The following is a 115,343-nucleotide window of genomic DNA, read 5'->3' as shown; positions in this document are numbered from 1 at the left end:
TACCCGCGCGCTGGTGCGAGGCTTGCGAACGGGTTAGAGCCCGGCTTCCACCCACCCTGGCGGGTTGGGTCGCCGCTGGCCTCGGTGACGGCCCTCGCCTTGATCTGACCCGCACCCGCCCAACACCGGCTAGCCAATCACGGCACCCTACAAACTGACCGGGGCCAAGGTGGTAACCAGCTGCCCGGCCTCAAGGTGGTGAGTGAGGTCGAGACCGCTGTCGATCACGGTGAGGACGGCGTGGTGCCAGGCGGCGGGGACGGCGGCAATCTCGTTGCCGTCGCGGTTGACGCTGATGGTCGTCGGCTTCTTGCCTGGGCGGGTCAGGGTGACCCGCCCATCCCCGGTGCACGAGCCTACCCGTGCAAGAGGGATCGTCACGGGACGGCCTTGCAGGAGTTGGTTGAGCGGGTTGGCTGGTTTACTCACATAGTCGAGGAGGTCCTCGACCTCGTACGCGTTGGCCTTGTACGAGGTGGTCCAGCCGTCGATCTGCTGATCGGCGACCCAAGTGCGGAGCTGACCGGAACCAATGCCAGCCTCGGCTGCGGCGCGGCCGATCTGGTGGGCCAGGCGGCGGGAGGTGATGCCGGACGTCAGTAGTGTGATGGCCTGCTCGGTGTCGACGCCGTGCCGGATGTACCAGGCCGTCTGTGCGAACAGGCGGGGCGCGGTGGGTGTCAGCAGGGGGTGGGTGTTGACGAGGTTGACTAGGGCTCCGGCTGTCCAGCTGATCGCGTGTTCGAATGCCTGCTTGATGCTCTGGACGGTCAGCTCCAGCATCTGGGGATGGGGCGGCATGCTGTCGGGCATCCAGGTACGGGCCAATTCCGGGATGGAGGTGCCGGAGATCCAGTCCCGGACCGCGTTGTCGATCGGCACGTCGAATGTGAGGCTCTTGCTCTGCTCGTTGGTGAGCTTCCAGCTCCCGCGGGCCTCGGGCGTCAGCAGAAGGTCCTTGAAGGCGCCCTGCTCGGCAAGGAAGTCCAAGGTCTGCTCCAGCGGCCACTCGGGCGGCCCGAAGAAGACGCTGATCTCGTCAGGGGTGTCCTCGGGGACGGCGTAGGCAACAAGTTGTTCTGCGAGATGCTGAGCGAGTTGGTCGAGGAAGCGGGCGGATCCGATGCTGGTTCCGGTGCTGGCCCACCGGCGCGCCGAAACGGGGTCGGTGGCGTCGTAGACCGCGGTGACCTTCTCCGCGAGCGCCATCCAGCGGGCCGGGACCGAAGGGTCATCGGCCTGATCCATCGCGAGCAGCGACCGTACCGAGTCCAACCGGTCGCCGGGCGCGTGGAGGGTCTCGGCGTGGGTCTGCAGGACGAGCCACACGAACGCGGCGAAGTCGGCCGCTACCGCTATCACGCCGAATAGGCCGTCGAGCGAGTGCTGCAGCTGCAGCTCAGCATGGGCCAGTGACGCGAGGGCGTCGTCGCTAAGCAGTTCGGAGGTGACGGTGAGCCGCTCGCTGTCGGGGGTGAGCGTCTCGAACTCCGCGGCCTGGGGCGGGTAGGGGCGGGTGAGGATGACCCACCCCTCGCTCTCCCGCCCGGCCCGGCCGGCCCGGCCGATGGCGTTGAGTAGCTTCGCGGGACTGAGGCCTTGCTGCTGCCCCCGTGTGGGATCACCCTCGACCGTGTGATTAATGATGACGGTGCGCACCGGAAGGTTGACGCCGTCGGTGAGGGTTGTGGTGCTGGCGATGGCCAGCAGGTCTCCGTCTCGAAGTCCTTGTTCGACGGCGTGGAGGACGTCATCGGGAAGGTCGGCGTGGTGGAAGGCGACGCCGTGGCGGGTGCAGTCGACCAGGGGGTGCTGCTCACCGAGGGTCTCGGCCAGAAACTCGGCGAGCGCCGCCGCCTCGGGGCGGACGGCCAGGTGCTCGGCCATGGCACGTGCGGCGTTCCTGGCGATGACTTTGCTGGCGACGACCATCAGGACGCTGCCGGCCCGGGTCAGCGAGGCGGCGCCGGCGGCGAACACCTTGTAGTCCGCGATACCGCCGTTGAGCTTGGTGGAAGCCTTCCACTGCCAGGAGTTGGGGGAGGCGTACGCCCTGGTACCCACGCTGGGGATGGTCAGACCGAAGGTGCCGCTGGTGGCAGTCGGCCGGACGTCGAGCCGGGGGGCCACCGGCACAGTGGCCCGGGTGGTGGAGGGCTGCTTCTTGCTCGGCTTGCGCGGGGTGAGCTCGGCTTGGTCCTTGAGCAGCTGCGGATACATGAGGCCGTGAAGCCGCCGCGGGCCGCGCCAGTCGTCGGTGAAGAACACTTCCTCCGCCGGCCGCGTCGGGTCCAGCCACGAAGCCAGAGCAGCCCGGTTGCCGACAGCGGCGGACAGCAGTACCAGGCGTGTTTCGGAGCGGGTCCGCAGAAGAGCGAGCAGGCTCTCCAGTACGAAACCGCGCCGGCCCTGCGCCAGGTGGTGGGCCTCGTCGACGACGATGAGGCTAACATCGTCCAGCGCTGCGCCCGGATTGTTGCGGATCATGTGCATGAGCCGCTCCGGGGTCACGATGTCGACGTCCCCGACGAGGGAGCCGCTACCGTCGGCGAGTGGGAAGTCCGGCTGCTCGGCGACCAGCTTGCGTTCCAGCAGCCGCAGCCGGCCTCGCAGCGCGGCCCGCATCTCCCGGCCTAGGCTGCGCATCGGCGACACGTAGACGACGCGGCCGGGCTTCTGTGCCAGGTGGGAACAGATCACCAGCTGGGCCATCAGCGTCTTGCCCGCGCTGGTGGGCACGCTGATCAGGCTGCGGCCGGTGGCGGGGTCTGCCGGGTTGCCCCGCTCCAGGTTCAGCAACTGGCGCTGTGGGCTCCATAGGGTCATCACCGGCGGATCGGAGTTCGCGAAGGTCCGGGCGACGGCATCCGGAGTTCCCTCCGGGAGCAGCGTATACAAGCTGCTTGCGGCCATTTCGCCGCTCAAGCCCAGGAGGTGGGCCGCTACCCACCGGGCGGGCGGGTCACTGCGGCCAGCCCGGCCGTCGAGCACACTGCGCAGCAGGTCCTGTGCATTCTGCAGGTGGGCCGGATCGCCGAACGAGAGGAACAGGCGCAGGAGGTGGACGGCTTCGACGACGGCTTCGGCAGGGCCGTACATCGTTCCCGCGAGCGGATCGCCGTCCATCAGCTCCCGGAGCTCCGCGAACTGCCGACGCCAGGCGGACAGGACCCGGTTTAGGTCGGGCCGGTCGAATGCCAGGAACACGACGCCGGCCTCCAGGGCCAGGGTGTCGATGTGCGCTGGGAGCGAGGAAGTGAAGTTCACCAGGTTCTTGACCTGGCGGTAGACGGCGGTGGCGTTGGGCTCTTGCTCGCACCGGCGGTACCCGGCCTGGGCGGCGAAGGCGATCCGCAGCCGTTCGCTCGGGGAGTGTCGCTCGTCGGACAGAGCCAGGTCCATCACATGCGCGCTGACCGCGAGGGCTTGCCGGGTCCGCATCGGGTCGAAGCCGGGAGTCTCAGGCTCGACCGCGGCCAGTCCGTGCAAGAGCCACGCCGTCGTTAGTACCTCGTCCGGAATCCCCTGGGTTCTACCGAAGGCGGCGATCTCCAGTTGGGTGATGGCCGCCAGCAGTTCTTGCGCCGAAGGCAAGACCCCGCCGGGGCGATATTCGCCGAGGGCAGTCGCGAGCACAGCCGGATCTAGAGTGCGGTCCACACGTACTTCCTCACCTGGTGGGCGAAGCCCTCCAGATCGTCGATCGCCACCACCAGGCCCTGCAGCGCGCCGGGGTGCTTGTGGGTAGTGAAGTGCTCGTGCGCGAGGTGGAAGGCCTTCGTCGGGGTAGCCGTGGCGTTCAGTGCGACGCTGACGCCGGCGCCGGCCGACTCCTCCTCATCGACCCACTGCTCGGCCAGACTGCCTACGAACTCCCGGGTGTCGTCAGCCAGCATTTTGTCGCCCCAAGAGAGCATTCCCAGGTAGATTCCCGCTTTGGTGTTTAGCTGCGTCCACCCATTTCGGATCGCTCCATCAGGCTGATTCGCTTCCCCGGTGTACTTCTTCATCTCCCACAGGCGGAAGGAGAAGCCCCGGGCCGAACCGCCTTCCCGGTAGACGATCAGTCCGTCGCCGCCTCCGTCGTTCACGGCGGCCTTCGGCGGTCCGAGGATCTCCACCGGGCGCGCCGGATCCTGGGGTAGGTCGCGGGTAAGGAGATACCAGAGCCACTCGCCCACGTACCCCGCCAACCCATGGTTGCCCTCCTTCTTCGCGGCCGCCGCTTCGAAGACGGGCTTCACGAAGTACTCCACCAGGACATGGTCTTTCCCGGTCAGCTTCGCCCCGTTCAAGGTGGCATCGCGCCACCTTTCGTAGCTCCGTGGGCGCCCGTCGGTGCGTTCCCGCATGATCTCGTCGGCGATGATCCACGCGGCGGCTGCCCGGTCCTCGGGGCTGGTGCTGAGGGTCACGACGAGCTCCCAGCGGCACGTCTGGTCGTCTCCTCGGGGATCCCGTCGTATCAGGTCGACCACCCGCCCGCCGACGGCCGTCGCATGGGCCAGCGCCTGCGCGGGCGAAACGTCTGCCACCCGAACCCCCTGCTTGTCCCAGACCACCCGCGTACCGGTTGGGTGCAGGGGACCGAGGCAGCCCTCGGCAAGGTCACCCTATCGAGCGGCCCGTGCCGGCCCTGATGCCAATGACGCCTTCCCACACGCAAGCACCCCTCAATCGTCAAGGGCTGGCAAAGGATTCGGGCGGGCTGTCTGGATCGGCCTCAAATCCTTACTTGGTCCAGGTGAAGGGCTTCTTCCCACCCCCCTGGAGGAACCGTGCAACACACCGTCCCGCCCCATCTGACCCCCGGCTGGCCGACATGAACCTCCCGGACCTGCCGGTCGACGAACTCCTAGGCCAGCTCCAGGCCGTCCTGAGCGCGGCCGCACCGTGCCTCGTCGCGCTCGGCGTGCTCGGGGCGGCGGTGTGGGTGTGGTGGACGATCCGGCGTGCGGCGCTCGTCCGGGAGGCGCTCGCCGACCGGGTCCAGGTCGAGGTGATCTCGACCGCCACGTTCGACCCAGGTGAAGGGGAAGTGGGGCGCTGGGCACGCCAGCTCGGGCGCGTGCACTACGCCGCCGACGGGGTCCCGGCCCGCGGATCGGCGGTGCGCCTGCGGTACACCGCCGTGGAGGGGAAGATGCGCTGCTTCATCGAAGGACCGGCCGCCGCGGCCGCGGTCCTGAACATGCCCGGCTTCGCCGAGGTCGAGGTCCGCACCCAGCACGGCCAGGCCGACATCCGCCCTGTCCGCTTCAACGGCCCGGGAGGTACGCCGTGAGCGCCGTCATCTCCCTCGCCAAGCCCGCGGAGGCGACCACCGCCCAGGCGAGCGCGTGCCGGTACGTGCAGCGTGCCGAGCTCGCTCTTGGCCTGCCCGACTACAAGGCCCTGGCCTCCCTGGGCCTGAGCCCTGACCCTCTCCAGCAGCTGGCCGCAGCCATGGCCTCCGTGCGCACCGAGGACGGGGAGAAGGCGGAGGCGGTCTTCGACCTGGTTCCGGTCTCCGAGCAGCGCCTGGCCAGGCGCCGGCGCCGTCTGATGGCCCGGGCTGCCCGCCGGGGCCCGTCCGCGTACGGCGAGCGGCTCACTGGCGGTCTCGCCGGGGGCGGATTCTGGGGATCGGCCACCGCGGCCTGGTCCGGTGGCGCCGGAGCCCCCAATCGCTCCGAGCGGATCCCGCGGCAGACCGACCTGCGCGACGGCGTTGGCAAGCTCGAACCGAGCGCGGGCGCCGTGTTCGCGGTGCAGATCCTGCTTCGCACCGAGGCCGCGCACCCGCAGTTGGCCCTGGCTCGGATGCATCAGCTGATCGCCGCCCTGTCGATGACCTCGGGGGAGAACTACCTCAAGGCCCACCGGCCCCGCCGCTGGTCGATCGGCCGGTTCGAGCGCCGGTTCGCCTCCGGCGAGTTCGCCCCGCGCCGCCGGCAGTGGCTGACGGTGCCCGAGCTCGCGGGATGGCTCAAGCCGCCGACGGTGAAGTGCACCGCCTCCAGCGTGGTGCGCTCCGGCGGCCTGATTCCGCCGGCCCCGGCCGACCTTCCCGTCTATACCGGTCAGCGCGACCTGATCCCGCTCGGCGCCGTCATCTACCCCGACGGCCGCGAGCGGATCGCCGCTGCCCGGGTGCAAGACCTCCTCTTCGGCCTCCAGCTCGGCAAGGCCGGCCACGGCAAGACCGAGGAAGCCCTGGTCCAGTGCATCGCGATGGCGCACTCCGGCTACGGCTGCTGGTTCCTCGACCCGCACGGTGAGGGCTGGATGAGGGCGAAGCCGTACCTGGCGCACCCGAACATCACCGACCGGCTCTGGGAGATCAACCTCGCCAAGGCCGACCCGGACCAGCCCGTGGTCTCCTGGAACCCCCTCTCGATGGAGGGCCGCACTCTCTCCGACGTCCAGGACATCGTCCGCTCCGTCACCGAAGGCATCGCCGCAGCCCAGGACTGGGGCGACAACGCCCCCCGCGCCCGCACGATCCTGGCACGCGCATCCCAGGCTTTGGCCCTGCTCAACCTCCAGGCCGTCCAGGCCGGCCACCCCGAGGCGCAGTGCACCCTCTTCCATCTGCGCACCTGGCTCACCGACGAGGACTGGCGCGAGGGGCTCCTGCCCAAGCTGTCGGACCGCGTCCGCGCGTACTGGGAGACGACGTTCCCCAAGCTCGGCCCAGACGCGGTGCCGACCGTCACGTACGCCATCGACCGCCTCGACACCTCGCAGTCCCTCCAGGGCTTCTTCGGCAGTCCCCGCTCCGCGTACGACGTCCGGCACGCCATGGACACCGGCAAGGTCGTCTTCGTCTGCCCGTCCGGCAGCGAGAGCGACGCCCTGGTCAGTTGCCTCCTCATCCACGACCTGCACCGTGCTGGCCTCTCCCGGCAGGACACCCCGCGCGAGAAGCGGGCCACGTTCTGGGCCTGGGGAGACGAACTCACCGCGCTCGACAGCAGCAGCAAGGGCTTCCTCGCCGCTATCGCCGAGCAGCTCAGGAAGTACGAGGTCCGCTTCATCGGCATGACCCAGATGGCGCTCCGGCTCTCCGCCATCACCCGCCAAGCCCTCCTGCAAAACCAGTCCTGGCTGTCGACGTGCGCCGCTGACTACGACGAGGCCGCCTTCGTCGCGAAGCGCTGGAACGGATATGTCTCCCCCGAGACGATCACCGAACTCCCGAAGTACCACTACGTGATGTCCGTGAACCTCAACGGCACCCGGACCACGCCCTTCCGGGTCCGCGGCCTACCCGTGGACGAGATCTTCGCCCACTACGACAACCCGGCCGGCATCCCCGCCCTCGACCAGGCCATCGATAACAACCTCAACCGCCGCCCGCTGGGCGACATCCTCGCCGAACTGGAAGAGCTCGACGCCGTCGTCCTCGCCCACCACACCGGCCGGCGCCCCGGCGGCTTCAGCGCCGGCGACCCCACCAGCGTCATCGACTAGAAGGGAACCACCCATGCCCTACCCGCACTCCGCCCCCACCGGCCTGGGCCAGGTCGCCCAGCAGGCCGCCCAAGTCCTCTACCAGCACCGCCTGGTCTCAACCAGACAGCTGCACCGGCTTGTCACCCCCCACCACACCCGCTCCGAGTTCCTGCGCCGCCAGCTCCACACCCTCCGCCAGGCCGGCTTCGCCGAAGCCGTCGGCCGCCGCAGCACCGGTCAAACCGAACTGCTGTGGTGGCTGACCGAGAAAGGCGCCCAGGCCGTCGAAGCCGTCGGCTTGCTCCAGCCCCGCGCCTACCGCATGAGCCCGGAGGCCGCGCTCGGCCCGCTCCAGGAACACACCCTCGCCGTCGTCGAATCCGGAGCCGCCTTCGTCGAGCACGCACGCCGCCTCGGCCACGAGTGCGGCCCCCTGGACTGGTCACCCGAGATCGCCCACTACTACCGCGACGAATCCCGCCCGGGGGAGGAGCTCTGCCTCGTCCCCGACGCCGTCCTCAGCTACGTCCACACCGAGGCCAAGCAGCGCACCCTGCTCACGTACTTCGTCGAGGTCGACCGCACCCAGATGACCATCGCCCGCCTCGCCCAGAAACTGCACGCCTACGCCGCCTACCGCGAATACGCGCCCCAGATCGCCAAGGGCACCCGTAGCCCCCGGCGCCAGGCCCCGATGCCTGCCTGGCGCTACCGATACCCGGCCTTCCCCCGACTCCTGCTCGTGCTGACCGGAGCCTCCGAGGAGCGTCTCGCTCGCCGGATCGCCGACCTCCGCAGTCTCGCCGCCAGTGACCCCGCGCTCGCCTCCACCGCGCTGCGCGCCGGCGTCACCACCCTCGACCAGCTCCGGACCCACGGCCCATTCGAACCCGTCTTCACACCCGTCCTCGGCCCAGCGGAGCCCGTGGATGCCTGGATCCGCGGCTCCGTCGCCGTAGCAGCCTGAAACGCGCACGAGGGGTGCGCGGCCTACGCCGGTTGTCTCTGCTGAAGGAAAGCACGACTGGCCGCTCTTACCCATCGGGCCGGGAGGCGGCCAGGGCCTGCGGAGCGTAGCGATCACCAAAGTATGCGCCACACGAATACTCGGCACCGCATATATCCCATCGGGGGGATGCTGAGGCGCTGCCACGGTCCTCAAACCCGCCCGTTTTCACGGCGCTTGAGACCGGCTCTCCCTGCCGACGGTCGTCACCCAGCGAAGAGGTGTCGACTCGACCAGCGAGGCAAAGTATGCGTCTGGCGAATATTTCCAGCACCCGACAGCGACCCAAGCATTCGCAGGAGGCATACTTGCCCGCTCGGTCGGAGGCTCGGCCTGCCATCCACGTTGTATGCCTGAGACGAATACTTGGGTCATTGGCGGGACGCGAAGACCCGGCAGCCGACTCGGAAGCCCAAGTATTCGCCTCACGCATCCTTAGGCGCCGGGCTCAGGCAGCGGCGAGCGCAAGGGAGAGCAGGCCAAAGAGGATGCACGAGGGTAATACTGCGCCCGGCATATATGCCCTGTGGGGGCATGTATGCCGGGCAGCGAAGCGGTGCTGGAGCTGGTGTCAGCTGGCCTTGCGGAGCCTGGGCATCGGATAGACGACAGCCAACGGCTGGCCGCCATCTCCGTCGGGTCCGTCGTCCTGGCCGCCGTCAGCAGGCTCATGGAACCTGAGGTCCCAGCCCTCTTCGAGCGCCTGGAGGGCGGCACTCTTCATCGCGGCTTGGCTTTCGAAGACTCCGAAGAGGGGGTGCACTTCGATGCGACCCCTACTGCGGCTGCGCACGATGCCCTTCGTCCGCAGCTCGGCCTCGGCTCGGCTGATCTTCGGCTGGCCGATCTTCAGGATCTCGGCGAGCTCCTCCTGCTTGATGCTCACCTTGCCACCCTGCCCAAGGACCTGGCGCGAGAAGAGAACGTCGAAGACTTCCCGAGCCAGGCGGCTCAGCTTCGCCTCCGGAAGATGCCCGAAGGCCTCCTGGTTGACGAAGAAGCCCGTGCTGGTGCCGTCCATCACTTCGTCTCCTCTCCGCCTGTGCCTGTGCCTGTGCCTGTGCCTGTGCCTGTGCCTGGAACCATGATGATGTGCTGCATGAGCGTCTTGACACCGATGCGCTGCAGTGCGGCTCTCTGCTTGTCGCTTCCCCAGCGAAACGCGTAGAGCGGGTTGACCTGGTAGAAGCTCCGTTTTCCGTCGAGCCAGATGAAGTGTGTCTTCTTCAGATGGGTCAGGCTCTTGGAGACGTTGGGCTGGGAGACCTCGAAGAGCTCGGCCAACTCGGGCTGCCCAGCCAGGATGTGGCCGTCCTCGTCGATGTTCGCGCTGAAGTGGTCCAAGACCGCGCGCGTCAACCAGGTGAAGTGGTAGCGCCACAGGTTCTCATGCAGGTACCGGTCTAGAGAGACGTGTTGGCCGGTGAGGAAGACGTAGCTCCTCTTGGCCTCGTTCAGGAAGACCTGCACATCGACCTGGGATTCAGGGCCGGCCAACCGCTCAGCAAGAGACTTTGTGAGGCTCTTGATCTCCTGCTCGGAGACGGGTTGCGAGGTAGGCCGACGGGCAGACTGAGCCACGCCACGGACCTCCCTTCGACTCGACTCCCTGAGGGTTGCAAACCGTAGCATCCCCACAGGGGGCATATATGGAAGGGGCGGCTCGCTGGCGCGTCAGATCGCTGCCCAGCAGCTGCGAAGTATTCGTCCCTTTTCATACTTGGGCCTCTCCGAGCTGCCTGAAGTATGCACAGGGACGAATACTCTGGCGGCGTTTCCGCAGGTCAGAGCCTCAGTCTCTTCTTCCCCCCACAGACAACTACCTAGCTTCGCCGCACCGCGCTCGACGTCCGCTGCACTCGTCCCGTATGCAAGCACCAACGCCTCTGAAGAGGTGTCACGAACCCTGCAGGCGGTCGGTGGCTGCTGTCCGCGGGGTCCCGGCCCCGCACGCCGGCCGGGGCTACGCCCCCCGGCGGGCGTGCGCTGCTCGCCCTGTTGTTCCGCGCCGGGGCGCGGAACAACAGCGCTCCCAGGTGCCACCTGAGCCCGGCACTAATCAGTGCTCGCCGTGTCGGCTGGGGAGGACGAGCTACCAGTTAGCGTGGCTGGGCTCCGGAGGTGGCTGATGCCCACATTGCGGCCGGGTACCGCACCCCGGGTTTCGTGGTGGCTAGCTTTCTGTGGCTGATGTTCGATCGGGGCAGTTGTGAAGGTCCGGATGGGCAACGAGCGCCGAAAAGGCCGTGCGCTGGGGGTTCATGTGGAGCCTCGCTCTTCACCAGGTCATGGACCAGTTCGATGATGCTCGCCGAGCCCCTTAGCCTGTCCGAGCGTTCGTACGGGGCACGGACCATCCAGGCACTGTCCTGCACGTACGACGCACTGGAGGGCCCCCTAACGGCGTGGACAATTGAGGCTCCGCAGAGGCAAGGCCGCACCACCGCTGGTGGGGGCAGGCAGCGGGACCGCTGCCCAGCTTAGCCCTTGAGGGTTGCGGCGTTTTTCGGTCATCCGGACTACATATCGAGCCAACCCGCGTTGCAAATCTGAGGTGCAGATGAATCGACTTTCTGGGTTGCCTGGAAGGGGTGAGGCGCAGTGTTCCAGTTGTTGGCGTCTCGCCCGTCGTACTGAATTCTGAGAAGGTACAGCGAGGGTGCGAAAACGCCCGGTTTGCACCGACCGTGTGGCCGTGAACTGCACTAACGGCTTTCGATGTTGGCCGCCTTTGCGTAACGTATGGGAACAGTCCGGTCGCTTGTGATGGTTGTGGTTCACGCCACATGAAAACAGGCCGCAAGGGTCTGCACCGGGCGGGATGGCTTTCTGGTCTACGGGGAGGCAGCGGTACCCATGGCACGAATCAATCAGCTCGGCTGGAACAGCAGCCGGGCAGTACCTGCTTTTCTTCTGACTGTCTGCGTGACCCTCACTGCGGCCTGCACCTCGTCGAGTGGCTCGGACAACGAGAAGGAGAAGGCCGCTACGCCGCCGATCACCGCCGTGCCGAGCAAGTCCGCCACGCTCGACCCGACCGAGCAGGCGAAGGCTGACGCGCTGACCGCCTACAAGGCGTACTGGACGGAGCTGCCCAAGGCCTATGCGGTTACGGCGATCGAGGGCACAGACCTCAAGAAGTACGCCGCCGCCGATGCTCTCAACAAGGCCATGGAGGAGATCGCCAATCTGAAGACGAACGGCCGGGTCATGACCGGCGAGCCGGTCGCCTCCAACTCCACCGTGACCGGGGCGGAGCTGGAGAAGAAGACCCCCAACGTCTCCGTCTCGGCCTGTCTGGACGTTTCCAATTGGAAGATCACAGATAAGAAGACCGGGCAGCCAGTACCCGTTGCCTCCAGCCCCGTCAGTAAGTACGTCATCACGAGCTTGATGGAGCGCTGGGAGGGTTCGTGGATGGTCCTCAAGTACGAGCTCCACGCGGACCAGCCGTGCTGAGCCGCCGGTACGTCGCTCTCGCGCTCCCCCTCGCCGTGTCACTGGCTCTCCCTGTCACAGCTGAAGCAGAAGAGAAGCCGGGGTGCGAGACCGACTTCGTCTGTCCGATCGTCGTGGTCCCCGGAGGCCCCGGTGGAGGCACCGGCGGAGGAACTGGAGGCGGTGGAGGGGGCGGTGAAGGGGGAGATACCGGTGGTGGCAACAGCCGCTACACCTGCACCTACACCCTGGAGGACCCTCAGCCGGGGGACGACAGCGCGCTGTGGGGGCCTAGCGGCCGTAAGCCCGGTGTCTCCATGTACATCGAGGACTGCCTCGACAACGAGACCGGCATGCACGACATCAAGAACATCTTCACCGACGCCCCGCCTGGCGGCGGCGGTCCGGTGATTGATCCCGCGGTCGTGGCGCGGCAGGCGGTGGACAAGATGCGTCTCCGCCCCCCGGCGATCGGAATTACGCCGAAGCCGGGCGGCAAGGGGGTGGTCGGCATGCCCGTCTACATGTGGACCGAGACCGGCCCCGAGACATACGGGCCGAACGTCGCATCGGCGTCAGTCGGACCGGTTTCGGTGACGGCCACCGCCCGGGTGTCGAAGATCGTGTGGAACATGGGCGACGGGAAGACCGTCACCTGCACGACTGCCGGCACGCCCTACAAGGCGGAGTACGGCAAGTCGCCGTCCCCGGACTGCGGCCACCGCTACGACAGGCCCTCCTCGACCACCGGCTCCGGCACCTACAAGGTCACTGCGACGTCCACCTGGTCCATCGACTGGCAGGTCACCGGCGGCGCCCAGGGCGGCCAGCTGACCGAGGTCCGCACCAGCTCAGTGGACATCAATGTCGCCGAGGTCCAGGTCCTCAACTAGCACGCGCACGCTGTACTTTCCCGAGAGGCAAAACCCGAATGGAATCCCCCGCCGCCCCGCCGCTGCCGCGTCCGACCGGCCCGCGCACCGATCTCCCCATCACCACCGCGGCCCCCGTGAAGAAGCAGCGCCGGTACGCCGCGGCTGCCCTGAGCACGGTTCTGGCCGTAGCGGCCGCCCTCGGCGCGGCCGCCGCCGTGACCGCTGTGGGGGACCGTACGAAGGTCCTGGCCATCGCGAACGACGTCCCCGCCGGGCAGCCGCTCACCGACGAGGACATCGTCGTCGCGGAGGTGTCTGCCGACGGGGCCCTGACCCCGATGCCCGCCACCGACCGCGCGAGCGTCGTAGGCAAGCGCCCCGCCGTCGACCTGCGCAAGGGCAGCCTGCTCGTCGCTGGCCAGCTCCAGCCCGGCACCGGCCTGGGTGACGACAAGCAGCAGGTCGGCGTGCAAGTCAAGCGGGGCCAGGCCCCTGCCGGCTCCCTCGTGCCCGGCGACAAGGTCCTCGCCGTCACCGTCCCTGCCCAGGGTGAGCAGCCCACCGGCAAGGATGGCGCCGAGGCTCCGCCCACGTCGGTCAAGGCGGTCGTGGTCTCCGTCAGCCGGCCCGATGCGTCCGGCGCCGTGGTCGTCAACCTGGCTGTCGCGTCCTCGGATGGGCCCCTGCTGGCCACCCGTGCCTCCTCCGGCCGGATCGCCCTGGTCCGCGACGTCCGGAGCGGATCGTGACCGTCACCGCGCTGGTCAGCGCGAAGTCGTCCGGTGTGACCACCAGCGCCCTGGCCATGACCCTGTCCTCCACGCGCCCCTCGTTGCTGGCTGAGTGCGACCCCGCCGGAGGCACCCTGCGTGCAGGCTTCTTCCAGGCCCAGATCACGGCCGGGACAGGCCTCTACCACCTCGCCGTGGCCGAGCGCGCCGGCGAGGACGCCCTCGCGCGAGCCTTCGCCGACCACCTCGTCCGCCTCGACGCCTCCGGAAACCGCCAGGTCCTCCCTGGCCTGACCGACCCCGCCCAGGCACCCGCCCTCGAACGGAGCTGGCCTGCACTGGCCCAGGTCATGCGGGTCCTGTCCGACGAAGGCGGCTACGACGTCGTCATCGACGCCGGCCGCCTGGCCCTGGAGTCCGGCCGCCTCCACTCCACCCTCACGCCCGCACCGCTCCTCCACGGTGCGGACCTGGTGCTGCTCGTCGTACGGGCCACCGACCAGTCCCTCGCATTGGCCCGGCACATGACCGAACCGCTGCGCAACGAGCTCACCGACCGCGGCACCGGCCCGGACGCCCTAGGCGTCCTCCTCATCGAGAACGGGCCCCGCCGCGCCCACGAGGTGTCCGATGCGCTGCGTCTGCCGGTGATGGCCGCGCTGCCCTGGGAGCCGGACACCGCCGCCTACCTTGCCGGCACCGCCAGCGCCCCGCGAAAGCTGAACAAGTCCGCGCTCCTGGGCGCCGCCCGCACCGCGCTTGGCCACCTCCAGGCGGCCGCCTCCCGGCGAGCCCTGCACCAGCAGTACCCGCCGATTCCTTCAGCGCCAACTCCTGCAGCGCTGGCCGCCCAGCCGGCGGTGGCCGCCCTCCCGGCACAGGCCACTCCTCAGGTTGCCGGGGTTCTTGAGCGCCTGGGCCAGGGACGGGTGGACCCCCGTGGCTGATACCCAGCAGCGCCCTGACGGCCCGACCGCGCACGGCCCCGCCGACATCGCCGGCCTGCTCACCGGCCGTATCGGCACGACCCGCATCCCCCAGCCCGCGACGGCACCAGCCCCGGCCCCCGCCCTGCCGGCTCCCGCCCGCCCGGCGGCGGCCGCCAGTCCGGGCGCGGTCCCGAAGCTGGCCGGGCTGCCCGGACAACTTCCGGTCGCCTGGGAGGTGATCGAGGCGCTCCAGGCCGAGGTGTCCGCCGAGCTGTCCGCGCACGACCCCAGCCGCCTGCTGGAAGAGGACGACAGGAGGGCCCAGGCCCGCTCCATGGTGACGAAGGCCGTCGCCAAGTGGTCCACGAAGTACTCCCATGGCAAGCCCGCACTCTCGCCGGCCGAGGAACACGCCATCGGGGCGGCGGTGTTCGACGCCATGTTCCGCGGCGGCCGCCTCCAGGGCCTGCTCGACGAGGAAGGCGTCGAGGACGTCATGGTCGACGGCCTCCGCGCGCACATCGAGTACTACGACCGGCCCCGCCGCAGCATCGACCGGGTCGCTGACTCACACGCCGAGCTGATCACCTGGGTCAATCGGATGGCTGGCCTGTCCGGACACGGTGAGCGCGCCCTGACCCAGGCCACCCCGAACGTCGGCTTCCGCATGCCCGACGGGTCCCGCGTTACCGCGAGCCTGCTCACCACACGGCCTTCGGTGGTCATCCGAAAGCACCGCATCCGCCAGCACGGCATCGACGAGCTCGTCCAGTGGGGCTCCATCAACCCACTGCTGCGAGCCTTCCTCCTGGCCTGCGTCCAGGCGAAGCTCAACATCCTGGTCGTCGGCGATATGGGCGCCGGCAAGACCTCACTGCTGCGCGCCCTCGGCCGGGAGATCCCGCCCGGCGAGCGGATCGCGACCCTGGAGTCCGACCGCGAGCTCTACCTCGACGAGCCCGGGCCGCCGGACAAGCCCGGCCCGCTCACGTTCGCGTTTGAGGCCCGCCAGTCCAATGGCGAAGTTCGCGCGGGCAGCGCCTCGGGCGAGGTCACCATCGGCGACATGTTCCCCACGGCCCTGCGCTACAACGTCAACCGGGTGATCGTCGGCGAGGTCCGCTCCACCGAGGTCCTCCCCATGCTTCAGGCCATGTCCGCGGGCGGCTCCGGTTCGATGTGCACCCTGCACGTCCGGCGCCCGCACGCGATCATTTCCCGCCTCGTGCAGCTGTGCACCGAGGCCGGCATGCAGACGGAGGCCGCCAACCATTTGATCGCCTCCGCGATCGACGTGGTCGTCTACCTCACCTACCTCGATGAGACCGCGATCGGCGGCCGCAAGCACCGCTTTGTCTCCCACATCTACGAGGTCCACGACGTCGTCGGCGAGGGCGGCCGCCCCACCACCAGCGAACTCTTCGCCCCCCACGGCGACGAACCGCGCGCCGTGTACCGCAACATGCCGTCGTACATAGACGTCCTGGAGCGCACCGGCACCTTCGACCGCCACTGGCTGACCCAGAACCCCGAAGGCGCCTGGGGGCCGCCCATGAAGTTGGTGAAGCGGCGATGACCAACCTGCAGAACAGGAAGCCCTGTGACCCGCGACATCGCCTACATCGCCGCCACCCTCACGGGAGCGGCCGTGGTCCTCGTCGGGTTGCTCGTGTGGCGGTTGCACAGCTGATGACCGAACCAGAGATCCGGGAGGTGCGGTGAACTCCTCGCAGCTCGCTCTCGTAGCCGCGCTGTGCGCCCTCGTCATGGTCCTCGCCGGCCTGATCGCCGTACGCGAGTGGCGCGGCCGCGTCGTGGACCCGGCGAAGCCCGCCTCCCGCCGCGCCAGCCGGATCCGCGCGGCGAAGGCGACCCTGCCCGATGCCTGGCAGCGCCGCTGGCGCGCCGTGGTCACGACGGCCTGTATCACCGTCCTCGCGGTGTGGGCGTGGACCGGGTGGCCCGTCCACGGTGTCATGGCCGGCGCCGCAGTCCTAGGCTTCCCCTTCCTCCTCAACCCGGGCACGGCCGCCGAGCAGAGGATCGAGCGCCTGGAGGCGATCGGGCAGTGGCTCAACGGGCTGGCGGGCATTCACACCGCGGGTATCAGCCTCGTGCAGACCATCCGCGCCAGTGCTCGCAACGCACCTGCCCCCATCGCCGTCAACGTGCGGGCGCTGGATGAGCGGCTGCGCTCCGGCATGGACTCCAAGCAGGCCTTCGCCCTGTTCGCGGACGAGCTCAGCGACGGGGTCGTGGACCACGTTGCGCTGCTGTTCCAGTCGCACGCGGCGAACATGGGGCCCGGCCTGTCGACCGCGCTGGAGGCGCTCGCGGTGACAATCCACCAGCAGGCCGCCGACGCCCGCGACATCGAGTCCGACCGCGCCAAGATCCGCAAATCCAGCCGGATCGTCAGCATCGTGATCTGCATCGTCTTCGTCGGCTGCATGCTCAACGAAGCCTGGTCCGCCTGGTACCAGTCCCCGGCCGGGCAGGTCGCCCTCGCGATCCTCGGAGGGCTCTTCGCCTGGACGCTGTCCTGGCTGCGCCGGGCCGCCGCGACGAAGCCGGATCCCCGCCTCCTCAATCCGCTCACCCCGGCCGAACCGGCCGCCGCGACGGGAGCCGCCCGATGATCCCCATGGAAGCGGTCCTGCCCGCGGCCGCCGCCGGAGCCCTCACCGGCGTGGCCATCCGCGCCCTGTGGCCGGCCCGGCCCGACGTCGTCTCCGTCATGGACCGGCTCGACGCCGACCACATCGCCCGCCAGCCCAGGATCACCGCCGCCAGTACCGGGTCCCTGCCCGAGAAGGTCGGCACCCGCCTCCTGGCAGGCTTCGGCGAGCGGATCACCCTGCCCGTCCGGGACCTCGCCCTCCTGCGAATCAGCCCCGCCGAGCACCTCGGCAAGCGTGCCCTGTTCGCGCTCTACGGGCTGGTCCTGCCGCAGCTGGCCGGGGCGCTCCTGTCCATGCTGGGGGTGAGCCTGCCGTTCGTGATGCCGGCCGCCGCAGGCCTCGGCCTGGGCGCATTGTTCTGGCTGTGGCCCGGCCAGGAGGTCAGGAAGGAGGCGGCGGCCGCCCGGCTCGTCGTACGGCACGCAGCGGCCTCCTACCTCGACCGCGTGGCCCTCGCCCGCATCGCCAACAGCGGCGCCGCCCAAGCGCTCACGGACACGGCGGCGGTGGGCGACGGATTCATCTTCGAGCGCATGCGGCAGGCCTTCTACGAGGCCGACCTCGCCGGTGTCACCGTCTGGGACGCCCTCAAGCAGCTCGGCGAGGAGCTCGACATCCCCGAGCTCACGCGGCCGGCCGACACCCTCGCACTCGCGGGCGACGGCGCCGCCGTCTACACCACCCTCCAGGCACAAGCCCGCCAGCTGCGCGTCGCGATCCTCTCCGACGCCAAAGCCCAAGCCAACGAAGCCAGTACCAGCATGGTGTTGCCGGTGACCTTCGCGGTCCTGCTGATGCTCGTCTTCGTCGTCCTGCCACCCGTTGTCTCGATGTTCAACGGCTGAACCCCAAGGGAGAGAAACATGCACATCCGCGCCCTGACCACCTTCCTCGCCGCCCGCGTGGAGCGCCTGAAGAACGCTCCGCGTGACGCCGGACAGACCTCGGCCGAGCTCGCCGTCATCGCCGGTGTCGTCATCGCCATCGCCATCGCGGTCGTCGCCGCGATCAAGACGTTCACCGACGCCAAGATCCCGCTCATCAGCGGCTGAACCACCCACCAGGAGGAAGGAAGCGGCGTGAAAGACCAGGTCAGCAACCGGTGGCGGCGCCTACGTGCACGCCTGCGGGACGAGGGCGACCGGGGCTCGGGCAGTGTGGAGCTGGCCGTGCTCGCCGTCGTGGTGCTGTTCCTGGTCTTCGCCGCAATCCAGACCGGCATGTACTTCCACGCCCGCTCCGTCGCCCGCTCCGCCGCCACCCAGGGAGTCGAAGCCGGACGGCAGCTCGGTGCCGGCCCTGGCGACGGCGTCGCCCAGGCCCAGGAGCTCCTCGCGAAGTACGGCAGCGTCCGCGGGGCGAGCGTCTCCGCCGAGGGCAGCGGCGCGGAGCAGATCCGCATCACGGTCCGGGGCACCGTCGCAACCCTGGTCCCTGGCTTCGAGTTGGATGTCGTTCAGAGCGCCGAGGCTCCGGTCGAGCGCTGGGTGGCGGCCCAGTGAGGCGGGCCCGGCGCATCGACTGGCGCGAGGACCGCGGGAGCTACAGCGTCGAGACCGTCATCCTCGCCCCGGCCATCATCGCCCTCATGCTGCTCATGATCGCCTTCGGGCGGGTCACCGATGCCTCCGGCGCCGTGGACGGTGCCGCTCGCGCGGCCGCCCGCGCCGCCTCCCTCGAACGGGAAGCCGGCGCCGCGCAGTCCGCTGGGGCGGCTGCTGCGACCCGCAGCCTCAACGGTGAGGGGATCCGCTGCGCCTCTTCCAGCGTCTCGGTCGATACCTCCGGGTACGGCCTCGACATTGGCCAGGAGGCCACCGTCCGCGTAACCGTTGCCTGCACCGCTCCGCTCGGCGAGATCGGGCTGCCAGGGCTTCCGGGATCCCGCACGCTCCGGGCCTCGTGGACCAGCCCGATTGACTCGTACCGAGGCCGCCAGTGATCACCGCCCTCACCCGCCGAATCAGCGCTCTGCGGGACCGGATCCGCCACGGCGGCGACCGCGGATCGCTCTCGCCGTTCTACGCGCTGAGCGCCATCGGCATCATCATGATCATGGGATTGCTGGTCGACGGCGGCGGCGCCCTCAACGCGACCAACCGCGCGACCGGGCTCGCGCAGGAAGCCGCTCGCGCGGCCGGCCAGCAGCTCAACGTCCCCGCTGCCGTCCAGGGCACCGAGATCACGGTGGACCCGGACGCCGCCGTCGCCGCCGCCCAGGACTACCTCGCCGCCCAGAACGTCTCGGGCTCCGTGACCGTCACCCATGGCGGCCAGCGCCTCGAAGTCACCGTTCACGACACCTACACCACGTTGTTCGCCCAGTTCGTGGGTAGGTCGACGATCAGCGTGTCCGGCACGGCACACGCCCGACTGCACACCCAAGCCGGAGGCTGACCGCCCCATGCGCACCCTTCTACGCCTGCTCCGCGCCCTGCTCGGCCTCGCCGTCCTGGCCGCACTCATCGCTGGCATCCCCCTCGTCCTGCTGGCCGTTGGATATCAGCCCACCGACTTCGTCGGTGGATGGGATCTCCTGACCCAGCAGGACGACGGCCGGCTGTTCTTCACGGTGCTCACGACCATCGGCTGGATCGGCTGGGCGCTGTTCACCCTGTCCGCCCTCGTCGAGATCGTCGCCCTGTTCCGCGGCCGCAAGGCGAAGCGGATCAGGGGCCTCGGCGGCCTGCAGTCCTTCGCCGGCCTCCTCGTCGGCGGTCTCGTGCTGATCGCCCCCACCGCGGCCTCGGCCGCGACGACCGGCCCGGCCGTCGCGGCGACGGCCGTACAGACCGCGGGCACCGGCAGCGCGGCGACGGCACAAACGGCGGCCGCAGCGGAACAGGACGCCTGGCCCACCCACACGGTCACCGGGGATTCCGAGCTCCCGTGGGACCTGGCGGAGCAGTACCTGGGCAGCGGCCCGCGCTGGAAGGACATCGCCGCCCTCAACCCGAGCGTCCCGCAACTCGCGGCCGGCGACCAGTTCCTGCCCAAGGGCACAGTGATCCGGCTTCCCGCCGACGCCAATATCGCCAAGCCGGCTGCCCCGGCTCCGGCGCCCTCCCAGGCCGCGCCCGAGACGGCCGCGCCCGCTCAGCAGCCCGCGCAGGCCGCCCCAACGGATGCAAAGCCCGTTGCGGCCAAGGCCGATCATGTCGTCAAGTCCGGTGAGAACCTGTGGGGCATCGCTGACGAGCACGGCGACCCTGAGGACTGGCCGAAGATCTTCGAGGCCAACAAGGGCAAGTCGCTGCCTGGAGGCGGGACGTTCGACAACCCGGACCTGATCGTCCCCGGCCAGAAGCTTTCCCTCCCTGCCGCAACCGCCCCGGCCCCCGCTTCCGACAGCCGGCCCGCCCCGGACACCAAGACCCCCACGCCGGACACGGCGAAGGACACCCCCACGCCGGCGGCACCCGCCCCCGCCCCCGCGCCCTCGCAGCCCGCCACCCCTGCGCCCGCCGCCTCCACCCCCAGCACCGCGCCCACCACGGCCGCGCCCGCGCCCGCGCAGGAGGGTCAGAAAGCGGATACCGCCCAGCAGCTGCAGGACACTGACGAGGCCCTGGCGCCCGCTGCCGTCTGGATGGGAGCCGGCGCCTTGGCCGCCGCCCTCATCGGCACGCTCGCCACCCGCCGCATCCTCCAGCAGCGCCGCCGCCGGCCCGGCCGTCGCATCCCCATGCCCACCGGCAGCGCCGCCGCCACCGAACAGGGCCTGCGCGCCGCCCAGCACCCCACCGGCTTCGATCTCCTCGACGCCGCCCTGCGCACGCTGGCCCTCAACCTTGCAGCGGCGGAGCGCGACCTGCCGGTGGTCACCGCCGTCGTCCTGCATGAGCAGAAGGTCGAGCTCCACCTCGACGGCGATGTCCCCCCGATGAAGCCCTTCTCGGGCGCCGCCGGCCGCACGGACCTGTGGACGTGCCCGGCCTCCAGTCCCGACCTCGCTGGCCATGAAGCCCTCCAGGGCGCCGACGCGCCCTACCCGGCCCTGGTCTCCCTGGGCTGGGATGGCGCGGGCCGACTGGTCCTCGTCGACCTGGAGTACGTAGGCGTCCTCCACCTGGATGGCGACGCCGACCACGCCCGCCACGTCCTGCAAGCCATCGCGGTCGAGCTCGCCAGCACGCCCCTGCCCGGACACCTGGAGATCACCGCGCTCGCCGACACCGCTCCAGGCCTCGACGACGCAGCCCCCGAGCGCGTCGCCCGCACCGACGCGGTCGCCGACGCGGTCGCCGAACTGACCAGCCACACCGCCGACCAGCGTCGAGCCCTGGCCGCACTTGGCGCACCCACCCTCCGAGTGGCCCGCCTCAACGAAGACGCCGGCGGCTCGTGGACGCCCCACATCCTCCTCGCCGCCGAGCTCCCCGAAGGGCCCCAGACCGAGGCGCTGCTCGACCTGATCACGGCCCCGCCGCGGGTCGCCGGCGCGGTCGTCACGGTCAGCGAGAACGCCGACTTGGCCCCGGAGGAGGGCTGGACCCTGCACTGCGCGGGACCGGACGAGACCATCGTCCTGCCCGGCTCCGGCCTGCCCATCAAGCTCCAGGGCCTGTCCGACCAGCACTTCGCCGACGCGATCGAGCTGCTCACCCTCTCCGCGGCCGACACCGACGTACCCGCTCGCGACGAGTGGCTGGACGGCCTCCTCGACACCGACGAGCAGGCGGAAGAGGACGAGGCTGAGCAAGACCAGAAGGGCGCGGCCGAGGAGGGCCCGTCGGAGGACGCTGAGGAGATCGGCGACGGCGAAGCAACGCAGCCGGAGGCTGGTGCCGACGAGGACGGGATGCCGGACGAGTACGCCGACATCGAGCGGGAGGAGCTGGAGACCGCGCACCAGGTCGAGGCCGACAGCCCCACCGACGAGTCGGACGAGACGCCCGGCCCGTCCGTAGCCCGTACGGCCGAGGCACCCGACGGCCAGGCCGAGCACGACGCCGGTGGTCCCACGATCGCTGACCTCTTCAATCCCCCGGCCGCTCCCGTTCCTGCCCCGGCAACTGCTGAGCCTGAAGCCGCCCCCGTGCTGACCAAGCAAGAAACCGCCCCGGCCGAGGAAGTCCCGGAGGCCGAGAGCCCCGTCCCGGCCGCCTTCCCGGGCCTGGCCTCCGTTCCGGTGCCCGCCCCGACTCGTGCCGCTGACGATGCCGACGACACCGGCACCACCGCGCCGATGGTGCTCTTGCTCGGGCGGGTGGTCATCGAGGGCGCTGCGGGCCGGATCGACTCCAACCGGCAGAGCGCGGCCGTCGAGCTTGTCTCCTACCTCGCGCTCAACCCCGGCGCCGACCACCACGCCATCGACGACGCCCTCTGGCCGGGCCGCCTGGTCAACAAGCAGATGCGTAACGCCGTCATCAGCCGCACCCGCTCCTGGCTCGGCAAGGACGCCGACGGCGAGGCGTTCTTCCCGCGGGTCCAGGACACCGGCGACAGCCGCTACCGCCTCGCCCAGGCCGTCACCTGCGATTGGCGGACCTTCCAGAACTTCGCCCGGGTTGGACTCGCCCGCCACGACGAGGACGGCGAACTCGCCCTGCGCCGGGCCCTCGCGCTCGTCCGCGGCCGGCCCTTCGCCGCGATCGACCCCCAGCGCTACGCCTGGGCCGAGCCGGCGGTGCAGGAGATGGTGTCGGCCATCGCCGACGTCGCCTACGAGCTGTCCACCCGCCGCCGGGAGGCCGCCGACTACGCCGGAGCGCTCTGGGCCGCGCACCAAGGCCTCCTCGCCGCCGAGGAGAACGAACTCCTGCACCGACAGGTCTTCCTTGCCCACCACGCCGCAGGAGACGTGGACGCCCTCCGTGAAGCCGCCGCGCGGCTGGCCCGCATCAACGAAGGCCTCGGCGGGGGAGTGGACATGGAAGCGGAGACAGCCCAGCTGCTGAGAACACTGCTGCCGAAGCCGGCCATCCGGCGCTGACAGCAGGTCGACGGGTTCGGCTATACAGGCAAGGGCCCGGATTCCCCCGCTGCAGGCTGGGGGAATCCGGTGGATCCCATCATCTGGGTGATCAGCGCCCCTCAATCTCGTTGATTCCCGGCCTTACGGGTGGGGACGTTCCCTCGATCCTGGTCCGCGGCGAAGACCGTTGATTCCTCCGGCGGTGTGCTTTCGCACGGCGTCCGCGACCTTCTCGTACCACCGCCGATTCCCGAGCCACGGGCGCCACCAGCGTCAGGGGCGGAGGCGTGCCCCGAACAGGCCGACCGCCGCGTAGGACCGCTAATTCCCGCACGCGGGCACCAGGATCCGCCCGCAGGTGAGAGCGGTCGGCTGATTCCCGTACGTGCGGGACGGACCGGTACCAGTCCATCGAGCGAACGCCCTCCTCACGCTGATTCCCGGCGCCCGGCTCCTTCCGCTGCTTCTCGCGCTTGTGCGAGCGCCATGTGCAGGACGCACGGGTCCACAGCCTGGAGAGGTCCCCCGTTGCTGACCCCGTACGACAAGCGTGCGGGGTGGACCTGCGCCGTGCCCTGACCGGCTGCGAGCTCACCCACTGATTCCCATACGCGGGGCGAACACCGAGGCGGGCAACAGGCTGGCGGTGCGTGCCCACACCGCTGAGCCCGCGCTGCGATTGCGACAACAAGTCGGTGAGGGTCAGCTCGCCTTGGAGCCGCTGATTCCCGCACCTGCGGGCATGACGGAAGGATCCGCCCGCGGGTCAGACGTGGACTTGTCAACTCCCGGCCGCTGATTGCCGTACCTGCAGGACGGACTCGGCCGCGTTGCCGAAGAGGAGGCCGGTAGTCCGCTGATTCCCGTACGGGCGGGCAATCTGCTTGCAGGTAGGCGAGCAGTAGATGATCGGCCGCTGATTCCCTCGTCTGCGGGGTGGGACGCGATGACGCTGGCCGAGGTACCGACGTCGTTACGCCGATTCGTGAGCGTGCGGGTGAGACCGGGCGAGGCCCATGCGCAGCAAGACGTACGACCACCGATTCCAGTCGCCGGCTGGGACCACACGAGGCCCCTTTTGGCGTTTGCGCGGATCCGCCGATTCCCGTGCGTGCGGTCGGGCCCGGGCCATCGTCGCAGGCGTCGCGTACCGTCGATGCCCGCGCCTGCGGTCGGGACGTGTCGGCGGCGACCGTTTGGAGGCGCTGCATCCGCTGATTCCCTGCGGGTGGGCCCGGCGGATCTTGTGAGCCCGCAGGGTGTCGTACCGCTGATTCCCGCGTCTGCAGGTGGGACCGACACCTCACGTGACGGAAGCATCGCACTACCGCTGATTCCCGCGCCTGCGGGCGGGAGGTTTGGATCACCTTGAGGTCACCCTTGGCCGCTCGCTGATTCCCGCGCCCTTCGGGGCGGCGGTGATCTTGCCATGCCGGTCGATCCGCCTACTCCCGGGCCTGCGGTGGGACCAAATAGCGCCGGGTTGACCGGGAACGCCGCCCGCTGATTCCCGCGTACTGCGGGGTGGACAGCTTGAGGGTCGTCAAGAACACGGTGGCCGTCCGCTGATTCTCATACGTGAGCGGAAGACCCCTGGTCTGCCATGTACGCGCGGCCGCCGTGCCGCGAGCTGCTGGAGGGCGGTCGGACCTTGACGGAGTTCGCTCGTCCTGGCCACTCCTTCGTATGCCGCGCCGGGAAACTTACCGATGACCAGCGGGTGTCGCTGATTCCCGAGCCTACGAGTGAGACGTGCCGGGGCGGGTGCCGAGACGCAGCATGTAACGTCGATTCCCATATTCGGTAGGTGTGTCCTGAAGTTGCAGATCCCGCAATGTAACGAGACGCGCTCGTTGACTCCAGCGCCCAAGGGCGGGACACGCCAGTCGGCTCGTATTCGGCCAGCAGCGCCCGTTCATTCCCGAGCCTAGGTGCGCGACTTCACGGCCACTGTCGCCCAGTCATCCGGGTCCCGCTCATGCCCGCGGCCAAGGGCTGGACGCGGTGGTCTCGACCACGTTGATCCGCCACACCCGCTAATTCCCGGTGCCCGGAGACGGGACACCCCGCCGACGATCAGATGGCCGCCGACATGCGATCATTCCCGCGCCCCAGAGGCGTAAGGGCATGCACGTGGGGATGCGATCACCCGCTCGTTCCCGCCCCTGCGGGTGGGACCGGCCTCACTGGGCGACGCCGCACCGGCTTATCCGTTGATTCCCGCGCCTGCCGGTGCAAGACCTGCGGGCTTGCGTGGGAGACGCTTCAGGACCGTTGATTCTCGCGGTGCGAGTTCAAGCTTGGCACGCGCAAGAGTCTGATCATCCGCTGATTCGCGTGCCTGCGGGTGCGAGCCCAGCTCGCGCTCCTCGCGGGGGTCGGTGATCCGCTGATTCCCGCGCCTGCGGGTGCGAGGCTTTGCGACCTCGGGCGTCTATGGGGCTTGCTCTCTCTTTAGTTGTAGGTCAGGGCGTTTAGGGAGCTGAGGAGGGCCCTGCATTTTGATGCCGCTTCGTGGGGGCTGTGGAGGCGTTGGCGGCGGTATGCGCGGTGTTGGGCGGACCATAGTCCCGTCCACTGGGCGATGGGCGTCATGGCGTCTGCCCAGCTGGTCAGTGGTGGCCAGTTGGCGGCAGGTCTGGTGGTGCGGTTGTGGCGGCTGAGCTCGGATTGGAGGACGTGCTGGACGAAAGGGAGGTTGTAGGCGAGCAGGCGGCGACCGTGCAGTGTCTCGGTGAGTAGGGGGAGTACCTCGCTGAAGGTGGGTGCGTGGCGGGTGGTGTGCTGGGTGTGGTGGTGAAGGCGGGTGGCGTCGGGCTCGATGTGGTGGTTCGGGTTGATCAGTTCGTTGAAGACGATGTTGTTCGCGCTGCTGACGGCGATCTGGACGGCCCGGGGATCCTGCAGGCCGGTGGTTTGGATGTTGATGACGCGCAGATTCGGGTCGCCCAGCGTGAGGCGTGCCCACTCCACGGCGTGTGCGCGTACGCGGGGCCAGGTGGGCGGCCGGCGGAGCGCGCGGATGGCGTTGGCGAAGTCGGTGTGGAGTTCGCGGGATGCCTGGACGTACCAGCCCTCGCCTGGGCGGGCGTGGAGGGTGCCGAGGTAGCGGCTGTGTTGGTAGACGGCCCATGTGGGGCGGTCGGTGTCGGCCGGGCGGACGCAGTGGACGGGGACGGTGTCGATGTCCTGTGTGAAGAGGTGGGGTAGCCGTCGTGGGTGTCGGGTGTCGGGTGTGGCTGGGGGGTGTTCCATCCGGAGGCGGCTCCGTGGGTGATGGTCTCGGGCTGGGGCAGCGAATTCTCGTGGTGTTGTTCGACGGGTTGGACGAGGAGGAGGCCGCATCCGTAGGCGCGGAACCGGCCGAGGCCGTGCGTGAGGGTGTCGGCGAAGGTGTGGGGGTCGGTGACGGTGAGCTGGCCGGCGACTTCGCCGCGGCTGATGACCATGTGGTGTTTGGGGCGCTGGATGGTGAGGGTGGGCAGGGTGCGGGCGGCGAGGTGGTCTGGGTGGGCGTCGGCGCCCATGAGGGGGCTGCGGTTCCAGTTGGGGGCGCCGGCGGGCTGGAGGCGGTCGGTGAACCAGTCGAGGGTGGCGCCGGGGGAGGAGTCGGCGGGTCCGTCGCGGGTGTAGCGGCCGTTGTGGAAGTGGTAGCGGGCGGGGTTGACGGCGACGCGGAAGCGGTACTGCTGTCCGGCTGTGATGGTCAGGTCGACGGTGTGCGACTGGGGCGGGGCGGCGAAGATGCCGTGGGGGAAGGCGCTGAAGTCGGCCGGGACGCGCGACTGGATGATGACGGTGAGGGTCCGCCGGGAGAGGTCGGCGGCGGTGGTGAACAGGATGCCCATCTGGGCGCGGGGGTGGGGATCGCCGTCGGGAACCCAGTGCCGGAAGGGCCGCATGATCATGCGGTGCATGTCCTGGTGGTCCAGGAGGGCGTTGGCGACGTCGGGGTGGTCGAGTTCGAGCTCGGCGATGGTGTGGTGGACGACGACGCGTGCGGTGGGAGTCACGGTTGCTCCGTGGGCGGGTTGAGGGTGACGCGTTCTTCCCAGCGGGGCGCGCGGACGCGCTGGTGGGAGGCGTAGCTGACGGGCTGGTCGTGGACGTCGTGGGCTCTGTTTGTGGCGCGGGGGACTTCGAGCCATGCGGTGGTGGGGGCGGGGCGTGAGCGGGGCAGCAGGGGGGTGGTGGCGAGGACTTCGTCGAGCGGGCCGGGCCGGATGCCGTGGTAGAGGGGCTGTGTGGGAGCGCAGCCCTTCTGGCCCAGCCACAGGAGCCGGCGAGGTTCTTGGAGGCGGTGGGCGAGGCGGCGCAGGAGGGCCCGGTCCGGGCTTTCGAAGCCGGCGAGGAAGGCGGCGTCTGCGAGGTACCAACGGTCGGAGAGCTGTGGGTAGCGGGTGGCGTTGTTGGCGAGGAGGTTGCCGGTGGCCGGGTCGGAGGCGATGTTTTTGGGGGCGCAGTACCAGTCGGTGAGGCGAGGGTTGTCGATGTGGCCGAAGGTGCGGCCGGTTGCGGTCTCCAGGTCGGGGGCTGCGCGGTCGGCGCGGGCGGGGTCGGTGATGAGGTCTCGGGGGCGCAGGGGGTAGCGGCCGCCGCCGGTGGTCTGAAAGTCGTGGACGAGGGCGCCGGGCCGGTCGGCGCGTACGCCGAACTTGAGGGCGGCGAGCGTGGCGAGGGGCAGGTAGTCGTCGCCGTCTTCGCGGTGTTCGTCGCGGTCGTGGCCGTCGGCGGCGGCGAGGATCCCGATGACGCCGCTCTTAGTGGGGCGGGGCAGGCTGTCGCGGTTATTGAAGGCCGAGAGGGAGCCCCAGGACTGGGTGAAGGCCTCCAGACGGACCAGGAGGGTGTGAGGGATACCGCTCATGCGGGCTGGCCGGCGGTGAGGGGGGTGGCGAGTTCTTCGGCGGTGTGGACCTCGACGGGGCCGAGCTGTCCGGACAGGCGCAGGTCGTCGAGGAGTTCGCTGACGGCGAGGTCGTAGGTGAGGACGGTGCCAGGGTCGAGCTGCTGCTTGCGGGTGATCATCGCGTGGTGCTGCAGGAGCCGCTTGGCGCCCTGGATGCTGGGTGCGCCGGCGGCAGGCTGGATGGCCTCTTCGAAGCAGGCGGCGTAGTTGTAGGCGCGCTTGCCCTCGTGGACCAGGACCAGCTTGGGCAGGGTGCCGGGGGCCGCGCTGGTGTTCTTCTTCGCGCTGGGGACGGCGTTGACGAACGCGTCGAGGAACGCCTGTTCAGCGGCCCGGGCGAAGTCCTCGATCTCGTCGTCTGGCGTGCCGGCGTTGCGGAGGTTGCGGCGCAGCAGGGCTCTGTCCAGGACGCTGTGGGCGTAGAAGGTTCCGCTGACGAAGGGCTGGTAGCCGGTCATCCCGGCGCCGCGGTTGTCACCGAGCGGCAGGTCCTGCTCGGCGGGGACGGGATCTACCTCGTTGAGGAGGGCCAGGGCGCTGCTGAAGTCGGCTCCCTGGCGCTGCCGTGCGATCTTCCGATCATCGGCGGCGCTGAAGTAGTCCTCGACGATGTTGGCCGGCTCCAGACTGAACGCGGTCGTCGTCTGGATGGCGCCGTCGACGTTGCCGCCGGTGGCGATCTCGGTGAGGAAGCGGCCGTACAGGGCGATGTCGATTGCGTCTGCGGGTGCGAGCGCGGCGATCAGCTGGTTCCTGACCTTCTTGGGCATGGGGGGAGCCTTGTCGTCCTTGCCTTCGGCCTCAGGGGCTTCTTCGTCGTCACCTGCGTCGGCCTTGGCCCTGCCCTTGCTCTTCTTCTTCGCTTTCGCTTCGGCGGCAGCGGCCTTTGCAGCGGTGGCCTTGGTGGTCCACTCGGCGAGTTCGTCCTGGTGGGCGTGGATGACCTTGGCGAGGGTCTCGCCGGCGTTCTCTGGGGCGAAGACCATCACCTTGGTGAGGTAGGCGGTGTTCGCCGTGGCCCCGAAATTGAGGCCGAGGCCGCTGAGGGCTGCCCGCGCGGTGTCGAGAGCTTCCTGGTGGTCCCACCGGTGGGTGTGGTGCAGGGATTCGGCAGTGCTCAGTGCCCACTCGCGGGTCCGCAGGCCCCACGTACGGGAGGCCAGCGGCCCGATGCCGAGATTGGCCTGGTCCCGCATGTGCATGCGGTGTGCCCGGCGCTGGGTCTGGGGGCTGAGGGTGACGCGGTTGGCGTCGCCGTACCAGCACTGCTTCGGCCGGCCCAAGGCGTCGCGGACGAGGAGGACGTTGGGGTGGGTGACCAGGCTGTGGCAGCTGAGGAAGGGGTAGTCGAGGGCGTTCACGGGATTCTCCTTGGCGGTGGGGGAGTGGGTTCGCGGTGGTGAGCCCGGGCTCAGGACGTTGCGGTCTGGCGGGCGCGGCTGGCAGGCGTGTAGAAGCTGCGGGCCCACTCCTTGCGGACGCTCTCCTGTCGGCGGGGCCAGTCGGCGAGGTCCTCGACGAGGGAGGCCCAGTGGGGCGGGACAGCCTCGGCCGCGCGCAGCCGGTCGACGGCCTCGGACAGAACAGCGGCCGGCACCGCCCGGTCCCCGGTCAGCCGCCGGAACACGGCCAGACCCCCCGGATCGGCCGGGCCTCGGGAGTGGCCAAGGCCGATCCGCCGACAGGCCGAGCCCATGTCGCCGGATCCATACAGGCGCGCCCACTCCATGGTCGGCATCGCTGCGTGGTAGCGGGCGAAGAGATGAGCGGTGAGTTCGTAGGCCGGCCGCTGGGCTTCGCGGGGGGCAAAGGCCGCGGCGACGGCCAGCGCCTCCAGCGCTTCGCCACGCAGGGCCCCGGAGGGCGCCGATTCCTTCAGTGGCTTGAGGAAGTCGTGGTTGCGGGTCTCGACGAGGGAGACGAGCCAGCGTGCGAACGCCCTGCCCGGCGTCGTCTTCGCCTTCGGCTCGCTGCCCAGTTCTTCCTCTGCCAGCGGAGCGTCCGAAGGTGCGGCAGGGGCTGTCAGTGAGGGAGCGGGCGAGGGCGGCATGTTGGCCTCCAGGAATTCGGCGGGGAAGGTACGGTCACTGGCCAGCGCCTTGGCGAGGCGGCCTTCCGCCTTCACCTGAGCCTCCAGCGCGAGGCCGGACGGCGGCAGCGAGCGCAGGCCCTCGTCCAGCGCTGCCCGGCTGAGCGCGGTGACCGACCGTGCGAAGTCAGCCCGGGCCTGGGCGTGGATCAGGGAATGTTCCTCTGGGGGGTCCTCATCGGCGGCGGCGATGGCGTCGAGGAGTTCGTGGAAGGCCCCCTCGAACCGTGCCCACAGCAGCGGCCCGGGGTGGAGCCGATCGAGGATGGCCTTGCGTTCTTCGGGGCGGGCATTGGGATAGGCGATGTCACGGGCGACGGCGGCTCCCGACCGCACCGCCCGCTCCGCGGCCGCACACCAGGCGGCGCCATCGACGGCCGCCAGGTGCAGAGGGCGCAGCTGAGTGCCGACGAAGGGGTAGGTGTCGCTCACCCACCCGACCAGGGTGCGCTGGGAGGTGATCAGCCCGACCGACCAGATGTCCACCTTCCGCTTCACCTTCGTCAGGCGTGCGAAGAGGTCTTCGTCCTTGGCGTTCTTGGGGTCCTGACTTCCGGCGCCGGCGTAGAGGGCGGCCGCGCTGCGCCACAGGGCGGTGTCGCTGCGGACCTGCTGGGGGCGGCCGTCGACGAGGACGGCGTCCTGCAGGAGCGTGTGGGGCAGCTCCTCCATGAGGTCGCCGGCGCCGACGAGGACCCGGTCCACCACGATGGCGCCATCCGGGCCGATTGCCGGGGATAGAAGGATCGACCGGCCCAGCCAGCTGTGCAGATCGGCGGGCCCGTCCGGCGTCCGTGGCATGTTCGCACCGTCGCCGGTGAAGGTACGCCGGTCCTGGCAGCCCTTGGTCCAGCTGAAGTTGAACGTCCCCGCCCTCTTCACGGGTGCCAAGTTCAGGCGCAGGGTGTCTGCGAGGCAGTCCCCTATCGCCAGGTTCCGCACCCGTGTGGCGTTGCGACCCAGCGCGCCGTAGGTAAAGGACCGGCCGAGCCAACCGTTCTTGGCCATCATCCGGCCGCCAGGGTCGTACATGTGCTTGGTCAGCATCGCCGCCAACGCCTCGGCCGCGGTGGGGCGCCAGGTGTGGTGCAGGTGGACGTGGTCTTCCAACTGGGCCCCATCCCCCGCCCGCTCGATGTCGAGCTGGGCCGGTCCGTAGCCGTGGGTCTCCATGAAGGGGCCGAGCAGGCTGTTCTGCCCGAAGGGCCGTTCCGGGTGGAACAGGTCGAGCTGGCCGTCGAACTCGGCGCGCAGCACATCCGCGGCCTCGGCCAGCGAGTGCCGCTGGAGCACCCATTCCCTCCACTCCCTGTTGGAGCGGGGGTGGACACCGGTGGCGTACAGCAGGCCGAGCAGCAGCTCGTACAGCGCCATGCGGACACCGGGCGAGATGTGGACCAGTCCCAGGATGTCTTCCGCCTGCTCGAAGACCTCGGTGACGGATAGCTGCGAGAGCTGTTTTGCCTGGTCAGGGCCGATTGTCAGTGCCGTGATGCAGGATTCATGCCGCAAGTCGTAGTGAATGCGGTCAACTGTCTCTGAAGTGGAGTGAATGGTGGCCAAAGTGGACACTCTTCCTTGTCGGGTTCGCGGGGCACAGCCTCTTGCGCAGCAGGGCTGCAATCCGGAACACGACGCGCCATGTTCACTCGCCTGGCTCTGGCTCTGGGCGAAAACCGACCGGTTCGGCCTCAGCCGCAAACGCGGCGGACCCGCCTGGAACACACTGCTCGCCCACTGCCTGGACACCGCTGCCGTGTGCGGTGAGCTGTTCGACCACTACCTGGCCGCCCCGGTCCGCGCCCGCCTCGCCGAGGCGTTCGGCGCCGGAGACGTCGCCACGGCCCGCCGCGTCCTGATGCTCCTCGCCGCCGCCCACGACATGCCGGGCAAAGCCAACCGGGCCAACCAACTGCGCTTCCTCCAAAGCCAGAACCCCGAACTCGCCACCCACGGCCGCTTCTGGCTCGCCCAGGCCAAAGCCCACGGCCTTCCGCTCGACGGCCTTCACCGTCCCGCCCCGCCGCACGCCCACGTCACCGCCCGCTACCTGCCCGCCCTCCTCGGCTGCACCTGCTGCACGGACGACACGCTCCAGAACGGCCCAGAGCTGGAAGGCCTGCACGTCATCGCCGCGCTCCTGGGCGGACACCACGGCCACATCCCCAACTCCAGCGGCATCGGCGCCGCCGAATGCGACCTCACCCCGGCCTGGCGGCGTATCCACCGCGACCTCCTGAACGAACTCGCCCGCCTCCTCGACGTAGACCTCGCCGAACTCCCCGCCCTCGTACGACCCGAGCGGCCCAGCGTCCTGGCGCTCTTCGCCGGCCTGGTCGTCCACAGCGACTGGATCGCCTCAGACGAATCCCGCTTCACCTACCGCACCCCCGAAACCGCCGGCACCGACACCGACCTCTGGTGGCACAGCAGCCGAACCGAAGCCGCCACCGCAATCCGGGACCTGCGCCTGCACCGCTGGCAGCCCACCGAGATGACCTGGGCCGAGCAGATGCCCGACACCCCCCTGCCCCGCCCCGCCCAGAAAGCTGTCATCGACGCCCGCATCGCCAGCCAGAGCCTGGTGCTCGTCGAAGACACCACCGGCGGCGGAAAAACGGAGATCGCCCAATACCTCACCCACCGCCTGGCCCTCACCTGCGGCTACCACGGCGCCTACTTCGCCCTCCCGCTACGAGCCGCAAGTGACCAGCTCGCCCGCCGCTACCGGGACTACCTGACCGTGATCCTCGGCAGCCGCGAAGCCGCCAACCTCGCCGTCGTCCACGGAAGCGCCTACATCTCCGAGATCAGCCGCGAACTCCAAAACGCATCCGCAGCCACCACCGACCCCCACCTCATCAATCTGACCACCTGCGACGACCCCGACTCCCACCAGCCGGCCTCCGTCGTCCTCAACGCCTGGTACGAGCAGCGCAGCCGCGGCCTCCTCAGCTGCTTCGGCGTCGGCACCATCGACCAGCTCGTCCTCGCCCCACAAAAGGCCCGCCACTGGTTCCTGCGCCTCTACGGACTGGCCAACAAGACGGTTGTCATCGACGAAGCCCACGCCTACGAGCTCTACCAGCAGCAACTGCTCGGCGCGGCCATCGCCTGGCTCGCCGACGCGGGCGCCAGCATCGTCGTCCTCTCCGCCACCCTCCCCGCCAACCAGCGCCACGCCCTTGTCGCCGCCTGGTGCTCAGGCCTGCAGACCAAACCCTCCGACCCGAAGCCCGGCGGGCCCATCACGGTCGTCGACAACCAGGGCCGCTGCCGGACCCTGACCCCCGCTCGCGGCAAGAGCCGGCGCAAGCACCGCACACGCGTCCGCCTCCTCACAGACCCCGGCCCCAACGCCCTGGCACGCCGCCTCCTCACCCAGCACACCACCGGCATCACCACCGTCATTCGCAACACCTTCGTCCGTGCCGAAGACCTCCACCAGGCCGTCCTGGATCAAGCGGAAGAGCACGGCTGGAATCCCGAGGAGATCCTCCTGCTCCACGGCCGCTACTTCGAAAGCGACCGCGCCCACCACCAGGCCAGCCTCGAAGGCAAACTCGGCCCCCACCCCGACCCCGCTCTTCGGGCCAACTCCGCCAACCCAGTACGCCCCGCACGTCTCCTGCTCATCGGCACCCAGGTCCTGGAACAGAGCCTCGACTACGACACCGACCACCTCTACACCGACCTGTGCCCCTTCGACCTCCTTCTGCAGCGCCGCGGACGCCAGTGGCGGCACACCGTCAACCGCCCCAACCACAGACACCTCGCACCACTCACCCACGTCCTGTGGACTTCCGGCGAGGACGGGCTGCCCCGCCTGCCCCGCCCCGGCGCCCCAGGCGTCTACGACCCGTACATCCTGGCCGCGACCTGGCACGCCCTGCACCAGCACATGCCGGCCCACGCGCCCCTCACCCTGACCAGCCCCGCCGACACACAGCGCATCCTCACCGCCCTCTACAGCACACCACCCCCAGACGGCGACACTCCGATTCACCAGATGCTCCGCACGCTCTATCCGCACTGGCGGCGCCGCCTGCGAGACGAACGCAGCGCCGCCGAAGGACGAGAACTGTGGCCCTACCACCCAGACGGAGAACCCATCACCTACGAGGACCTCGCCTCCGGCCCCAGCCATGGCGCCGACGACGACCCCAGCCACCCCGCCCACCTCGCCGCCCGCTCACGCCTCGGCACCCCCTCCATCGACGTCATCGGCCTCTACCAGCACCCAGACCGCATCACCTGGGACCCCGAAGGCAAGGAGCCGGCAGACCTCCAGCGCTACCACCCCTACGCGGACCAGGACCGAGAAGCCCACCGCATCCAACGCCGCCACTTCCTCCTAAACACCGTCCGCGTCCCCCACTACTGGACCGGCCCCAACGACCTGCCCCACCCCACCACCTGGACCAAACCCGAACCCGCACGATCACTCAGCGACCAGCCCACCCTGCTGCTCACACCCGACGGCCACCCGGTAGACCGACGCCTCGCGCATCTGACCTACACCCCACAGACGGGCCTGTCCCGCCGAAGGCGCCCACAACCACCGGTAGCTTCGTGACATCCCGCACCTGCGGGAATCAACGGGAAGACTGCCCGCTTTGCAGCTCCCACCTCCCTCACGGCAGGGAACCAGTCAGGGGCGGGGCCGGAGACACGGCCTCGCCCCAGCTACCAGCCATGAGGAGTCCCAGCGCGACTGTCAGAACCCAGTCGTACCGTCATGGCCAAGGAACCGGACAAGCCGGACTCCACTCCACGAGGAGACCACGCCATGGGCCACGTGAAAGTGAACAAGAATGACCTGAGCCGGGTACTCGCCGACAGCCAGGGCATCCACCGCATGCCCTACCAACTGGCCTTCGCCCAGCTCGCTGATCACCATCACGGCAGGCCCGTCACCGAAATCATTCCGCTCCTAAAGACCGCAGCCCGACGCGCGCACCTCGACTTCACCGACGCCGACCTCCAAGAACAGGCGGAAGCCATCAGGACGGGCCGGTCCTATAACCTCCGCATCACCGTGACATGACCACGGGCACCATCCGGCCAAGCGCGATAGATCCCGGCGGCCAAGCGCCGGTCATGCATGCGGCACGGCGCACAGTCCGGCGCCCGCTGCAGAGTTACGGTGGAGCACCAGCGGGTGTGCGACGAACCCCCAGCGAGGCGCACCAGCTGCCACGCCTCGTCCACTGCACGCTGCGCTGCCCACCCAACAAGTCAAGAGCGAGCAAAGCACTTCAATACCCGCAGGCCACGAAGTGTCCGGCCCGTCAGCGCGGGAATCGACGGGGGCGAGGGCCATCACCGACACCGACACCCTCGTCCGGCCCGTCAGCGCGGGAATCGACGGCGAATGCCGGTCGACAAGAACGGCCGCCCCGTGTCCGGCCCGTAAGCGCGGGAATCGACGGACGATGGTCTGGCCGATGCCCTCGGCGGCGGTGTCCGGCCCGTCAGCGCGGGAATCGACGGGACCCAACGCTTTGATCAGCGTACCTGGGGACGTCCGGCCCGGACGTACGGGAATCGACGGCCGACCGCCGGCACCGGGACCACGGACCAGGAGTCCGGCCCGTACGCGAGGGAATCGACGATCAGTGTCCGGTGAAGGCCAGTTGACCTGCACGTCGGGCCAGTACACGCGGGAATCGACGGTCGATGAGGAATGCAATTCCGCCGTCGTGAAGGTCCACCCCGTACACGCGGGAATCTACGGGTCAGAAGGTCGAAGGGGACGCGCTCGCCGTCGTCTGGCCTGTACACGCGAGAATCGACGGCTGGCGGGCAGCACGTCCAAGACAAGCGTGCAGTCCCACCCGTGCGCGGGGAATCGACATCCATCGCGACCGAGGCCGCTGGCGGCTCGGGTGTCCAACCCCTGCGCGCGGGAATCGACGGATCCAGCCGTCGCCCACGTCCGCCGTGTCGGTGTCCCACCCGTGCGCGCGGGAATCGACGGCTGTCGATCACGACGGCCTGGTGCTGATGGTGGTCCAACCCGTATGCGCGGGAATCGGCGGGCGTTCCACGACAGCGCAGCCCCGTGGCCCTATGTCCAACCCGTACGCGCGGGAAACGACGGTACCGCTGGCCAAGGATGGCACCGGTGCCCGGTGCCCGGTGCCCCGGTGCCCCGGTGCCCCGGTGCGTACGGGAATCGACGGCCGCTGTGGAAGCGGCGCGACGTCAAGAAGCTGTCCGGCCCGCACGCACGGGAATCGACGGATGGAGGGGCTGACTATCGCGAAGCCCGGTGTGTCCGGCCCGGCCCGATCCTGGACACCCGACAATTGGCGCGCAGTCCACCCCGCACGCACGCGAATCGACGGCCGCAAGACACCCGCCCGAAGCGGGCCGGCCTGTCTAGCCCGTACGCGCGGGAATCGACGGGCGAAGAAGAAGGTCAGCAAGAAGAAGGACGATCGACGGGCGAAGGGCGACCGCCCGTCGAACGGCCGGTAGTCCGGCCTACGCGCGGGAATCGACGGGAATGGGCCCTCGCCCTCGGAATCGCCGCTCTGTCCGGCCCGTACGCGTGGGAATCGACGGCCGCGCAAGCCCCCGCCAGGAGCCGAAGCCGAAGTCCGGCCCGTACACACGGGAATCGACGGAAACCCGCAGGTCCCGACTGCGAGGGCGCCATGTCCGACCCGTACGCGCGGGAATAGACGGGCCGTCGACCTGGCCGACCGCTACAAGCGCCTGTCCGGCCGGTACGCACGGAATCGACGACCTGCCGCCGAGACGCTCGACGCTCCGGCCGAGTCAGGGCCCGTAAGCGCGGGAATCGACGGTCGAGCGGGGTTACTTGCTCGGCTCTCGCCCTGTCCGGCCCGTACGCGTGGGGATCGACGGTCCAGCTCGGCTGACTCCTCCGCGGCGAACCGGTCCTGCCCGTACGCACGGGAATCGCCGGGAGGCGGAGGGCTACGGCACGGTCGCTCAGTGGTACTGCCCGTACGCACGGGAATCGCCGGCTGGGCGCCCTCCACGTCGTGATCGCCGGTACGGCCTGTCCGTACGCACGGGAATCGCCGGAACCCCACCGTCACCACTCCCCCGGGACTCGGGTCCTGCCCGTACGCACGGGAATCGCCGGTGCGGTGCAACGGAGAGGTCCGCATGGGGGAGTCCTGCCTGTACGAGCGGGAATCGCCAGCAGACGAGTTCGTGCGTCAGCTGGTCGTATCCGTCCGGCCCGTACGCACGGGAATCGCCGGGTCACGGCGAACAGGTGGATCCTCCTTACTGCGTCCCACCCGTACGCACGGGAATCGCTGGCTGACCCGCGCCGAACACGATGGCAGCTCAAGGCTGCCCTCACACGCGCGTGAAGGGGGCCCGGACCACCGCGCAACGCCATCCCGCACGTGCGGGAATCGACGGGGTGACGCCGCGCTCCAGGTCGTCTCCCATCTGGCCGCCCTGCGGTGCGGGAATCGACGGATGGAAGGGTTGACCCTTGCTAAGCCGGGAGTGTTCGTTTCTTGCGCGCGGGAATCGACGGACGCTGGAGGCCGAGGCCAAGCTTGCGGAAAAGTCCGGCCCGTACGCACGGGAATCAACGGATGCTCTTGCCCTCCATCTCCGCGCGGATGAAATCCGGTCCGTACACGCGGGGAATCGACAGACAGGGGCGCCCCGGTTCCATCCTGATCACGAGCCCGGCCCGTACGTGCGGGAATCGACGGGCTTCCGTCCCGTCTCATGACCGCGAGGTACCGTCCGGGCCGTAGGCACGGGAATCACCGGCACCTGCTGGCCAACGAGGAAGCGCGCGCCGACCTCGGCAGTCTCGGCGCTACCCGCGGGAATCGGCGGACCAGGACGGACGGCTTCGCCGGCGACAACGTCCGCCCGTACGTGCGGGAATCGTCGGATCCGCAGGACGACTGGCAGGCCCGTGGTGTCGTCCGGCCCGTACATGCGGGAATCGACGGGACACGAGCAGCGACTACCGATACCACAACAAGTACGTCCCGTACCCGCGGGAATCGGCGGAGCAGGTCGTGGCGGATCGGGTCGACGCCGGTGTCTGTCCCGTGCACGCGAGAAGCGGTGAATGAGCGTCTGGGATCCACGGTCGAAGGTCTGGTCCCGTACTTGTGGGAATCGACGGCTCACGTATGGCAAGCGGATCGAGAAGGCCCTGTCCGGCCCGTCTGTGCGGGAATTGGCGAAACCATGACGGTTACATCGACTTGACAAGCCCGTCTCAGCGGAAGGCTACGACCGCGCCGCCGACCGTGTGCGTGTTTTACCGGGCAGGCGGTAGTCAGCGGAGCAGGTGGCATGGGTAGGCGCATCGGCCGGTGCCCGTCCCGTACGTACGGGAATTGACGGGCGGGCATCCTCGGCCAGACTGCGGGAACCACGTCCGGTCCGTACACGCGGGAATCGCCGGTAGACAGGCATCGGGTTGCTGGCCCCCCATGACGTCCAGCCCGTATGCACGGGATCACCGGGCCCGCAACGCCCTTATCGCGACCATCCTCGCGTCCGCCCCGGCGCATGGGAATCGCCGCAGCACTACCGCCAAGATTCGCATTTGCCGCGAGTCCGGCCCGTACACACGGGAATCGTCGGAGGTGTCGCCCTCCGGTCCGGGCCTGCCCAACGTCCTGCCCGTAAGCAAGGGAATCGGCGGCCCTATGGGCGTTACCTGCGGCTCGCGAGCCGCAGTCCTGCCCGTACGCGCGGGAATCGACGACCCCACATGCCGTATAGCGAGACGGACATCGGAGTCTGGCCCGTACGCGGGAATCGACGGGAGACCGAGAGGCTGATGATCGTGAGGCGATGGTCCGTCCCGTACCCGAGGGAATTGACGGCTGACGTAGGGCAAGCGCTGACGGGGTATAGCCATGCAGGCAAGGCCCGGATTCCCCCCGCTGCGGGCTGGGGGAATCCGGGCCTTGGCCGTTCTGTGGCCTGGTCAGGCCGTGGGGGTGTGTTCGCGTGCCGCGTGCGGCAGGAAGGCGGTGAAGGCGGCCTGGGTGAAGGCGATGGCCGGTCCCGTCGGCCTCTTCGAGTCGCGGACGGCGATGAAGCCGCGGGTTGGCCTGACGTCGGCGATCTCGACGCACTGCTCGCCGCCGTCGCTGAACGACGACTTGCGCCACTGAGCTTCGGGCAGGTCGGTGGCGTACAGCCTGTTCGTGTTCATGACTTCTCCATGATGGTTTTGATCTTCTCCCGCGAGTCGTTGACGGGGAGTGCTTCGGCCACGATGCGCTCGAAGGCGGCTTCGTAGACCTTCACGTCGTCGGTGCCCTCGGCGAAGGTCCCGCCGCGGATGGTCTCCACGCTGACCACGGTGGGCCAGGGGTGGGGGAACCGGACGATGTGGAACGGGCCCACCATCCCGGGGTGCGGGTTGGCGAGTATCGGCATCACCTGGATGGTGATGTTGCGCAGCTCGGCCATGTCGAGCAGGTGGCGCAGCTGTTCGCGCATCAGCGAGGGATGGGTCGCGGACCGGTAGTGCAGGGTCGCCTCGTGGATCACGGCCCACAGGTGGAGAGGTCCGCCGAGCCGGCTGGTGTCGGTGAGGATGGCCTGGCGCTTCTTGCGCATCTCCACGAGCGCGGAGACTTCGTCGCTGTCCCGGGTGATGGCGGTCGCTGTGATGATCTCGCGGGAGTACTGGGGGATCTGGAGCAGGCCGGGGATCAGGCCGGGCAGGTAGATCCGGGTCGACTCCGCGTCCTCCTCCAGGCCGATGTAGTCCTTGTAGTTGGTCTCGGGCAGGTCGCCGTAGTTGCTCCACCAGCCGACCTTGTTGGCGTCCCGGGCCAGCTCCTCCATGGCGGTGACTACCGTCTCGTCGGTGACCCCGTACGCCTCCAGAAGCGGCTTCACGTCCTTGATCGGCAGGTGCGCCTTGGCGTTCTCGATCCGGTTGATCTTGCTGCCGTCCCAGCCGACCGCCTGCGCGGCGCTGTCGGAGGTGTTGAAGCCGGCGTTCTTCCTGAAGGTTCGCAGCGCGCTGCCGAGACGGCGTCTGCGCACGGTCTGCACAAGCGGCGGTGTGGGCACGGGAAGTTGAACCTCTCTGCGGGCTGACCGGTTGACGCGGGGGCGGATCTTCCCCTTCCGGGGTGCGACGTCCTCTTGCCGGGTCAGTCTGCCCGGCCCGGGGATCGGAAGTCGATCGAACAGCCCTTCATTCGTTGCGAGTTTGGTTGCAATGGTTGCAGGCATCGCGGCATCGGGTGCATTCTTCCAACGTGACGCCGTGACCAAGTGTCAGCAGATGATCACGCTGAGATGGTAGGTCGCGGCCCCAGAACGGCCGGGTTCGAGCATGGCCCGGCCCACCGGCCTCGTGCCCTCGCCCCGCCGGGGACACGAGGCCGCGCCCCGACACCCGCTCCCAACTCGCCGAGGCCACCCATGAGCCAGAGCCCCACTCGCACACCCCGAACCCACCGCCCGGCCACCGCCGCGCTCGGCCTCACCCACCGGCTCCACGCTCCCGCCATACAGAACCGCAACGCCGGAAGGGCCGCCCGGTGACCGGCGCCCTGGCGGAAGACGTGGAAGCAGCCCCCACCGGACCCCAGCGCTACAGCGACGGCTACTCGCCCCGCGACACCGCACCCTCCCGAGCCCGACGCGACGTCACCCTCTGCCTCCACACCTGGGGCCTCGATCACCTGGTCGACGACGCCCAGCTGATCACCTCCGAGCTCGTCACCAACGCCATCCGGCACACCCGCACCGGACGGGTCGGTGTCTCGGTCACCCGCCACCCCGACCGCGTACGGATCGTGGTCACCGACACCAGCCGCGCCACTCCGGCGCCCGCCGACCCCGACCCCGACGCCGAGGCCGGCCGCGGGCTCCAGCTCATCGACCGGCTGGCCACCCGATGGGGCAGCGACCGGCTTGCCACCGGCAAACGGGTCTGGGTCGAACTCACCACCGACCAGGCGTCGTCGTGAGCACCGGCGACTGGGGCGAGTTACACGGCCCCACCCACCTCAACCCTCCCCGAAAGCGCCGGCACGCCCGGCGGCCGGACGGGAACACGATCGCCGGACTGCTGCTGACGACAGGCAACGTGCTCGGCCTGGCCGTCCTCGCCCTTTCCTGCGCCGACCAGGCCGACGGCGCTACCTCCGTCCGCTCCTCGATCACCATCCCGAACCATGCCTCCGCCGAAGTACAGCCGCCTCACCGGCCGGCCAACGACACGGCGGACAGCACCACCGTTCAACCGGCGGCGCAAACCGCCGACACGAGGGCCTGCCGCTGCGGCTCCCGCCCCCGCCCCACCCTCTGAACTCCGGTGGCAGCGCGGCGCTCCACGGCCCGCGCCGTCACCGGCCAGAATCCCGGCCCGGCACCCCGAAGGACAGCACCGCCGGACCGGGCACCGTCCCCGGCTGAACAACCCTGGACAGGTCGAGCAGCCGGGGACGGGCACCACCGCACATCGGCCGGCCATCGGCGCCACGGCCTCTTGCCCGCAGGTAACCGAGCCTGCACCGTACGGAAGTTCACCGCGTCCGTCCCCTGACCGGATGGAGGGCCCCTGTGCCTGCCACCACACCGCGTGAATCCCACACCACCGACTTAGACCGCATGGACGCCCTCGCCGCCCGCCACGGCGTGCCCGTCGAGGACGCGCTCCTCATGGCGATCAATCTGCACGGCATCAGCTCGCCTCTGAACCGCCACCGGGCACGGGTCCTGATCCGCCTGGACTCGGCGCCCGCGGTGCCGTGGCAGGTGATCGTGCCGCTCAACGCCTCCGCCTCGCCGTTCGTCCTCGATGAGGACACGCTCCTCCTCGCCGGGATCGCCGTCGCCACCGTGACGCGGGTCGACACCGACGAGGCCGTGGGCGGCTACTTCCGCAACAGCGGCCGGGCCGCGACCCTCAACCCCAACGCCCGCAGCCGCTGCGTCGGCTGCGCGTTCTGCCCCAACACCCTGGAAGCCGCCGCCGACCCCCGCCTGTCCGAGCAGCGCGCGGTCCGCGAACTCCTCGACGCCATGGCCCACCAGCACCCGGCCGGCACCCTGGCCGACCTGGAAGAGGTCACCGTCTCCACCGGCTGCTTCGAACGCGAACAGGCCGCCGTCGACCACCTTGGCGACCTGCGCACCGTGCTGACCGAGGCCGGCATCACCGCCAGGATCGGATTCCTCACCTCCGTGCTGCGCACCCAGTCCGCCTTCGACACCCTGGCCCGTACCGCTGGCCCGTTCGTTCTGCGTATGACCGCCGAGTGCTTCACCCGCCGCGACCTGCTCCTGAAGGCCTCCAAGGCGGAGCTCACCCGGAGGCAGATGCCGCGCGTGCTGCGCCGGGCCATACGCGCCGGCCATGACGCGTCGTTCACGTACATCGTCGGGCTCGACGACCTGGCCGCCATGGAGGACGGTGTCCGCGATCTCGCCCCGCACGTGACCGAGTTCCCGAACCTGCAGGTCTACCAGGCCCACAACCGGATCATGGCCGGCCTCCGGGCCCCCGGCGCCACCGACCTAGCCTTCTACCTGAAGGCCCGCGCCGTCCTGGAGGACATCCTTGGCCCGACCGGACTGCGCCCCAAGGCCTGGGAGTGCTACCGGCCCCTGTGGCACTTCACCTTCGGGCCCGAACGGCTGGTCCCCGCATGACCAGCCCCGGCAACGCGGCGGAACTGCTGTGGCGGGCGCAGACCTACGTGGCCGCCGCGCAGATCCACCTTCAGGACAATGTGCTGCTGCGCCGCCCGCTCAGCCCCGAGGACGTCAAGGCGTGCCCGGCCGGGCACTGGGGCACCGTCCCCGGGACCGCCTGGACCCTGGCCCACGTCGCCCTGCTGTCCGGGACCGGCGCCACCTCGCTGGTCCCGCTGCTGGGCGCCGGCCACGCGGGAGTCGCGCAGATCGCCGCGGGCTGGCTCACCGGCCACCTGGCCGCAGCGCGCCCGCAGTTCCCCCGCGACGAGCGGGGCCTGCTTCGCCTATGCCGCTCCTTCCCCGAGGTGGCCGGCCTCGGCTCCGAGGTCACCCCGGCCCTGCCCGGCGGTGACTTCCTCGGCGGCCGGCTCGGTGGGTGCCTGCCCTTCGCCCAGGGCGCCGCGCTCGCGCCCGACGCCAGCCGGGTGATCGTGCCGATCCTCGGCGACGGCGAGTGCGAGACCCCGACCACCGCCGCGGCCTGGCTCGCAGCCCACGCCCTGCCCGGCACCCCGGTGCTGCCGATCGTCAACCTCAACGGCTTCCGCATGGGGGCACCCAGCCTCCTGGCCGCCTTCGACGAGCGGGCCCTGGGCACGTACGCGGCCGGGCTCGGCTGGCACGCCCGCACCGTCACCGTTCCGGACGACGGGCACGACGCCTTCGCCTCCGAACTTGCCCAGGCCGTCACCAACACCCTGGCCGGGCGCCGGACCGTGCTGTTCATGCGGTGCGTCAAAGGGTGGAGCGGCCCGGACATCGTGAACGGACGGCGGGTCCTCGGAACTGCCCGCGCGCACAAGACCCCGCTCGCCCGGGCCGCCACCGACCCCGCCCAGGCGCAGGCCCTGCAGGAGTGGCTGTCCTCGTACCGGCCTGAGGAGCTGTTCACCGACGGCGGCCGCCCGGGCCCCGGCCTGACCGCTGCCCTCTCCGCGACCGCCTGGCCCCGGCTGAAGGCGCGGCGCCCAGTTCCGGCGCCGCGGGTTGCCGCTCTGGCGCGGCAGCCCGCTTCGTTCTCCGACGCCGTCACCACCGTGGTCCACGATCACGCCCGTGCCGGAGACTTCCGGGTATTCAGCCCGGACGAACTCGCTTCCAACCGCCTTCCGGAACTCGCCGGACAGCCGTGGACCACGGAGGTGCTCGCGGAGGAGGTCCTGGGCGAGCAGCTGGCCGGCTTCAACGCGGCCGGCGGCCGCGGGGTCCTGATCTCGTACGAGGCGTTCGCCCCGCTCCTGGCGACCGGGATCGTGTCCCTGCTCAAGCAGCAGCGGATGCCCGGCGCCGCCCCGAGGCCAAGCTGGAACCTGCTCCTGACCTCCTACGGATGGCACAACACCTACACCCACGGCGACCCGTCGCTCACGACGATGCTCCTCGCCCTGGAAGACCCGGCCATACGGGTGTTGACTCCAGCCGACCCGGCCCGGCTCGCAGCCGTCCTGGACGACGCCTTCACGAGCACGGGCCAGCTCAACGTGATCGTCGCGGGCAAGCACCCCCTGCCGGCCGTCCCCGCCGACACACTTCGCGAGGAGGTGACCCGTGGGACCGCCGTCTGGCCACACCTGTCCGACGTCCAGCCCGCAGCCCTGACCCTGGTGGTGTGCGGAGACCTCCCCGCCGCAGTCACCGCCGAGGCGCTGCCCCAGATCCGGGCGGAGCTTGGCGTGGCGGTGCGGGTGGTGTCGGTACTCGACCTGACCGTGCTCGGCGACCCCGCCGTGTGGCCCGCCGGGCTGCCTGCTAGCGAACTGGACGCCCTGCTCGGCGAGGACGCGGCGGTGCTGGTCGTCACCCTTGGTCACCCGGCCGCCATCTGGTCTCTCCTGAAGGCGCGGATCGCCCGGCCGGTCGAGGTGATCGGCTGGCGGGAGACCGAAGGCCCCCGCTCCCAGGAGGACATCGCGGCCGCGGCCGGGATGACAGCCGAGGGCCTGCTCGCCGCCGCCGGGCGCCTGCTGAAGGCGAGGGCGCGATGCAACGCCTGGTGATCGACGCCGTGGACTTCGCCGATCTCGCCGCGCACGCCGGGCCGGGCGACGATTCACTGTTCGTCGCGGTCCGCTCCGGCCAGGCTGCCGGCTGGTACGGGCCTCTCGCCGACCAGGTCGCCCGCGCCGCTCGCCACCTGGCCCCCGTCCTCCTCGGCGCCGACGCCACCGACCACGAAGACCTCCAGGACCGCCTGGTCCAAGGGGCACCCTGCTTCCGCAGCGGGTCGTGGGCGGTCGGCGCGCTGGACTGCGCGGCCTGGGATCTGCACGCGGGTGCTGAGCACCGGCCCGTAGCCGCGCTGCTGACCGACGACCTGCTGGAGCACCGGATCCCCGCGTACTCGTCGTGGCTGACCCGCGACCTCCTCGACCCCGCCACCGCCGACCTCATCCCCGAGATCAGCGCCCAGGGCTGGGCCTTCACCAAATGGGGACTGCGCGGCCACCCGGGAGCCGGCGGGGGAGCGCTCGCCGACGCCGTACACGCCGCCGCGGCCGCTGAGCCGGTCGCAGCCGATGCCGTCGGCACGTGGCCGCCGGCCATCGCGGCCGAGTTCGCCGCGGCCGCCGACCCCGCGGCCCTGGTCTGGCTGGAGGACCCGGCCGCGACCCACGACCCTAGCGCCTACCAGCAACTGCGCACCCTGCCGCTGGCGGTGGGGGAGCGCCTCACCCTGGCCGACGACGTGCCCGCCGTTCTCGCCGGGATCCGGCCGGCTGCGCTCACCCTCGACGTCGTCGGCTGCGGCGGCCTCACCGCCGCCCGGCGGATCCTGGCACGCACCACCGTCCCCGTCTTCCCGCACGGGCGCTCCCTCCAGCCCGGCCTTCACCTGGCTGCCGCCCGCCCCGATCGGGTCCTGGCCGTCGAGTACCGACAGCAGTGGGAACCCGGCCGCCAGCACCTCTACGCCCACCCCATCGAACCCGACCGCGGACACCTCACCCTGCCCACCGTCCCCGGCCTGGGGGCCACACCACGGAGCACCCGATGCTGAACGCGCCCCGCTCCCTGCCCGTACGCGGCCACACTGTCCCCGCCGCCACCGGCCCGTTCCTCGTGCTGGAGTCCCGCCTGGAAGGGCACGACACCTTCCTCACCGGCAGCCTCGACCTGGACGGCCACGACATCCCGGTGCGGATCACGACCCTCGACGACAGCACCACCCTCCAACCCACCCAGCCGCTTCCCGACGGCCTCCCGGTGAACTGGACGGCAACCCTGCACATGCGCCACGGCCAGCGCCCGCGCGACATCCCCGACGACCTGCGCTCCGCAGCGCAGGCCACCGGCCGTGACCTCGACGCCCTGGACGACGCCGAGCTGCGCTACGCCCTGACCTTCCTCGGCGAGGCCACCACCCCCGCCATCCGCACCGACCGCCTGGCCGCCATCGTCACCGGCCTGCCCGCCCTCCAAGGAGACCCCGAGTGACCCACCCTGTGAAGCTGATCAGCGTGGACGTCGGCGGCACCATCGGCGAAGCCGACGGCCCCGGCCTGACCATGCAGCTCACCGCCGCCTCACCCCTGCCCGCCGACCAGGCGCGCGCCGTCATGCGGGGCCGCCTGCATACCCAGCCCGAGATCACCGACGCTCTCGCCGCCGAACTCGCCGATGCCCTCGGCATCGAGCCGGCTGACTTCCCCCGCGACCTGCCGGCCGCCCCGCTGACCCTGTACCCGTACGCCCTCGACGCCCTGCGCGAGCTGGCCGGCATCGCGCCGGTCGTCACCCTGTCCAACGTCACCTGCGTGGACGCCGACACCGAAGGGTTGCGTCAACGCCTCGCGCCCTGGGTCACCGACCTGTTCCCCTCCTGCACCCTCGGCTACGCCAAGCCCGACCCGCGCGCCTTCCTCACCGTCGCCGAACGGCACGGCGTGGCACCGGCCAGCATGATTCACATCGGCGATGACTGGGCCTGTGACGTCCTGGGCGCCCTCGACGCCGGCGCCGTCCCGGTGTGGATCTCCAAGAACCGGCCCATTCCCGACACACCGCCCACCTTCGGGCGGCAGCATGTCCATGTGGCCGCCACCCTCGCCGACGCGGCCGCCCTCATCCGCACCCTCAACACCCCCGAAGGGACCACGTCATGAGCCTGTTCACCGGGACCTCCAGCTACTACCGCCAGTACCGCCCCGGCATCCCCGACGACCTCGCCAACCGCCTTGCCGCCTACGCGCCCGACCGCCAGCCGCGCCGATTGCTGGACGTCGGCACCGGCACCGGCCTGGTCGCCGAAGCACTGATGCCGTACTTCACCGACATCATCGCCTGCGACAACGACCCCGACATGATCGCCACCGCCGAGGAGGCGCTCCGCCCCAAGGTCCCGCAGGGCACCACCCTGTCGCTGGTCACCTCCACCGCTGAGGACTTCCGCCCCCCGGCCGGGTGGAAGGCCGACCTGGTCACCATCTGCCGCGCCTTCCACTGGCTCGACCAGGCCGGCGTACTCGCCCTGCTGGACTCCCAGGTCGCCGACGGCGGTGCGGTGGCCGTGTTCGCCGACCGCAGCTTCTGGGCCGCCGAGAGCGACTGGAAGGCCGCGGTCAAGCAGGTCATCAAGGACTTCCTCGGCGAGGAACGCCGCGCGGGCGGCGGCACCTTCCAGCACCACAACCGCCCCTACAGCGAGATCATGGAGGAGTCCCCGTTCAACCAGGTCGAGGAGTTCACCGTCCCGGTCACCCGCACCTGGAACACCGTGGGCATCCTCGGCTACCTGTACTCCACCAGCTTCGCCGCCCCCGCCCTGTTCGGCGACCGGCTGGAGGAGTTCGAGACCGCCGTGCAGAAGACCCTCCGCGGGTTCTCCGAGGACGACACCTTCCACGAGAGCAACGAGTTCCTCGTCCGCGTCGGACGGCGCAGCGCATGACCGGCCCCGGCGGCGGTCACCGCCAGCTCGACCGGCTGACCGCCGCCGACCTCCCTACCCGCGTGCAGGCCGCCTCGGCGCTGTGCCTGCCCGTGGGCTCCACCGAACAGCACGGCCCCCACTTACCCCTTGCCACCGATACCGTCATCGCCGAGACATTCACCCGCCACCTGGTCGCCGCGCACGGCGAGGCCTTCGACCTGTGGCAGCTGCCCGCCGTCCCGTACGGCATAGCCCCCGAGCACGTCTGGGCCCCCGGCACCCTGTCGCTGACCATCACCGAGTTCACCACCCTCCTGCACACCCTCGTCGCCCAGTACGTGCGCGCCACGACGGCCCGCCACCTGGTCCTGGTCAACGGGCACGGCGGCAACCGTGGTGTCCTGGCCGCCCTGGTCTACGAACTCGGCCACGCCCACGACATCAGCGTGTGCGTCCTGCACCCCCTGGCCCTGGCCCACCTCCCAGCCGGTGACCGGCCGGAGATCCACGCCGGCCTCCACGAGACGGCACTCATGCTCCACCTCGCGCCCAGCACGGTCCGCCTCGACCAATTCGCCGACCACCCGCCGCAGGACGCCGACGAGATTCGCCGACAGGTCACCGACCGGGGCGTGAGCTGGCCCTGGTCTTCAGGCGATCCGCGCATCGCCGCCGCCGGGGTCGTCGGCAACGACCCGCGCACCGCGACCCCCGCTCTCGGCGCCCGCCTCCTGGACGAGGCCGTGGCCGCCGCCGTGCCCGCTCTGGAAGCCCTCACCGGAAGGAAGAGCCCATGCTCGTGACCGACTCCGAGCGCACCCGATTCCGACGCGACGGCATGTTCGTCCGCCGCGGCCTCGCCGCCGACGCCCGCACCAGCCCGGCCCGCGACCTCATCACCACCTGGTACGCCAAGGACTACGACCCCGACCGCCTGACCGAGTACACCCAGCGCACCTTCGCCCCCGAACACGGCCAGCACCCGGCCCTCCTCGACCTCTACACCGCCACCGGCGCCAGGGACATCGCCACCGACCTCCTGACCGACCCGGCCCCGATCACCACCACCCAGGTCCAGATCCGCATCCCCGCCGACCAGCCGGCAGCCGCCCAGCCGGAGAAGACGATGCACGTGGACGGCGTCGGCTGCCCCCACCTCGACCCCGCCGAACTGCGCACCTTCTCCCTCCTGGTCGGCGTCGTCCTCTCCCCGATCACCCGCCCCGACGCCGGAGCCCTCCACTACGTCCCGGGCGGGCACCTGACGATGTCCCGCTGGTTCGCCACCGAATGGGCCCGCGGCATCACCGACCAAGTCCCCCCGGACATCGACACCGCCGACGGCGTCCCGCTCCTCGCCGAGGTCGGCGACGTCCTCTTCATGCACCACCTGGTCCCGCACGCCGTCGGCACCAACCACACCGCCACGCCCCGGCTGATGGCCTACTTCCGCGTCTCCCACACCCAGCACGCCACCCGGCGCCTCGACGCGCTGCGCGACCCCTGGCTCGACTACCCGGCCCTGAACTCCTGACCAGAAAGGACACCATCGTGCAGGTCATCCCGACCACCGACATCGACACTGCCGCAGCCGCCATCGCAGCCGGACGCCTCGTCATCGTCCCCACTGCCCGCTGGTACATGATCTGCGCCGACGCCGCCAACCCCGACGCCTGCAAGGCCATACTCGAAGGCAAGCAGCGCCCCAAGAACAAGCCCCTCGCTCTCGTCGTCCCCGACCAGGACCGGGCCCGCGACCTGCTGCACTTCACCCCCGACGCCGAGCGCCTGGCCGCCGCGTTCTGGCCCGGTGACCTCGCCCTGTTCCTGTCCTGGCGAGACCCGGCCGACGCCGCCCGCTACACCGTCGTCGGCTCACCCGCCCTGACCACCCACGCCCCCGGCCCCCTGGGCGCTCTCGCCCGAGCGGTTCCCGGACTGCTCGCGGCTACCACCGTCAACGTCTCCGGTGACGCCGGGCCCGACGACCGCGGCCCGGCCATCACCCTCGCCGAGGTCGAAGAGTTCCTCACCGGCGCCGGCCTCGACGCGGTCGTCATGGACGGCGGCGTCTGCCCGGCGGCCAACCACCTCACCATCGTCGACTGCGCCGATGACCAGACCCACCTCGTCCGCGCCGGCCTCGTCCACCCGCGGGCCGTCGCCTCCGCCCTCGGCCGGGCCCTACCAACTTTGTGACCGCGCCACCCGACGGGCGCCTCCCGGGCAGGGAGGCGCCCGTCGGCGTCAGGACGTGAGCGCCGACAACTCCTCGGCCACCAGCGGATAGGAATCCCGGAAGCCGCTGTCGTTGCCGAGTCGGTGCCGCCCCAGACGCAGCGCCCCGAGGTGGCGCACCTCGTACACGTGCCGCCGCCACCGGGAGGCCTCGGACTCCTCCGGGCGGCCGTAGGAGTCGAAGAACGCCAGACGGGCGTCCCGCTTGGCCCGGGCCATCCGCACCGTCCAGTCCGCCTCCGGATCCCCCCACCAGGTGCGGTCCATGTCCAGGACACCGCAGATCGTCGGGACCGGGGCGGTCGCGAGCATGGTGTCACCGTCCACAGGTCCCCAGTCAGCAGCCGCGGCACCGCGACCTCGTCCAGGACCTGCGCGCCGGCCTGGGCGGCGTCAGCGGCCTTGCGGAGGTCGGTCGCGTCCAGGCCGCAGCTCCCGACGTCCTGGGCGATCAGGCGCAGGGACGTGACGACGGCCTCACTCCACGCGCGTGCCCGGCGCCGGTGACCGGGCCGAAGCAGGGCCGCATCCGCGAGGACGGGTCTGCTCGCATTCTGGTCCCGCCCGGTTGAAGACGGGGTGTCCGACTTCATGCGTTCCGGGGCCGCCCCGGTGGACGCCCTCTTCCAGGCCCGGACCTCTGCTCGTACGCTCCGCCGATGACCAAGAAGAGCCGTCGTTCTCCGAACCGGCAGCCGCGCGGCCTACGGGCCACCGCGCCCCGTTCCGTCCGGCCCACGTTCATCCCTGGCCGTTTCGGGTCAGGCACCACCGAAGCCGCCGGAAAGATCCTCACTCTGGCCCCGCCAGACGCCCTGATCGAGCTGGCGCTGCCGTTCCTGCTCTGCACCATCCAAGTAGGAAAACGCGCCAACGTGTGCGTCGACTCCGTGCTCACCCTCCACCACGCCTACCAACTCCTGGGCCTGGACAGCGAGGTGTGGCCCGTGACGCTGGAGGTCCTCACACCGTCCGGTGCCACCAAGGTCTCGTACGGCAGGAAGGATCCCTACTGGGAGGGCAGCAACTTTTATGGCCATTGCCTGGTCGAGCTGCCCGGCCGCACCGTGGACCCGACCATCCAACAGTTCCCCGAGCTCACCCGGCAGGGCGACGGCCCGTTCGTCGGCCGCACGGTCGATTCCACCGACCCCGGCGCCCGCAGCCGACCCGGGGCGATCATCTACGGCCAGCGCGGTGACGTGATGGTCCGGTACACGGTGTGCAGCGCCGAAGCCCGCGAGACGATGATCAGCGGCCACCCGATGATGACCAGCCCCGACCCGGTCCATCAGCGCAGCGCGGTCATGCTGGTGACGCTGCTGATGGATGCGCTGCGCTCCGAGGGGATAGTCGAGCGGGCTCGCAAGGTTCCGCATCAGCGGGTGGTGGAGTTGCTGGACGTGATTGGTGCTGCGCCGATGGAGGACCGACCGGCTGTCGGCGGCGGCATGGGCGACCTGTGGTTCAACATGCCCGACGGGCAGGGAGGCACGGTGGCCCGGCACCTGAACGAGCTGCTGCCCCAATAGCCCGCGCACGGGGGCTGGTGCGGCAGCACAAGGGCAGGAATGTCTCTGCAGCTGCGATGAGCCGATAGCGCCGAGGGGGCAGCCGCCGACCAGGTTTCACGGACGCAATAGGCGCATGCCATCAGGATGGGCGAACCGTACGTCCTGCGCGTCACGGTCACCTGATCCGGCTCGGCGGCGCGGTCCACGAAGTGCGGCCACCGGAGTCGGGTCACACCGGTACATGTGTATCCCTGCGGCCGGCGTCTCCAGACTCGCGAACACGGAGATTCCCTCTCCCGGGGCGTCCTCGGTGCCTCATGCCGTGCATGCCCCGATGCGGGCAGTCATCGGAAAATGCCCGGCGCCCCCCGGCCGGGCGCCGGGGAGTCGCGTGCCCGTATCTGGACAGCCCCCGCCCGCCACCTCCGCCACAAGGTTCCTTTTGGGCTGGTTGCTTCTCGGCCAAAGGCGGGTGGAGAACCGGGCAGGAGCTGCAGAACGGGCCATAGCGGCCTCCATGGCGCCTCATGATCGGCCGGGAGCCACCACGGCTCGCGCGGAACGGTGAGGAGCAGCGGTATGGCCGTGAGCAGCAGCTATCTGACCAAGCTCGAAGTGCAGCGCATGCTGGGCGTGAACGCGTTCGGCATGTGGCGACTGGCTCGAAAGTACGAAAAGTTTCCGAAACCCGACCAGAAGGCGCACCGCCCGGTCACCCAGGACCCCGAGGAAGTATGGGCCGGCACCCAGGTCTATTCGTGGGCCGCCGCGACGGCGGAGTTCGCACACCGCGGCGCCCTCCTGCTGCGCCCACTGCCACAGGCACCGGCACCGGGCCGATGGGCCGGCTACAGGGACACACCCCACGGTCCCGCCATGGACTGGAACACGGACCTCGGCACCATCCGCATCCTGCACAGCACCGAACACGAGGCCGCAACCGAAGCCGCCAGCGCCCTCGCCCGCAGTGGCAACAAGGACGGCATCGCCACGGTCTGCGCGCTGTTCGGCGACGTCGGAATCCGCGGACCTGCCCTGGTCGCCGCGGACACCGCACACCCGGCGATCGAATACGAGGCGAGTTGGGGTGACGTCGGGGAACTCGTCGGGCAGGTACTTCCCTGGTGGCCCAGCCTCCTGCGCCAATCCACGCTGATCCGGGAGTGGAGGCCGGGCGCCGCGCCGAAGGAAGCCGAGGTACCGGCCAACGACGACGAGCGGATCCTCCGTCGGGCCGCAGCCAACCCAAATTTCGACGTGACCTCGCGGGCGGCCGCGACGGACATGGCCAACACCATCCGGAACGAGCGAATCCAGCACACGGCTCTCGAAGTGCGGATCTTCTGCAAGGAGGGGTACGGGGAGACCCCCAACCAGGTAGTTGCAGGCGCGGTGCCGGACACCCGACGCCACCCGCTGCCCGTGGCGGAAGACCGGGAACTCGTGCGGCCCGGGTGGCAGAAGGTCGCCCTGCGCACGGACTCCGGCGCCGTCGCGGCCCTTGAGATCGCCCTCGGCCGTGAACCAGACCTGCTGCCCTTCGGCGCCGTCACAGACGTTCCGGTAACACCGGGCACCATCAGTTCCCGGTGGACCCAACGTCTGACGATGTGCGACCCCACCGCCGCCCACGCGGTGCTCGCTCGCGGAACGAAAGCCGAGGCCTTCCTCATCGATCCGCTGACCGACATGCCCGTACTCCGTACCACCGCCGACGGCGGCACGCCCGTCCTGCGGTTTTACGCCCCGTTGTCCCTGCCCGGTGGGGCCGAACTCACCAAGATCGTCTTGCATCACACGGTGTGGGTGGTCACCAGTGACGGCCACACCCATCCCGCCCCGTGCGCACCGACCGAGCACCTGTGGTGGGGAGACGGGTGGGGAGATCGCCCCAGCGAAGCCGCCTGCGTCGTCGATCAACTCCTGGACCGGCTTGACGCCACCATCCACCTGGACGAGCACTGGAAGGCCCCCAAGGGCTTGATCGACCTCTTCAACGAGAAACGCGACAAGGGCGCCGAACTCAGCCGCGCCACCCTCCTTCAAGCCCGCATGACCCCACCACGTGCACGCTGACCGTCCGCTCGGGCGAGGTCACGATGCCTCCGACCGCGTCGACACGCGAATGTCGAGGACGGGGAAGCCATCCCAGGGGGAGCGGGTCACGGGCTTCTTCTGTTGCTTGGCGAGGGGGGAGACGAGGCGGTCCGCCCGGTCGACGTGCGAATGGCTCCCGGGCGGACTCCGCTGTCCAGGCTGCCGCCTCGCCCGCCACGGCGCCGGGAACACGGCCGTAGCCTGAGCTGAAAGAGGCGACATCCACGCTCCCATCCATGTCTGCTTGACCGAGAGAGCCGGACACACGTAGGAGCACCCCCGTGGGGTGGCTTGCGGAGTGCTCCGTGTGTTAGGCGACTCTCTGTGTGAGCACGTAGGTGGGGGCTCGCGACGCTCACTATGGACATGAGTGTTGATCTCGGTGGGGAGTCAGATCCCTTTTCGTGTGCGACGACAGGGTGAACACGAAGAGCTGGTTCACGAGAGCGGTTCCGCGTCGGGACGTGCCCATCGCTTGGTGATGTGCGGCTCGAAGTACGGAGCCGGCCATGCTTGGAGCCGGACCTCCTCGGTGTCTTCGGGCTCGTCCTCGCAGTCGAGGTCGGGGAAGGCCGCAGCGGCGAGGCCACGCCTGGAAGCCCGGATGCGGGTCCAGCTGGCGGGCATGTCGAAGCGAGCTGCGGCGTCGAATTCGTCAGTGCAGCCAAGCACGACGAGGCGTCCCGAGGCCAGGTTGAGGCTTGCCTCGACGACGTGGTCGAAGTCGTCGCTGTCATCGCCGGGCTGGTCTGTGAGGAGATGGACGGCAACGGCCACGGTGAAGTTGACGTCAGTGCCGATCGCCAGACCACCTTCAGTGACTCCGAGCCCGTCCAACACTGTCTGCTCAGTCCACACATCGCTGAAGTCGGAGTCGGAGTCCTCGTCCAGGATGTGGATCTGGAAGTAGTCCGCGAAGAGCTCAAGATTGGTCGCCACGGAGGCATCATCCCTGCTGCCCGGGAACGGCAGCACGGCGGGGTGAGGCTGTCCTCGACGAGGCCGCCGACGCTGGACCCTGGTGATCCGGGGCCCGCGCATGCCGTCACCGTGCCGTATCCGGCCCGGTTCCTGCGCGCGGCGGATGCAGTGGCGTTTCGCCGGTGAACCTGACGTCTCGGCAGGGTGAAACCGCCCCCGGGGGCTTGTGCCTGATGGTGTGCAGGCCGGTACAACCGGCCCATGATGATCAAGTGGGCCGCGACCGCGGCCGCCGCAGCACTCGCCCTCACCCTTCCCGCGACCGCCCACGCCTCCGACGCGGGACCCGCCTCGGTACCGCAGATCGTGCCGATAAGCGTTGCCGTCTCCGCGCTTGAGGTCGCGACGGAGGACCGTACCGGCTACCAGCGCACGAGCTTCCGGCACTGGAACTCAGGGGTGAATCCGTCGGACGGCTGCAACACCCGCGCGGAGGTCCTGATCGCGGAGGCGGTGGTCGCGCCGGAGGTCGGCCCGGGCTGCACGCTGACGGGCGGGGTGTGGTGGTCGTACTACGATGCGAAGGAAGTGACCCCGGCCGGGGCGCTGGACATCGACCACATGATGCCCCTCGCGGAAGCCTGGGACAGTGGGGCCTCGGCGTGGACGCCGGCGCGCCGGGAGGCGTACGCCAATGACCTCGGCCAGGACAGTTCCTTGGTGGCGGTGACGGCCCGTTCGAACCGCAGCAAGTCCGATCAGGATCCGGCCCAGTGGCTGCCGCCGTCGGCGGACGCAGTGTGCCGGTACGGCGCGGAGTGGACCGCGGCCAAGAGCCGCTGGGGCCTGGCCGTAGACGAGCAGGAGAGGGACCGGCTGCTGGACATCGCAGCCGGCTGCGGCGACACCAAGGTCGTTTTCACGCCCGCCCCGTAGGCAGTGCCCGCGCCCGCAGGCTGGTTCGCCGCGGGCAGCTGGGGACCGTCTCATAGGCGCTGCGGTCCGACACGCTCCGCCGCGTAGGTGCCGTCCGGCAGTACCGCGTCGGTCAGTTCGAACTCCTCCCGTTTCCCCGCCGGGCCGGTCCAGTTGATCCGGACGCCGGCGGGGCGGCTGCTGGGCCAGTGGACCGGCTGGCCGTCGGCGGCCCGGGCCCCGAGCAGCGTGTAGGTGCGGGCTTGTCGCGCGGTCCCGGTGCCCGGAGTCGCTGCGGGGGTGGCCGGGGTCTGGGGCCGGCGGGTCCAGCCCCATGCTGCGGCCCCCGCCAGTAGCGTGAGGCCGCCCAGGGTCTCCGCGGTCCAGCCGGTGAGCACGTCGGTGAGCATGTCGGTGTCCTTCTCTGTGTGGTGACGGGCGGAGCGTGAAGAGGTCGCGCCGCTGACGTCGGGTCCTGGGCGGCACAGTGCGGGAGTGGGTGGTTAGCCCCGCAACCCCTGCCGGTCGTCGCCTTGTTGAGCCTCCCGCCGGCAGGCGTGAGGCCGGTACTTGCTGAAGTGCGGCAACCCGATGAAGCCAATGAAAGATCAACTGCGGAGGTTGGGGCGGCGACCTGCTGCACGCCATTTGAGAGGGAGGACCGCGCGGTGACCCGGCGGAGGTAGGGGGGCTCCAACGAGAGGCGCCACCACTACGTCATGGCGCTGGCATCCTGCTGCCGTTCCACAGGCACTCGCCGGATGAGGTGAAAGCCCGGTCGAGGCGGTGAGCGGCGCCGGTACCGTCCCTGGCATGTCCACTGACACCCCGAGCGCGGCGGATCAGCTGCTGCTCGACCACGCACACCGGCATGGGTACAACGACGTGACCGCGAAGATGTTGGAGGTTTGGAGGAGCCGTCGGCTGCTGCCGGGCAACATCTCCGGCGGAGGCCTGGGCCGCGGCAAGGGCAGCTCCTCCAGGCCAGCGCCGGAGAGCTTCGACCTCGTCCTCGGCCTCGCCCGTCACGGCGGCCAGGGCAAGCGCCCGAACGATGTGGCCCTGCTTTTGTTCGGCGAGGGTCTCCCGGTGCCGGAGCAGACGGTACGGGCCGCCTTCACCGCGGCCGTGGGCACCCTCACCGTCCCCGGCGACGACGAACCAGACACCGACCCGGAGCATCGGCTCGACGCCCTCGCCGAACACATCGCCGACGCCGACCTAACCGTGACCCTGGTCCCCGCCCGGGCCCGGCGGATCGACGAAGGCATCGCCCGCCTCGTCCGCGCCGCCGGACACACCTGGCCACCGGCCGAGCTTGCTGCCTTCGACGAGAACCCCGGCCCGTCAACTGCCACGCCCAAGGACGCCGCACTGGCCGCGGCCGCCGCGGCCATCAACGGGACGATGTCCCTGGAGGACATTGGTGACCTGCTGCGCGCGATGAACCCCACCGCGGTGGCCAACCCGATCGCGTCCCTCGTTGAGACCACCCGCAAAGCCGTTCCCGAGTTCGCCGACGCGGTCCTCACCGAGGACAACCAGCTGGCCCTCGGCCCCGTGCGGGACGTCCGCGATCATCTGCGCGACTTGGCCGCCACGGCTCCGCTCCAGGACCTGGCGCAGGCCTGGAAGACCGCCGAGGACGTCCGGCAGTGGGCCCTGGACCTGTGTGGCCGGGTCGAGGAGGAACTCGCCGCCGGGCAGCTGGGCGGGGCGGCTGGGGAGTGGATGAACGGCCGCTACGCGATGGCCGGCCTGGCCGTGCTCAGCACGCTGAAGGCCCGCGACTGGCCACCCGCCCAGCACGCCCTCGACGCCTTGTTGCTGGTCTACCAGCTCGGGGAGTACCGGCGGCTCGACCGCCTCGTGCCCGGCTGCCAGTGGCACCTCCTCGCCACCGAGGGGCTGCTGCCGCCGCCCACCCGCGAGCTGCTCCAGGACCTCATCAACCGGCACGCGCCCGGTGCCGGGGCGGGGGTCGATGTCAGACCAGCCTCGTAGCGTCGATGACGAGGGCCCGGACCGGACGGGCCCCCGGAGGACCGAAGGAGCGGGCCATGGGCGAGATCAGTATCGAGCGGCAGCACCTTGACCGGCTGCTAGCCGACAGTGCGAGCACATACGGAGCCCCCTACCAGCGGGCCTTCGCCGAACTCGCCGAAACGCATCGAGGCCGGCCCCTCGCCGAGATCCTTCCGCTGCTGCGCCGCGCCGCCGACGAAGCGCTGCTCGGCTTCACGGACGCGGACCTGCGCGAGCAGGCCCAGGCCATCAGCACAGGGGAGCCCTACGTCCTGCGCGTGACGGTGGCCTGACCCCAGGACCGTATCGGCTGGCCACGGGAACGCGTCCGCCCGTCGCTGCTGCAGTCGCCGGCGCGGCAGACCCGGCCCGCCCGCTGGGAGGAGGCCAGCCGGGACGGTCGTCTGCCAGGCCTGGGGCATCGACCGTACGGCCAGCAGGCCTCAACGGGCCGAGCCGGGGAGGGAGGGGGAGGGCGTGAAGTGCAGCTTCTGGGGGCCCTTCCCGTCGCCCTTCCAGTCGAGGAACACGATCACGTCGGTGAAGAGGCGCTCGCGGCTTGGCCAGTGCGAGGAGTAGGACGCGGGAGTGATGGACCCGTCCTTCGCCTTGTTCAGGCGCTGGGCCAGATCGGTGCGCCGCGTCACCGCCACACCGCCCCCCTCGATCATCGCGGTCACGTCGGCGTTCGTGCCGGTGGCGTTGAAGATGGAACCCGCCTGGCTGGAGGATTCGGGCAGGTCCCAGGAGATCGTCGCCCAGTGCCGGATGTTCGCCCCGGACTCGGTCACGCACGCCTTGACGGTGAAGTCCCAGTTGTCGGGCCAGGGGCCGCTGTAGGCGGGGTTGTCGATGGTCTTGGACGACACCTTGCAGCGCTCCACCGCGTACGCGGGGCCGCCCCCGGCAGTGGCCGCCGTGATGGTGGCCGCCACCAGCACCGCCGAGAGCCGCACGGCGGGGAGTGTCCTGAGCATGGGTGCGCCTCCACAGATCGATTGCCCAGGACAACGAGGCGATGCCGGGAAAGACGCGTGCTGACGCGGGTGACGCACGTGTAGAGCCGGTGACGGCGCCGATCGCCGTCACCGGCTACCTCAGGCAGGAACCCCGAACCGAATCCCGTCGGTCACTTCCTGCGGCCTGGGTGGGAGAGCGCCTGCGCGAGCTGGTCGTGGTTCATGGACGAGCGACCCGGGATGCCGGCCGCGGCCGCCTTCTCGTACAGCTCTGCCTTCGTCAGCGCCATCAGCTCCCGGCCCTTGGCCGCCGGTCCGGAGCGCGCCCGCTTCTTCGCGGCCGGCGCCTTCTTCCCGCCCGCCGCCCGAGAGCCGGGCGAGGTGGCCTTGTCGCCGGTGTCCTTGGGGCTTCTGGCCCGCTCGACGCTGGCGCGCAGGGCCTCCATGAGGTCGACGGCACCGGTCGGCTCCGCCGCCGGTTCGGCCTTCTCCACCGTCTCGCCGGAGGCCTTCGTCTTCACCAGAGCCTCGACCTTCTCGCGGAAGGAGTCGTGGAAGGCCTCCGGCTCCCACTCCATGGCCAGGGCGTCGATCAGTTGCATGGCCATCTTCACCTCCGCCGCCGTGGCCTCGACTTTCCCCGGCAGGTCGGGCACCTCGGCGTGCGGATCGCGCAGTTCGTCGGCCCAGTGCAGAGTGTGGAGCGTCAGGAGGCCCTCCGCCTCCTCCGCCTTCAGGGCGACCAGGTACTCCCGACCGCGCATCACGAAGGTGGCGATGCCGGCCTTGTTCGACTCGGCCAGGGCGCGCTCCAGGAGGGCGTAGACCTTCCCGTACTGGGCTCCCCGGGGCCCGAGGAAGTACGTCTTGTCGAAGAAGACCGGGTCGACGGTGTCCAGGTCGACGAAGCCGGCAACGTCGATCGACCGGGACCGGCCGGGGGCGATCTCGTCGAGCTCCTGCGGCTCGACGATCACGTACTCGCCTCCGTGGTCGAACCCTTTCACGATGTCCGCGAGGTCCACCTCGTCGCCGGTGCGCTCGTTCACCCGCCGGTTCCGGATCCGGTCCGCGGTCCCGCGCTGGAGCTGGTGGAAGCGGATCGTGTGGCTGTCGGTGGCCGTGTACAGACCCACCGGCAGGCTGACCAGCCCGAGCCCCAAGACCCCCGTCCACACCGGTCTGGCCATCGCCGCACCACCCTTCACGAGGTACACCAGGGCGTCTATCCACCCTGCGCCCCCTCACCTCCACCGGCAACGCCGGCCCGACCCGAAACGCCGACCCCTTCCGGCGGGACAGGGAAGCCCTCACCGGGGTCGTCAGGCCCCTTCCACCTCGCCGCGCTCCCTTGTCCAGGAGCGCACGGTGTGCTCCCCCTGGGGCCCGTCCTCGACCAGCTCGATGCGCACGTCGGCTTGGCTGCCGTAGCGGCCGATGAACCCCCGGAACTTCCGCTCGGCGGTCGTTTCGCTGTCCCAGGTGCCGGTGACGGCGGGGGAGGAGGGCGGCCCGAAGCGCAGCCTGACGTGGAACGGCACATGCGGATCATGAGCGGTGCGCGTCCCTGCTGCAAGCTGCGCGAGAACGTGGGCGGCCCGCCGCCGCCCAGCTCCCTCACCACCCGCTGCGACACCGGCACGCCCTGTTATCGAAAAGATGTTCCGTCGCGGGTGGTATGCGGGTTACTGTCCCTGAATGCAAGATCCCTTCAGGGGGGAGCACCACATGCACGTCATCGAATCCGAAGCCCGCCCCGGGCGTCCGCCCGGTGTCACCCGCCCGGGCCCGGACGGACTCACCGCCCGGCAGGCGGCCATCGTCGCCTTTATCGAGCAGACCGTCGCCCGCAAGGGCTACCCGCCCTCGATGAGGGAGATCGGCGAGGGCGTCCGCCTGCGCAGTACCTCCTCCGTCGCGCACCAGCTGATGGCTCTGGAGCGCAAGGGCTTCCTCTACCGGGACCCGCACCGTCCCCGCGCCTACCGCGTCCGCAGTGACCAGCACGCCGACCTCCCCGACACCCCGGCCGGCATGATGCCGGAAGCCGTCCAGGTCCCGCTCGTCGGCCGCATCGCGGCCGGCACGCCAATCCTCGCCGAGGAGCTCGTCGAAGACGTCCTGCCGATGCCGCGGCACCTGGTCGGCGAAGGCCAGCTGTTCGCGCTGAAACTGGAGCGCCGACGGGTTCGTTCCGCTGCCCCGTGCGGGAGTTGTGGCTGTTCATGCAGGTCGAAGGAGCGGGTAGACGCTTCACTCGATCGTGTGGGGATCCAACGATTCCTCGCAGATTCCAGGAATTCTCTCCGTAATTTGCTTCCTTGTGACGGATTCCGGGACTCGCCGCTTCTCCCTTATTACGGGCGGCGACGCAGCCGTGAAGGACCGGCCTGGCGAGCAAGTGCAGCCGGAGCCGGGCCTGGCTGACGTCCTTACACTCCAGCGGCAGACCTCGGCAACCGCGTCCGCCGAAGCCGAGCGCGCCCTCTTCCAGGACTCCCTTGCCGAGTACGTATGGGCCCGGGACGTCGCTGGCCTGTCACCGCGCACGCTGGAGTCGTTGGTCCAGCCGGTGCTGGAGATCTGCTCGTACTACGACGTCATGCCGTGGCACCTGACCTCGCGGCAACTGGACAAGTACTTCGCGGGCCCGGGCAAGCGGCCCCGGCACACGACGGTCCGATCAAAGATCAACCGGATCGACCTCTACTACGCCTTCCTGGAACAGCGGTATGCCGGCGAGATCCACCGCCGGTTCGGCGCGGTGGTCGAGTCTCCCGTCAACGCGTTCAACCGGCCCGTCCACCGCGGGGATTTCGGGCTTCGGATCCCGCCGTCGGCCCGGGCGACGAAGGAGTTCTTCGCCGCGTGGCGGGAGGCGCTGCCGCAGGCGCGGAAGTACCCGGTGGCGGTCCGCAACTACGTGATGTCGAAGCTGACGTACATCTCTGGGGTGCGGGCGGCGGAACTCTGCCAGGTGCAGCTCGGAGACGTGCACTGGGAGAACGGGCAGTGGGGCCGGTTCCTGGTTCACGGCAAGGGCGCCGGCGGTTCCGGCCCGCGGGACCGCGAAGCCTTCCTCTTCGAAGAGGGCCGCGCGCTCCTGTGGTGGTACGTCGAGGAGGTGCGGGGCGAGTTTCCCGATGACCCCTGCGACCCGCGAGCGCCGCTGTTCCCCTCCGAGCGGCTGGCGAAATCACTGGCCGGCATGGACGGACTGCTCGCCCCGCCGGTGGTGCCCGACACGTTCCGGCGCGCGCTGAAGATGGCCTCGCACGAGTATCTGCGGGGCCCGGTCAGCGAGCTCTTTCCGCATCTCCTGCGGCACGCCTGCGCGACCCACAACTATGAGGCGGGGATGCCGTTGTCGTCGATGACCTTCGGGCGTCCGCCGTGGTTGCCCTTAGACGCGGCGATGACCTGCCCTTCGAGGGTCTTCTCCCGGATGTAGTTGCGCTCGATCTGCCCGGCGACGGCGAGGACGGCGAAGAACACGGTGCCCGTGCCGTCGGGGTCGTAGATGCCGGTGAGCGGCCCGGTAAGGAGTTCGAGCTGGATGCCGCCGGCCTTGAGCTCAGCGGACAGCGTCATCAGCTCGGCCGCGTTGCGCACGAGGCGCTTGAGCTCGTGCACCGTGAGTATGACGGACGTCTCGGGGGCGGCCTCCTTGATCTGGTGGGTTAGGGCGAGCGCCTTCTCCAGTCCGGGCTTGACCCGGGTGCTGATCGGCTCCTGGAAGACCTTGTGGCACTGGGCCCGGTGGAGGGCTTCAAGCTGGCTCGCCAGCTCCTGGCGGGCGGTCGAGGTCCTGGCGTACCCGATGCGGACCGGGCGTTCGGTGTGGGGCGCGGGCACGGCGGCGAGCGCGGGGCCCTGCTTCCACGCGCGGCCGGGGTGGCGGTCGGCGGGGACGGGGATCTGAAGTTCTTCGCGGAGCGCGGGCACGAGGGCGAAGCGGGGGATGTGGTACTTCGCGGCGGTCTTCCCGCCCCGGGTGCGGCAGCGGCTTTGGGGACCATCGGTACAGCCGTTGGCGTTAAGCACTTGATCTTTTAGCACACGCGATCGGCTCGGCGGTGGTGTTCGGCGGAAGATCCGCGGTCGCTCACCGCGGCTGGTTACGCCCGCGATATGCCTGTGGAGTTCGGGCGGCCGGGACGGCTTCCATTGCGTTCGGTGCACGAGGCGACATGGGGGCGCACACGCTAGGTGCGGGGGCAGTCAGCAGGGCCGGGTATCTGCTAGCTCAACCACCCTCCCGACAACGGTTCAGCTTCTGTACGCCGCCGGACCTGGCAGCGCAGTGGCGACGCTGGAGTGGGCACTGCGGCGAATGGGGGGCGCACTGCCGCTCAGGGCAGCCGCCGGGCGTACCCGCAAAATCTCTGCCGGGCGTGCACGCGAGGCTCGCAACCGCTGGCTGTGATTCTGTGCGCCCCTGGCGGCGGCGCGGCGTTGAAATCGACGATGACTCTCGGTTCAGACCGCCCGTACCTGGCGGCTTCTCATTGGCCGGGCCGGGGTACACCCGGCCTCTCGCGCCAGGTCTGCGGTTGGCGACCTGGGCGCCCTCCGGAAGGACGTCCATGTTAGGCAGACCCACAGCCCTGCTCCGCCTGCTCATACCGGCGGTACTCGCCGCAGGCTTCCTCGTGCCGCTCTCGGCAGGCGCTGCCTCCGCGGCGAACCCCATCTGTCTGAGGGGCAACCTTCAGTTCGACTACCAGTCCGCGGAGGCGGGCACCGCGAAGCCGACTCTCACCCGGGCCGCCCGCAACGCCTCGGTCGAGCTCTGGGGCCGGGAGACGCCGGGCGACACCGTCCACAAGCTGAACACCGGCACCCAGCTGACCAGTGCGGCCGACGGCTCGTTCAACCTCTGCTACACCCCGGTCAACTACCCTGTGGTGTACGAGATGTTCTTCCGCTTCACCGCCCGCAACAACCAGGTGTGGAAGGTCGCCAACTCCAGCGGCACGGTCTACACCTTCGACTCGCCGACCGTGTATGACGCATCGTCGAGCGGCTCTGTCGGGACCGTCAAACCGGCGACCGACGCCCGCGCCTGGCACGCCTTCGACACCGTCAACCTGCTCTGGTCCCGGCGGGCCAACTCGACCACCCCGTGCTGGACGACCGCCGAGGCGAACGCCGCGACCTGCACCACGCTGACGCTGAGCTGGCAGGCCGGGTCCAACGACGGCCCGAGGTACGACCTGTCCAACACCGTCCACCTGGCCAATGCCGACCCCGACTCCGAGCACACCGTGCTGCACGAAGCGGGCCACTTCTTCATGAACCGGCTGTACAACAGCACGTACCCGACCGTCACCGACTGCAACCCACACTTCATCCCGTACGCGTCGTCCGCCACCTGCGCCTGGACCGAGGGCTTCGGCGATTCGGTGGCCGCCTACCTGCTGGGCGACCAGCGCTACGTGTTCCCGGACGGTACGTCCGAGTCGTTCACTCCCGCCGCAGGCTGGCAGACAGGCGACCAGGTGCAGGGCAACGTGGACGGCGCTCTGCTCCAGCTGTGGAACCAGGTGGACGGCAGCTGGGACCGCACCATCACCGGCCTGGCCTCGCACACGCCCGCGACCTTCGCCGACTGGTTCAAGAACGTGCGCCCCACGGCCGTGCCGCCGCTGTCCACCACCGGCTCCGCGCTGACCGCGCTCGACACCCACCTGATCAACTACGGCCCCACGATCGTCGGTGACAACGCCTACCACGCGCTCAGCAACGGAGGTGGCGTCGCCATGCAGCGCCCCGGGGGCTGCGGCGTTTCCCTCACGACGGTGGCCCGGTTCGCGGCCCTGGACACCTCCCAGGCCGTACAGCGCTGGAAGTTCACCTCCAACGGCGACGGCACCGTGCGGATCTACGACAACTGCCTCATCCCGCTCTACCTGACCGCACCGGCCACCGGCAGCGGCCAGGTCACCCTGCAGGCCGTCTACCTCGGTACACCCAACCAGCGCTGGACGGTCACACAGAACGCCGCCGGCACCTACACCCTGACCAACGCGGCCGCCGGCCGCGTCCTGGCCGGCAACGCGACCGCGGGCCAGGCGGTCACCGCCCTAACCGCCGGCGACTTCGCCAACCTGAAGTGGGCGTCGGTCTCCTCCACCTCCTGACCCTAGCCCTGATGATCCCCAGCCCGCAGACTCAGGCGTCGAGCCCCTGACAGGGCATCGGTCAAGAAGCCGTTGCTCGGCCACGATGTTCGTGAGATCGACCGCGAACATCGTGGCCGAGCGATCTTCCGCGGGTCGCGGCAGGCAAGCAGCGTTTCCTGCACAGCCTCCGGGCGTCGAGTCCTCCTGGCGATCGGTAGGGGCGGACGAACCACGACACGGACGCACCCGTCCGCGAGGCTCACCCGTTCGGCTCGCAGCGGCTTACTGCGGCCTTGGGCACGGCGGTACAGCGGTTGACGCCAAGCCGGTGATCATGTGAAAGGAGCAGGTGGTGGGCGTGCCTACCTCGTCTCGGTGTTCGGGTGGGGCTGGGCCTGGAGCCGGTCGCGCAGCTCGATCTCCTCGGGGGTGAGCGGCTCTTCGGGCCTGCGGATGCGGGCGGACTTGGGCCGCAGTGGCAGGCCGTCGTCCACTGCGGCGGCTTCGGCTTCCGCGAGCGCCCGGTAGAGCGTGGCGATCGAGGGGGACTTGCCCGTGTTCTTCCCGACTTTGATGGTCAGCTTCTTCGCGATCTCGGGGACGGGGACGCCCTTGTCCTTGAGCGTGGCGGCGAAGGTGAGCATGTCGTCGTCGATGACCTTCGGGCGTCCGCCGTGGTTGCCCTTGGACGCGGCGATGACCTGCCCTTCGAGGGTCTTCTCCCGGATGTAGTTGCGCTCGATCTGCCCGGCGACGGCGAGGACGGCGAAGAACATGGCGCCCGTGCCGTCGGGGTCGTAGATCCCCATGAGGGGGCCGGTGAGGAGTTCGAGCTGGATGCCGCCGGCCTTGAGCTCAGCGGACAGCGTCATCAGCTCGGCCGCGTTGCGCACGAGGCGCTTGAGCTCGTGCACCGTGAGTATGACGGGTGCCTCAGGGGCGGCCTCTTTGAACTGGTGGGCAAGTGCGAGGGCCTTCTCCAGCTCGGGCCGCACTTTCACGCGGGTGCAGATAGTCGTCATTTGTGAGAGCACTGCCATGCCGCTGTCCGTGCCGACGGGGAGGTCCGCTCGTAGTCGTGACGTCATCCGCCAAGTGGTGCTCCGCAGTGAGGGCGAGTCGCTCCACGGGTCCCGACACCGTTCGGCGAGCCGGTGCCACCTTTCACCATCACGGAGGCTGGATGGATGAATACCTTGAGTGGCGGAACGGCTACTCTTCGTGTTCCAAGTTCGTTCTTTGATCACGGAGAATCCATGCGACGCCATCCGGTACTTTCCACCGCCGTCCTCAGCGCGCTGCTCGCACTGCCTGCGGCACTGTCCGGCACCGCGGCCCAGGCGCGCGAGCTCCCGGCCGCCCAGGCGCGTGCTGGTGTGGCCTACACGCTCACCAACCTGGCCGCCGGGCGCTGCCTGGCGACTGCCGGGACCCCGGCCGCCGGAGCGTGGACCGTCGTGCGGCCCTGCACTCCCGTCGGTCCCGGCATGAAGTGGAGCCTCACCACCGCGCCCCAGGCCCCGGCCGACAGCTACTTCATCAGCGAACCGGACAGCGGAACCTGTCTGACGACACCCGGAACCCAGGCGGGCGCACGCCCGACGCTGCAGACCTGCGACAGCACGAATGCTTTCCAGATGTGGACCGCGACCGTCGTGGCCGACGACACCGCGCAGTTCAAGAACCTCAGGAGCGGCCTGAACCTCGCCTTTACCGACCCCAGGGGCCCGGTCACCCAGGAGCAGCCCGGTACCGGCCCCAGCCAGCAGTGGCGCCTCACCGGGCCCCTGTAGCCGTTGCCGGAGATCCAAGAGGATCCCTGAGCAGGTTGGTCAGTCTCCGTGATCCGTCCCGTGTGCCGGGCTCACTCGTCGTTGCTGTCGTCGTCGTTATCGTCGTCGTCGTTGATCGGCGGCTTCCGGGTCGCGCAACGGGCGAGCGCCGTCGAGCGACTGGGGGCCCGGAGGATCTAGCACGGCCGGAAAAGCCGCTGAACGCCTCCACTCCCGCCGGGGTCGGCGGCCGGGTCGGATCGCTCCCCATGTGGCGGAAATCGCTTGGAGGACCCGATCGGACTGGGAGCGGGATTCACCCGTGCCCGACTTTCCTGGACGGGCGGTTTGCGCTCAATGGTCTTCCGCGGTCGAGCTGGCGCCCCCGCAGGCGCGTCAGCTCGGCTGGAACGGCCACTCGATTGGCATGAATGTGGCTTCTTGATCTCCACTCGCAGTCGATAATTGTGGGGCGTCAACGCTGCCCCGCCTTGGGGAAGTCCGGTGGCGACGGCATCTGATCATCCGAACACCGGCATCAACACCGTCGTCCCATCCCCACCGGAGGCTCGTCATGCGATCTGTCCGCACCCGTGCTCTGACCCTGTCCGGTGCACTCAGCCTGTCAGTACTTCTGCTTACCGCCGCCGCACCCTCGGCCTCTGCCGCTGACGGGTTGCAGGTCAACTGCGTTGCGCAAGAAGGCAACTCCTACTTCCTCAACCAGTACGTCGGCGACCTGCTGGTGGTGCACACCCCGATCACAGAGGGCGGGGCAGCCCTCTTCCTCGCCCTGGGCATCCCCCGCTGCTCGTAGGCCGGGGCCGGTCCTCCCCGCGGTGCCCCAGGCACCCATGTGGGTCCGCTGGTCCAAAGAGGGCTACCAGCTCATCCATCCTGGGATGAAGCATCGGACGAGAACGACCTCTTACGCGCCGCCCCCGGCCCCCTTTCACAGGGGCCGGGGGCGGCGTGTTCAGCGTGGTGCGTCAGCTGGCGGTCAGCAGCTGGTGGTGGTGTCGCCGGTGTCGGCGGTGCAGGTGTCGGAGCCCAGGCCGCCGTTGGCAGTGTCGCCGTCGGCGCCGTCCGCCACGTTGATGTTGTCGTTACCCAGGGCGCCGCTCATGGTGTCGGTGCCGGAAGTGTCGGACAGGACGTCGTTGCCGTTCTGACCGTCCAGGTCGTCGTTGCCGGGGCCGCCGTAGATGTGGTCGTTGCCGTTGTCGAACAGGTACAGCAGCGAGCCGAGGAGCGTCTCGCCGTAGTTGGTGTCGTTGCCGGCCTGGCCGTAGAGGTAGTCGGCGCCGTTGCCGCCGCCCATGATGTCGTCACCGGCGCCGCCGTAGAGGGTGTCGTCGCTGTTCCCGCCGTCGACGTTGTCGTTGCCCGAGCCGGCGTAGACGATGTCGTCGCCATTGCCGCCCTTGATCGTGTCGTTCCCGCCGAGGCCACAGATGACGTCCGCACCGTTGGTGCCGGTCAGGGTGTCGTTGCCCGGCGTGCCGGTGATGGTGCAGCCGAGGGAGTTGGTGACGGTGGTGGTCTCGTTGGCGTCGGTGTTGCCGGCGACCGGGTCGCTCTGGGTGGCGTCCGTGGTGGCGGAGGCGGTGACGGTGCCCGCCGCCTGGGGCTCGGCGGTGATGGCGACGGTGGCGGAGACGCCGTTCGCGATCGAGCCGAGCGCGCAGGTAACCGTGGTGCCGGCCGTGGTGCACGTGCCCTGGCTGGGGGTCACGCCCTGCACGGAGAGAGCAGGGCCGGTAAAGGCCACGGCCGTGGTCGTGGACGTGGCGGTGGCGGGCCCGTTGTTGGTGACCGTGACGGTGTCGGTGAACGTCTCGCCCAGGGCGACCGGATCAGGCGAATCGGTGATCGTGGTGGCCAGGTCCGCGCCGGGGGCTATGTAGGTGTACTGGCCGGCCGGGGTGGCGGGGCTGGTGCCGCTGGGGGTGGTGACCCGCACGTCCACGGTTCCGGCTGCATGCGCCGGGGCGGTGGCGGTGCAGGAGGTGGCGGTGCAAGACACCCCGGTCGCCGGGGTGTCGCCGAAGGTGACGCTGCTCGCGCCGCCCAGGTCGGTCCCGGTGACCGTCACGCTCGTTCCGCCCGCGGTGGTACCGCTGGCGGGACTGACCCCGGTCACGGCCGGCGCGGCAGCGCCCGCGGTGATGGTCGTGGTGGTGCTGTCGGAGCCGGTAAAGCCAACCCCGGTCACCGTAGTACTGGCTGTCACCGTTCCGGCGGCGGTAGGCAGCACGGTCGCGGTGACCGTGACGCTGGGTATGTCCCCGCTCGGGCCGAAGCACTCCAGAGTCGTTCCCGATGCGACGTAGCAGCCGATGTCCGGTTGGTTGTCCGTGACACCAGTGAAGGTCGCTGCCGCGCCACTGAGAGCGGCCGAGGCGTCGAAGATGCCGCCAGGCCCTGAGACGGTAATCGTGTAGGTGTAGCTGGTGTTGGCCGGGACGGGGTCGGCCGAGTCGGTGATCTGGATGATGGCGTCCGCGTGGGCGGGACCGGCCGCGGCGAGCATGCCGTACAGGGCCAGCGCCATGGCGGAGACCAAGACGGTCAGCCGGTGAGTGAGTCTGCGACGCGGTAAGCCGGAGCGAGCGGTGGAAAACATGGTGATGTCCCCCTGTCTGTGTCCGCGCCGGGCGGAGGAGGCCGGACGGCCTCATGAGGATCCGCGGCGGTGCGGCCTTGCTACGGCCGGCCGCAGCGTCCACCCCCTTCTGCAGGGGTTGGACGCGCCGCCGGCCGGGCCAGCCCCTTGCCCTCCCCGGCACGGTCGCGCCGAACACGGTGAGCTCTGAGGGCACGACGACGCGGATCACACGCCTCCGCCCCCATGGGTGACCCTCCGCGCAGATCATGGCACGGTGCGTAGATCACCCGCAGGTGCTCGCCAACGGGAGCCCTACGCGAACCCCGTCAATCTTCCGCGGCGTCGTCATCGTCATCGAGATCGACGGCATCCGGGTCGCGCAGCGGGCGCAGGCCGTTGACCGGCTGGGAGGCGGCGAAGCTGTAGCGACCGTGGATCACTTTGCTAAATGACCATGATCGTTCTCACCGATAACCGCTGTACCGATCTTCCGAGGCCGTGCTCCTACCCGAACCCAACGGCACGGTGAGGCGACCAGGCGCAATGTCCCCCGGGTTCCTCGTGAGAGTGCTCCAGGAACCCACGAACTCGTCGGTTTCCGGTTAGAACTGGAGCGCCGGCGGGTTCGTTCCGCCGCTTCGTGTGGGAGTTGCGGCTGTTCATGCAGGTCGGAGCCGCGGGTAGACGCTTCACTCGATCGTGTGGGGATTTGACGATTCCTCGCAAAATTCAGGAGTTCTCTCCGTAACTTGCGTGCTTGTGACGGATTCCGGGACCCGCCGCTTCTCTCTCCTCACGGGTGGCGACGTAGCTCTGAAGGACCGGCCCGGCGAGCAACAGCAGCCTGAGCCGGGTCTGGCGGATGTTCTTACGCTCCAGCGGCAGAGCGCGGCAGCTGCAACCGCGGAAGCCGAGCGGGCTCTGTATCAGGACTCCCTCGCCGAGTACGTATGGGCCCGGGATGTCGCGGGCCTTTCACCGCGGACACTTGAGTCGCTGGTCCAGCCGGTACTGGAGATCTGCTCGTACTACGACGTCATGCCGTGGCAGCTCAGCTCGCGGCAACTGGACAAGTACTTCGCGGGCCCGGGCAAGCGGCCAAGGCACACGACGGTGCGGTCGAAGATCAACCGGATCGATCTCTATTACGCCTTCCTGGAGCAGCGGTATGCCGGCGAGATCCGCCGACGGTTCGGCGCGATGGTCGAGTCCCCCGTCGACTCGTTTAACCGGCCTGTTCACCGTGGGGACTTCGGACTGCGGATTCCGCCGTCCGCCCGGGCGACGAAGGACTTCTTCGCGGCGTGGCGGGAGGCGCTGCCGCGGGCGTGGAAGTACCCGGTGGCGGTCCGGAACTACGTGATGTCGAAGCTGACGTACACCTCCGGTGTCCGGGCGGCGGAGCTGTGCCAGGTGCAGCTCGGGGACGTGCACTGGGAGAACGGCCAGTGGGGCCGGTTCCTGGTCCACGGCAAGGGCGCCGGCGGCTCAGGTCCGCGGGACCGCGAAGCCTTCCTCTTCGAAGAGGGCCGGGCGCTCTTGTGGTGGTATGTCGAGGAGGTGCGGGGTGAGTTTCCCGATGATCCCTGCGACCCGCGGGCGCCGCTGTTCCCTTCCGAGCGGCTGGCGAAGTCACTGGCCGGCATGGAGGGATTGCTCGCGCCGCCGGTGGTGCCCGACACGTTCCGGCGCGCGCTGAAGATGGCCTCGCGCGAGCATCTGCGGGGCCCGGTCAGCGAGCTCTTTCCGCATCTGCTGCGGCACGCGTGCGCGACCCACAACTATGAGGCGGGGATGCCGTTGTGGGACGTGCAGGTCTTGCTCGGCCATGTCTGGGCATCCACCACGGTCGGCTATCTCGCGACCGCGAAAGGCGACCCGGAGCGCTCGAGCCTGGAGTCTTCCCGGCGAGCGGTTCGCCGGCTGAGCACGGAGGCGTGATCCGTTGAAGTGGAACCTGCGCTGGGCCGCGGCCAAGCGCGACATCTGGCGCCCCACCCAGCTGCAGGCGGCCTTTCGGGAAGTGGGGTTCACCCCGTCCCTGAGCAAGGTGGCCGCACTGTGGTCCGGCAAGCCGGTCACCGTCCGGTTGGAGGACCTGGACATGATCTGCGCCGCCCTGAAATGCACGGTCTCGGACCTGATGGAAGCCGATCCGGTGGCGGCGGCCGAGGGACATCCGGAAACCGAGCAGCGCGCCGTCGGCGAGAGCGGGCCCGTACGCCCGATTCCCCGGCCTGGCAGCGGCGGCTCCCGGCGCCCGCTGCCTCCGAACTGACACGGGGGATCGGTGATCAGGGGCTCTGGTCCGCTCGGGTCCTGCGGGACGTGCGCGGGCTGGGGAGCGGTGAACGGGAACGCCATGTGCCCAAGGTGCGCGTGGGCGCGGTTCCGCGCGTCCTCGGGCCGGGACGGCTGGAGCCAGGCTCCGTGCCGCCGCTGCGCCTGGGCCGTGCCGGTGACGCGGGCGGGCGTATGCGCGCCCTGTCTCCTTGCTGTCCGCCTTGGCGAGGACGATCCCTGGGTCTGGGGCGAGCTTCACGATGAACCCCTCGCCCCGGGCCGGCCACGTCAGCTCGCCCTGGACATCGAGGGCATCGTCCTGCCCGAGGCGAGGCCGGTACGGATGCCACAGAGCAAACCGGGGCGGCACTACAACATCCCTGCGTGGTTACGGGCCCGGCACCCCGAGCCGGTCCAGGACGACCCCCGGATCTGTCCGCCCCAGATTCCCGGGCAACTGGGACTCTTTCCTACTCCTGCCCGCCAGTTCTCCCGCACCCACGCGGCCCGCATCAGCGACCGGAACATCCCTGGGTTCGAGGCCGTCCGCGAGCAGCTGCGGCAGATGGCCGACGAGCGCCGGGTACGGGCCCGGACCGTGTGGATCTGGCGGCTGGAGGGCTTCGCCCGCCTGGCCCTGGCGGCCCGGGACCCCGATCAGCACCAGGTCGCCGCCGAGGCCCTGAAGGACCTCCTCTACAACGGCCCGATCCTGGGGAGGGCCCTGGAGCGGGCCGCTCTTCTCGCCCCGCCGCTGACCCGCCGGGTGGTCCCTCCACGGGGCACCGGCCCCACCCGCCAGGGCGGGCAACGCGACCCTGAGCTGCGGGGGCAGTGCGCACACTGTCTGGCCTGGGCCAACGACCGCCGGGTCCTGTGTGTGCCGTGCACCAGCTGGTGCTACGAGCTCCGCAAACGCGGAGCCAGCGAGGCAGAGTGCGACCGCTGCCACCGCACGCTGATGCTCAGCGGCGGCATGTGCCGCATGTGCCGGATCGTCGTCGCTGAAACCGAGGTCGATACCGCCCAGGTCGCGATGGAGAACGGCGACCAGCTCTGGTTCGCCCGCCCCCACGCGGCGGGACTGGCCGTCGGACGCCTCCTTCCCGGCACCGCGGCGCTCCAAGGCCGCTTCGCCCTCAAACGCCGCCGCGCCCGCGCCCGAGCGGAAGGAGCACGCCGACTGTCCGAGCATCTCCTCCACGCCGACCAGCTGGAGCTCTTCCCGGCCCCGCCAAGGGACTGGACACGCCTGGACACCACCAGGCCACCCGCCCTCACCCCCGCGGCAGCACATCTGCTCACCGACTTCACCACCTACATGCGCGAGCGCGGATGGAACACCGACTTCTTCAGCGGCAGCATCCGCACCCTGCGCATCGTAACGGGGCACCTCGGCACCGACGCCCCCATCCAAGAACGCGACATCCGGGCCCTGGCTTCCATGAGCCCCAGTCTTCAAGGCGCCCGCGTCCTCAACTACTCCCGCCTGCGCGGCCTCCTCGAAACGCAACCAACCGGTGACCCCTCCATTGCCCGCGCCCGACACCACGCGTCCACCATCAGCCAACCGGCCTTCTCGGCCGCAGTCCACACCTACATCGACGTACTCCTCGGCCAGGGCAGCACCCCCAGCCGGGCCCGCAGCCCCAAAACCGTCGAGAACTACGTGGCCGCCCTCCTGGACACGCTGGAAGCATGGATCACCGACGGGCACACCGATCCCCGCGAGATCACCAAGAAGCACATCGAGGACGCCCTGGACCCGCTCCGCGGCGACCGGGCCCGCCGCCTGCACACCGCACTCCGGTCCCTCTTCAGGGCCCTCAAACGCGAACACCTCGTCTTCCGCGATCCCGCCCGCAGCATCTCCCTCACCACCAGCCGATCCGTGCCGCCCGCCCTTCCCTCCGACCGCATCGCCGGCCTCCTCGACCGCCTCGACGACCCCCGCGACACCCCCATGGTCGCCCTCGTCGCCATCTACGCTCTCCTGCCTGGCCAGCTCGTCCACCTCCTGCGAACCGACCTTGACCACAGCAAGGGCCGGCTACGCCTGCGTCGAGCGGGACGCATGGACCACCTCATCTACCTCGACGCCTTCACCATGCGCCTGGCCACAGCGTGGGAACTCCACCGCCACCACCGCTGGCCCGACAGCTCCAATCCCCACCTCTTCGTCACCCGCAACACCGCCGTCGACGACTCCGGCCCGCCCATCAGCGCCGGCGTCGTCCAGCACCTCTTCCAACGCATCGGCCTGCCGGCTGGCCGCCTGCATGTCGACCGCATCGTCGATGAGGCACGCCACAGCGCCGATCCTGTCCGGCTCATGGAACTCTTCGGCCTGTCCAACCTCTCCGCCACCCGCTATGTGCTGTCAGCACACCCGGACAAGAAGAACGGCCCCATCGCCCCGTAGACCCGTCCTCCTGCCAGGGCGGGATGGCTGCCGCCCAGCGAGTCGGCTGAGCTGAGGGCGGTGCAGTGGGGCATGTTTCAGTATTCCCGAGGCGTGCATCGGCCTGACGTTGAGTTTCGGCTATGACACGTAATCGCCCCAGGTGGGCCGCCGGGCGTCGGGGTGTTTCACGAGCGCCGTCTAAGAAACATGCAGCAGACACCCCCTCAGACGTCGGCTGTACCAGCCCAGGCGCCTGCGCCCGTAGTGATCATAAAGTCGCGGGTGTCAGGCAGCTGCGTCATCCTTGCGTAGCATCGGGAGGTCTTGGCTACCTCTGTGGAGTGCCCTGCAACACGCCCTGAGTAGGACGCACGTCCGTTCGTGAGCTGCAACCGTTGACATATGTCACTCCGTTGCATCAGCCACTGCTCTGTCTCAAGAGCACAACGACCACCAGCTTCCTCGGCGTCCCGATGTCTGCCTCACAGCTCGTGACGCCGAACCTGCTGGGCTGCACGACGAGGCCTTCGCCGGACGTCCTGCGGTCATTTCGTCGACTGCAGCCCACGGAAACCTCGACCTCCGCTCGAGCGCCGAGAATCTAGGTTTCCTTCACAACCCCGTGCGCACATTCCGTCAGACGCTCGATGCCACCCACGACCTGTCGCTGCTTCCTACGCCGACCGCGTCGTCTTCCTCGCCGATGACCCGCAGGGTTGACGCAAGGCAAGCCCCGCAGATGCCGTTCTGGACCGCATGAAGCGGTTCGCTGCCACAGGCCGTACGAGTTAACCATCGCCGACCAAATCTCCAGGACTGACCTCCCTTGTTCCAGATCGCTTTGCGTAATGTGCTTGCGCACAGGACCAGGCTGCTGATGACCTTGCTCGCCGTACTTCTCGGCGTGGCGTTCGTCGCCGGTACCCTGGTTTTCACCTCGACCGTCTCGGCGGCGTACCAGAAGAGTTCCCAGAAGGGATTCGACCACGTCGACGTCGCGGTCCAGCTCCACCAGCAGGCCAACGACCAACGGCACCCGGGCGACGCCCCCAAGCTCACCCAGGGGATTCTCGACTCGGTCGCCGTTGTGCCCGGCGCTGCCTCCGCCACCGGCACGGTCTACGGCTTTGCTGCGATCGCCGACAAAAACGGCAGGCTCATAGGCCAGGGCTTCGGATCGTCCGGCACCAACTACTACCCCGGAACCGACGGCAAAGACGCCCGCTACCCGTTGAAGAGCGGCGCTCCGCCGAGGAGTTCGGGCGAGATCGCTCTGGATGCCAAGACCGCCGATCGCGCCGGCTATACGGTCGGCGACACCGTCCGCATGTCCGTGAACGGCCCGGTACTGGAGCAAAAGCTCACGGGCATCTTCACCACTGCCGACGGGAACGTCTCCGCGGGCGGCAGCCTCGCGCTCTTCGACACCGACACCGCCCAGCAGCTCTACCTCAAGCCGGGCGAGTTCAGTGAGATCGGCGTCAAGGCCGCGACCGGTACCTCCCAGGTCGCGCTGAAGGGGTCGATCGAGAAGATCCTGCCGGGCTGGGCCCAGGCAGTCACCGGCAAGCAGATGGCCGACGAACAGGCCAAGCTGATCGCTGAAGATTCGCGGAACATGCGCAACGCCCTGCTCGGTTTCGCCAGTGTCGCGCTGGTCGTCGGCATCTTCGTCATAGCCAACACCTTCACCATGTTGGTCGCCCAGCGCACCAAGGAGCTCGCGCTACTGCGCGCGGTCGGCGCAACCCGCCGCCAGGTCACCCACTCAGTGCTCACCGAGGCGCTCGTCGTCGGCACCATTGCCGGTGTGGCCGGTTTGCTCGCCGGTATCGGCATCGGTGCGGGGCTGTGTTCCTTGATGAGTGCTACCGGGAGCACGGTGCCCGAGGGCCCACTCGTTATCTCTCCGGTCACGGTCGTCATCTCGCTGAGCGTCAGCATCGTGGTTACTGTGCTGGCCGCCTGGCTGCCCGGCCGCCGCGCCGCGAAGACACCGCCGGTCGCCGCCATGAACAACTCTCACGCCGACGCTGCCACTCGCTCGCTGACCGTCCGCAACTCCATCGGTAGCCTCCTGGCAGCCACCGGAGTCGTATCGGTGCTGGCCGGGACAAACATGAGGACCAATGGTGAAGCCCTGACTGGGCTGGGCTTCATCTTGCTCCTGATCGGTGTGTGTGTGCTGACCCCGTTGCTTTCCCGCCCGGTCATCGCCGCCTTCACGCCTGCTCTGCGGCTGTTCGGCATCTCCGGGAAACTTGCCACGGAGAACGCGCTGCGCAACCCGCGTCGGACCGCCGCAACCGCATCCGCGCTGATGATCGGTCTGACCCTGATCACCGGCATGACGGTAGTCGCCAGTGGCACCCAGAAGGGACTCGACAAGCTGGGCGCGGATTCGATGAAGGCGGACTACACCGTCTCCATGGCCGGCACCGCATCGCTCTCACCAGACATCGAGAAGACACTCGCCTCGCTCCCGCAGGTCACCGCCACAACCCCGCTGCGCCCGTCCCCTGCACTGGCCGACGGCAGCCCGGACACCGTGACCGCCCTCGACAGCGCAACCATTACGGAGCTGGTCAAGGCCGATTTCACTGCAGGTTCATTCGCTGGATTCGGCGGTGACAAGGCCATCGTCGATGAGTACACCGCCAAGAGCCGCGGCTGGCAGCACGGCTCCACCTTCACCATGACCTACGAAGACGGTGTACAGGAAAAACTCACCGTCGCCGGCATCTATAAAGGCAACGACCTGATCCGCGGCATCATGCTCGACACCCGTACCCTGGCCCCGCACCAGAGCCTCATCGCCGATACACAAGTCCTGGTCAAGATCAAGGGCACCGCCAGCGACGCGGCCAAGGACTCGCTACGCGAAGCGCTCGGAAACAACCCATCGCTCCAGATCCACGACAAGGACGACCTCACCAACGCCAACGCCCAGGGGTTCAACCTCTTGCTGAACATGCTCTATGCCCTGCTCACCACGGCCGTCATCATCGCCGTGCTCGGCGTCGTCAACACCCTCGCCATGTCCGTCATGGAACGCTCTCAGGAGATCGGTCTGCTGCGCGCCGTCGGCCTGGACCGCACGGACGTCAGGCGCATGGTCCGCCTGGAATCGCTGGTCATCTCCCTCTTCGGTGGCCTGCTCGGTATAACCCTCGGTGTCTTCTTCGGGTGGGCTACCGGCGAACTGATCGCTAAGACCCTCGACACCTATGAACTCGTGCTCCCCTGGGGCAAAATAGCCATCTTCTTCTTCACTTCGGCCCTCGTGGGAGTGCTCGCCGCTCTGTGGCCGGCACGTCGAGCGGTCAAGCTCAGCATGCTCGAAGCCGCCAGCGGCCGGTAGAGGATCAGCTCACCCCTGGGTCCGTTCGGTGCGCCATCGTCACCTCTTGAGGGCAGTGACCTCTGTCTGCTGAGAGGGCGTTTAGGTCAAGTTTGCATGGGTACCATCGGGTTTGGGCTTCGCTTTGTCTGGGGCCGCTGAGGTCACTGTGAGTGGTGGTGCACGAGTCGCGATTCGAGCACGCCGCCACCCTCGGTATCGACATGCACATCGTCCGCCGCGACCCCACCACCAGGGGATTCACCGTCCTGCCCCGTCGCTGGACCGTCGAACGCATGCTGGGATGGCTGATGAACCACCGCCGCTTGGCCCGCGACTACGAAGCCCACCCACACCGCTCCGAAGCCATGATCCACCTCGCGATGATCAACCTCATGACCCGCAGACTCACCGCCGAATTCACCCCCCAGCTGGCGCGGAGCATGAACCAATCCCATCCCGGCAATCCGGGATGAAACAACGGGACGAAACGCCCTCTTAAGGACGTTGGCCCATTGCTGGAGGAGGGCAGGGACTCGGCTCATCGCACGCCCGGGGCGGTCGCAGCGTCGGCGGGCCCGCCTGGTCCCAGCACCACGGCCGCACGAGGGGACGCGGGAGATGACGCAGCGCCCAACCAGCGAGGCGGTAACGGGCACTGGGGATGCTGACCACGCGTCCTCGATGGAGATCGCGTAGTGCCGTGACGGCCACCCGGTCGGCGTCGAGCCACATCCAGTTTGGAATGTTGGCGGTGGGGATTCCGGCCCGCTGGTGGAACTCCGTCCTGGTGTAGCCGGGCAGCACCGCTGTCATCCTGACTCCGGACCGCCGCCGGATCCCTTCGGAGTGGCCGACGGACTCCGTGAACGCGAGGATCCAAGCCTTGCTCGGCGGATATGTGCTGGCCAACCAGGCCGGCCCCAGGGCCGCTACTGAGGCCACATTGAGCACGCCACCGGAGCCCCGGGCCAGCATGCCGGGCAGCGCGGCCTTGGTGAGGCGTAGTGGGGCCCGGACGTTGAGGTCCAGGACGGACTCCTCCTCCTCGATCGTGCTCTCCAGGAACGGTCGGGATGCCGCGATTCCAGCGCTGTTGACCAGTAGATCGACTGGCTCGGCGTCGTTTGTGACCCGTTGTTCGACAAGTCGGCATCCGGCCGTGGTGGTGAGATCAGCCGGGAGTACCAGGTGCGGTCGACCCGGCGATGGCAGGGCTGCCCCGACCGCACCGAGCCGTTTGGCGTTCCGGGCGACGAGAACCAAGTGATATCCGCGGTCTGCGAGGGTTCGGGCGAATGCAAGGCCGATTCCGGCCGTGGCGCCCGTTACAACGGCAGTCGGCAAGGCGACTCTCCATCCGGGTGGGGTAAGCCTGGCCCGCCCATTGTGCGCATGGTTCACGAAGGCGATTTTTCCCGGGTGCCGCCGATCGGGTGACGGAGGGTGGGCGAAGATTGACCACAGGGTCGCTCTTCCCAAGAATGTGCGCGACCTGGAGGTCTATCGGGTGCGAGGCTGCGGGGCCGTAGCGTATCCGTCAAAGGAGTCGACTGTGCGCGTACCAGAACTGCTACCCAAACGGATGACTCGGCTGGATCCTCACCCCGTTGTTTGTTTCACCAGAGCGCCTGGACGAGGGGGGCAGGACTCTGCTCTTCGCTGTATGAAAGAAACTACAGTCTCGAACCGCCATGCATCTGGGTGCACAGAACCGGCGGGTATGGAGTGACCGGGCCTGGTCGGCCTGGCGCTTATCCCGTCAGCGTCGGGAGCCGCGAAGGATGGTCTTGCGGGCGGGCTTTTCGGTGGGCCTCGCGTCGGCGGCTGGCCGGATTGGACGCCACGCGGTGAGCGGCTTGTTGGGTCGGCTGGCGGGTTGGTCGTTCCGCCATGCCCGGCCAGTACTTGGGTCAGCGGTTCTGCTGGTGGTGTTGTGTGCCGTCGCTGGCCTCAGTGCCGGTGACCGCTGGTCCAATGGCGGTTACACCGCTGACGACACGGCGGCCGAGCGAGCCGAATCCGCGGCGCAGCGGATGGGTGCGGGCACGGCTGATCTGGTCCTCTATGCCCGCCCTGGCCGACCGGTGGACGCGCCAGCGGTGGCCGAGCAGGGCAAGCGGCTGACCGAGTTGGCCGCTCGGTCACCGGGGGTGAGTTCAGCGGTATCGTACTGGTCCACCGGCCTGGCCCCGCTGCGTTCGACGGACGGTCGAGGCGCGCTGCTGCGGATCGACCTGGCTGGGGACCAGTCCGAGACCGCCCGGGCTGCCCGTACGCTGACGCCCGCCCTGCGGGCCGAGGCCCCCGGGTTCCGCTTGGCGGTCACCGGACCGGCGTGGGTCAACGTTGCCGCCACCGACCAGGCCGAGCGGGACCTGGTGCGGTCCGAACTTCTGGCGCTGCCGGTCACCTTGGGCGTCCTGGTGCTGGCTTTTGGCTCCCTGGGAGCCACTCTCGTACCGGTCCTGGTCGGCGGGGTGGCGGTGGCCGGGGCCCTCGCGGTGCTGTCAGCCTGTACCCGGGTCGTCCCCATCTCTGTATTCGCCGCCAACCTCACCTTCGCGCTGGGCTTCGGACTTGCCGTCGATTACGGACTGTTCACACTGAGTCGGTACCGCGAGGAGCGGGCTGCCGGCTTCGACCCCGAGACGGCCACCGTGCGGGCGATGTCCACAGCCGGGCGATCGGTGGCGTTCTGTGCCTTGACGATGGCCTGGTGCATGACCGCGCTGCTGGTCTTCCCGCTCGGCATGGTTCGGTCGCTGGCACTGGCCGCGGTCGTAGTGGTCGCCCTCGGCGCAACCGCGACCCTTGTGGTGCTCCCGGCCCTGCTCGCCGTGGCCGGCGACCGACTCGAGCGCCTGGACCCCTTCCGCCGCTTGCCCTGGCGCCGTCCGCCCATGGAGGTGCTGGCCAGTGCCCTCTGGCGCCGGATCGCCGTCAAGGTGACCGGGCGTCCAGTGCTCTGGACCATCCTTGGCACCGCGTTACTGGCGGCACTTGCGCTACCCACCGCCGGGCTTCGCCCCGCGCTGGTGGACGAAAGCATCCTGCCGCCCCGGGCAGAGGCCCGTTCGGCCGCACGAGCCGTCCGGGCAGACTTCCCCTACCCGCCGGAGCGACAACTCATCGTCGTGCTGTCCCGGACGGACCCGTACACCGAACAGAGCGCCCTGGACAGCTACGCGCGCCGTCTGTCCCTGCTGCCCGGTGCGGCCCAGGTCAGCACCCCGGCCGGCGACTACGCAGAGGGACAGCACGTTCGTACGCAGCAGGTGGAGCCCGCCTCCGCGCCCGGCACCCTGGCAGTGGTGTTCGCCACCGATCCGCCCCAGGCGGCACGGACCGCCGCGCTGGTGGACGCGGTCCGTGACACCGCTGCCCCCGGGCCGACCGAGGTCGCTGGAGTCGCCGCGCAGCTCGCCGACACCCGGACCGCGATCTTTACAGCGCTGGGCAGGTGGGCCGTGCTGATGCTGACCGGTGTCTTCCTGGGTTTGCTGGTGTTCGCCCGGAGCCTGCTGGTGGCGGTCAAGGCCGTGGTGCTCGGCGGACTGAGCATCGCCGCGGCCCTGGGAGTGATGGTGATGCTGTTCCAGGAACTGGCGGTGCTCGGACCACCGGCGGCGGGAGGTGACGGTGCGCTGGAGATCACCATGCCGTTGCTGGCGTCCGCCCTCGCCTTCGGGCTCTGTGTCGACTACGAGGTCTTCCTCATCGCCCGGATGAAGGAAGAGTGGGGACGTACCGGTGACAACTCCGGATCCATTGTGTTCGGTATCGAGCACACTGGTCGGCTCTTCACCACCGCCGCCGTGGTGGTCGCCGTCAGCATGGGAGCGCTGGTGCTTTCCGATGTCGGTTTGCTCGTGGTGCTGGGCGCCACTATGGCGGCGGTGGTGGTCCTGGACGCCACCGTGGTCCGGGGCGTTCTGGTACCTGCCGTGATGAGTCTGACCGGCCGGGCCAACTGGTGGGCGCCCAGCCTCAGACGGTCGCCTGGATCCGTGTCCCGGGACGCTGGTAACCACTCGACCGCGGCGTGAAGACCGCTCAGTTGAGCGGTTGGGGGCGGATACAAAGCAGGTGCTGGATGCTTACCAGCCCACCTCGAAGGACAACACGCCGACGGCGAAGAACAGTCACCAGACTGCCACCGTCTGGTTGCCGGCCAATGAAGTGGCGACTTACCGATCGCGCTCCAGATTCGTCAGCCAGGCCGCACTCGTGCGCGCGCAGTCCGTCCGCAGGTTTTCCACGTCGAGCACTTCCAGGCCCGCGCGCTCGGCGAGCAGTGCACTGAGGCCGATCACGCTCGGGTTCCGGTCCGGATGCGCGTAGCGCAGCAGGAGACCGGCGCATCAGCATCTGTCCCGCACGACAGGGAGCACAGTTCATGGCTCAGTACCCGCCCACCGGGTGCCACCAGCCGGGCCAGAGCCGCGGCGTGCTCTCGCTCTCCGGAGCGCGACAGGTGGTGCGTCATCTCCATGCTGGCCACCGCGTCGAACGGTGCCCGTCCTGGACAGTCCGGTAGTCCTGCACGCGTACGTGAAGCCGGTCGGTCAGCCCTGCCTGCTCGGTCCCCTCAGTGGCGAGCCGAGCCTGGTTTCGGCGAGTGTCATGCCGACGCCGTTCACGCCATAGTGCTGCGCCGCGTGCAGCAGCAGGCTGCCCCAGCCGCAGCCGAGATCCAGCAGTCACATACCAGGACGCAGGTCGAGCTCGCGGCAGATCAGGTCGAGCTTGGCTTCCTGTGCCTCGTCGAGCCCGGAGTCCGGATGCTCACCGCCCTGGGGCCAGTAGGCGGTGGAGTAGACCATCGAAGGCCCGAGGACGAGCCGGTAGAACTCGTTGCCCACGTCGTAGTGGTGCCGGACGGCTCGGGCGCCTCGGCTGCGGCGGACCTCCGCGGCGGGCACCCGACCGAGCAATCCCAGCACCTGCCGGTCGACCCAGCCCCTGAGCGCCGCCAGCGCGGCGCCCGCGAGCTGCGGCCAGGACGCACCCAGGACATAGCCCAGCTGGCGGAGGACGCCGATCAGATCACCCTCGATGTCACTGTCGCCGGCCACGAACGCGCTGGTCGCGCCAACCTGGCCGGGGCGCCAGAGCACGCGTCGCAACGCTTGGGGGTTGCGCAGGACGAGGGCGGAGCCGGTGCCGGCGCCAGTTGTGCTGCCGTCCCACGCGCAGACGTCGAAGTCGAACAGGGCACCGATTGCGCGCTCCAAAAACGCACTCAAGCTGAGCGACACCAGTTGCCGGGGCACGGCTCATGATTCCTCCGAACTTGTCGATGAAGGGAACGGGACACTGCGGAATTCACTTCAGTGCCGTGGCACGGAAAGTCGATGGCCCGGCAGTATGATCTGATGCCCTTCTTTCGGACTCATCTCACACGGATGGATTACTTGCCGCGGCCGACCGGGTGATGCGTGTCAGGAGCGCCGCGTGACAGGCCGGAGACTGACGGGGAAGGTGCCACGACCAATACCCCTGGAGAACTCCATGACCAGAACGGCCGACACCGTGGCTGTCATCGGTACAGCGTGTCGACTGCCGGGCGGAGTTCGCGATCTCGATGGATTGTGGACCGCGCTGTCGAAGGGCGCGGATCTGGTTTCCGAGGTGCCTGCGGACCGGTTCGAAACTGCGGCCTTCCTGGATGGCGGTCGGCACAGGCCCGGCCGCACTTACACCGTCGCAGGTGGTTTTCTCCAGGACGTGCAGGGCTTCGACTGCGAATTCTTCCGGGGAATCTCCCCACGCGAAGCGCGGCATCTGGACCCGCAGCAGCGGCTGCTGCTGGAGATGGCGGTGGAGGCACTCGACGATGCGGGTGTCGACCCGGCGGAGTGTGCCGGTGGGGACGGCGCGGTGTTCGTGGGCTGTTCCAGTCATGACTTCGGGCAGCTCCACCAGAAGCGGCCGGCCGCGGGTGACGTGTACTCGATGTCGGGCGTGGCGGTCGGCAACACCGCGAACAGGATCTCTCACCTCTTGGACTGGCACGGCGAGAGTTTCGCGCTGGACACCGCCTGCGCCTCCGCGCTGACCGCCGTGCATCGGGCCTGTGAGCACCTGCGCACCGGGCGGACCGGTCTGGCCCTGGCCGGCGGGGTCAACATCATGTTCGACCCACGGGTCTTCGCCGGGTTCTCAACCGCCTCGATGCTGTCGCCGACGGGGCGTTGCCGAACCTTCTCGGCCGAGGCCGACGGTTACGTCCGCTCGGAGGGCGGCGGCCTGCTGCTGCTCAAGCGGTTGACGGATGCACTGAGAGACGGCGACCGGGTGCATGCGGTAATTCTCGACAGTGGGGCCAACAACGACGGCCGGACCTCTGGCATCGCGATGCCCAACCCGCGTGCTCAGCAACGTTTGCTGAGCGAATTGTATGACGGTGCGTCGGTCCACCCGGACCGCCTTGCATACCTGGAGGCTCACGGTACCGGGACGGCGGTGGGTGATCCGATCGAATGTGAGGCGATCGGCCGGGCGCTTGGTACCCGCCGGACGGTCGGCCCGCTGCCGGTCGGTTCGGTCAAGAGCAACCTCGGGCACCTGGAGGCCGCGTCCGGGGTTCCAGGTCTGCTGAAGGCGATCCTGGTGCTGCGGCACGGTGAGGTGCCGTCCACCCTGCACGCCGAAACACTCAACCCCCGCATTGACTTCACAGGGTTGGGCCTCATCCCGACCGTCCGGCCGCAGAAAGTGCACATCTCCGCCGACACCGTGGTCGGAGTGAACTCCTTCGGCTTCGGCGGAGCCAACGCCCACGTCATGCTCGGGCCGGCCCCGGCCGCCAAGCCGCAGCTGCAAGAACGGCCCGAGGGGCCGTTGCCTGTTACGGTCACCGCGAGTGGTCCGGTGGCGCTGGCCGAGGCCTGCGGGAGGCTGGCCGAACGGCTCGAAACGCTCAGCCAGGACAATTTCTACGCGCTGGCCCACACAACCACGCGGCGCCGCGCCCGGCACGAATACCGCACTGTGGTGCTGGCCGAAACCCCTCAGGAGGCAGTCGCCGCGCTGCACGGAGCGGCGCGAGGCGAGCGACCGGCTCCCGCCTCGGCGACCGCCCGGACGGTAGAACGTGGCAGGGTGGCGTTCACCTTCTCCGGCAACGGCTCCCAGTGGCCCGGTATGGGAGCCGAACTGCTGGCAGCCGAGCCGACGTTTCGCCGGGCCGTGGAAGCTGTTGCCCGGGAGCTCGACCCTCTGCTCGGCTGGTCACTCACCGAGGCCATGGCCACCGGGGACCCGGAGCGCCTGCGCTCCACCGTGGTTGCTCAGCCGCTGCTGTTCGCCTACCAGCTCGGGATGGTCGAGCTGCTCCGCGCGCAGGGAGTCAGGCCGCAGGCGGTGGTGGGACACAGCGTCGGAGAGATTGCGGCCGCGCACGTGGCCGGGGCACTGGATTTGGCGTCGGCTGCCCGGGTGGTGGCGGCGCGTAGCCGGGCCCAGGAAGCAACCGCGGGCACGGGGCGAATGGCAGCCATCGGGCTGTCGGAGCTCCAGCTGTCTGAGGAACTGGCCGGGTGCACGGATCTGCTTGCGCTGGCCGGGGTGAACAGCCGGTCCGACACCACGGTCGCCGGAGACGCGCGGGCGGTGGCCGAACTGACCGAGCGGCTCCAGGACCGCGGGGTGTTCGCTCGGCAGCTGGACCTTGATTACGCCTTCCACAGTGCCGCCATGGACCCAATCGAAGGCTCACTGCTGGCCCAGTTGCGCGGCCTTTCGTCAAAGGCGCCCCAGTTGACCGTGGCGTCCACCGTGACGGGCGGACTACTGCCGGCGGGAGAGCAGTTGGATGCCGAGTACTGGTGGCACAACGTCCGCCGCCCCGTCCAGTTCGCCCCGGCCGTCGAAGCTCTGGCGGCAGACGGATGCGATGTGTTTGTGGAGATCGGCCCGCATGCCGTACTCAGCCCGTACCTGCGCCGCCTCCTGGGGGGCGAGTCGCGTGCGGAGGTGGTACGGACCGGTTCCCGAAGGGCCGACGGTCCCGCAGCGGTCCACGGCGCGGTGGCCCATCTACTGGCCGCTGGTGTCACCGTCGACCCACTGGCCCACTTCCCTTGGCCAGTTCCCCCCATCGAGCTGCCCGCCTACCCCTGGCAGCGTGAACGGCACTGGATGGCACACCCCACCTGGTGGACCGGCATCAGCAGCGATGGTGTGACAATCCATCCACTGCTTGGCCAGCGCGCCGTCACCGCCGAACCGGCCTGGCACGGCGAGCTGAGTACGGTCCGGGCTCCGTGGCTGGCCGATCACCGCGTCGGCCGGACCGTAGTGCTGCCCGCGACCGGGTTCCTGGAGACCGCACTGGCCGCCGGGCGGGAGTTCCTCGACACCGACACTCTGGAGGTGACCGAACTCTCCGTCACCAGTGCGTGCGTGCTCCCGGGCGATGACAGCGTCGAGGACCTCTTGCTGCAGACCGGGGTGGAACCGCAGACAGGCGCGGTGACGATGGCCAGCCGAACGGCTGACGGGCCGTGGCAACCGCACGCCCGGGGCCGGGTGCGCCGCCTGCTTAGCCCGGCCCCTGTCGACTTGGACCTCACCACGGTCCGTGCCCGGCTCGGATCCGAGGAGTTGCCCGCGGCCGCACACTATCGAGGGCTGGCAGCCAGCGGCATCGAACATGGTCCGGCCTTCCAGGTGCTCACCGGGTTCCGGATCGGTGAGGGCGAATTGCTCGCCTCCTACCGCGCCGATCAGCCCTTGTCCGACTACCTCGCCCATCCTGTGGTCACCGACGGGGCGATGCAGGCCGGGGCACCGCTGCTGGCCAGCCTGGCGGACGGCGCGCTCTTCCTGCCCGCCCAGCTGGGGGCGGTCCGGCGCTGGCGCACACCTGACCCCGAAGGGCACCTGCATGTACGGATGGTCCAGGCGAGCAGCCGGGAGGCGATCTGGGACGTCACGGTGACCGACTCTAACGGCCGGGTCAGCATGGAACTGACCGGCTGCCGGCTCCGGCGCTTCGAGCATCGCGGCTTCGACGACGCCACGCTTCAGGAAATGGTGCTACGCGCTGCACCGCGCCCTGACGCGGCTCCGGTCCGGTTGCCGTCCCCGGCAGAGCTAATGGCCGAGACCGCTCCTGCGCGCGCCCGTCAGCGGAGCCTGATCGACGACCACTACGCCGAGGTGACCTCCAGGGGCCTACGTGCGAGCTCACTCTTCATGCTCGCAGCGGTTGCGGAATTGCTGCCTGGGGTGCTGGAGTTCAGCCTCAACGACCTGAGCACCGCCGGTATGCTTGCCAAGTACCGACCGTACCTGCGGCAGCTACTCGCCGGCGCGTGCGAGGCCGATCTTGCAGAACGGCTGCCTGGAGCAGAGCGTTGGCGCCTGCGCGTGGACCCGGCGGCCGCACCCGACCCGCTGGAGCATGTCCGCTGCCTGTTCACGGACCTGCCCGACTCGGTGACCCTCACGCTCACCGGACTGCGCTGCGGACTTCAGCTGGCCGCACTCCTGCGCGGTGAGGCCGACCCCCGGCAGCTGATCTTCGGTGAGGCCGACCAGCACCTGATCGCACAGTTGTACAGCGATGCCCCGCACCTGCGCCTGCACAATCAGCACGCAGCCGAACTGCTGACGGCCGTCGTGCGGCACTGGGCGCCGGACCGCCCGCTGCGAATCCTCGAGGTCGGGGCCGGCACCGGTGGGATGACGGGCAGTCTGCTTCCGGTCCTACCCCCGGAGCGGACGCGTTACGTGTTCACCGACCGCTCCTCGGTCTTCCTGGCCGGAGCCAAGGCCCGGTTCGCACCGTACGACTTCGTCGAATACCGCACCCTCGACCTGGACCGGCCGTTGGCCGAACAGGGCTTCGCGCCCGGTCAGTTCGATTTGGTAGTCGCGGCCAACGCCCTGCACACCGCGAAGGACCTGACCGTATCGGTCGGTGAACTGGCAGGGTTGCTGGCCGACGGTGGCTTCCTGCTCGCCCTGGAGAGCCACGACCGGGCCTGGGTGGCAAGCTTCTTCGGAATCCTGGACGACTACTGGGACTTCACCGACATCGAGCTGCGTCAGGACTCCCCCCTGCTGGAGCGGGAGCAGTGGAAGATGCTGCTCGCGGCGAACGGCTTCGATGCCGTGGCCTGTACCGGAGAGCATCCGGATCCCGAGCGCCCCAGCGACTCGGTGATCCTGGCCCGCCGGAGCCCGGCAGCGCAGGAAGCCGCCTCCGCCGACGTCACCACGCCTGAGCAGTGGCTGATCGCCGCAGACGGGACGCATCCCCTGGCAGACCAGCTCGCATCCCGGCTCGGCGGACGTCGGCTGCCGCTCGACGGCCAGGGTTGGAGCCCGCTGCTCCCGGCCGATCCGGCCGTTCCGGTTCGGATCGCAGTCCTGCTCGACCCGGAAACATCCGGCTCGGACCCGGCCGGGGTGATCGCCCGCGGGGCTCAGCAACTGCGCGATCTGGTGGGCGCACTCACCGTAAGTCAGGACGCCATGCTCTGGCTGGTGACACCTCCGACAGGACTGTTCCCGGCGCCGGAGCAGCCACAGTCCCCGGAGGGCGCGGCGCTGTGGGCCCTGGGCCGCACCATCGCCAGTGAGCAGGTCCGGCTGGGAGTCCGGCTCGTCTCGCTTGAGCGCTCGGACCAAGAAGAGCGCGACGTCGAGCGGCTGACCAGTGAACTGCTCGACCCGGGCGCGGAACAGGAGATCGTGCTCACCCAGGCCGGGCGGTTCGTGCCGCGGCTCGTCGACGCTGCGGCGCCGTCCCGGCGGCAGTCGGACGGTTATCGCCTCTCGCTCCGCGACCCGGGCATGGCGCACCGGCTGGTCTGGGAGCCCCAGCAGTCGAGCGGCACCCCCGGCCCGGGCGAGGTGCTCGTCGCTGTCCGGGCTGCTGCTCTGAACTACCGTGATGTCATGCTGGCCACCGGACTTATTCCCGACGACCACCCGGTACCGGGACTGGAGGGCCCGGCACTGGGCCTGGAGGGTGCGGGCGAAGTGCTCGCGGTCGGCACCGGTGTGACCGGACTGGCCCCGGGTGACCGCGTTTTTGGTTCGGGCCTCGGATGGCTCTCCTCCCACGTCCTGGCGAAGACCGGACAGCTGGGCCATATTCCGGACAGGATGACGTTTGCCCAGGCTGCCACCCTGCCCGCGGTGTTCCTCACCGTCCAGTACGGGCTGGAGCACCATGCCCGGCTCGCCGCCGGCGAACGGGTGCTGGTCCACGGAGCGGCGGGCGGGGTGGGACTGGCAGCTCTGCAGTACGCGCGCGGCGTGGGAGCGGAAGTGGTGGCGACTGCCGGCACCCCGGCCAAGAGGGACCTGCTACGCCTGATGGGCGTGCGGCACGTACTGGACTCCCGCAGCCTGGACTTCGCCGAGCGAGTCCACAGCCTGACCGGCGGCCAAGGTGTCGACGTGGTACTGAACTCACTCAGCGGCGAGGCCATCACGCGGGGGTTGGAGTGTCTGCGCCCGGGGGGCCGATTCATCGAGCTCGGCAAGCGTGACCTGTATGCCAACACGCCGTTGCTGCTCGGCCCCTTCCGGCGGAACCTCGCCTACTTCGGCGTGGATGTGGCCACATTGCCGGAACAATTGCCCACGGTCGCCGCCGAGCAGTTCGCCGAGCTCTGCCACCGGGTCACCACCGGACGCTACCGGCCTTTGCCACACGTGGTGTACCCGGCCGCCCGGGTCGCCGAGGCTTTCCGCTCCCTGCGCCACTCCAAGCATTTGGGCAAGATCGTCATCAGTCTCGACGAGCCCGTGACGGTGGAGCGGCCCATCTCACCGATCGCCCTCGACGGGACCGGGAGCTATCTGGTGACCGGCGGCCTCGGCGGGCTCGGGGCAGCGCTGTCCGAGCTGCTGATCCACCACGGCGCACGGCACCTGGTCCTGGTGGGTCGCCGGGGTACGGACTCTCCCGAGGCGCCAGCACTGCTGGCCCGGCTGGCGGAGGCCGGTGCACGGGTGGACGCGGTAGCCGCTGATGTAGGCGACCGGGAGGCAATGCGACGGATTTTCGCGGATGCCGAGGCGGCCGGGCACCCGGTGCGCGGGGTGCTCCACGCGGCCATGGTGCTTGACGACGCGCCGCTGGCGGAACTGACGGCCGACCGCATCGAGGCAGTGCTGCATCCGAAGGTGCGCGGGGCGGCCGTACTGTCCGAACTCACTCGGGACCAGGAACTGGACTTCTTCCTGCACTGTTCGTCGGCGACCACCTTGGTCGGCAATCAGTTGCAGGGCGCGTATGTCGCCGCCAACGCCTATCTGGAGGCGGTAGCGCGTCGTCGTCGAGCCGAGGGCTCGTCCGTTGCCGCGTTGGCGTTGGGCGGTGTCGGTGAGACCGGCTACGTGGTGCGTACGGGGCTGTCGGAAACGCTGGGTCGGCTGGGGCTCGGCTCGATTACTCCTGGTGAGATCTGGCGGGCCTTCGAGACGACTCTGGCAGGCGGTCCGGCTGTCGGGGTGTTCGGCAGGTTTGACTGGGAGCGGATGGGGCAGCTGCTGGCAGGCCTGAACCGGCCCGCGTTCGCAGCCTCCCGCCAGATGTCCGGCCAAGGTGGCGCGAGCCGTACCCAGGAGCTACGGACCCGTCTCGCGACCTTGTCCGACGATGAGGCGGCGGCAGTTCTCTCCGAGGAACTGGCGGGGCTGGTCGCCCGGGTACTGCAGACCGATCCCGAGCGGGTTGAACGCACATGCAAGCTGGATGCGCTGGGTCTTGACTCACTGATGGTGGTGGAGCTTTCGGTAGGGGTCAATCAGCTGCTCGGGTGCGACATCCCCGCACTGGAACTGATCGCGGCGAACAGCCTGAATGACCTGGCCCGTCGCATCCGCCCCGTCGTCGCCGCCGGAGGCTCCCGATGACCGTGCTCTCAAACCGTCCCGCGCCACAGCTGGACCGGCTGCCTTGGTGGCGGCCTCTCGTGGTGCAATTCGCCGGACAAGTACACCCGAACGACACGGTGCTGGCCGCATTCGTCACGCAGTTGACCGCTGGCTTCGAGGAACAGGGTCACACCGTCGTCGAATCGTCCCAGGGCGACGTGGACCTCCTGCTGATCAGCACACACATCCCGCCCGGGCCCGCGCCGCTGAGCGAGCGGGTGCCAGAGCAGCGTCCGCCGCTCAGCGCTCAGGTGCGGGGGGAACTCGGACTGCGGGTCGGATCGCGTCAGACGGTGGTGCTGGCCGAGGTGACGGAACAGCTCGGTGACCTGCCGCATGGCGAGGTCGTGGAGATCGGCCGGACCGTCATGGGCCGCACGGCGGCGCCTCGAGTAGTCCTGGTTAACCGAAACGCCCGTGAAGCGACGCTGTGCACACTGGAGGGTGGCCACCCGACCGAGACCGCTGAACTAGCCGATCGGATCCGAGACCGACTGGTAGCCTCCGCCTGCGCCAGGGATGTGGGCGACCGGTACGACATCGTGTCCGACGGGCTCTCCGCGGCCGCCTGGGCGGCAACCTCGGCGCCAGGCAACCTGGCCGATGCGGGACGGCGGATGGGTGAGCTCGGCCTTCTGCCTGAGCCGACCCGAGTCGACCGATACGTTTCCGAGGACCTCGCATCCCTCTACCGCGAGTTCCTGGGCTGGAAGCGACTCAGTGAGGGCATGCTCTTCCTCTACGACCCGGACCTGGACGCGGTGGTGGTCACCGCTTCCGGCAGCTGGGATGTGGACAAGCGGGCACTACAACGGGATGAGGTCACCGTTCTGGCAGGCGCGCCAGTGGGCGGCCGACTCCAGGTGCTCGCGCCGGAGAGGCTGAACCCCAAGGGGCCCTCAGTGGAAGCGTGGGAGGTATGCGCGCTGCTGACGGCCGCTCCAAAAGTGCGGGTAAGCAAGACTGCTGCCGGCGTCTGGGTACCCGACCCCGACGGTGATCGCGAAGTTCCGGCCATCAGGGGCGGGGTGCACGCTCACGTCGGCGTGAAGGGGGCCGACCCGGCCGTGATCGAGAGCGTCGCCCCCAACCGAGAGCTCTATCCGTACGGCTTCGGTTGCGGCACGGACCTGATGGCCGATGTCGCTACCGACACCGTGGCCAGGTCACGGGCTGTCAACGACCCTGCGGACGAACGTCGTTACGTCCGCTGGCCAATGCTTTACCACGGCGAGATGGCGGTGGAGCTGTGGAAGCCCGGACTCCCGGACCAACCGCTCCAGGGGTTGCTGGATGCCTACCGTAACTCTGTCGACTACACCCCCGACCACGTCGACCAACCGCTCTGACCGATGGCAGGAGAGCCGATGGAGACTCCCGCACCCCGGCCCGCGCCCGTCCCGGACACGGGTCGGTGGACGGTGCCCGCCGGTGGTGACAGCACTTTCGACTGGGAATACGACGGCGGACGAGAGCGACTGCTCGCGCTGTACCAGCGTGGGAAGGACCGCCAGTGGGACGCGGTACGCCGGATCGACTGGGGACTGGAAGTGGATCCGGCCGACCCCCTGGGGACTCCCGACGAAGTGCTGCCACTACACGGCACCAAGCACTGGGACCGCCTCGGCCCAGCGGATCGGCAGGAGCTGCGCACCCACTACGCCGCTTGGCAGTTCAGCCAGTTCCTGCATGGGGAACAGGGCGCGATGGTCTGCTCGGCCCGGATCGTACAGAGCGCACCGGACCTGGACGCGAAGTTCTACGCCGCCACCCAGACCATGGACGAGGCGCGACACGTCGAGATCTTCTCCCGATTCCTGACCGAGAAGCTCACCATGAGCTACCCGGTCAACGACAGCCTACGCTCGCTCCTCGACGACACCCTGCGAGACTCCCGCTGGGACCTGCCCTACTTGGGCATGCAAGTGCTGATCGAGGGGTTGGCTCTGGCTGCCTTCGGGCTGCTCCGCGACACCACCACCAAGCCCCTGCCACGCCTTCTGCTCGCCTACGTGATGCAGGACGAAGCCCGGCATGTGGCCTTCGGCCGGATGGCACTGCGCGACTACTACCGCCAGTTGAGCTCGACCGAACTCGCCGAGCGTGAGGAATTCGTGATCGAGGGCTGCCGACTGATGCGCGGCCGGCTGCGCGGCACCGAGGTACTGGAAAACTTTGGGGTACCGCGCGCCGCGGCAGCTCGCATCGCCGAAGAGGGTAGCTACCTGCGACTATTTCGGCGCACACTGTTCTCCCGGATCGCCCCGTGCGTCAAGGACATCGGACTGTGGAGTCCGGAAGTGCAGGAGACATTTGTCGACCTCTGCGACGGAGCTGCCCCGGCAACGGAGCTGGACGTATTGCTGCGCCAGGACAACGAGGTCGCCGAGCGGCTGGATGCCGAGCGTTTCGCTTCCGAGGAGCGGGCCAGGGCCGAGGAGGTCAGCGCGATGATCACGCTCGGTGGCGCGCCGTGAGCTCCGCTTCAACCCCGGCCCACGATGCAGGGTGCCGCTCGTGGAGATCTTTCAATGGTCGCGGCGTTCAGGGCTGGTGAGCACCAACCGCCGCCAGGCCAGCAACCTGGCCGAGACGTCTGGCAGGTGCTTTATTAGTACATGCACTTTTGCGGTTGAGACTGCCGCCGCGCCCTTATGGCTGCTGCCTAACTTTCGGCCGCCGCACCGCCCGTCTTGATCGTCTCCGGCACTGTGCGTTCTGTGCCGAGCGTTCTGTGCCGAGTGTGGCTTGACCTCTTGTCTCGTCTCGTCGTGTCGCCGGCTACGGACGCAGCCCTCCGTCTTGGTCTGGCGTGACTCGACCGACCGCCTGGCCCCCAGACCCAGGTTGACCGCCGTGCCAGCCTTCTCTCCACGGACAGACTCGGTCTCTCAGATCCGCTTGGCCAGGGCCACGAGGATGACCGTGTGTGGGTTCTACGCGGCCAGTTGCTCCCACCACCAGGCGAGAGAGGGGGCGATGGGGTTGTGGTTGGTGACTGGGTCGTCGGAGGCGTAACTGATGTCGAAGGTGATGGCGTGAGGGTGTTGGCCGTCGGGGTCGTGGTAGCGGCTGGAGGTGGAATGGTGCTGAGCGGTTCCAGCGATCACGTAGTCGATGGCGTGTAGAAGGGAAGCCAGGGCAGGCGAGGCAGTTGGACGTAGCTGGTCCTTTAGGCGGCACCAAAGCCACATTGATCGGTTGCGGAAGTCTGCAACTGTGGCGAATGCCTGAGTGATGGAGGAACCCCTGCTCTCCAGGAATCGCACGAGATTGGCAGATTGCCATTCTCCACCGCTAGCGTTACCACCTTCGGCAAGGAATCTTTCCTTCCCGTAGGAAAACATCTCGTTGTCGCAGGCTGCGACCAGCATCGCGGCCTGACCTGCTGCCACGACCTTCGGATGGTGCCACTCGTGGGCGGGAACCGGCTCAGGGCAGAGAACATTGATGCACTCCAGCATGAACAGGGCGGCGATGCTGCCCAGGCGCATAACCAGAAAGTTGCTCAGATCGCGAGAGTTACGATTCTTGTCGTCGGCCAAGACCGCCATGAGCCAGTTCCCGAGACCGGCGGTGTAGCGGGCGGCCTGGGCCGGCGTGGACATCTCATGCACACGCCGGGTCAGGTCATGCAGGGCGCACAATAGTGGCGAATCAATCGTTTCTCGCCTAAAACTGCGATGCTGGCCGATGACGAGTGACATCTGGCCGACGAACTGCCCGAGAAAGGGCTCGGTGGCATCGCCGACCTCCAAGCGCTGGTCGTCCACGAATGCGTAGAAGCTCCACAGGTCGGTCATCCACTGCACGCGTTCGGTGGGCTGGTCAGGGAACCAATGCCCAGCCAGGTCGGCGGACATCATGTGGGCGATAGCGCGCTCGTCGGCCGGGGTGGAGCAGAAACCATAGGAGCTCATCCAAGCCATGGTCCGCTCCTGCATCAACTCGGTCTCCGGGTGGCAGCGGGGCAAGACGGGCCGGTAAAGAGTCGGAATCACATAGTGCGACACAGGAGACTCCCATGGTGAGGAACCAGGTAGGCACCGATGCCGTGGAGGCCGGTGCCCCGCTGTCACGCCTGTGATTGTCACAGGGTGCGCGTGGTTGCGGCGTGTGCAAAGTGCCGAAGCCAAGCATTCCCGTGGGGACGGAAGGTGGGGGTGGTGAGCGCGCGCAGGGCCTGTCTGCGCTTGGCATCAATGAGATGTTCTATCGCCGCTGGAGCGCCTGTTGCGGTGATCAAATCACGGACCTCCGCAGCCTGGATATCCGTGACTTGCAGGTTTCCTAGACGATCGCGCAAGACGCGTTTTTGTGCAGCTGATGCGCACCGTAGGGCTGTGGAGACGAGGACAGTTCGTTTGCCCTCGCGTAGGTCATCCAAAATTGGCTTGCCGGTCTGCTCTGGGTGGCCATACATGCCGAGGAGGTCGTCACGTAGCTGAAACGCCTCCCCAAGCGGGATCGCGTACGCAGAGAGGACCCGCAGTTGCTCTCGGGTGGCTCCGGCAAGAGTGGCGCCCAAAACGAGGGGAGTCTCGATGGTGTATTTGGCGGTCTTGTAGCGGACTATGCGCCAGGCACTCTCCACATCTGAGTCTGGCTTCCCTGCGGCCACCAGGTCTAGATACTGGCCGACGAGCGTGTCGGTTCGCATGCTACTCAACAACGGCCAGACAGATTCCAGTTGGCGGCGGCTGTCCTCAGTGGTGTGCAACAGCTCGTAGGACCAGCCCAATGCGAGGTCGCCGAGGAGGATTGCAGCATTGATGCCGAGGTCCTCGGCATTGGAGCGTTCCGCGTGGTGGGCGGCGAGGGCGCGGTGGGCGGTGGGTCGGCCACGTCGAGTGTCGGAGTGATCCATGACGTCATCGTGGATGAGGCAGAAGGCGTGGAAGAGTTCGAGTGATGCCGCAGTCCCCCACAATACGGGGGGCGGGGGCAGGTCAGTGATGGCCTGCCAACCAGCCACACACAGCTGGGGGCGGATGCGCTTACCACCCGCCTCCAGGAAATCGCGGAGCAGCCCTGTGAAGAGGGCGAGTTCCGGCAGCCGTGCAAGGGTTGCTTGCTCTCGCTCGTCAAGGAAGCCGCGCAGCAGAGTCTCAACCGTGTCCCGGACGACGGCGGGATCCAGCGGAGAACCAGGCGCAGCTGCTGCGGTCATGGCGCGCGACCTCCCTCACAGCGTCAGTCAGTGCATGGTTCCCGATGAGAGTGACTCTGCTCTGATATCGCTACGCTCACACCGGCGTGCAGCCTTCCAGAAGGGTTACGCCGGAGTGAAATGGACAGCCTGATGCACAACAGGTACACACTCCCGGGTTTGAAAACGCCTCCTCGAGCATGACCGGCACGGTCCGGCGGGAAGCCCCGGTTCACAGCGGCCGTAGTAGGAACACGCGGCGAGACGAGCGCGAATGCGGTATCCGGCTCCGGCTGCCACCCCGTCCAAGATGACCTTGCACGCGTCCGGATCATTTCAGCACGGCGTTCATGACTGCTTTGGCGATGGGTGCGCCGAGTCGGCCGCCGCCGATGTCGGAGCGTGAGATGTTCATGTCCTTGGGGTCGATGAACACGGCTACGGCGACGGGGGAGGTTCCGTCGCTCTGTTTGGCGTAGGAGACGAACCAGGCGTAGGGGCGCTCGTCGCGTACGTCGTTGCCGTGTTGGGCGGTGCCGGGTTTCGCTCCGATGGTCACCCCGGGTATTTGTGCTCCGTCGGCGGTGCCCTCGCGGACGGTGTGTTCCATCATGGCCTGCACCTTCTTCGCGGTGCGTTCGGAGACGGCCTGGCCGTGCGCCTCGGGATCGGTCTTCTCGATGACGGACAGGTCGGGTGCCTGGATCTGTTCGATGAGGTAGGGCTTCATCACGGTGCCGTTGTTGGCGATGCCGGCGGCGACCATGGCCATCTGCATGGGGGTGCTGGTGAGGCTTCCCTGGCCCATGCCGGTGAGTGCGGTCTGGGGCCTGTCGAGCTGGTCGGGGTAGGTTGCGGCGGAGGTGCGGACGGGCAGGAAGTGCTCCTGGTTGAAGCCGAACTTCTCGGCGGTCTCGCGCATCTTGCCGGCGCCGGTTTTCAGGGCTGCGTCCAGGAAGACATTGTTGCAGGACCACTGCATGGCCGTCTTCATCGAGACCTTGTCGCACTGGGCGTCGGGCACGACGTTGCCGATCTTCGTCGAGCTGTCGGGCAGCTGGTAGGGGGCGGGGATGCCGGTGGGGGTGTCGATGTCGGTGACCGTGCCGTGTTCCAGGGCTGCGGCTGCGGTGAGGATCTTGAAGGTGGAGCCGGGCGGGTAGGCCTCGCGGATCGCCCGGTTGGACAGCGGCTTGTCCTTGTCCTCGTCGAGGCGGGTGAATTCCTCGCCCTCCTTGCGGGAGTTTCCGGCGAAGACGGACGGGTCGTAGGAGGGGGTGCTGGCCATGGCGAGGATCTTCCCGCTGCGGGGATCGAGAGCGACGACCGCGCCCTTCGCGCCGAGGTCGGTGAGCCCCATGTAGGCGGCTTTCTGTGCGTCGGGGTCGATGGTGGTGACGATGTCCCCGCCGGCGGTCTCCTTCCCGATCAGGGCGTCGAAGGCGTTGTCGTGTAGGCGCAGGTCGGTGCCGGCAAGTACGTCGCGGTGGACGCCTTCGAGCATGGTGGCGCCTTGGGCCTGGGAGAGGTAGCCGGTGATCGGCGCGTACATCGGTCCGTCGGTGTAGGCGCGCTTGTACAGCAGGTCGGAGCCGGGTGTCGCTATCGATGTGGTGATGGGGCGTCCGCCGACGATGATGTCCCCGCGTGGGCGGCTGAACGCGTCGATCAGATTCCTGCGGTTGTTCGGGTCTTTGGCCAGGCTCTCGCCGGACACGGCGTGGATCCAGGTCGCCCGGGCGAGCAGGGCGAAGAACAGCACCCCGAAGAAGACGGCAGTGTGTCGGAGGGTCTTGTTCATGTTCTCTCTCGAAGGGGTCCGACTCGCGGACGCGGGCATGGCCGGGTTCGGTCAGGAAGGGTCGTGCGGGAGGGCTTCGAGGAGGTGGCGTACGACGGGCACCGCGGAAGATCCGCCGGTGATGCCGCCTTCTACGACGACGGCGACGGCGACGTTGCCGCGGGTGGCGACGACCCAGCCGTTGTTCGGGGCGCTCTCGCTGACCTCGGCGGTGCCGGTCTTCGCGCCGACGTTCCCGGGCAGGCCGGCCAAGCCGCGCGCGGTGCCATCGGTGACCGTGGCCCGCATCAGGGCGCGCAGCTGGCTGACGACCTCCCCGGGCAGCGCGCTGGTGGTGGTCCTGTCCTCGCCGTCGGAGGTGATGGTGGGCTGGTGGAAAGAGCCGGATACGGCGGTCGCGGCGACGGAAGCCATGGTCAGCGGATTGCCCAGCACGCGCCCCTGGCCGATCATCGAGGCAGCCTTCTCGGTCTGGTCCCCAGGGGTGGGTACGGAACCGTCGAAGGTGGGAAGGCCCACGTTCCACTTCTGCCCGATGCCGAAGTACTTCCCGGCGACCTCCCCGAGCTCGCTGTCGCCGACTTTGCCGCGCAGGCTGATGAACCCGGTGTTGCAGGACTCGGTGAAGTTCTTGGTGAACGTCGCACCGGGGAACTCGGAAGTCTCCACGTTGTGGAACTGCTTGCCGACCGTCAGGTACTTGGGACAGTCAACGATGTCACCCGGCTTCACTGCGCCGCCCAGGAACAGCGCGCCGGTGGTGACGATCTTCCACGTCGAGCCAGGGGCGTACGTACCCGAGAGAGCTCGGTTGAATCCGGCGGCCGGTGAGTTCGCCACGGCCAGGATCTCGCCGTTGTCGATGCGCAGCGCCACCAGTGCCGCGTCCTTGCCGTCGGCCTTCGCGGCAAGCGCCTGGTCGGCAGCCGCCTGCCACTTCGCGTCGAGCGTGCTGCGGATGCTCTGTCCAGCCGCAGCGCCCTCTTCCTTGCCGAACCGGACTTCGGTGCCGGTGACTTCCTCACTGGCCCGGTCGATCCGCTCGATGACGCCGCGCGGGCCTGCCCCGGCCCGCTGTGCGATTTGATCGATAACCGGCTTCAGGGAAGGGTTGGCGTCCGCGGACAGGCGCGCACCGTTTCGGTCGGTGACCGGGGGGATAGCCGTGTCCTGGCGCTGCAGGCGGAACTTCTCGGTGCTGCTTAGGTGCGGATGAACCAGTGACAGGTCCCAGGCCACCTTCCAGGCCCCGTCCTTCTGGCGGCGCACGGGTATCTGGGAGTCGTAGGACCAGGTCCCCAGGCCGGCGACCGGCATCTTCGCGGAGAACGCGACGGTGACGGTGCCGTCCTTCGCTGCACTCGCCGCGCCGGCCGTCAGGGCTGGTGCGGCGATGTCGAGCCCCGCGGTGAAGTTCCGCAACGTCGTCTGCGCCTGATCGGGACTGGTGGTGCGAGCCCCCGCGCTCTCGGTACGGCCGCCCGCCCAGTCCGCCAAAAACGCCTCCGCCTGCGCCACGGCCTTGGGGGATATGACGGGTTGGCGTGAGGTGAACGGCCACCATTGCCCGGCGTATGCGCCGCCTGCCGCGACGGCAGCGGCCGCTGCAATGGCGGTACACATAAGGCGCCAACGTCGGCGCCGGGCGGGGACAGGGCGTTCCGAGTCAGGCATCAAAGGGTCCTTCCGTTGTTCTGCTGGACTGCTTCACGACTGGGGCGGTGCGTGTCTTGGACAGGAGCCTGCTCACGCCCCGGACGGCCGTCCCGCGGGGATGCAAACCGCGCCGCGGGATCGGGGGCGGGCCGGGGCGGCCACACCCCAGGGAATCCGCAGCGCGGACGCAGACGCCGGGGACCGTCGGCGTCACGCAGGCGATCTACCCGCGCCCCGTGCTCCGCCGCAGGCAACTCCCCCCTGGGCTCAGTGCGGGGTTCAGGGGCAGGCACGTACGCCACGGCGCAGGCGCCCACGCCGACCGCGAAGAGCAGAGTGATGAGAGCCAGAGCGGGGAACGAAGAGGTGAACATGTCCCCAGATCAGACACCGCCACCAAAATCATGTCCAATATCTGCATCAAGCCCGTATTGATATGCTTCTGATATCATTCCTGTTCATGGACATAGTCGGACATGTGCGGTGCTTCATCGCTGTTGCAGAGGAGAGACATTTCGGTCGAGCCGCCATCCGACTGGGCATGGCCCAGCCGCCCCTCTCCCAGCGCATCCAGCGCTTGGAGAAGGAGCTCGGCCTACGACTCTTCGAACGCACCAGCCGCAGCGTCACCCTCACCCAGGGCGGCGCCCTCCTGCTGGACGACGCACGGGCTCTGATCGCCGCTACCGACACGTTCCTGGCCAGCTCCGCCCGCATCCGCGACGGCCACACCGGCCTCCTGCGCGCCGGCCTCCCGTACGGCATGGCCGGCGAACCCGTCGCCGCGATCCTCGCCAACCTGCACCGGCACCAACCCGGCCTCAAGGTGGAACTCCACGAGCTGTCCACCACCGAACAACTCACCCGCATGACCTCGCACGAACTCGACGCAGGGCTCATCCACCACCCCTGCGACACCACAGGACTCGAACTCGGCCCAGTGCTCCGCCGCGAACTCGGCGTCCTCCTGCCGCCCGCCTCATCCCTGGCCACACGAGACGAAGTGCCACTGTCCGCCCTCACCGGACATGACCTGATCCTCTTCCCCCGCGCAGATGCCCCCGCCCTCTACGACGACCTGCTCACCACCTGCGCACGCGACGGCTACACCCCCCAAACTGTCCGCCACGGCAAGGGCGACAGCTTCATCAGCGGCCTGATCCACTCCGTCAACGCCGTCACCTTCACCCCACCCGACCCCGCCCACCCGACCGACGGCGACGGCACTGGCATCGTCTGGCGCCCCCTGGCCGGCACCCCCCTCGCCTGGCGCTTCTCCACAGCCTGGCCCAAGAACCGCAACAGCGCCGCCGTCACCGCCTTCGCCGACGCCGCCCTCAACGTCCTGCGTGACACCCCCGGGGTCTCCACCGACCTCCCCCCGCGCACCCTTCACCTGCGTCCGGCATCGGAGTACTGGCTGTGAACCCCCTCCAGCGCATCCACACGGCCTTCGCCGAAGCCGGCGCAACCGGCTGGCTCCACGCCGTCGACATCGACACCGGTGCCGAGATCAACGTCGGCGCTGACCACCTCGTTGTCACCGCCAGCGTCCACAAGCTCTGCCTGCTCCTCACCCTCCACCAGCACGCCGAACAAGGCCGCCTGGACCTGACCGAACAAGTCGAATGCCCATCCGGCGGACGCACCGCAGGTCCGACCGGACTGGCCGCGATGCTCGACCCCGTCCGGATCTCCCTGCGCGACGCCGCCTACCTCATGACAGCCCTCAGCGACAACGCCGCCGCCGAACTCCTCCTCGAACGCGTCGGCCTCGAAGCCGTCAACACCACCACCCAAAGCCTCGGCCTCACCCACACCCGCGCCCTGCACACCTTCGCCCAAAACCTCACCACCATCCGCGAAGACGCCGGCCCCGACGGCGCACAAGCCCTAACCGACCCTCACGTCATCGCCCGCCTACGCGCACTGGACCCCGCCCGCACCAACCACAGCACCCCACGCGACATGACCCGCCTCCTCACCGCCATCTGGCGCGATGAGGCCTGCACACCCGAACACAGCGCCGCGATCCGGCGCCTCCTCGCCCTTCAGGTCTGGCCCCACCGCCTGGCCTCAGGATTCCCCTTCGACGACGTCCACGTCGCCGGAAAAACCGGCACCCTGCCCACCCTCCGCAACGAGATCGGCGTCATCGAATACCCCGACGGCGGCCGCTACGCCATCGCCGTCTTCACCCGCGCCGCCAACCCCGCCGCAACACTCCCCGCCATCGACGCCGTCATCGGCACAACCGCCCGCATTGCTGTCGGCGCCCTCCGTACCCGATAACCCGATATTTTGCTTGTCGGGTAACGGCATCCCCGCCTGCCTGCCAGCCTGGCATGGGGGGAACCCGCACAGTGACTGGAGAAGCGTCCCCATCGCAACCTGCGGAGCAACGCTAGCCCGCCGACGATGTCAAGGTAAGGCGGAGCCCGGCAGGGGTCGGACCACGCGCCTGTAACTTTCGGCCAAGAAGGGGCAAGAGGGAGGGGCGCGTGTAGAGGCGGTGCCGGCCGGGGAGGGACCGAGGAGACACCTACACCCGGGGGACGGCGCGGTCTGCGGGCCGCACGCTGACTGAACAGAGGACCAACGCATGGCCAGCGGCACCGCGAAGCGAACCGAATCCGAAAAGGGCTTCGACTCCATTGCCCAGGACGGTGTCGGCCGGGACGTTCTCGCCCACACTCGACACCTCCGGCCACGGATGCAGGGAACTGACCAAAGGCGAAGCGGCCACCCATGACGTAACGCAGGGTCGAAGTTCCCGTAGACCGCTAACGTCATCCGCTCGTGCCCGCAGGCACCGTCTGGTCCGCTCACGCCCAGGTCACGCGACATACGCCCCCGCAGCATCGGAATGTGGGACGTTTGTGCCCGGCCGAAAGGATCCCCTTGCGCTCCCAGGAACCAGGCAGCACCAGGCCAGCCCGCAGCCGCGGAGTTCGCCGGCGCGGTCCGGCTGCGGGAGCTGCAGCGCAGGCGGCCGGGACCCTAGGGCCAGTGTCATGAGCGTGCCGACCAAAACTGCCGCCCACCTGAAGCAAGGTGACGTGATCGGCTACGAGGGCCAGTGGCGCAAGGTTCGGGCCCTGAAAGCGGCAACCGACACGCTGGGCGAACCGTTGGTGGTTGTGGCTTGGGAGGAAGGAGGCATCGACAGCTTCTCCGCCGCGGACGAACTCCTACTTGAAGCGCCGCCGAAGCCGACTTGGACGCAGCGCTGAGCCAAAGTGTCCCCGGCCACCCCGGTGGCGAAGTCGCGGCCGGAGGGCCTTCACGTCGTTGACTGGAAGGGACGCACACCCGGCCCCCACGCACGGCACGACCTGGGCGTACCACCATTAGCGCATTGGTTGTGGTGTTGAGGACAACATCATCGACCGCGGATTCCAAACTGTCTTGGATGCTCTCGGCCTCGAGAAATTCGCAGCATGGGCCTTGGCCAACGGACTCGGGGGCGGATATCCGAGCGGCACAACCGTCTTTGTGATCCGACTCTTTTCGTGAACCGCTCGCAACCTCGACGATCATCACCAATCGCCCAGGATGAGGGAGGTGACGCGTGGCACTCGATCCGGCGGAATTCGGAGCCACGCATGTCGACCTCGTAAGGTGAGGCCTGGTCAGTCGTTGCGGACGGCAGGCACCACTGCGCTTCGAAGCGGTGGCACATAGGCGCACCATTCGCCTGCACTGCAATCTGGTGAACGAGAGAAGAGCAGGCCTTCTCCGAGGCTGCCGAGGCTGCCGAGAGGCAGGCAAATTCCACGCACTCTCGGCTCGCTATTCGGAGTGCAGGGAGCCAGGGGCGTGGCGGCTGCGGCAGTGATCACGCCAGACAGAGCGATCAAAGCGCCAATCGCGAGAAGGGCTCCTCGGATGGTATTGCGCATGGTTCCTCCTGTTCGTGCCCGCTGGAAAGGGCGAAGCCAAGCTGACCTGATGCCACAAGCAAGCGCACTTCAAGCTGCACCAAACGGCGCAAAGTAGGCCTGCATGCCAAGACCGGATCCGGGGCCTTGCTCTTGCGGAGGGCGGGGCATATGCCAGAGGTGAACTGCGCAAGTGCACATTCAGGCTGCGCTTGACAGGCCCCATGAGGCATTCTGGGCACGAGCCCCATCCTCCCGAAGAGCTCGTATCAGGACCTTGTTTGGCGTGTCCACACTCCTGGGACGCCTCAGGTGGCCAGAGCGACGAAAGTCGAGCGGGCGCACTCCGGCCTGAATCCCACTCTCGGCCAGCCAGGAACGAGCACATTGGCGCGCGTGGATCGAAGGCTCGTCCACGACCACTCACCGCCCTGGACCACGCCGGCCATCGCGTGGGGGTTATTGGAGGACGGCGTGGCTGGTTGGTGCCCGGCGGGAGGTGTTCCGATTGGGCGGAGGCACTGCGGACCTTGACCCGGCTGGTGACGCCAAGCGCGGCAGCCGGAGGAGCTTAGATAGCTCAACAGAACACACACAAAGGCTGCCACCCCGCAAAACGCGGGGCCCTTGCCGCATCAGGGTGATCTCCGGCTACGAAAAATGTCAGGGCCACGTTCAGGCGTACGCCGACACTGCGTGTCCCGGTGTGTTTCGCGGCCGCTGTGGAGGATGTCCAGGTGGGCGGGCTGCGTGCGGCCGCGCTGGTGGGGGCGACCGCTTGGTGACGGGGCCACCTTCGACTGCGCATGAACTGGCGGCCGCTTTGGCGGGACTGGATCCGGCTGCCGTGGTGAAACGTCAGGTCCGCTCCAGCCTGGCCTCTCGCGGGGTATCCCAGTCGCGGGACGGCCGAGCCGGGTCCGTCGGTCCCACATCATGGACGGGCTCATGCCAGCGCGTCCCCGGGGCGGTGGGGTATAGCCGCGGGCTGTCACCGGATTGGGGGTTCGAGCCTGCTGGTGCTGGCTGCGAGGTAGCCGATGGTCATGCCGCCGTCGGCACAGACGGTCTGGCCGGTGATCCAACTCGCGGCGGGCGAGGCCAGGAAAAGGACGAGGGCGGCTAGTTCCTCTAAGCGGCCGAGCCGGTTCATAGGGGTGAGGGAGGTGGCTGCTTCCAGGATGTGGGGGGCAGGTGGGCGGTGTCGTTGTCACCGGCGATCAGGCTGCTGGAGGCGGTGTTGACCCGGATACCCAAGGTGGCGTACTAGGACCTGTCCGGGCGATCACGTTCGTAGCCAGATGGTGAGAGCTGCTGCTGTTGTAGTGCCGAGGAAGACATAGCCGCGCTTGTCGTAGCGAGTGGCCACCGCCCGGTGCTGCTTCAAGCGGTTGATCGCTCGCTCGACGGTGTTGCGTTTCTTGTACCGCTCTTCATCGAAGCCCGGTGACCGGCCGCCGCGTGAGCCCTTGCGCTTGCGGGCGGCCTGGCTGTCGGACTTCTCCGGGATCGTGTGCCCGTCCCCGGCGGCGCAGGTACTCACGGCACGGACCGTTGCTGTAGGCCTTGTCGGCGGCGACGCTGTCCGGCTTCTTTCGGGGCCTGCCCAGGCCGGTTTTCGGGGCGCGGATCTTCTCCAACACGAAATGGAACTGGGTGCAGTCCGCCCGCTCACCTGGTGTGACGATCAGGGACAGCGGTCGGCACCGGCCGTCGGCACTGAGGTGGAGCTTGGTGGTGAACCCGCCGCGCGAGCGGCCCAGGCCCTCACTTCCCGCACCACCTCCGCCAGGCGGGCGTGCAGACTCTGCCATGCGGTTTCGCCCTGGTGTTCTGCCCGCTCGGCCCCCTTTGAGGCCGGTGCGGGCGGCGGGTCGGTGCGGGCGCCGGCCGCGTGCTGATGAGCCCGCACGATGGTGGAGTCGACCGAGATGTCCCAGTCGATCTCGCCCGCCGCAGCGGCGGCGGCCTGCACCTGCTGAAGCAGCTGCTCCCACGTCCCGTCGCCCGACCACAGCCGGTGGCGTTCGTAAACGGTCTTCCACGGTCCGAACCGTTCGGGCAGGTCACGCCACTGCACTCCGGTCCGCACCCGGTGCAGAATCCCGTCGATCACCTGCCGGTGGTCCCGCCACCTGCCACAACGCCTGTTACTGACCGGCAGGAACGGCCGCAGCCGTTCCCACACTGCATCACTCAGATCACCCCGCCCCATGTCCACATCAACGATCCGCACCCGAGGCAGTAACCCGCTCCGCCGGATCCGTCCTAGTCTCCGGAGAAGCCGAAGATTCCCAGGTGAGTCGGCCTGTCATCGGAGTAGAGGACGATGTAGTAGCCGGTCCATCGCATCTGACACTCGCCGAAAAGGCTCCGCTCGTGCTCCTCATGGCTCGCAGCCTCATGGGCAGCGGCAGCGAGCTCTTCGTACTGCTCGACCGTCGGGCGGTCGGCGCCGAAGTGGTGCACCACGCGGCTGAGTGCCAGAGGGCGCAGGGTGCCGTAGTCAGCGATACCGGACTGCGTCGGAGGGGCATCCGTGGCAACAACCCTGTCGATGTCGAGGATCGTATGGGTGCCTTCTTCGCCCATGAACTCCTCATCCGCGTACAGGTCCTGCAGGCTTCGGTAGCGGGCACCGTCGCCGTACTGCTCCTGAAACACCCTGGCCTGCAGCGTCCGCAAGGCCGCCTCAGCATCGCCGTCGTACCCGGTGATGTAGTCCCATCCGCTGGCACCCATTGAGCCACCCCTCCCTGAAGATCGTGAATGGCCGAACGGTAACGGCGGGGACTGACAACGCCGGGGCTATGGCCAGAGGTCATTGACCACCACGATGATCGCCCGGACAGGTCCTAGACGGCGTGGCAGCGGGTCAGGTTTTCGATTGCGGCTTTGGACGCCCCGGCGGCGGCGTAGTAAGGCAGCACCATGGCAACGCCGACCGAGGAGAGGTTGACAACGGCGCATTGCTCGCCGGTCATCGTCCAGGGCGCGTTCCCAGTTGCGGGGCGTCAGGTCCGGGACGGGACGGAAAACGCCGGAGCGGCGTTGTTGACCAGGATGTCGAGGCGGCCGTGCCGGGCGCGGACTGTGTCGAACATGTCGTGGACCGCCTCACGGTCGCGGACATCGGCCTGAATGATCTCCGCGCGGTTGACGGGCAGGGTCTTGAGAGTGGCTTCTGCGGCGGCGCGGTCGCGGAAGCAGCCGAGGATGACGTGCGCGCCGGCAGCGGCGAACTGGGCGGCAGTAACGGCACCGATACCGTGCCCGCCGCCGGTGATCAGAACGGTTCGGCCGGCGAAGGTCTCGGTGGTCACGGCATGACTCCTGGGGTGAAGCCGTTGGCGCACAGGGAGTACCCGCCGTCGACGGCGAGGGTGTGGCCGGTGATCCAGCGGGCGGCGGGTGAGGCGAGGAACAGGGCGGCGGCTGCGACGGCGGCAGGGTCGCCGATCCCGCGCAGTGGTGTCGCGGCGGCAAGGACGGCTTCCAATTGCTTGGCTTGGGGGAAGCTGCGGGCGCGTTCGCCGGTCAGGAGTCCGGGGGCGAGGCAGTTGGCCCGCACCCCGCGGGGGCCGTATTCGGCGGCCAGGTAGCGAGTGAGGCATTCCACCGCAGCCTTTGCGGGTCCCGCGACCGCGCCGTAGGGGTTGACAGGAACGGACACGGTGATGTTGATGATGTTGCCGCGGGTGGTGGCGAGCAAGGGGAGCGCTTCCTGGCTGCACCACCAGGTGCCTTTGTAGTCGGTGTCGATGGCGCGGTTGAGGTCCTTGTCGCGCAGGTCGGCCAGGAGGGTGAACGCGCCGGAGGCGGCGTTGTTGATCAGGACATCCAGACGTTGGTGGTGTTCGGCGACGGTGGTGAACAGTTCGCGGACGCTGTCGCGGTCGGCGACGTTGGCGCGGACCAGGTCGATCTTGTGGCCGCGGTCCGCAAGGTCGGCCCGGGTGCGCTCGGCGCGCTCCTTGGAGCGGCACCAGGTCAGCACCACGTTCGCACCGGCGTCGGCGAACGCCTCGCCGATCACCGCCCCCAGCCCGTGCCCCCCACCGGTCACCACCACCGTCCGACCCGTGAATGTGGTCGGGGTCATGGCATGTCTTCGGGCAGGGGGTGGTCGGGGCGGATGCTGTAGCCGCCGTCGACGACCAAGGTGTGGCCGGTGATCCAGCGGGCGGCGGGTGAGGCGAGGAACAGGGCGGCGGCTGCGACGGCGGCAGGGTCGCCGATCCCGCGCAGTGGTGTCGCGGCGGCGGTCGCCGCCTGCCGGCGTGCGAAGTCGGGCAGGGTGCGGGCGCGTTCGCCGGTCAGGAGTCCGGGGGCGAGGCAGTTGGCCCGCACCCCGCGGGGGCCGTATTCGGCGGCCAGGTAGCGGGTGAGGGATTCCACCGCCGCCTTGGCCGGCGCGATCCCGCCCAGGTGGGAGGTGGTTGCGGTGGGGGCGGTGAGGTTGATGATGTTGCCGCGGGTGGTGGCGAGCAAGGGGAGCGCTTCCTGGCTGCACCACCAGGTGCCTTTGTAGTCGGTGTCGATGGCGCGGTTGAGGTCCTTGTCGCGCAGGTCGGCCAGGAGGGTGAACGCGCCGGAGGCGGCGTTGTTGATCAGGACATCCAGACGTTGGTGGTGTTCGGCGACGGTGGTGAACAGTTCGCGGACGCTGTCGCGGTCGGCGACGTTGGCGCGGACCAGGTCGATCTTGTGGCCGCGGTCCGCAAGGTCGGCCCGGGTGCGCTCGGCGCGCTCCTTGGAGCGGCACCAGGTCAGCACCACGTTCGCACCGGCGTCGGCGAACGCCTCGCCGATCACCGCCCCCAGCCCGTGCCCCCCACCGGTCACCACCACCGTCCGACCCGTGAGATCCGGAGCGATCCCGGTCATCGCGCCTCCTGGAGGGTGGGCGGTTTGATGACCAGGGCGGCGTTCTGTCCGCCGACGCCGAAGGAGTTGGTCAGCACTGGTCCCATGCCCACGGGACGCGCGGGTCCAGCGACTACGTCGATGCCCGCGCAGTCCGCGCCGAGCTCCTGGAAGCCGGCGGTGGGCGGCACCAGGCCGCGCCCGGCACTGAGTACGGCGACGACTGCCTCGGCCGCACCCGCCGCGCCGATCAGGTGTCCGAACACGCCCTTGGTCCCGGTGGCCGGTGGTGGCGCCCCGTTGAATGCGGTGAGCAGGGCCTGCGCTTCGGCGGCGTCGCCCAGCGGGGTTGCGGTGGCGTGGCAGTTGACCTGCGCGATGTCGGCCGGCACCAGTCCGGCGTCGGTGATCGCCTGCGTCATGCACAGGGCCGTCCAGCGGCCTCTCGGGTGGGGGGCGGTTATGTGGTGGCTGTCGGTGGTGCGCGCGTATCCGGAGATCTCACCGTGGATGCGTGCGCCGCGGGCCAGGGCACGGTCGTAGTCTTCCAGGAGCAGGAATGCGGCTCCCTCGCCCATGACGTAGCCGTCGCGGTGGGTATCGAAGGGGCGTGAGGCGGTGGCCGGGTCATGGTTGCGGGTCGACAGCGCCCCGGAGGAGCAGAAGGAGCCCATGTGCAGTGGGCTGACGCCGCCGGTATCCGAGGCTCCGGCCAGGACCAGGTCGGCGCGTCCGTCGCGGATCATCTGCGCGCCGGTGGCGATTGCGTCCGCGCCCGTGGCGCAGGCGGAGGAGACGGTGATGCTGGGGCCGTGCCAACCCAGCTCCAGGCCGATGTAGGCGACGGGTGCGCTGGGCATCTGCATCGATCCGAAGAACGGTGAGACGAACTGGGGCCCGGAGTGCTCGGCGACCTTGACCATGTCGTAGGCGATGTCGATGCCTGCGATACAGGTCCCGAACGCGATCGCGGCCCGCTCTGGGGCAATGGTGGGGCTGCCCGCGTCGGTGTAGGCGTCCAGGGCGGCCCCCAGGCCCATCTGTGTAAATCGGTCCATCCGCCGCAAGGCCTTTCCCGTCGCGTAAGCGGTGGGGTCGAAGTCGTGGACTTCGCAGGCGATGCGGGTGGGCAGGGTGCTCGCGTCGAAGCGGGTGACCTTGGCGGCGGTGGGGCGCCCGGCGAAGACTGTGTCGGCGAAGGTGGTCAGGTCGCAGCCGGCGGGTGTCTTGACGCCCATGCCGGTGATGGCGACCCGGCGGCGTCCGGTCCAGTTCGGGGCGGTGCCCGGCGGGGCCTTCGGGGCCGTCGGGGGGTCTTGGTCGTGATTCATGCCGCACCGGCCAGGGTGACCAAGGCCTCGACGGTGACGGCCTCGCGGACGTGGGCCTTGTCCAGGTGGATACCGTGCTCAGCCAGTGCCGCGGTCAGTTCGGCGAAGTCCAGGGAGTCGGCGTCCAGGTCTTCGCGCAGCCGCGCGTCGGGGGTGATCTTTTCCGGCGGGGCGCTGAGGATCTTGGCGATCAGGCCGTGCACGAGTTCGCGGGTTGCTTCGATTTCCACGGGTGTTCTCCTCGGATGCAGGGGGTCAGCGGGTGGGGGCGTTCGGTGGTTCTGATCGCTGTGGCCGGTCAGTGGCCCATTGACATGCCCCCGTCGACGGGGATGATGGCGCCGGTGACGTACCCGGCGGGGTCGGAACACAGGTAGGTCACCATCGAGGCGATCTGTTCGGGAGTGCCGAGGCGACCCAGGGGGATCTGTTGACAGAGTTGGTCGCGGCGGGGCCGGTCCAGGTGGGCAATGATCTGGGTGTCGACCAGGCCGGGCAGCACTGCGTTGCAGGTGATGCCTCGGGTGGCGAGTTCGCGTGCGGTACTACGAGTCAGCCCCAGCAGGCCGGCTTTGGCGGCCGCGTAGTTGGCTTGCCCGGCGGGGCCGGTTACCGCGGCGACGGAGGCGATGTTCACGATCCGTCCCCAGCGGGCGGTGAGCATGTTTGGGACTGCCATCCGCGTGCAATGGAACGGCCCGGTCAAGTTGGTGCGCAGGGAGACAGTCCAGTCGGCTTCGTTCATGTCGATCAGGAGCCGGTCGCGCAGCATCCCGGCGTTGTTGACCAGTACCGCGACCGGGCCCAGTTCGGCTCGGACGGTGGAGAACAATGCTTCGGTGTCGTCCAGGTCACCCACGTCAGCCCGTACCGGCAGGCATGTGCCCCCGCATGCGGTGATCTCCTTCGCTAGTTCTTCGGCTAGCACGGTGCTGTCGCGGTGCGTGATCGCGACCCGATGTCCCGTGGCCGCCAGTTGTCGTGCAACCGCTGCCCCGATGCCCCGTGAGCCGCCGGTGACGATCGCCACGGGCGGCGCCGGCCCGCTCACTGGCGCACCAAGGGCGCGGGCCGACCGAGAGTTCGGGCCAGTTCGGTGATGGCCTGCGGACTGGAGGCGTTGACCAGCCGAACCTGGTCCAGGGTGCGTTTGGCGATGCCCGTCAGGGTGCGTCCGTAGCCGGCCTCGATGAACGTCGTCAGGCCGCGGCGGGCCAGCAGGAGTTGCGTCTCGCGCCACCGCACCGGTGTGACCAGGTCGGCGGCTACCACCGCCCGCCAATCGGTGGCGCTGCCAGGGGGGTGGGCGACTGCGTTGTGCACGATCACCGCGCGGGTCGGGGCAAAGTCGATCTCCTGAAGGAGCTCCTGGAACCGGGCAGATGCTTCCTTCATCAGCGGGCTGTGGAACGCGCCAGCGATGTCGAGCTGGATGACGTCCGCAGCCCCGAAGCGGCGGGCCGCGGCCATCGACGCGCGCAGCCCGGTACGTGTACCGGAGATGACAGCCTGTTGGGGGGCATTGTCATTGGCGACCCAGCATTCGTGCTCAGCGCAAGCCGCCTCGGCGTCCGCGACCGGCATCAGCACCGCCGCCATGCCACCCGGGTGCCGCCGACAGGCTTCCTCGGTGACCAGCGCGCGCAGGGAGGCGACGGTGACGGCCTCCTTCGCGGTCAGGACCCCGGCCGCAAACAGGGCCGGGATCAGACCCAGGGAGTGCCCGGCCAGCACCCTCGGTGCCACTTCCTGTTCCAGCTGCGACCAGGCCATCATCGAGACCATCACGACCGCCAACTGCGTCTCGGTGGCCCCATTCGGCGGGACGGCCGGGTCCAGCAGCATCGGTACCAGCGGGCGCCCCAAATGCTGCTCGGCGTATTCGACCAGGTTCCAGGCGCGGTGCCCGTACCAAGGCACTCCCATGCAGGGGCCCTGGGAGCCCTGCCCGGGAAAGCCCACGGCGATGTGCTCGCCCCTCACTTCCGGGTGGGTGGATGTTGCGCACACGAATGACTCCTGAGGGAACAGTGCTGCGCGGTTCGGGCGCAGCGATGGGCTGTCGTCGCGCTACTCGGCGACGGTGGTGACGTAGATCCATTTGAAGACCGGCCGGGTCCCCACTGCGTCACCGGTGAACTCGAAGTGGTGCCGACGTCCGAGGTAGGTGACGGTCACCCGGTCGCCCTCCGCTGGTACCTCACCGTCCGCCAGTAGCCACGAGTCGCCGATCCCGGCGGGGCCGCCTGTCAGCAGGACCCGGCAGTCCGGGACCGATGCCGCGGCCGCGCCGGCCTCGTCGGGGCGGTGATGCGCCGCAGTGAGGAATATCGTGCGAGGCATGTCGGACTCCTTCTGGGCTGGAGTCGGCCACTGGGGGGGAAGTGGCCGTGTGTCGCGCCGAGCGATTTGCGCGACAGGTGGGATGTTCCGGACAGCTGCCCGCTACCAGTAGACGTGGACTGGCGGTGCCGACACCAGTCCCGCCCCTCCGCGGAGCGTGGAAAATCGCACGTGCGTGGAAAGACCGCCGATCTACCCAACACCCGGGTTGCTGACACCTCAAGAGGCCCCGCCCAGCGCACCAACAACTGGGGTTCGTGCACCGGCCCGGGCGGGACCGGCGAGCTCGGGACCGTCGCGATCACCGGGCCTTGACACCGTGTACAGGAGGGCGGTTATTACAGAACCAGAGCGCACCGTTGCTTGCCCCGAAGGGCCCCCCGGGGCGGGGAGGAGAGACATGGCGCATGAGCGGCAGCCCAACGAACGATTACGGGCGCTGACGGCCCAGGCCGGGTGGAGCGGAGCGGACCTCGCCGCCGCGGTCAACAGCGTCGGAGCCGAGAACGGACTGGATTTGCATTACGACCGCAGCACGATCGGGCACTGGATGGCGGGCACCCGCCCCCGCCCGCCAGCCCCTGCCTTGATCGCCGAAGCCCTGACCCGCCGCCTGGGGCGGCCGGTCTCGCCCATGGACTTGTCGACCGACCAGGTGAAGCACCCACCCCCAGAAACAAATTGGAAGGTGGACGCAGTGACGCGGTTGGTAGACCTGGACACCGCAAGACGCGACGTACCGCGGGGCGGTGCCTACAGCCTCCACGCCTGCGCGCCCCCGATCTGGGGCCAGACCCCCCGCCTGCCGCCGCCCACGATGCCGCCCGATGACCTGGCCGGCGCCTTAGCTGCACGGACCGCCACCGCGATGACTCGGGTGCTCTCCGACTGCGACGTCACGTTCGGAGGCGGACACGCCCTGGCCGCAGCCACCAGCTACCTGGCCCGGGACCTCGCGCCACGCCTGCGCACCACGCGTGCGGAAACTGCACGCAGGACCCTGTTCACCGCCGCCACGGAACTCACCTACCTGTGCGCGTTCATGAACTTCGACCAGAACCGCAACGACCGTGCCCAGGCCTACTACCACACCGCCCTGCAACTCGCGGTGGAGAACAACGACCCCGCCGCCTACGCGATCACCCTGCGGGCCCTGTCTGTGCAGGCCCACGCCCTAGGACACCACCACTCGGCCCAGACGCTGGCCGAGACGGCACTGGCCGGAGCACCCCGCAACCTCCCCGGCGCCACCCGTGCCTTCCTGCACGGACAGGGCGCCGTGAGTGCCGCTGCCACCGGGGACCGGCACACCGCTCTGGCCCACCTGAACACCGCCGAACGCCACCTCCAACGCGCCCGCGTCTCACACAGTGTAATCGGCACCTACCACCCCGCATCCCTAGCCCACCAACAGGCCACCGTCCTAGCGGCCCTGGGCGACCGGAGCGGGGCCATCACCATCCTTACCACCTCCATCCGCAACCGCCCCATCACCGAACGGCGCTCGCGCGCCCTGACCACCGCCACACTGGCTGAACTCCAGCTCGACCAGGGTAACCTCGACGAAGCCGCAGCCACCTGGCAGTCCTTCCTCGACGACTACCCCCACCTGAAATGCCGCCGCGCCGACAACGCCCTCAGGACGCTCCGCGCCCGCCTGCGCCCGCACTACCGCAACCCCGCCGCCCGCGCGACCCTGAACCGCTCCACCACGCCCCGGGCGACCCAGTAGTCGGCTGGGCCCCGTGTAGCGCCCTGCACGCGGCGAACGACACCCGTCACCGCTTCGTCGCCGAGACCACTCCGAGTGGCCGCCTCCCACCCTCAAACGCGGACGCGGACGCGTTCAACGTGCGCTCAACTTTCCGCACACCGACCACGCCCACATGCCCGCGAGGAGTCCTCGCCCCGCTCTACTTGAACGAGTACCGGAGCCGTCAGCCATCGCGCACCCCGCACTGATACGGAACCACCAAACCGGTTCCACCCCGATCTGTGCGACCGCAACGTGGACAAGGCCCCGGACTACGACACGTCTCCGGCCGACCCAGCGGCCTACTGGCCGCCATCCGAACACGAAACAGGAGGGACCCCAACGATGACAACGACGGGAATTGACGCCCGAGGTGTCGGCCCTCGAGCCGTACTGCTGACCGGTGCGACCGGCAGCCTGGGCGGGGAACTCGCCTTGGCCCTGCTAACACACACCCGCGCCACGGTGTACTGCCTTGTCCGCGCCGCGGACCAGAGCCATGCCACCGACCGCCTGCGGACACGCATGCTGCCGCTCACCGGCCACCCCTACCCCGCCCACCGGCTCATCGCGGTGCGCGGCAACCTGCTGGCACCCGACCTGGGACTCACCGACCGGGACCACACCGAACTCTCGACCGTCATCGACACGGTCCACCACTGCGGTGCCTCGGTGCACCTCACCGGCCCCTACCGCAAGCTCGCCCCCGCCAACGTGGGCGGCACCCGCTCCCTGATCACCTTCGCCCGACACATCGCCCGGAGCAGCGGCCAGCGGGTGCACTTCATCCACATCTCAACCCTGGCGACCATCGTACCCACCCCCATCCCCTCCGCCCTGCGCCTGGACGAGGCCACGCCCCCCTGCCACCAGGTCCTGCCCGACCTCGGCTACCCGCGCAGCAAAGCCGAAGCCGAAGAGGCCGCCCGCGACGCGCACGGAAACGGTCTGGAGACGACCGTGATGCGCCCCGGCGTCATCTACGGCCACTCAGGCACCGGGCGCACCTCAGATGCGGACCTGCTGGTACCGCTGTTACGCGCCGCGGTGGCACTAGGAACTATGCCCACCGGAGCCGGCGCGGTACCAGCCGACGCAGTGGACACGGTCGCCCGGGCAATCGTCGAACTGAGCCGTTACCCCACAGCCCCCGGGCACACCTTCCACCTCGTGCGCCGCACCCAACTCCCACTCACAGACGTTTTCGCCGCACTGCCCCGAGCCGGCTACCACCTGCGCACTCTCCCGGTCGAGCAGTGGTGGCAGTCCGTCCAGGAACACCTTGACGATCCGCAGGTCGCACCGTTGGCCGGACTCGGCGACATGGCGGCCTACCTGCTCGCTGCAGGCCCCCGCTACCAACACCCACCCGTCCACTCCGACGCCACCTGGACGGCCCTGGCCCACTGCGGAATGCCAGAACAACCCCTGGACCCCAACACCTTCGACCGGCTCGTCGACTGGCTGATCAACGACGGTGCCCTCCCACCACCCTCCCCCACTCGCGCTCCCATACCAGCGCGGCATCGGATGGAAGCACCGGCCAGCGCTGGCCGACCCGATACAACACCCGCCGTCGGCACTCCCGCTCCGGCCAGCGGTCCCGGATCGGCTACGAGAGCGGCCTCCAACCAGCAACAACTACGCTAATCCATCCCCGATAGACGTCTTCAACGTCCGGGGTCAAGGCGGTGAGGCCTTCCCCAAGGCCGGGGCCTGGTCCAGACCCGATTGGCAGCTCGACGTAAAGATCCTTATCAACGCCAGCTACCAGACCCTGGCGCTCAGACCGGTGGCCACGTAGTGCACCACCGCACCGCAAATGTGAGAAGAAGTCGCTGGCTGGTGCGGGGACATCTACGGACGCCAATGCACGGCGCACTCCTCACGCCGGATCCGCGTCGAGCACGGCATCGCACACCTCAGGAACTGACAGGCACTCGATCGCCACGTCGTCCGACGCGAGCAGGTGAGCGACACGATCCAGGTCATCGTCGGACGGCTCTCGCAGACCGCCATCCGCGGGGTCCATCAGCCACAGCATCTACCGCGTCGGTCAGCTCTGCTGCTCACGGTGAAACCCTCCGGCGTGGACGGCTCATTGCAGATGGGTCGTACAGGCGGTCCGGGCATCGGGTTGAGGGGCAATGGCCGGGATCTCGATGGTCATGGGCGAACGTCCCTCGCCTCGAAACGTGTGGGACCAAGGGCGAGAGTGAAGGTGACTTGTTGGTCTGCGGACAGGCTTCCGGACGCGCTCATGAGATCGGCCCGGGTTACGAGCACGGGGTCGGTGGAGCCCAGGGGGATGATCTCGCCGCGGCCCTGCCCGCGATCCCACCACAGGACGAACCCGGTGACTCGTTTCTCCAACCCCTCGTCTTCCGTCATGGCTTGCTCCTGCCCAGCAGACTCCAGCGGAACGGCACAGATGCCGCTGCGCCCGGGAAGTTCCCGCCACATCCGTGTCGTCCGGTTCGCTGCGTTTATGTGAGGGATTGCACGAAGGGATGAAGCGGTAGCCTCCTCCGCGCTGTCGAGATGCAGTCCTCGCCCCCCGCGTACGCCCGGCTACTTGCACAGCGCATCCCTATCGCCGTGCCGTGCAGGCAGGGCGCAGCAGGGCCTGGGGAGCGCTTCCGGAGGTGAGGTATGCAGCGTGCGCCGGGTGTAATGACCACAGAGGTCGGGGAGCACCACGGGCATGGACGCGCCAGATGGCCCAGTCGGTAGTAAGGAGCTCTCAGAGGGCGGTTCGTGAGTCTTCGGGCGGTTCTGTCGTCGCTTGATGGTGTGGGTGTGGACTGAATCCCGCGGTCCGCAGTCGTCGTTCTGGTGATGTGATGAGGTGACTGAACGCAAGCCGTACCCG

87 protein-coding genes and 5 pseudogenes are annotated in these 115,343 nt (G+C 69.1%); 52 read left to right on the top strand and 40 right to left on the bottom strand.

What is annotated here, in order from left to right:
• Positions 1-147: 147 nt before the first annotated feature.
• Both ACLJTM_RS32070 and ACLJTM_RS32065 read right to left on the bottom strand, forming a co-directional pair.
• A complete protein-coding gene (locus ACLJTM_RS32070) occupies positions 148-3,660 on the bottom strand; it encodes a DEAD/DEAH box helicase (protein WP_411107314.1) in 3,513 nt (1,170 codons plus the stop codon).
• On the bottom strand, positions 3,645-4,535 hold the full coding sequence (locus ACLJTM_RS32065) for a hypothetical protein (RefSeq protein ID WP_411107313.1): 891 nt from the start codon (positions 4,533-4,535) through the stop codon (positions 3,645-3,647). The genes ACLJTM_RS32070 and ACLJTM_RS32065 overlap by 16 nt, the downstream gene beginning before the upstream one ends.
• 287 nt (positions 4,536-4,822) lie before the next feature.
• On the opposite strand from ACLJTM_RS32065, the gene ACLJTM_RS32060 reads away from it, so the two are divergent.
• The 3 genes from ACLJTM_RS32060 to ACLJTM_RS32050 are packed head-to-tail and all read left to right on the top strand — an operon-like array spanning position 4,823 to position 8,404.
• Positions 4,823-5,284, top strand: coding sequence for a hypothetical protein (locus ACLJTM_RS32060; protein WP_411107312.1), 462 nt, complete (start codon positions 4,823-4,825; stop codon positions 5,282-5,284).
• The gene (locus ACLJTM_RS32055) at positions 5,281-7,455 is read left to right on the top strand and encodes an ATP/GTP-binding protein (RefSeq protein WP_411107311.1); all 2,175 of its coding nucleotides are present in this window, start codon (positions 5,281-5,283) and stop codon (positions 7,453-7,455) included. Before ACLJTM_RS32060 ends, ACLJTM_RS32055 begins: the two co-directional genes overlap by 4 nt.
• 13 nt (positions 7,456-7,468) lie before the next feature.
• The gene (locus ACLJTM_RS32050) at positions 7,469-8,404 is read left to right on the top strand and encodes a replication-relaxation family protein (RefSeq protein WP_411107310.1); all 936 of its coding nucleotides are present in this window, start codon (positions 7,469-7,471) and stop codon (positions 8,402-8,404) included.
• A 610-nt stretch (positions 8,405-9,014) separates the two neighbouring features.
• On the opposite strand, the gene ACLJTM_RS32045 is transcribed toward ACLJTM_RS32050, so the two are convergent.
• Together ACLJTM_RS32045 and ACLJTM_RS32040 are read right to left on the bottom strand one after the other, a co-directional pair.
• Positions 9,015-9,464 (bottom strand): hypothetical protein, encoded by a 450-nt coding sequence (locus ACLJTM_RS32045; RefSeq protein ID WP_411107309.1) that lies wholly within the window; start codon positions 9,462-9,464, stop codon positions 9,015-9,017.
• Positions 9,464-10,024, bottom strand: coding sequence for a hypothetical protein (locus ACLJTM_RS32040; RefSeq protein ID WP_411107308.1), 561 nt, complete (start codon positions 10,022-10,024; stop codon positions 9,464-9,466). Before ACLJTM_RS32040 ends, ACLJTM_RS32045 begins: the two co-directional genes overlap by 1 nt.
• A 1,344-nt stretch (positions 10,025-11,368) precedes the next feature.
• Here ACLJTM_RS32040 and ACLJTM_RS32035 point away from each other — a divergent pair.
• From ACLJTM_RS32035 to ACLJTM_RS31980, 12 genes are all read left to right on the top strand, one after another.
• Positions 11,369-11,902 (top strand): hypothetical protein, encoded by a 534-nt coding sequence (locus ACLJTM_RS32035; RefSeq protein ID WP_411107307.1) that lies wholly within the window; start codon positions 11,369-11,371, stop codon positions 11,900-11,902.
• A 296-nt stretch (positions 11,903-12,198) separates the two neighbouring features.
• Entirely contained in the window at positions 12,199-12,774 is a 576-nt protein-coding gene (locus ACLJTM_RS32030) for an ATP/GTP-binding protein (protein WP_411107306.1), read from the top strand.
• Between the two features lie 38 nt (positions 12,775-12,812).
• Complete coding sequence (locus ACLJTM_RS32025) at positions 12,813-13,505, top strand: SAF domain-containing protein (protein ID WP_411107305.1); 693 nt, start codon at positions 12,813-12,815, stop codon at positions 13,503-13,505.
• Positions 13,502-14,434 (top strand): hypothetical protein, encoded by a 933-nt coding sequence (locus tag ACLJTM_RS32020; protein ID WP_411107304.1) that lies wholly within the window; start codon positions 13,502-13,504, stop codon positions 14,432-14,434. The genes ACLJTM_RS32025 and ACLJTM_RS32020 overlap by 4 nt, the downstream gene beginning before the upstream one ends.
• Positions 14,427-15,992, top strand: a complete 1,566-nt coding sequence (locus ACLJTM_RS32015; protein ID WP_411107303.1) for a CpaF family protein — start codon at positions 14,427-14,429, stop codon at positions 15,990-15,992. The genes ACLJTM_RS32020 and ACLJTM_RS32015 overlap by 8 nt, the downstream gene beginning before the upstream one ends.
• A 142-nt stretch (positions 15,993-16,134) precedes the next feature.
• A complete protein-coding gene (locus ACLJTM_RS32010; protein ID WP_411107302.1) occupies positions 16,135-17,055 on the top strand; it encodes a type II secretion system F family protein in 921 nt (306 codons plus the stop codon).
• The gene (locus ACLJTM_RS32005; protein ID WP_411107301.1) at positions 17,052-17,942 is read left to right on the top strand and encodes a hypothetical protein; all 891 of its coding nucleotides are present in this window, start codon (positions 17,052-17,054) and stop codon (positions 17,940-17,942) included. The genes ACLJTM_RS32010 and ACLJTM_RS32005 overlap by 4 nt, the downstream gene beginning before the upstream one ends.
• Positions 17,943-17,960: 18 nt before the next feature.
• Positions 17,961-18,149 carry a hypothetical protein gene (locus ACLJTM_RS32000; RefSeq protein ID WP_079408564.1) on the top strand — a complete coding sequence of 63 codons (189 nt, stop codon included), beginning with the start codon at positions 17,961-17,963 and terminating at the stop codon, positions 18,147-18,149.
• 27 nt (positions 18,150-18,176) lie between these two features.
• Positions 18,177-18,599: a TadE/TadG family type IV pilus assembly protein gene (locus tag ACLJTM_RS31995; protein WP_411107300.1), complete on the top strand. Its 423-nt coding sequence runs from the start codon at positions 18,177-18,179 to the stop codon at positions 18,597-18,599.
• Complete coding sequence (locus ACLJTM_RS31990; RefSeq protein WP_411107299.1) at positions 18,596-19,039, top strand: TadE family protein; 444 nt, start codon at positions 18,596-18,598, stop codon at positions 19,037-19,039. Before ACLJTM_RS31995 ends, ACLJTM_RS31990 begins: the two co-directional genes overlap by 4 nt.
• Positions 19,036-19,494 carry a pilus assembly protein TadG-related protein gene (locus tag ACLJTM_RS31985; RefSeq protein ID WP_411107298.1) on the top strand — a complete coding sequence of 153 codons (459 nt, stop codon included), beginning with the start codon at positions 19,036-19,038 and terminating at the stop codon, positions 19,492-19,494. Before ACLJTM_RS31990 ends, ACLJTM_RS31985 begins: the two co-directional genes overlap by 4 nt.
• A 7-nt stretch (positions 19,495-19,501) precedes the next feature.
• Positions 19,502-23,035: a LysM peptidoglycan-binding domain-containing protein gene (locus ACLJTM_RS31980; protein ID WP_411107297.1), complete on the top strand. Its 3,534-nt coding sequence runs from the start codon at positions 19,502-19,504 to the stop codon at positions 23,033-23,035.
• Between the two features lie 2,436 nt (positions 23,036-25,471).
• Here the strand turns inward: ACLJTM_RS31980 and ACLJTM_RS31975 are convergent.
• The 5 genes and pseudogenes from ACLJTM_RS31975 to ACLJTM_RS31955 all read right to left on the bottom strand — a co-directional run bounded on the left by ACLJTM_RS31975 (position 25,472) and on the right by ACLJTM_RS31955 (position 31,527).
• A complete protein-coding gene (locus ACLJTM_RS31975) occupies positions 25,472-26,272 on the bottom strand; it encodes an exonuclease domain-containing protein (RefSeq protein WP_411107296.1) in 801 nt (266 codons plus the stop codon).
• 125 nt (positions 26,273-26,397) lie between these two features.
• Positions 26,398-26,934, bottom strand: a pseudogene (locus ACLJTM_RS31970) (type I-E CRISPR-associated protein Cas6/Cse3/CasE); the annotation flags it as partial.
• Positions 26,935-27,026: 92 nt separating this feature from the next.
• Positions 27,027-27,884, bottom strand: coding sequence for a type I-E CRISPR-associated protein Cas5/CasD (gene cas5e / locus ACLJTM_RS31965; protein WP_411107295.1), 858 nt, complete (start codon positions 27,882-27,884; stop codon positions 27,027-27,029).
• Entirely contained in the window at positions 27,881-29,287 is a 1,407-nt protein-coding gene (locus ACLJTM_RS31960; RefSeq protein WP_411107294.1) for a type I-E CRISPR-associated protein Cas7/Cse4/CasC, read from the bottom strand. Before ACLJTM_RS31960 ends, cas5e begins: the two co-directional genes overlap by 4 nt.
• A gap of 50 nt (positions 29,288-29,337) precedes the next feature.
• The gene (locus ACLJTM_RS31955) at positions 29,338-31,527 is read right to left on the bottom strand and encodes a type I-E CRISPR-associated protein Cse1/CasA (RefSeq protein WP_411107293.1); all 2,190 of its coding nucleotides are present in this window, start codon (positions 31,525-31,527) and stop codon (positions 29,338-29,340) included.
• Between the two features lie 40 nt (positions 31,528-31,567).
• On the opposite strand from ACLJTM_RS31955, the gene cas3 reads away from it, so the two are divergent.
• Complete coding sequence (gene cas3, locus ACLJTM_RS31950; RefSeq protein WP_411107292.1) at positions 31,568-34,591, top strand: CRISPR-associated helicase Cas3'; 3,024 nt, start codon at positions 31,568-31,570, stop codon at positions 34,589-34,591.
• A 213-nt stretch (positions 34,592-34,804) separates the two neighbouring features.
• Positions 34,805-35,062, top strand: a complete 258-nt coding sequence (locus ACLJTM_RS31945; RefSeq protein WP_411107291.1) for a hypothetical protein — start codon at positions 34,805-34,807, stop codon at positions 35,060-35,062.
• Between the two features lie 3,909 nt (positions 35,063-38,971).
• Here ACLJTM_RS31945 and ACLJTM_RS31940 read toward each other — a convergent pair.
• Both ACLJTM_RS31940 and ACLJTM_RS31935 read right to left on the bottom strand, forming a co-directional pair.
• Positions 38,972-39,202 (bottom strand): DUF397 domain-containing protein, encoded by a 231-nt coding sequence (locus tag ACLJTM_RS31940; protein WP_411107290.1) that lies wholly within the window; start codon positions 39,200-39,202, stop codon positions 38,972-38,974.
• A complete protein-coding gene (locus tag ACLJTM_RS31935; RefSeq protein WP_411107289.1) occupies positions 39,199-40,047 on the bottom strand; it encodes a helix-turn-helix domain-containing protein in 849 nt (282 codons plus the stop codon). The genes ACLJTM_RS31940 and ACLJTM_RS31935 overlap by 4 nt, the downstream gene beginning before the upstream one ends.
• A gap of 503 nt (positions 40,048-40,550) precedes the next feature.
• Here ACLJTM_RS31935 and ACLJTM_RS31930 point away from each other — a divergent pair.
• From ACLJTM_RS31930 to ACLJTM_RS31880, 11 genes are all read left to right on the top strand, one after another.
• Positions 40,551-40,982 (top strand): ATP-binding protein, encoded by a 432-nt coding sequence (locus tag ACLJTM_RS31930; RefSeq protein WP_411107288.1) that lies wholly within the window; start codon positions 40,551-40,553, stop codon positions 40,980-40,982.
• A complete protein-coding gene (locus ACLJTM_RS31925; protein WP_411107287.1) occupies positions 40,979-41,323 on the top strand; it encodes a hypothetical protein in 345 nt (114 codons plus the stop codon). The genes ACLJTM_RS31930 and ACLJTM_RS31925 overlap by 4 nt, the downstream gene beginning before the upstream one ends.
• A gap of 302 nt (positions 41,324-41,625) precedes the next feature.
• Positions 41,626-42,669, top strand: a complete 1,044-nt coding sequence (locus ACLJTM_RS31920; protein ID WP_411107286.1) for a hypothetical protein — start codon at positions 41,626-41,628, stop codon at positions 42,667-42,669.
• Positions 42,666-44,711, top strand: coding sequence for a hypothetical protein (locus tag ACLJTM_RS31915; RefSeq protein WP_411107285.1), 2,046 nt, complete (start codon positions 42,666-42,668; stop codon positions 44,709-44,711). Before ACLJTM_RS31920 ends, ACLJTM_RS31915 begins: the two co-directional genes overlap by 4 nt.
• On the top strand, positions 44,696-45,712 hold the full coding sequence (locus ACLJTM_RS31910; RefSeq protein ID WP_411107284.1) for an enolase C-terminal domain-like protein: 1,017 nt from the start codon (positions 44,696-44,698) through the stop codon (positions 45,710-45,712). The genes ACLJTM_RS31915 and ACLJTM_RS31910 overlap by 16 nt, the downstream gene beginning before the upstream one ends.
• Positions 45,706-46,149, top strand: coding sequence for a hypothetical protein (locus ACLJTM_RS31905; protein WP_411107283.1), 444 nt, complete (start codon positions 45,706-45,708; stop codon positions 46,147-46,149). Before ACLJTM_RS31910 ends, ACLJTM_RS31905 begins: the two co-directional genes overlap by 7 nt.
• Positions 46,146-46,817: an HAD family hydrolase gene (locus tag ACLJTM_RS31900; protein ID WP_411107282.1), complete on the top strand. Its 672-nt coding sequence runs from the start codon at positions 46,146-46,148 to the stop codon at positions 46,815-46,817. Before ACLJTM_RS31905 ends, ACLJTM_RS31900 begins: the two co-directional genes overlap by 4 nt.
• Complete coding sequence (locus ACLJTM_RS31895) at positions 46,814-47,602, top strand: class I SAM-dependent methyltransferase (RefSeq protein ID WP_411107281.1); 789 nt, start codon at positions 46,814-46,816, stop codon at positions 47,600-47,602. Before ACLJTM_RS31900 ends, ACLJTM_RS31895 begins: the two co-directional genes overlap by 4 nt.
• Entirely contained in the window at positions 47,599-48,387 is a 789-nt protein-coding gene (locus ACLJTM_RS31890; RefSeq protein WP_411107280.1) for a creatininase family protein, read from the top strand. The genes ACLJTM_RS31895 and ACLJTM_RS31890 overlap by 4 nt, the downstream gene beginning before the upstream one ends.
• The gene (locus tag ACLJTM_RS31885) at positions 48,378-49,118 is read left to right on the top strand and encodes a phytanoyl-CoA dioxygenase family protein (protein WP_411107279.1); all 741 of its coding nucleotides are present in this window, start codon (positions 48,378-48,380) and stop codon (positions 49,116-49,118) included. The genes ACLJTM_RS31890 and ACLJTM_RS31885 overlap by 10 nt, the downstream gene beginning before the upstream one ends.
• Positions 49,119-49,135: 17 nt before the next feature.
• Positions 49,136-49,783, top strand: coding sequence for an L-threonylcarbamoyladenylate synthase (locus ACLJTM_RS31880; protein ID WP_411107278.1), 648 nt, complete (start codon positions 49,136-49,138; stop codon positions 49,781-49,783).
• A gap of 48 nt (positions 49,784-49,831) precedes the next feature.
• Here the strand turns inward: ACLJTM_RS31880 and ACLJTM_RS31875 are convergent, their stop codons facing one another.
• The gene (locus ACLJTM_RS31875) at positions 49,832-50,134 is read right to left on the bottom strand and encodes a hypothetical protein (protein ID WP_411107277.1); all 303 of its coding nucleotides are present in this window, start codon (positions 50,132-50,134) and stop codon (positions 49,832-49,834) included.
• 347 nt (positions 50,135-50,481) lie between these two features.
• Between ACLJTM_RS31875 and ACLJTM_RS31870 the strand changes: the two genes are divergently transcribed.
• Both ACLJTM_RS31870 and ACLJTM_RS31865 read left to right on the top strand, forming a co-directional pair.
• Positions 50,482-51,354: a hypothetical protein gene (locus tag ACLJTM_RS31870; RefSeq protein ID WP_411107276.1), complete on the top strand. Its 873-nt coding sequence runs from the start codon at positions 50,482-50,484 to the stop codon at positions 51,352-51,354.
• Positions 51,355-51,915: 561 nt separating this feature from the next.
• Positions 51,916-53,412 carry a hypothetical protein gene (locus ACLJTM_RS31865; RefSeq protein ID WP_411107275.1) on the top strand — a complete coding sequence of 499 codons (1,497 nt, stop codon included), beginning with the start codon at positions 51,916-51,918 and terminating at the stop codon, positions 53,410-53,412.
• A gap of 459 nt (positions 53,413-53,871) precedes the next feature.
• Here ACLJTM_RS31865 and ACLJTM_RS31860 read toward each other — a convergent pair whose 3' ends face one another.
• A complete protein-coding gene (locus tag ACLJTM_RS31860) occupies positions 53,872-54,372 on the bottom strand; it encodes a hypothetical protein (RefSeq protein ID WP_411107274.1) in 501 nt (166 codons plus the stop codon).
• 243 nt (positions 54,373-54,615) lie between these two features.
• On the opposite strand from ACLJTM_RS31860, the gene ACLJTM_RS31855 reads away from it, so the two are divergent.
• Entirely contained in the window at positions 54,616-55,290 is a 675-nt protein-coding gene (locus ACLJTM_RS31855; protein ID WP_411107273.1) for an HNH endonuclease family protein, read from the top strand.
• A 50-nt stretch (positions 55,291-55,340) separates the two neighbouring features.
• Here ACLJTM_RS31855 and ACLJTM_RS31850 read toward each other — a convergent pair whose 3' ends face one another.
• Positions 55,341-55,679 carry a hypothetical protein gene (locus ACLJTM_RS31850; RefSeq protein ID WP_411107272.1) on the bottom strand — a complete coding sequence of 113 codons (339 nt, stop codon included), beginning with the start codon at positions 55,677-55,679 and terminating at the stop codon, positions 55,341-55,343.
• A 403-nt stretch (positions 55,680-56,082) separates the two neighbouring features.
• Here ACLJTM_RS31850 and ACLJTM_RS31845 point away from each other — a divergent pair, with 403 nt between their 5' ends.
• On the top strand, positions 56,083-57,273 hold the full coding sequence (locus ACLJTM_RS31845) for a hypothetical protein (protein ID WP_411107271.1): 1,191 nt from the start codon (positions 56,083-56,085) through the stop codon (positions 57,271-57,273).
• A 56-nt stretch (positions 57,274-57,329) separates the two neighbouring features.
• Entirely contained in the window at positions 57,330-57,587 is a 258-nt protein-coding gene (locus ACLJTM_RS31840) for a hypothetical protein (protein WP_411107270.1), read from the top strand.
• Positions 57,588-57,737: 150 nt separating this feature from the next.
• Here the strand turns inward: ACLJTM_RS31840 and ACLJTM_RS31835 are convergent, their stop codons facing one another.
• The 3 genes from ACLJTM_RS31835 to ACLJTM_RS31825 form a co-directional block, all read right to left on the bottom strand.
• Positions 57,738-58,271, bottom strand: a complete 534-nt coding sequence (locus tag ACLJTM_RS31835) for a hypothetical protein (protein ID WP_411107269.1) — start codon at positions 58,269-58,271, stop codon at positions 57,738-57,740.
• Positions 58,272-58,423: 152 nt separating this feature from the next.
• Entirely contained in the window at positions 58,424-59,443 is a 1,020-nt protein-coding gene (locus ACLJTM_RS31830; protein ID WP_411107268.1) for a Ku protein, read from the bottom strand.
• A gap of 132 nt (positions 59,444-59,575) precedes the next feature.
• Positions 59,576-59,794, bottom strand: a complete 219-nt coding sequence (locus ACLJTM_RS31825) for a hypothetical protein (RefSeq protein ID WP_411107267.1) — start codon at positions 59,792-59,794, stop codon at positions 59,576-59,578.
• Positions 59,795-59,981: 187 nt separating this feature from the next.
• On the opposite strand from ACLJTM_RS31825, the gene lexA reads away from it, so the two are divergent.
• Both lexA and ACLJTM_RS31815 read left to right on the top strand, forming a co-directional pair.
• Complete coding sequence (gene lexA, locus ACLJTM_RS31820; RefSeq protein WP_411107266.1) at positions 59,982-60,680, top strand: transcriptional repressor LexA; 699 nt, start codon at positions 59,982-59,984, stop codon at positions 60,678-60,680.
• Complete coding sequence (locus ACLJTM_RS31815; protein WP_411107265.1) at positions 60,655-61,704, top strand: site-specific integrase; 1,050 nt, start codon at positions 60,655-60,657, stop codon at positions 61,702-61,704. The genes lexA and ACLJTM_RS31815 overlap by 26 nt, the downstream gene beginning before the upstream one ends.
• Here ACLJTM_RS31815 and ACLJTM_RS31810 read toward each other — a convergent pair.
• On the bottom strand, positions 61,599-62,297 hold the full coding sequence (locus ACLJTM_RS31810) for a recombinase family protein (RefSeq protein ID WP_411107264.1): 699 nt from the start codon (positions 62,295-62,297) through the stop codon (positions 61,599-61,601). The two genes, ACLJTM_RS31815 and ACLJTM_RS31810, sit on opposite strands and share 106 nt — an antisense overlap.
• Before the next feature lie 542 nt (positions 62,298-62,839).
• Between ACLJTM_RS31810 and ACLJTM_RS31805 the strand changes: the two genes are divergently transcribed.
• Positions 62,840-64,396 (top strand): RICIN domain-containing protein, encoded by a 1,557-nt coding sequence (locus ACLJTM_RS31805; RefSeq protein WP_411107263.1) that lies wholly within the window; start codon positions 62,840-62,842, stop codon positions 64,394-64,396.
• A gap of 344 nt (positions 64,397-64,740) precedes the next feature.
• Here the strand turns inward: ACLJTM_RS31805 and ACLJTM_RS31800 are convergent, their stop codons facing one another.
• Positions 64,741-65,400, bottom strand: a complete 660-nt coding sequence (locus ACLJTM_RS31800; protein ID WP_411107262.1) for a recombinase family protein — start codon at positions 65,398-65,400, stop codon at positions 64,741-64,743.
• A gap of 234 nt (positions 65,401-65,634) precedes the next feature.
• Between ACLJTM_RS31800 and ACLJTM_RS31795 the strand changes: the two genes are divergently transcribed.
• Both ACLJTM_RS31795 and ACLJTM_RS31790 read left to right on the top strand, forming a co-directional pair.
• A complete protein-coding gene (locus ACLJTM_RS31795; RefSeq protein WP_411107261.1) occupies positions 65,635-66,171 on the top strand; it encodes an RICIN domain-containing protein in 537 nt (178 codons plus the stop codon).
• Between the two features lie 655 nt (positions 66,172-66,826).
• Positions 66,827-66,967, top strand: a complete 141-nt coding sequence (locus ACLJTM_RS31790; protein WP_411107260.1) for an exosporium protein G — start codon at positions 66,827-66,829, stop codon at positions 66,965-66,967.
• A 183-nt stretch (positions 66,968-67,150) separates the two neighbouring features.
• Here ACLJTM_RS31790 and ACLJTM_RS31785 read toward each other — a convergent pair whose 3' ends face one another.
• Positions 67,151-68,704 (bottom strand): IPT/TIG domain-containing protein, encoded by a 1,554-nt coding sequence (locus ACLJTM_RS31785; protein ID WP_411107259.1) that lies wholly within the window; start codon positions 68,702-68,704, stop codon positions 67,151-67,153.
• A gap of 813 nt (positions 68,705-69,517) precedes the next feature.
• Between ACLJTM_RS31785 and ACLJTM_RS31780 the strand changes: the two genes are divergently transcribed.
• The 5 genes and pseudogenes from ACLJTM_RS31780 to ACLJTM_RS31760 all read left to right on the top strand — a co-directional run.
• Positions 69,518-70,699: a tyrosine-type recombinase/integrase gene (locus ACLJTM_RS31780; protein ID WP_411107258.1), complete on the top strand. Its 1,182-nt coding sequence runs from the start codon at positions 69,518-69,520 to the stop codon at positions 70,697-70,699.
• A gap of 4 nt (positions 70,700-70,703) precedes the next feature.
• On the top strand, positions 70,704-71,036 hold the full coding sequence (locus tag ACLJTM_RS31775; RefSeq protein ID WP_411107257.1) for a helix-turn-helix domain-containing protein: 333 nt from the start codon (positions 70,704-70,706) through the stop codon (positions 71,034-71,036).
• Positions 71,037-71,384: 348 nt separating this feature from the next.
• Complete coding sequence (gene xerC / locus ACLJTM_RS31770) at positions 71,385-73,463, top strand: tyrosine recombinase XerC (protein ID WP_411107256.1); 2,079 nt, start codon at positions 71,385-71,387, stop codon at positions 73,461-73,463.
• An 808-nt stretch (positions 73,464-74,271) separates the two neighbouring features.
• On the top strand, positions 74,272-76,806 hold the full coding sequence (locus ACLJTM_RS31765; RefSeq protein ID WP_411107255.1) for an ABC transporter permease: 2,535 nt from the start codon (positions 74,272-74,274) through the stop codon (positions 76,804-76,806).
• 176 nt (positions 76,807-76,982) lie between these two features.
• Positions 76,983-77,261, top strand: a pseudogene (locus tag ACLJTM_RS31760) (transposase); the annotation flags it as partial.
• Positions 77,262-77,283: 22 nt separating this feature from the next.
• Here the strand turns inward: ACLJTM_RS31760 and ACLJTM_RS31755 are convergent.
• Positions 77,284-78,189 (bottom strand): SDR family NAD(P)-dependent oxidoreductase, encoded by a 906-nt coding sequence (locus ACLJTM_RS31755; RefSeq protein WP_411107254.1) that lies wholly within the window; start codon positions 78,187-78,189, stop codon positions 77,284-77,286.
• Between the two features lie 446 nt (positions 78,190-78,635).
• Between ACLJTM_RS31755 and ACLJTM_RS31750 the strand changes: the two genes are divergently transcribed.
• Positions 78,636-80,834 (top strand): MMPL family transporter, encoded by a 2,199-nt coding sequence (locus tag ACLJTM_RS31750; RefSeq protein ID WP_411107253.1) that lies wholly within the window; start codon positions 78,636-78,638, stop codon positions 80,832-80,834.
• Positions 80,835-80,975: 141 nt separating this feature from the next.
• Here the strand turns inward: ACLJTM_RS31750 and ACLJTM_RS31745 are convergent, their stop codons facing one another.
• Entirely contained in the window at positions 80,976-81,101 is a 126-nt protein-coding gene (locus ACLJTM_RS31745; RefSeq protein ID WP_411107252.1) for a hypothetical protein, read from the bottom strand.
• A gap of 252 nt (positions 81,102-81,353) precedes the next feature.
• Positions 81,354-81,863, bottom strand: a pseudogene (locus ACLJTM_RS31740) (class I SAM-dependent methyltransferase).
• A gap of 436 nt (positions 81,864-82,299) precedes the next feature.
• On the opposite strand from ACLJTM_RS31740, the gene ACLJTM_RS31735 reads away from it, so the two are divergent.
• The 3 genes from ACLJTM_RS31735 to ACLJTM_RS31725 are packed head-to-tail and all read left to right on the top strand — an operon-like array spanning position 82,300 to position 92,168.
• Positions 82,300-89,670, top strand: a complete 7,371-nt coding sequence (locus ACLJTM_RS31735) for an SDR family NAD(P)-dependent oxidoreductase (protein WP_411107251.1) — start codon at positions 82,300-82,302, stop codon at positions 89,668-89,670.
• Positions 89,667-91,040 carry a hypothetical protein gene (locus ACLJTM_RS31730; RefSeq protein ID WP_411107250.1) on the top strand — a complete coding sequence of 458 codons (1,374 nt, stop codon included), beginning with the start codon at positions 89,667-89,669 and terminating at the stop codon, positions 91,038-91,040. Before ACLJTM_RS31735 ends, ACLJTM_RS31730 begins: the two co-directional genes overlap by 4 nt.
• 18 nt (positions 91,041-91,058) lie before the next feature.
• Positions 91,059-92,168 carry a ferritin-like domain-containing protein gene (locus tag ACLJTM_RS31725; RefSeq protein ID WP_411107249.1) on the top strand — a complete coding sequence of 370 codons (1,110 nt, stop codon included), beginning with the start codon at positions 91,059-91,061 and terminating at the stop codon, positions 92,166-92,168.
• A gap of 459 nt (positions 92,169-92,627) precedes the next feature.
• On the opposite strand, the gene ACLJTM_RS31720 is transcribed toward ACLJTM_RS31725, so the two are convergent.
• From ACLJTM_RS31720 to ACLJTM_RS31705, 4 genes are all read right to left on the bottom strand, one after another.
• Positions 92,628-93,620 (bottom strand): terpene synthase family protein, encoded by a 993-nt coding sequence (locus ACLJTM_RS31720; RefSeq protein WP_411107248.1) that lies wholly within the window; start codon positions 93,618-93,620, stop codon positions 92,628-92,630.
• Positions 93,621-93,781: 161 nt separating this feature from the next.
• Complete coding sequence (locus tag ACLJTM_RS31715; protein ID WP_411107247.1) at positions 93,782-94,861, bottom strand: polyprenyl synthetase family protein; 1,080 nt, start codon at positions 94,859-94,861, stop codon at positions 93,782-93,784.
• Positions 94,862-95,171: 310 nt separating this feature from the next.
• A complete protein-coding gene (locus tag ACLJTM_RS31710) occupies positions 95,172-96,641 on the bottom strand; it encodes a peptidoglycan D,D-transpeptidase FtsI family protein (protein WP_411107246.1) in 1,470 nt (489 codons plus the stop codon).
• Positions 96,642-96,692: 51 nt separating this feature from the next.
• Positions 96,693-98,315: a penicillin-binding transpeptidase domain-containing protein gene (locus ACLJTM_RS31705; protein ID WP_411107245.1), complete on the bottom strand. Its 1,623-nt coding sequence runs from the start codon at positions 98,313-98,315 to the stop codon at positions 96,693-96,695.
• Positions 98,316-98,757: 442 nt separating this feature from the next.
• Between ACLJTM_RS31705 and ACLJTM_RS31700 the strand changes: the two genes are divergently transcribed.
• The 3 genes from ACLJTM_RS31700 (at position 98,758) to ACLJTM_RS31690 (ending at position 101,530) form a co-directional block, all read left to right on the top strand.
• Complete coding sequence (locus ACLJTM_RS31700) at positions 98,758-99,723, top strand: LysR substrate-binding domain-containing protein (protein WP_411107244.1); 966 nt, start codon at positions 98,758-98,760, stop codon at positions 99,721-99,723.
• Positions 99,720-100,589: a serine hydrolase gene (locus tag ACLJTM_RS31695; RefSeq protein ID WP_411107243.1), complete on the top strand. Its 870-nt coding sequence runs from the start codon at positions 99,720-99,722 to the stop codon at positions 100,587-100,589. The genes ACLJTM_RS31700 and ACLJTM_RS31695 overlap by 4 nt, the downstream gene beginning before the upstream one ends.
• A 722-nt stretch (positions 100,590-101,311) precedes the next feature.
• Positions 101,312-101,530: a hypothetical protein gene (locus tag ACLJTM_RS31690; protein ID WP_411107242.1), complete on the top strand. Its 219-nt coding sequence runs from the start codon at positions 101,312-101,314 to the stop codon at positions 101,528-101,530.
• A gap of 1,639 nt (positions 101,531-103,169) precedes the next feature.
• On the opposite strand, the gene ACLJTM_RS31685 is transcribed toward ACLJTM_RS31690, so the two are convergent.
• The 11 genes and pseudogenes from ACLJTM_RS31685 to ACLJTM_RS31635 all read right to left on the bottom strand — a co-directional run bounded on the left by ACLJTM_RS31685 (position 103,170) and on the right by ACLJTM_RS31635 (position 110,718).
• Complete coding sequence (locus ACLJTM_RS31685; protein WP_411107397.1) at positions 103,170-103,358, bottom strand: SDR family oxidoreductase; 189 nt, start codon at positions 103,356-103,358, stop codon at positions 103,170-103,172.
• 105 nt (positions 103,359-103,463) lie between these two features.
• Positions 103,464-104,393 (bottom strand): annotated as a pseudogene (locus ACLJTM_RS31680) (IS5 family transposase).
• A 53-nt stretch (positions 104,394-104,446) separates the two neighbouring features.
• Positions 104,447-104,920, bottom strand: a complete 474-nt coding sequence (locus tag ACLJTM_RS31675) for a hypothetical protein (RefSeq protein ID WP_411107240.1) — start codon at positions 104,918-104,920, stop codon at positions 104,447-104,449.
• Positions 104,921-105,033: 113 nt separating this feature from the next.
• Positions 105,034-105,501 (bottom strand): annotated as a pseudogene (locus ACLJTM_RS31670) (SDR family NAD(P)-dependent oxidoreductase).
• Positions 105,498-106,280: an SDR family NAD(P)-dependent oxidoreductase gene (locus tag ACLJTM_RS31665; RefSeq protein WP_411107239.1), complete on the bottom strand. Its 783-nt coding sequence runs from the start codon at positions 106,278-106,280 to the stop codon at positions 105,498-105,500. The pseudogene ACLJTM_RS31670 and the gene ACLJTM_RS31665 overlap by 4 nt, the downstream one beginning before the upstream one ends.
• Positions 106,277-107,065 carry an SDR family NAD(P)-dependent oxidoreductase gene (locus tag ACLJTM_RS31660; protein WP_411107238.1) on the bottom strand — a complete coding sequence of 263 codons (789 nt, stop codon included), beginning with the start codon at positions 107,063-107,065 and terminating at the stop codon, positions 106,277-106,279. The genes ACLJTM_RS31665 and ACLJTM_RS31660 overlap by 4 nt, the downstream gene beginning before the upstream one ends.
• A complete protein-coding gene (locus ACLJTM_RS31655) occupies positions 107,062-108,375 on the bottom strand; it encodes a beta-ketoacyl-[acyl-carrier-protein] synthase family protein (RefSeq protein WP_411107237.1) in 1,314 nt (437 codons plus the stop codon). Before ACLJTM_RS31655 ends, ACLJTM_RS31660 begins: the two co-directional genes overlap by 4 nt.
• On the bottom strand, positions 108,372-108,605 hold the full coding sequence (locus ACLJTM_RS31650) for an acyl carrier protein (protein WP_411107236.1): 234 nt from the start codon (positions 108,603-108,605) through the stop codon (positions 108,372-108,374). Before ACLJTM_RS31650 ends, ACLJTM_RS31655 begins: the two co-directional genes overlap by 4 nt.
• Before the next feature lie 68 nt (positions 108,606-108,673).
• The gene (locus ACLJTM_RS31645) at positions 108,674-109,405 is read right to left on the bottom strand and encodes a 3-oxoacyl-ACP reductase family protein (protein ID WP_411107235.1); all 732 of its coding nucleotides are present in this window, start codon (positions 109,403-109,405) and stop codon (positions 108,674-108,676) included.
• 17 nt (positions 109,406-109,422) lie between these two features.
• The gene (locus ACLJTM_RS31640) at positions 109,423-110,385 is read right to left on the bottom strand and encodes an ACP S-malonyltransferase (protein WP_411107234.1); all 963 of its coding nucleotides are present in this window, start codon (positions 110,383-110,385) and stop codon (positions 109,423-109,425) included.
• A gap of 60 nt (positions 110,386-110,445) precedes the next feature.
• A complete protein-coding gene (locus tag ACLJTM_RS31635; RefSeq protein ID WP_411107233.1) occupies positions 110,446-110,718 on the bottom strand; it encodes a DUF5988 family protein in 273 nt (90 codons plus the stop codon).
• 400 nt (positions 110,719-111,118) lie between these two features.
• Between ACLJTM_RS31635 and ACLJTM_RS31630 the strand changes: the two genes are divergently transcribed.
• Positions 111,119-112,450, top strand: a complete 1,332-nt coding sequence (locus tag ACLJTM_RS31630; protein ID WP_411107232.1) for a tetratricopeptide repeat protein — start codon at positions 111,119-111,121, stop codon at positions 112,448-112,450.
• Between the two features lie 366 nt (positions 112,451-112,816).
• Positions 112,817-114,121, top strand: a complete 1,305-nt coding sequence (locus ACLJTM_RS31625; protein WP_411107231.1) for an SDR family oxidoreductase — start codon at positions 112,817-112,819, stop codon at positions 114,119-114,121.
• Positions 114,122-114,356: 235 nt separating this feature from the next.
• Here the strand turns inward: ACLJTM_RS31625 and ACLJTM_RS31620 are convergent, their stop codons facing one another.
• Entirely contained in the window at positions 114,357-114,503 is a 147-nt protein-coding gene (locus ACLJTM_RS31620; protein WP_411107230.1) for a hypothetical protein, read from the bottom strand.
• Positions 114,504-114,637: 134 nt separating this feature from the next.
• Positions 114,638-114,862 (bottom strand): hypothetical protein, encoded by a 225-nt coding sequence (locus ACLJTM_RS31615; RefSeq protein ID WP_411107229.1) that lies wholly within the window; start codon positions 114,860-114,862, stop codon positions 114,638-114,640.
• Positions 114,863-115,343: the final 481 nt, after the last annotated feature.

It is taken from the genome of Streptomyces sp. cmx-4-9 (genome assembly GCF_046548835.1).
GTDB lineage: Bacteria > Actinomycetota > Actinomycetes > Streptomycetales > Streptomycetaceae > Streptomyces.
Note: the sequence above shows the minus strand (reverse complement) of the source record. Positions and strands in the feature narration are given on the sequence as shown.

Coding starts and splice junctions, on each gene's coding strand:
- ACLJTM_RS32060 (WP_411107312.1), top strand. CDS start 4,823: ATGAACCTCCCGGACCTGCCGGTCGACGAACTCCTAGGCCAGCTCCAG.
- ACLJTM_RS32050 (WP_411107310.1), top strand. CDS start 7,469: ATGCCCTACCCGCACTCCGCCCCCACCGGCCTGGGCCAGGTCGCCCAG.
- ACLJTM_RS32045 (WP_411107309.1), bottom strand. CDS start 9,464: ATGGACGGCACCAGCACGGGCTTCTTCGTCAACCAGGAGGCCTTCGGG.
- ACLJTM_RS32030 (WP_411107306.1), top strand. CDS start 12,199: ATGTACATCGAGGACTGCCTCGACAACGAGACCGGCATGCACGACATC.
- ACLJTM_RS32025 (WP_411107305.1), top strand. CDS start 12,813: ATGGAATCCCCCGCCGCCCCGCCGCTGCCGCGTCCGACCGGCCCGCGC.
- ACLJTM_RS32005 (WP_411107301.1), top strand. CDS start 17,052: ATGATCCCCATGGAAGCGGTCCTGCCCGCGGCCGCCGCCGGAGCCCTC.
- ACLJTM_RS32000 (WP_079408564.1), top strand. CDS start 17,961: ATGCACATCCGCGCCCTGACCACCTTCCTCGCCGCCCGCGTGGAGCGC.
- ACLJTM_RS31980 (WP_411107297.1), top strand. CDS start 19,502: ATGCGCACCCTTCTACGCCTGCTCCGCGCCCTGCTCGGCCTCGCCGTC.
- ACLJTM_RS31975 (WP_411107296.1), bottom strand. CDS start 26,272: ATGGAACACCCCCCAGCCACACCCGACACCCGACACCCACGACGGCTA.
- cas5e (WP_411107295.1), bottom strand. CDS start 27,884: ATGAGCGGTATCCCTCACACCCTCCTGGTCCGTCTGGAGGCCTTCACC.
- cas3 (WP_411107292.1), top strand. CDS start 31,568: ATGGTGGCCAAAGTGGACACTCTTCCTTGTCGGGTTCGCGGGGCACAG.
- ACLJTM_RS31945 (WP_411107291.1), top strand. CDS start 34,805: ATGGGCCACGTGAAAGTGAACAAGAATGACCTGAGCCGGGTACTCGCC.
- ACLJTM_RS31940 (WP_411107290.1), bottom strand. CDS start 39,202: ATGAACACGAACAGGCTGTACGCCACCGACCTGCCCGAAGCTCAGTGG.
- ACLJTM_RS31920 (WP_411107286.1), top strand. CDS start 41,626: ATGGACGCCCTCGCCGCCCGCCACGGCGTGCCCGTCGAGGACGCGCTC.
- ACLJTM_RS31915 (WP_411107285.1), top strand. CDS start 42,666: ATGACCAGCCCCGGCAACGCGGCGGAACTGCTGTGGCGGGCGCAGACC.
- ACLJTM_RS31910 (WP_411107284.1), top strand. CDS start 44,696: ATGCAACGCCTGGTGATCGACGCCGTGGACTTCGCCGATCTCGCCGCG.
- ACLJTM_RS31905 (WP_411107283.1), top strand. CDS start 45,706: ATGCTGAACGCGCCCCGCTCCCTGCCCGTACGCGGCCACACTGTCCCC.
- ACLJTM_RS31895 (WP_411107281.1), top strand. CDS start 46,814: ATGAGCCTGTTCACCGGGACCTCCAGCTACTACCGCCAGTACCGCCCC.
- ACLJTM_RS31890 (WP_411107280.1), top strand. CDS start 47,599: ATGACCGGCCCCGGCGGCGGTCACCGCCAGCTCGACCGGCTGACCGCC.
- ACLJTM_RS31885 (WP_411107279.1), top strand. CDS start 48,378: ATGCTCGTGACCGACTCCGAGCGCACCCGATTCCGACGCGACGGCATG.
- ACLJTM_RS31875 (WP_411107277.1), bottom strand. CDS start 50,134: ATGCTCGCGACCGCCCCGGTCCCGACGATCTGCGGTGTCCTGGACATG.
- ACLJTM_RS31870 (WP_411107276.1), top strand. CDS start 50,482: ATGACCAAGAAGAGCCGTCGTTCTCCGAACCGGCAGCCGCGCGGCCTA.
- ACLJTM_RS31865 (WP_411107275.1), top strand. CDS start 51,916: ATGGCCGTGAGCAGCAGCTATCTGACCAAGCTCGAAGTGCAGCGCATG.
- ACLJTM_RS31855 (WP_411107273.1), top strand. CDS start 54,616: ATGATGATCAAGTGGGCCGCGACCGCGGCCGCCGCAGCACTCGCCCTC.
- ACLJTM_RS31850 (WP_411107272.1), bottom strand. CDS start 55,679: ATGCTCACCGACGTGCTCACCGGCTGGACCGCGGAGACCCTGGGCGGC.
- ACLJTM_RS31845 (WP_411107271.1), top strand. CDS start 56,083: ATGTCCACTGACACCCCGAGCGCGGCGGATCAGCTGCTGCTCGACCAC.
- ACLJTM_RS31840 (WP_411107270.1), top strand. CDS start 57,330: ATGGGCGAGATCAGTATCGAGCGGCAGCACCTTGACCGGCTGCTAGCC.
- ACLJTM_RS31835 (WP_411107269.1), bottom strand. CDS start 58,271: ATGCTCAGGACACTCCCCGCCGTGCGGCTCTCGGCGGTGCTGGTGGCG.
- ACLJTM_RS31830 (WP_411107268.1), bottom strand. CDS start 59,443: ATGGCCAGACCGGTGTGGACGGGGGTCTTGGGGCTCGGGCTGGTCAGC.
- lexA (WP_411107266.1), top strand. CDS start 59,982: ATGCACGTCATCGAATCCGAAGCCCGCCCCGGGCGTCCGCCCGGTGTC.
- ACLJTM_RS31805 (WP_411107263.1), top strand. CDS start 62,840: ATGTTAGGCAGACCCACAGCCCTGCTCCGCCTGCTCATACCGGCGGTA.
- ACLJTM_RS31800 (WP_411107262.1), bottom strand. CDS start 65,400: ATGACGACTATCTGCACCCGCGTGAAAGTGCGGCCCGAGCTGGAGAAG.
- ACLJTM_RS31795 (WP_411107261.1), top strand. CDS start 65,635: ATGCGACGCCATCCGGTACTTTCCACCGCCGTCCTCAGCGCGCTGCTC.
- ACLJTM_RS31785 (WP_411107259.1), bottom strand. CDS start 68,704: ATGGCGCTGGCCCTGTACGGCATGCTCGCCGCGGCCGGTCCCGCCCAC.
- xerC (WP_411107256.1), top strand. CDS start 71,385: ATGCCACAGAGCAAACCGGGGCGGCACTACAACATCCCTGCGTGGTTA.
- ACLJTM_RS31735 (WP_411107251.1), top strand. CDS start 82,300: ATGACCAGAACGGCCGACACCGTGGCTGTCATCGGTACAGCGTGTCGA.
- ACLJTM_RS31730 (WP_411107250.1), top strand. CDS start 89,667: ATGACCGTGCTCTCAAACCGTCCCGCGCCACAGCTGGACCGGCTGCCT.
- ACLJTM_RS31725 (WP_411107249.1), top strand. CDS start 91,059: ATGGAGACTCCCGCACCCCGGCCCGCGCCCGTCCCGGACACGGGTCGG.
- ACLJTM_RS31720 (WP_411107248.1), bottom strand. CDS start 93,620: ATGGCTTGGATGAGCTCCTATGGTTTCTGCTCCACCCCGGCCGACGAG.
- ACLJTM_RS31715 (WP_411107247.1), bottom strand. CDS start 94,861: ATGACCGCAGCAGCTGCGCCTGGTTCTCCGCTGGATCCCGCCGTCGTC.
- ACLJTM_RS31710 (WP_411107246.1), bottom strand. CDS start 96,641: ATGAACAAGACCCTCCGACACACTGCCGTCTTCTTCGGGGTGCTGTTC.
- ACLJTM_RS31705 (WP_411107245.1), bottom strand. CDS start 98,315: ATGCCTGACTCGGAACGCCCTGTCCCCGCCCGGCGCCGACGTTGGCGC.
- ACLJTM_RS31700 (WP_411107244.1), top strand. CDS start 98,758: ATGGACATAGTCGGACATGTGCGGTGCTTCATCGCTGTTGCAGAGGAG.
- ACLJTM_RS31690 (WP_411107242.1), top strand. CDS start 101,312: ATGAGCGTGCCGACCAAAACTGCCGCCCACCTGAAGCAAGGTGACGTG.
- ACLJTM_RS31675 (WP_411107240.1), bottom strand. CDS start 104,920: ATGGGTGCCAGCGGATGGGACTACATCACCGGGTACGACGGCGATGCT.
- ACLJTM_RS31665 (WP_411107239.1), bottom strand. CDS start 106,280: ATGACCCCGACCACATTCACGGGTCGGACGGTGGTGGTGACCGGTGGG.
- ACLJTM_RS31660 (WP_411107238.1), bottom strand. CDS start 107,065: ATGACCGGGATCGCTCCGGATCTCACGGGTCGGACGGTGGTGGTGACC.
- ACLJTM_RS31655 (WP_411107237.1), bottom strand. CDS start 108,375: ATGAATCACGACCAAGACCCCCCGACGGCCCCGAAGGCCCCGCCGGGC.
- ACLJTM_RS31635 (WP_411107233.1), bottom strand. CDS start 110,718: ATGCCTCGCACGATATTCCTCACTGCGGCGCATCACCGCCCCGACGAG.
- ACLJTM_RS31630 (WP_411107232.1), top strand. CDS start 111,119: ATGGCGCATGAGCGGCAGCCCAACGAACGATTACGGGCGCTGACGGCC.
- ACLJTM_RS31625 (WP_411107231.1), top strand. CDS start 112,817: ATGACAACGACGGGAATTGACGCCCGAGGTGTCGGCCCTCGAGCCGTA.
- ACLJTM_RS31620 (WP_411107230.1), bottom strand. CDS start 114,503: ATGGACCCCGCGGATGGCGGTCTGCGAGAGCCGTCCGACGATGACCTG.
- ACLJTM_RS31615 (WP_411107229.1), bottom strand. CDS start 114,862: ATGACGGAAGACGAGGGGTTGGAGAAACGAGTCACCGGGTTCGTCCTG.